The sequence below is a fragment of the Alkalihalobacillus sp. BA299 genome (assembly GCF_017745675.1).
Lineage (GTDB): Bacteria > Bacillota > Bacilli > Bacillales > Bacillaceae_F > Alkalihalobacterium.
Genome location: NZ_JAFLJM010000001.1, coordinates 230,686 through 346,028 on the forward strand (window position 1 = coordinate 230,686; position 115,343 = coordinate 346,028).

The window sequence follows — 115,343 nt, forward strand, 5'->3', positions numbered from 1 at the left end:
ACTAAGCTTAAATAAGGATAGTGTACTAGATAAGAGATACCAACTATTACATAGGACAGCATCTGCATTGATTGAAGCTAAAAAAGTTAGTGCAAAAAATGCACTTATTCTCATTCATTCGTATAGTGAGATAGGAAAATGGTATGGTGATTATGCTGAATTTGTGAAGCTATTTCAATTAAGTCCTGAGAAAGACGGGCTCGTTGGACCGGTTCAATTAAACGGGATAAATCTGTATTTTAGCTGGGTCACTGGAATAATGAAAGACACAAAATCAAAAGAGTATTTCTTTAACATGTTTAAAACAGAAAAAGCTAGAATTCTAGCAAAAGAAATTGATGACTATATTTACAAAAAAAGTTCGTATAGAGATGAAGTAGAGGACTATCACCATCGCTATAAAAATGGAATTCGAACTGATTGTATCGGTTATGTCAGTAAGAAAGGTTCATATAAATTTGCAACAATAACTGAAGCTAGAAAAGTGTGTTTTGTCCTCCACCTGGGAAAAAAGCGCCATATAGAAACAGCGAAGAAAATGCAAAGGAAGATTGATGAATTACTGGGTCATATGTATGAAGAATCGGATGGAACAAGACTAACGTCTGGTGAAGTGTATATTCGGTTAGAGTGGGTAGATAATTTAGACCAAATAACGAGTTTTATAGATGACGCTTATGAAATGAGATTACAGAAATAGAAGTTCAACAGTTAATTATTGAAATAATCAATTAATAGGGGTGGAGAATAGTGGCAAAGCATTGGACAGATGACCAAGAAATTTTTTTAAAAAATTTAGACAGGTATCGTAATGTATTAAAAGGAAAAGATGAAAAAGAAGCAAAACGCCTAACGATTGAATTAGCCAAAGAAATATATAGTCAAAATGTTGAGTTAAGACATAGGACTGTTCAATCCATTGTTGAGAGGCTTCCTTACTTAGATAACCTCCTTGCAGGTGTCTTTGATAAAGTAAACTATGCAAAAAAAGATCAATCCATGTATGCAAAAATCCCAAGAGAAAACAATGATACAATACCTAATTTATGCAATACTAGACATTCATATAACGGGGCCATTCGGTAGGGTAGTGACCGATATCACTAAATAAAAGGATCTGATCTTCGGAAAGAATGATGAGCTAAAAACTAGATATGCCCTTTAATATGGGAGAAACGGAATCGTCTGGTTACTGTATAAACTTAAAATGGTGGTAGTCATTTTTTAAGAGGGATTACTATTGAATAGACAACAAATGAACCACCAATCCCAAAAACGGGAACGGTACGTCAATTTTTTCCTCTATACTATGAGACTATACTAGTTAATGGAACTATAAAGGTTATTACGACCTCCATAACAACGAAAAAAACTACAGCCGAAGGGTAGAATTACATATGTCAATGCAAAAGATCGTGGATAAACGCAAGAAGTTGCTACTTGAAAAGAAAGTACCAACGAAAGAGGAGCTTCAAGAAGGCTATCGTCTCTTTCAAGAAAAATTTGGACCAGAAAAACTGAAAGAGCTGCAAGGAGAAGGTCTATTAGAAGCCTTATCTAATCTAGGAAACCGTGATAGCTTAGTTTATTGGTTAGAATTTAAAAATGATGAGCAATTTCAAACGACGACATACGGCAGTATTTCAGGTGGCAGTGCCTTCAAATATATTATGTTTAAGAGAAGCAGTGCGGTGTGTGGGTGACTGGTTATAATCAAGACCCAATTGAACTTAATCAAGATCAAGCGATCGAAACGGCTATGAAAATTCGCGACAATCTAGTAAAAGGTGCAGATATCATTGGCCAATTATTATCAACTGAAGGTACGGTTGACGAGAAGGCGTACATCAGGTTACAGCTAGAGTTCGAGTCTCAATTAGACTTTAATATGGGTAAACTCGGCTGGGTTCATAAATATTATCATATGATTTTTCCAGAGCGAATTGATGATTTTCATAATGCAGATTGGCAAAAGAATGCGTTAATAAAAATTCATGTGAAGCCAAATGATGAAGGTGGCCTTTATTCTTGGGCAGGTCAAATTATGTCGGTTGCTAAACAATTTGAGTTTCCGATCAATCACTTCACCCATTGTCTGAATCAGTTATACGGGGGACCGCATCATTATATTCGTGTCGGCACGACTTCTGGTACCACGAGCTATTGGAATGAAATGTATACGGAAGGCCATATTGCAATTGGCTGGCCAGCACTAGGTGATTTAAGTAGATTTGAGGATATGAAAATTACTGAACTGAAAAAGCACATCCGTGCGATCCTTGAAGAAAATTACAATCAAACGCCACAAGTGATTGGTAAATGGACGTTGCAGATTGTAACGTTCTTTACTCGTTTACATCGCGGGACGGTTGTCGTCGCAACAGAAGGACAAACGGTTTTAGGGATCGGTAAAGTCATCGGTGGATATCAGTATGTTGAAGGAAAGGATTTTCCGCATACGGTTAAAGTCGATTGGTTAAAAACTCCGAATACGAAGCTGCCGAATCCAAACGAAGGATTACAAACGACGACGCATCAATTACGAGACATTGATAATTTACTAGCAATCGAAAAAATCATAGCAGAAGAACAGCATGAGCCATCGCCAATTCCGACTAAGCTGGAACCGCTGACAGGGATGGCAACGAAAATCGAGAAAATTTTAAGCCGGAAGCACCAGGTTATTCTTTACGGACCTCTAGGAACAGGGAAAACTCACCATGCTGAGCATACATGTTCTGAGCTTTCAGCGCGAGAAATTTATAGTAAAAACTTTGCCGCACTGACAGAGGAACAAAAAGCAGTGATCAAAGGAAATCGATCCGATAGAGGAACGGTTAGAATGTGTACGTTCCATCCGTCCTATGGCTATGAGGATTTTATGGAAGGAATTAAGCCTTCGGTCATTAACGATCAAACCGTTTTTAAGCTAAAGGACGGTATTTTTAAAACGATTTGTCAAGACGCCATCAACCATCCTGATCATAGCTTTTACCTTATTATTGATGAAATCAATCGCGGTGACATTTCCCGTATTTTTGGTGAATTAATTACGATCATTGAAAGCAACAAGCGTGGAAAAGAAGTCATTTTACCTTTATCCAATGAACCGTTCCATGTACCGAAAAACGTGTACATCATCGGGACGATGAACACAGCTGACCGCTCCATTGCCTTACTCGATGTCGCACTGCGCCGCCGATTTGGTTTTATTGAATTATTGACGGACTATTCGTTGTAAGAAGATGTTCTCATTGAAAGCCTGCCATTAGGCGAATGGTTAAAAGCATTGAATACGCGGATCGTTGAAAATTTAGGACAAGATGCAAGAAACTTACAAATTGGTCATGCGTACTTTTTAGAAAAAGAAAAGCCTATTCTTAACTATGAAAAGTTCAAACGAATTATTGAAGAAGACATCATCCCATTAATCGAAGAATACTGCTACAGTGACTACGCAACAATGGCAAAAATATTAGGTTCTGCGATCGTTGATGTTAAACAGAAGACAGTTAAAGTAGACATTTTTACCGATGACAGCACCGTTTCACTCGTCAATGCGTTATTAGAGCCGACTCCAGAATTAAGTACGGAAAATCATCTACTCCCAGAAACGGAAGATGAAGGGCTGGACGAAGAGGAACAAGAGGGGAATGTAGAAAGTAAGTTGGTTGATTAAGATGAAGATGGTAATGAAAGAGTGGGAATCGACGTTTATTCCCGAGATGGAATTAGCGAATGATGAGACTACTCAAGCGATTGTGCATTGGCTGAACGAAAAAAAGATGCTGGAGATTATCGAATTAAAAAATGGACTTAGTATTCAGACCAACTCCTTTATTGGAACGATCGTCATTGGCGATCTACAGCTGACGATTACTCCGAAAATCAAAGGAGTCGAACTCATGACATTACTGAACTATGCTTATTCAGTAAAGGATTTGAAAATCGTCAATCAAGCGGATTTCCAGCTCGACGCATTTCCTTTTTTCGATATCTTAATCTTTCAGTTGTATGGGTACGCCGATCAATTAGTAAAAAGAGAACTGGTAAGAGGATATGTTCGCAAAAAAGAAGACTTATCCTCTCCAAAAGGACGGTTAGATTTTAATCAACTGGTGAGAGAAAAGCATCTTCAAAAAACGACGCTCCCGAGTATTTATTTTGAGCGCAACGAAGATCACCTTCTCAATCAAGTGCTGTTAGCTGGATTAAAGCTTAGTATTCAGATGGTTCAAGACGATCAGTTAAAGAAGAGCTTGCAGCGGCTGTGTTCGCAATTAGAGGAGTATATTTCACCGATCCTCCTAAATAGACAACGTTTGCAGCAAGCCGATTCTCATATTAACCGCTTGTCTGAGCATTATCGTCCAATTGTGGAAATCATTACGTTACTTTATCAAGCGCAAGGATTAGAAATTGAAGGCTTTGATAACCCAATTCATCTTAACGGATTTCTCTTTGATATGAACGTCTTTTTTGAAGCTTTTGTCGAAAAGCTCATTCGCGATTTTGTGCCTTATTATTCGTTACGCGAACAGTTTAAACTGCACGAAACGTTCCATTACGCACCAGGCTATAATCCAAAACGAAGAAAATCACCAACACCAAGACCTGACTATGCGCTGTTAAAAAAGAACAAAGTCGTGAAACTAGCCGATGCCAAATATAAAGATTTATGGGAGAACGCCCTCCCACGCGATATGTTATACCAGCTCGCCATTTATGCGTTAAGCAGTGGAGATAACAAGTCATCGACGATTATCTACCCATCCCAAAATGATCTAGCTTCCACGCAAAAAATCAACATCAACAACCCAATGACCAATGACAAAATGGCAACGGTCGTTTTAAAGCCGATCAACTTGAATAAGCTGGCCAACTTACTAAAGCAGCAAGATCAAAACCGGGGATTGTTGCAGGAGTATATGAAGTCGGTGTTGTTTTTGGACTGATTAATGCAGCCCTCGCTTATCTTTCGAAAGTTACTGAAGACTTAACCGAGGTAAGTGGAGGGCATTATGTTTGATTTCGATTGTGTTTAAAATAACACATGGTTTAACTGTATTGAAGATGACTTGTTTTACAAATGTAAAAGTTGATTTTAATAAAATCTTTTTAAGTGTTTTGTTTCTAATATTACTTGTAAAGGATTAGATAGAACTAACTATAAATTCTAATTAATTACTGTACCTGATACTTACAGGTTAATAGGTAATTTTTTATTTCTTCTATAATTCTCAACTGACTTTTTCAAAACGTTTGTAAAAAAAAGTTTTGAATTGGAGGAAAAATGGAAAAGATGTCGAACTATTTACTTAATCTTTTAGCAATTCGGAGGTTAAATTAATTTACAGTTAACTAGGTGTATTTATATGTGTAGTAAATATATTTAAAAGGAGTAAATGTTATGTCTCCAATAGGTGAGAAGGTTAAAGTAATATTAATAAATAATCCTTTAGGTTTAACTATAAAAGAAATTACAAATGAATTAAGAAAATCAGCTCCTTCGATAGTAGAAAATCAAGTTGAGAGAACACTGTATAGATATAAAAATTCCTTCCAAAAGAGCGAAGAAAATATATGGAGGTTAACCAGTATCATAGAAGAAGAGAAAAAAGCTCTCAAAGTATCGAAAATTCTCAAAAATGGAATACAACATCTTGAAATTGAAGAGTTATCAAATTATCACATCGGTAGAAAAGATGATTTACGTGACAACCTTATTGAAGAGGTTCGTAAGGATATAATTGGACCAAGTGAAGAGCAAGAAATACTATTAGAAAGACCAAATGTGTATTATCTTGGAGCGATGTTATACCCGAGTAATAATGAAATTCAAATTTTGGATGGACATGAAATGGATAGAGAGGATGATAGTAGAAATCTTGATGATGAGCAAACTGCAGAGGAAGAGACACAAATCAATCGTTTTTACCCATCCTCACTTGGATTAACGTGCAACCTTTCAGAGATTTGTAAATCGGTAAAAGTTAATATTTCGTTTGGCATATACAATGAAGAAAAAATAGAAAAGAAAAAGGGATACAAACGAACGAACGTTCAGAAACAGCTATTTATTCATACTGAGAACAAACTAGATGGTACCTTTATTGACGAGTATGAAGTTCAATTAAAATGGTTCATAAGAGAAACTTCTCAAGGGCGTTCTTTTAGTATTTTTTTAGTTAATAGATATGAAGTAAAAACAAATACCCCAGTAGAAGAAATTGTATTTCAACCAGTCATATCGTTAGAAGGTAATGAAGAAGATTATCCATTTGTACGGAGAGATACCCCGATTAACTCAGAACTTGATGATGATGATATTAAATCGTTTAAATTATTATATCGTGATCGACCTGAATTTGCTGTAGGTCATGGATGTGCAGTTGAATGGGAAAACTTCAATTCCGAAAAAGCAAAAAAAATTTCAACAACATTTCTACCCAGTTATGAAATACCTGCTGTTCAGCATTTGGAATTAAAAGAGTTAACGGGTCTTGAAATGAAGGTACTGGCATATGTTGATGATCCTAAGCAAATGAAAGTATCACTCCTTCCATTAGTAGAAAAATATGAAAGTTGGATTGAAGAACTTAGGGAAATAAAAATTGAAAAAGAATATAAGGATCAAAGAGAAGTACATATCGAAAATTGTAAAAAAGCAGCAAAACGAATAAGAGAAGGGCTTGAAATACTAACAACAAATTCGGATGCGTTTGAGGCATTTAAATTTGCAAATGAGATTATGCTTTATCAACGATCTTATTCTTTATGGGCACAAGATTTTCGTAAAACAGGTGTTCGAATTGAAGATCCAGAAACTACTGAAAAACTAGAAGGAAGATGGAGACCTTTCCAGCTAGCATTTGTATTGTTAAACATAAAAAGCATTGTTGATCCTACTTGTGAAGAACGTGACTGGGCTGATTTACTTTGGTTCCCAACAGGTGGTGGTAAAACAGAAGCTTATCTTGGATTAGCTGCATTTGTCTTAGCTTTAAGGAGATTACGAGGTAAAGAAAAAGGAATAGAAGGTTATGCTGGAACAACTATTCTAATGAGATATACGCTACGGCTATTAACAATACAACAGTTTCAAAGAGCAGCATCACTAATTTGTGCAGCCGAATACCTAAGAAGTAAAAATCCGGTAAAATGGGGAACAGAAGAATTTAGTATTGGTTTATGGGTTGGTGGGGGAACTACACCTAACTCTCTGAGTGAGGCAAAAGATACATTAAAGGACTTACAATCTGGAAAAACAATCTATGAGGCGAATCCAGTCCAACTACATCACTGTCCTCGGTGTGGTGAAGCTTTAAAACCTGATAATTATTCAATTGAAAACGACGTGTTTCAAATTTTATGTAGTAATAGTAATTGCTATTTCTCAATAAATCGGATCCCAACCTATACCGTAGATGAAGCCATTTATTATCGGTGCCCTTCCATCTTGATAGGTACAGTTGACAAGTTTGCTAGACTTCCTTGGAATGGGAATATAGCAACTCTTTTTGGCAAGGTGGATCGTTATTGCCAAAGACATGGATTTATAAGAACTGGAGAACATCATGCAATGTCACATACTCCTTCCGAATTATATGGTAAATCTGAGACGAAACCAATAGGTCAATTACTTCCTCCAGAACTAATTATACAAGATGAGCTTCATTTAATTTCTGGTCCATTAGGTTCTATGGTAGGTCTTTACGAGACAGCTATTGATTATCTATCAATGTATGAACGGGAAGGAAATATTATTAGACCTAAAGTTGTTGCTTCAACGGCGACAATTCGTGGTGCTAGTCAACAAGTACAAGGTGTTTTTAATCGTGACGTTTGCCAATTCCCTCCTTCTGGTATTGATGCAGGTAACTCCTTTTTCTCAAGGGAAATTCCCACCGACGTTAAACCAGGGAGGAAATATGTAGGCTTGTATTTACCTGGGACCTCAGGGAAATCTTCTACTGTTAGACTTTATTCGGCATTATTACAAAGTGCATATCGAAATAAGGAGGAAGAGATTGATCCGTACTGGACACTAGTAGGATATTTTAATAGTTTACGAGAATTAGGTGGAACGCTTCGACTAGTAGAAGATGATATCCCAGATCGCATTCGATATCTAGCAAAAAATAAAGAGGAAAAGTTTTATCGAAAATATTTAAATACAGAGGAATTAACGAGTAGAATTCAAGCAACAGAAATACCTAAAATATTAACAAAACTGGAGCAGCCTAATACAAATAAACGAGCTGTCGATGTCTTATTATCTACTAATATGATTTCTGTAGGGGTAGACATTGACCGTCTTGGGCTAATGGTTGTAACTGGACAGCCAAAAGGAACATCTGAATATATTCAGGCAACGAGTCGGGTTGGACGTAAATACCCTGGTTTAGTTTTTACTATGTATAATTGGTCACGGCCAAGAGATATTTCACACTTTGAACAGTTTACGTCGTATCACTCAAAAATTTACACATATGTTGAAGCGACAAGTGTTACGCCATTCTCATATCGTTCTAGAGATAAGGCTTTACCAGCTATTGTAATTGGTATGCTACGGCAATTAGATGAAACACTTTTTAAGAATAGTTTTGCTAAATTTTTTAGCGATGATAACGAGTATTTGGATGAGATAAAATCAGTAATTGTACAACGTTGTCGTAACATCGAAAAAATCGATCATGAAAATATAGAAAAAGAGATTGATAAGATTGTAAAGGACTGGATAGGCAGAATAGAAGAACATCCAGAAATACTCGAGTATTCTCAGCATCAATATTCTAAAAGTGATGTGCCTGTTTTGATTAAAGGCATTAATCAAGAAACAATTAATGGTGCAATATTAGTTCCGGACTCCCTCCGTGATGTGGAAGCAGAAGTGAATATTAATTACTTAGATGAAGAGGAGGAATAACTCGCATGAAGTCTCCAGGAGGAGTAAGAGCTAGTCAATTAATTACAACATTTGGGCCAGGATCAATAGTAGATTTTAGAAGTGATTCAGTAATGATTATGGGGCTAGATAAATGGAGCAATCGACCTGAAGATTACCATATTGTTCAAGAACCGAGGTTACAAACTCGACTTAATGTTTCGTCATTTCGTCAACCGCGTTCAATTGGAATTAAAGGAGGAATTCCTGCTATTTCTTTTCCGAAATATAGAGTTTGTAGTGACTGTAATGCATTAAGGTTGGACTTTCAAAAAGATAGAAAGGGACAATATGTTTGCTCATGTAAAGAAAAAGGTGTTGTTACCTATCCTGCCCGTTTTATATCAGCGTGTACAAACGGACATATTCAAGATTTCCCTTGGATTGAATGGTGTCATAAAGGGGGAGATGTATGCCCTAACCCTAACCTACGTTTAATTACGAGAGGACAAAGTTCCACATTAGATGATATTGTTGTACGATGTAGTTGTGGTGCCAATAATCATTTAGGGGGAGCCTTAAAAAAAGGTGCATTTTTAAAGATTGATGTTGGGTGTAGAGGACATAGTCCTTGGTTAGGGAGAACCGAAAATTGCAAACGACCTGCTAGAGGATTACAGCGCGGGGCGTCTAACGTATATTTTTCATCAACAATTAGTGCGTTATCTATACCTCCTTGGACTGATGAAGTTCAACAGTTGGTAAGTAGTAAATGGAATGATATTATCGGAAATATTGAGGAAGATGGGATAGAGGGACTTAAATTTGGGTTGAAATACTTATTTCCTAAAAGAGATAAAGAAGAACTGGAACAAATATATAAAGCTATTATTGACCAGTATCGTATGTCTCAAAAAGGTACTGACATTCATTATGAAGAATGGAAGGCATTCCAAGACACCAAGAAAGTTACGAAACATTTTCATATTGAAGAAGAAGAAGTCCATTCATCTATTACAAAGTTTGTAGCACGTATTGTTCTTGCTCACCGGTTACGAGAAGTTAGGGTTTTAAGAGGGTTTACGAGAATTGATTATCCAGATCCATATGATACATCTGAGGTAGGTTATTCGAAACTTTCCAAAACGGATAAAGATTGGTTCCCAGCCGTAGAAGTGTTAGGCGAAGGAATTTTTATCCAATTAAATGAAAATTCATTAAAAAAATGGGAGAAAAAAGTTAATGACCACGGTAGATATAAATCATTGTTGGAAAGGTACCAAGACTGGAGGCTAGAAAAAGGATGGAAAGAGGATGATAAATTTTCATCCAGATTTATTCTTTTACATTCTTTATCCCATGCAATAATTCAAGAATTATCACTTTCAAGTGGATATTCATCTAATTCAATACGAGAAAAAATTTACGCAAGTCCAGATATGTGTGGCATCTTACTTTATACTGCGTCTGCAGATTCAGACGGTTCACTTGGTGGAATTATTCAACAGGGAAGAAAAGATCAGTTTAATAAACTATTACATCAAACTATTAATCGAGCCAAGATTTGTTCATCCGATCCATTGTGTAGTGAAAGTGAAAACTTAGTAGAAAACAGTTTAAACCTTGCTGCTTGCCATGCTTGTCAGTTGGTTGCTGAAACATCATGTGAGTGGTCTAACCGATTGTTAGATCGTCTATCATTATTCCAATCAGAAGAAAATGAAATAGGATTTTTTGAATTGTAAGAAGTAGTAGGAGTGAGAATGATGAATGTCCGTCAAAAATCAGGCCCAGTTTACAGTAATGTTAGTTTAATAAAACGTGCCCTTTTCCAAAGTCCAAAAGGGAAACTACCTTTCCATGAAATACTGGTTTTTGTTAATAATAATTGGACAAGTGGACCTTCTAATTCTCTTCCTATTGATCAATTAGTAGGTATGGCCCTAAATGCACCTAGGTCTTTTTTTGAGGAAGATGAAAATGGCTTGTGGGGAGTTAAATACAATATTGATCAACGTTTAGATGAAATATATCAAATTGCTCATCAATTAAAGCAACCATTTTTAGTAAAAGATTTTATTAAAAAATTCTCGTATAATATCAAAGCTAATGAGCTTGTTCAAGGTCTACATAGTGATATTAGATTTACTGATGTAGGAAGTTACTGGCTGCTTTCGGAATGGGAATTAATAAACGACCTTGTTTTTGAATATATGCAAAAGATAAGACTATCGACAGCAAAACAGAGTGAGATTGTCTCCGTTGTACGGTTAGAGTATCAGCTGGATGAGTATAATACTATCTTTGCTCCACATATTGATAACCGATTTCTTGTCAAAAAGAACCATATTCAGATCGAACTTGAAGAAGAAAATGAGGAAAATTTTGAAATTATTATTCCAGTTGAAGTAAAGGAAGAAGTAGCTAGATCAAGTGTATTAATTTTTCAACAAATTAGAAATTCAAATGATGAAGTTAGAACGAGGGATATTATTCCTGAAATTTTTAATATTAAGGCCAATAATCCAGCATTTAAGATTTATTATGCAGCAGTCGAGGAGTTTTTGGCTTTACATAATGAGTTTATCTGTATTGCAAAAGGCCGGTGGATATTTAATCAAGCCGCACCAGCACTTGATATTGAAAGCACAATTTACCCAACTTATTCTGTAAAGAACTCTGTTCCTACCATTAATAATCTTAATTTACTTATGGCACAAAGTGAACAGGAAAATTATATACAAGGGACTTCAAAATTAATAGGAGATATTGATACATCAAAAGAAACAGAGACTTCGATTAATTCAACCAATAAGAGTAATAATCTTATAGGATATTCTATCATTTCCTACTTTGAGAGAATTAAAGGCTATTTACAAATACCGTTTGAAATCAGTTATTTTTTTAAAGCTAAAGAAACGAATAAAGGGAAAATTGAAATCATTATTGATGGTTTTACCTATGACTGTTGGTGGGGAAAAAAAGATAATCGCTTTTATTTTTATGGAAATGGTATTTATGACTTTTTCTCAGATTACCTGATTGAGCCAGGACATAGATTAAGAATTGAGCTAAAAGAAAACCAAGTAAAAGTTGATGGAGTAGGAATTGACGAACGTTATGCATCTGAGCAAGCCAGATATTTAGATATTGGGAGATTAGTAGAAGAGAGTAGGAAAGTTAATAAGTCAATTTTTACCCTCATTTGTGAAATATTATCTACATACCCTTCAGGAATGCACTGGACAATGTTAGTCGACAAAGTATCTAAAGTTCGAACAACTACCAAAAATACTGTCTACAACCTCTTAAGTAAAAATGAATGTTTCCAACCTGTCGTTGATAAAAAGGGTTATTGGAAATTAAACATTAGAAAGCTATCTAGATTTTATGTTGATGAGGAAGATAAACAAGTAGAAGTTATCGAAGAAGAGTGGAATGAAAAAGAAGAAGAAGCTGTTCCTATAGATGCAAAAAAATCTTTTACTGAAAATCCTGATAACTCTAATGAAACAACAAAAGATCAATCAAAATTAATTGAAATGATCTTTGATGAATATGATACTGAAGATTATGAAATACCTAGCCTTTGGTCAATTTTTTACAAATGGTCAAAAGAACAGAAAAATGTACGGTTTCAAAATGTAGCAGAAGAGAGTAAAAATAAAGAAGAATTAATTGAAAATATTACAAATGCTTATTCTGAAATGCTTTGTAATGTCGCTAAATCAAGAGCAACATATTCCATTGATAGAATGGATTTAGTTCAAGAGGGTTTTTTTGGATTGCTAAAAGCGATAAAAAAATTTGATGGCTCTCATTCATTTGCACATTATTCTAAAAGGTGGGTTCTTAGTAAAGTTCTTAGATATATTGATGACCAGCAAAACCTTATTAGGCAGCCTGCGCATATGGTTGAAAAAATTAGAGGTTGGGAGAAACTGGTTAATGATACTTTGTTACTAAAAGGACGTTTTCCTACAAAAGAAGAATGTCTGGATGCAGGGTTAGGTAATGGTATTGAACTTAATGCTTTTTTAAGACGACAAGACTACGTGACATTTGAACAATTTTCAATGTACTTAAGAAAGCAGAAGAACGAATGGGAACAAATTGATAATCAACTGTTAATTCCTTGGTATGCTGCTGAATTAATAGATGAAAAAACATTCAAATATTATTATGATAATAATATAAAACTGAAATATCAACGATCTTATTTGGATTTTGAGGAAGACTCAGATTTGTTATGGGGAAGTTTATTAGAGTTTAGTTATGATCAAAAGGACCTTCGATTAGAATTAGAGAAGTTATTAAATCAATTGGATAATCGTGAACGTGAAATGGTGATGATGAAATACGGTTTTATGGACGATATTGAACATACACTTGAGGAAATAGGGAGAAAATATAACCTTACTCGGGAAAGGGTAAGACAAATTATAAAAAACGCACTAGCAATTTTACTTAAATCAGCAATAAAAAATGATCTAGCTACCTATTTAGATGATTAAAATAAAAGAGAAGGAAAAACCTAGATCCAAGGTTATTCCTTCCATTTTTTAATTCAATACTTCTAATTTATTTCTTTCACTTTGAAGGTATGGTTCTAATACTGATATCATATTTTTTGCTATTAACTCTACAATTGGAACGGTTACAGAGTTACCAAATTGTCTATATGCTTGTGTATCAGATACAGGAATAATGAATTCTTTTGGAAAACCTTGTAATCTAGCGCATTCTTTAGGAGTCAATTTCCTAGGGTTATTTCCTTTTTGTTCTATAAGGATCTCACTGCCATCTTTATAGTATCTAGCACTAATAGTATTTGTATACGGACTATCAGCATTAAAAAGTGAAAATCCAAATCCATTACCTTTCTTCTTGTGTTCTTCTTTTCTTCTAAGGTGACCTTGATAAAGTCTATCCGATATAGTGTATTTTTCGTTTACTTTTTCTTCAAGAATTGAACCAACTCGTGTTGGTATGTTAGTTGGTTTTGGAAATTTAAATGGAATTTCTGGCCCATTAATGCAGTTATGAAATCCCACAATAAAAATACGTTCTCGATTTTGTGGAATACCGAAGTCTGCTGCTCTTAAGACCTCGATATGTAGAGTATAACCTAATTCATCTAGTACTTGTTTAATTTTTTCTAATGTTTGTCCTTTATTATGACCGCGTAACTGTTTTACGTTTTCTAGTAAAAACGCTTTTGGTCGCTTAGTTTCTAGTATTTTTGCAATATGGAAAAATAATGTGCCCCGTGTATCCTCAAACCCTTTTCTTAACCCAGCTTGGGAAAATGGTTGACACGGAAATCCTGCTAAAAGAATATCGTGTTCTGGTATAGAGTTTACATCGATTAATGTAATATCTCCTTCAGGAACTTCTCCAAAGTTGGCTCGGTATGTTTTACATGCAAATTTATCCCATTCAGATGCGAAAACAGATTTACCTCCTTGATTTTGAAATGCTAGTCTTATACCACCAATTCCAGCGAATAGATCTATCATTTTAAATTTAGGGTTTTCAGGAGCTGGGAATGGTGGTTCTTCAGGGAAATTAAGAATGGCTTGAAGTTCAATCGGGGATGGTTCAGTCTCTTCATTTTCCCATCTACGTATTGTACGATCACCGTTTTTTCCCATGCCTAGTGCATCAGCAAATTCCTTTTGAGTCATATTTAATATTTCCCGCTTTGATTTTATTTGTAAAGATACTTTCATTCTAGCACCCCATATGTGTATTTTTGAGGTTTGATTGTCCTCTTATTGACACAACAATACCAAACATTTATTCGTCTGTCAATCATGCTAATATATAGATATAATGGAAGGAATAGTATATTAGTAGTTTCATCTGTCTACTATATAAGTAAAAATAACTATATATGTTCTGGAGGTTATTATGATTCTTAGAGACTTAAATGAATTAGCGAATAGCTCAAGAGAGAATTATCGAACTCAATTTATAAATGAGGATTTTAAGCTTACTAGAGATTTTAAAGAATTATTTGCTAGTGTCTTAAAAAGTAGAAATGCAGAAATACGGTATTTAGATCATTCGGCAGAGATTAGTATTAGTTCTGGAAATAAAATCTTTTGTCCTAATCAATGGTTTTACATTTCAACATTTGTCGTTGATTATACTATGGAGCTAATTAAATATAAGGAAAAATTAGAGCAAATTTCACAGATAGATAATTATTCAATAACAGGATTCTGGGATAAAATTAAGTCCCTTAAAGGTAAAGATATTGATCAACAATTCCCTGAAATTAAAGAGGCAATTTATAATTTTTTCGAAGAAGAACAACAAAGTGCAGAATATCTATGTAGATTTATTACAGATTATGAGTGGTGGTACGGTAGCAAAACAGTCGATAGAACAGACTTTCATGTATCACCTATACTTCACCTCCTAGGTCTTGTAAATGTGAGTCAATCCTATGTCGCTTACATTGTGTTTTATATGGCATCTAATGATCAATTATTAGAAAGTGCGTTAAGGTTACAAGAACAAGAGTTTCGTCATAACACAAATACTGCTGGTGAAAATCTAATTGTGTATGGAGCACCTGGAACTGGCAAAAGTAGATACTTGGAAGATAATTTTTCTAATACAACACGAGTAGTGTTTCATTCAGAGTATTCTTATTTTGACTTTGTAGGCAGTTATAAACCAGTCCCATTGTACAAACCTATTTCCTTAAACATGGGAGTTGCTGAACCAATGCAACTTTATAGAATAAATGGGGATGAATTTCAACGAGGTGAGCCGGTCATTGACTATCAATTTGTTGCTGGTCCATTTATAAATGTATTAATAAAAGCAGTTCTAAATCCAGAAAGTAAGTACACTTTACTTATTGAAGAAGTTAATAGGGCTAATGCACCAAGTGTTTTTGGAGATATATTTCAATTGTTAGACCGGAAAAGCGATGGAAGAAGTCAATATAAGATAAGCCCAAATGAGGATCTAAAAAATTATTTAAGTTCTATTCAAAACGTTAGATTTATTTTTGAAGAAGGGTTATTTATCCCAGGAAATATGAATATTGTTGCAACAATGAATAGTGCTGATCAAGGTGTGTACGTACTTGATTCAGCTTTTAAAAGACGTTGGAAGTTTAAATACATGGCAATAAAGGAAAGTGGCTTTTCCCATGAAAATAGTTTAGTGAGATATGCTGGTGTGGATTATAAATGGAGAATATTATTGACTGCTATAAACAACAAGCTTAAAAACTTAGATGTGAACGAAGACCGTCTTATAGGACCATATTTTATTAGCCCAGAAGAAATTGGAGATACTAGTAGTTTTGCTTCAAAGCTGTTGATATATCTTTGGGACGATGTTGCAAGGTATAAGAGAACGGAATTATTTAGTGAAGGTATTAGAACTTACTCAGAACTAGTTTCAGCTTATTATAATAATTTAGATGTATTAGAAATTAGGAGTGATTTAGAAGAATTATTAGAACAAGAAGTGGAAGCACTAGAGGAAGAAGTGGAATTAATACAGGAAGATATAAGTGTAGAGTGAAAAATCGGTAACCATGGTGGGATGAGTTAATGGAACTAAAACCAGTATTGAATACCTTCGTTGAATTTAAAGATTATAAAAATATTTTTCCAAGTGAATTTGTCAATCAGATGTTAAATAGAGAGATATGTAGTTTAGTAGGAAATAAGATTAAGTTTAAAGTAACGGGGCTATTAATTTATAACAATACATTTATTATTATTTTTCCTAAAAGTCATAAAATTCCGAAGGTGGAGAAAGATCTAAAAGAAAACATTCAGATACTATTATCGGTGTTAATCAAGTACAAAAATAGTGCCCATTTATCTCTAGAGGAAGTAAACTTATTAGGTGGAAATAATGGAGGTAATACTGAGAGTATCATTACAGCTTACAATCTAATCAATGATTATATAAATAACGGTATACTCATGAAGGAAATGAGAATAACTTCTGAAAAATATAATGGAAATACAAATTGGTCAGCAACAATTAACAAGAAAAATCCACTTTTTACTGGAAAGTCTGTTATATATACAGAGACTGTTTCAAGAAAGACGGTTAGGGATCGGCAGAATTTACTAATTAAACTACACGAGTATTGTGTCTATAAAAGTGTTGAAAAGTATGGTTGGTTACTTGGAATACCTTTAGAATTAGGAAAAATTGAGATGCCTTGTGATATTAGATATGCTATGAACTTTCTACAAATCGAGTTAAATAGTACTTTTGTAGAGAGAGAGCTAATTGTTATTCAATTGATTAAAGACTTTTTATCGGGGATTGAGCTTATAAACAATGAAGCAAAACTTGAAGTGCTGGCTACACCATATTTTTATTTAGTTTGGGAAGCTATTTGTAGTCAAATATTTAAAAATCAGTATAAGAAATTAAGACAGACAATTCCAAGACTTAAATGGGAAATTGAAAGTAATGCTGCTGTGAAACCGCAACGGCCAGATATAATGTTTTTAAATAAACAGAAAATGTATGTCTTGGATGCTAAGTATTATAATACTGATATGAATTTACCCGGATGGCATGATGTTGTAAAACAATTGTTTTATGCTTCAACAATTTTTAATCATATTAAATCAGAAAATTTCAAGTCAAACGACCCCATAATAAAGAAACAAACGAAGTGTATTAAAAAGGTAGAAAATGCCTTTTTATTTCCGACAAGTGATGAAGTGGCTATAAAATATATAGGAAAAGTAAATATTGAGAATAACGATGAGTTTGATAGTATAAAGGCTTATAAAATTAATACATTATTGGCAATGAAATGTTATATTCGTAAAGTAGAATATAATTTTGTTAAGACACTTATTGATGATCTTGATTATAGAGAAAAAAATGTTACGTTAAGTTGAATTTTGTTTCACGACCAGTAGTGTTTGAATGCTGGTCTTTTTAATTCATTAAACAGGAAGCTAAGGGACAGCAAGAGAACCGCCGTGTACCTTCGCCGAGACCCCGTTCCTCTCGACAAATCTCGGGTTATTACAGTGACATTTTTTACAGTTTATTTGGTTCTAGGGACGTCTGTCCCTTCATAGTGGGGGACAGACCCTACTTCTGAAGAGGAAAGGAAACAAGCATTTTTAAGAGTAAATTAAGAAACTTGTGTGTTTAACTCGCTAGACCTCCTTTATTTACATCAAAAAGACTCCTACCTAATTAGGGTGGAGTCTTTTTGATGTAAAAACTTTAGATATAATACTGAATTTTAATTTCATTAAATTTAGCTCGAGATAAAACTATGCTAAATAATTTAAATATCCTAAATCCTTTTATTGTAAATGTTATAATAGGAAATATTAGAATATTTTGTCTAAGTATAGGAGGGAAAATATATTGATGTTTGAACATTTTTAGTAATTCCTGCTCTTAGCAATAAAATTAGTCCGGTAAAATCAGTTGATCTTTACTATTGAATATTATTTATATGATTAAATGATTATATCCTAGCTGTTTAGTATATATAATATTGAAAGTTTTATAGGGGTGTCTAAATATCTAAAATAAATTTATACAGAATTGATGAAGGAAATCATAGAGTTTTTTTTAATTATTTAGAAGAGAAACTAGTTTATATTGAAAATAAAGAATTAGAAGATGAGGAAGGAGAAAAATATTCATTTTCATTATTTAAAATTAATGAAGAAGTAGATAAAGAAATTAGTTGGAATTGGATTTTAAATGAGTTCGAACAACCGTTGTTGTCAGTTAAATCACAACCAAGAGCAGTACTAGTAATTGAGTATGATGATCAAATGTATGCGGTGACATTTGGAAGTGCATTTTTCTTAGTAGATAAATATTGTGATAGAAATTTTGCATTCGAATTTGCTAGAAGAATGAAATATTTAGAGATTAAAACGACTACTTTATTATCACCTAATATGCAAAGGAATAAGAATATTAGTACATATATAAATTACGAAAGCTTAGAGTTTGATAGTGGTGAGTCGTTTGCAAAATTAAAGGCAAAGTTAAATTTAGACGAGTACAATAATGCATTAATTGGGGAAACTGTCGAATTTGGAAACTCTATAAAATTCGATTTAAAAGTTTCAAATTTAGAAAATGTAAGCCGGCTAATAACATTTATAAAATTAATATTAAATCAAGATGAAATATATAAAATTCCCGTATTTAATAATGTGACAGACAAAGATCTCTTAGAACAACTAGAGACCAACTTATTTTCAAAGATTGAGGAAAATATTAATGCTATAACTATATCTGAGTTAGATATTATCGGAGTTTCAGAGATATTTAATAATCAAGATACATTTTTTGAGCTTTGGCACGGTCATAAAAGAAAAGAAATAGAAAGTCTTAATTTTGCTGAGGTAGAAAGGTTCGCTGAAGAAAAAGAAATCGAATTATCTAAAGAGATTCTCAATATTAAGGTGAAAAGTTTTAATAACGGTAAATCCATTAGAACAGACAAAATAAGAAATTTAATTGATTATGTAGACGATGATAATAGGTGTGTTTTAAATAAAGGAATATGGTATCACTATAATGATGATTATCAGAAGTACTTGGAGGACTCTATTTCAGAAATAGAAGTGATTTATAGTCAAGAGTATGATTTTAGTGATTCAATTCATCAGGATTTTATTGATGAAAAATTTAACGAAGAAAAAGAAGAGCCTGAATTCGAGGGATTGACTGATTCGAAAATAAAAGAAAAATTAAAGAATAAATACTATGCAGAAAGAGCTTTTAATCTTTTAAGAGTAAGAGATGGTTTTGAAAATTACGATAGAGTTACAAATAGTTATGCAGGTGCACAGATAGAGTTAATGGATTTATACAAGGATGAAACTATGTACGCAGTAAAAATAGGTAGTGCCTCCTCAACATTATGTTATGCCGTAGATCAATCTATAAGTTCTTTGAAAATGTATAAACATAATACTTTGGAGGGAATGCCTGCTATAAAGAATGTTGCAGTGTGGTTGGTTTTAAAGAGACAACCGCTTTCTCTAAATCAAAGTGGACAACCAGATTTAAATACTCTAAATATGATTATGCTAAAAAATAAATTAGATTCGTGGAAAAAAGAGGTTAGATTGCAGGGGCTTAACCCCATTGTATATATAAACTATAAACAATAGTAGCAGGTTTATTTAATCGAAAGGTAAATCCCTAGTTCATTAACCAAAGAAATGTTTATTAAGAATAATATATTATGTGGTGAGCAAATGACTAATATTAATAATAATTCAAAGTCTAGTAGAAACGAATACCTTTCTCATTTTGATAGCAAAAGAAACAACAGAAAAGCAAATCAAAATACTGATGAATATAAAACAAGTTTTCAGAAGCGTGAAGCGGCACTACAATTAGCTTTAGATATACGAAAATTTGAAATTGAATTATATTGGAAGAGAGCTACATATTTTTGGGGCTTTTTAATAGTTATATTTGGGGGTTATTTTGCGGTCCTAACCGTGAAGAATGATGAGATGCCCTATAAAGATGAATCGTTATTGCTAATCAGTTGTCTTGGGACGATAGTTTCTTGGAGTTGGTACTTGGTAAATAAGGGGAGCAAGTTTTGGCAAAACAATTGGGAAAGACACGTTGATTTACTTGAGGATGATTTTACAGGTCCACTCTATAAGTTAGTTTTTGATAATGAAAAAGAAAGTATAAAAGAATATCTTTTTAATTTTTTAAAGCCAAAAACATATTTGAAAGCCGGTAAATATTCAGTTTCTAAAATAAATCAAGCCTTAAGTCTATATATTTTCTGTATTTTTTTTGGAATGGCCTTATCTAATTTTATTAGACTTTTACCGAGAAATCTATCGATTGGGAGTTTTGATATAAAGTACGAACATAGTGTTTATTTTTTTGCTGGATTAACGCTGATTTTTTGTATTGTTATATTACCTTTATGTAAAAGTGATCTTGAAGGAAAAATATTAGCAGAAGTGAAAATAACGAAGAGGCATTTTGATTAATTAATAATTCTGTAGTTCAATTGTGTTTGTAATTAAAGGTTAGAAAGGAATATAAATTTAAACTACTATGATATTTAGATTCAAATCAAGGGATTGTAAAAATGGAAAAGGAAGCATATGAGAGGAAGCTACCCTTTCAGGCAGTTAGTTAAAGAAGGATGATTACTTCTCTAGTATTTAGAAGAAATGAGTGTATTTTATGTAGCAATTACAAGAGCAAAAAAACAGGTTTATTTTAGTGCTGGTAAAAAAAGATTAAATGGTTCTGGTGAAGAAAAAACGTCTAAATTGAGTTGTTTTTTAAGTTTATCAGGTATCAAGATATAATATAGCAAAGGTTATAGTTGTGGAAAAAAAGCGTACACATATTGACTATTAGATCACTTTGTTTATCTAAATTAAAATAATTGTTAATATATGGTGGTATAACTAGATTTTTTATGTAATGAGGGGATAATGTGGGTATTTCTGTAAAAACAAGAAAGATGTTGTGGGGAAAAGCAGCAAATCGATGTGCTTTTTCTACTTGTAGACGAGAACTTGTTATGGATGAAACTGAAACAGATGATCCGTCAATAATTGGAGAAGAGTGCCATATTGTTGCAAGAGAGGATGATGGCCCTAGAGGAGATGCGGACTTTCCCAAAGAACAAAGAGATCTATATGGTAATCTACTTCTATTGTGCAATATTCATCATAAAGTTATTGATGACCAAGAAAAAGCTTATTCGGTGGACAAGTTAAAAGAAATTAAAAAGGAACACGAAGAATGGGTAAGAAATTCATTAGATATTGATGAAATAAGAATAAAACATGAATTAATTTACTCATCTTATATCGATGAATGGGTAAAAAGAGCTGATTTGGATAATTGGGAAGCATGGACCTCTTGGTTACTTGGTTCAGGTCAACCTGGTATTGGAAAGCAAAAATTGAAAGAACTAGATGAATTAAAGCACTGGATATTTACAAGGGTTTTGCCAAATACACTTATTGAGCTGGAGAATGCTTTTGAGAATTTCAGAAGAGTCCTTTCAGATCTTATTAATACCTTTAGTCTTCATGCAATTGAGAGAGGTGAAGGACTAGAAACTGAAAAGTTTTATAGGTTAGACAGATGGGATCCTGAATTGAATAGTAAATTGCATAAGGAATATATGTTTCATGTAGATTTAATTATGGACCTAACTGTAGAATTGACGCGCGCTGGTAATTATGTCTGTGATCAAGTAAGGCGATATATTCTATCAGATTTTCGACTGAAGGATGGGTTGCTAGTTGTTACCAGTGGGCCGTATATGGATTTGTCATTTAGGACGCATAAAGTAAGATATATTGGTGATCAAAGAACCGGTATTCCATATACAAATCTTAATCAATTTAAAACAGAAAGACAAAGCAGAGATTTTTGCTTTGGTGTAGGAATAGATGTTAATGAAGCAATCAAGATGGGGGTAGAGTACTAAAATTTAATAAATTCCGCTATAAATTTTTTGGGTAAAACGTTCTAAGTGATTAGAGATGATTTTTTTGTAAGGTAAACACTCCTACACCATCCTATCTGCGACTAATACTCAAGCCATTTGGAGTGCGGAAACAAAAGGGCAGGTGAAATCTTTTACCTGAATTACAAATCCAAATCATTCTACACAAATTTTACACAGCAAATGTGAAGAACATTATAATATCAATGATTAAGAGGCTATTTCGCCCCCCGACCACCAGTATCGATATTATCTCAGAGTGCCTTATTCTTTACAGGCACTCTGAATTCTAAAGTTATACCAAATTATAAGGGTATATAAAACATCAATAGCGGCGGTTCTTTCTTCGTTTTACGTCACCGATAAACACGTTTTGGTATTTGCTTATATCAATAGACTGTTCCCTTTTATTAAATGACAACTTGAGAAATGCTTGAAAGAAAATGTGCTCATCTCCAATACACAACTCTAAAAACACACTATCCCTCCAACCAACGCCCCCACGGATCTTTCTCAGCAACCACCTTCCTCTTCTCTACAGTAAGCAAATTCGCCACGGTCCCGTAAAAATAAGGCATAAAGCTAGACTTGATCCGCTTTTGCTTATACCGAAAAACAGTTTGTTTAAAGGCATGGACAATGGTTGGCAGCAATGCATCGATTGAAGTGTCTTTAGCGAATTTGGCTGATCGATAGGCGATTTGTGCTCTGTTCCATAGACCACAAATTTCCGTCGCTCGGTTAAAAAATGGTTTGACGACTTTGATGAATGGTGTTGGAACATAATCAGGAACGAAAGAATGGTCCAATTTGTTCATGTCGATTTGATCGATCTTTTTGACCTCTTCTTGACGAAGATCTTTATCTTTTAATGTTTTTGTTTCAACAATATGAGTTTCCGGTTGTTTTTTGTGCTCATCAGGCTTTGGTAGTTGCGGCTTTTTGCTGTTTTTGCGCTCTGGCAATTTTTCGTTGTTGGGCGTGTCAAAGCGGTTAAAAATATAAACACTGTGCGCGTAGCCTCCTGTTTCTCTTACTGTGTGAATAATAGAAATGATCCCAAATGACTTCGCTTTTCTAAGCATTCGTTCAAACGTGGACCGAGAAATGCCACCTTTTGTGTCTTGGCAGGCTTGTACTAATTTACAAATGCGTGCGTTACAAACACCGAGTACTTTCACGCTAAAACGAGTGAGTACATCAAACGCGATTCGTTCGCCTTTTGTAAAGTGATGTCCGTGGATTTCTAGTGCTTTTTTATTGGAAACGTTAAATTCCTCTAAATTCGAAAACTGACTATATTGCTTGTATTGTTCAATTCTACCTGACTTCATTTTAAAATCTCCCTAATTGTATCGTTCCTTCAAAATGTATATAGAGAGATCGAGGGGAAAACGGTGGGTGAATTTGAATATTTTTTGTTAAGATGGAACCTTTTCGCCAGTGTGGGTCCTTTTTCGTCAAGTGGTGTTTGTATTGCTTTGTAATAAGCTTCTTTGTTTCGTTCATTTGTTTGATAGGATGAAAATGATTGTAGTGGGTGATTGAATAAGTGTGGCTGGATTTCAAGGGGATGCCTCCTAAGGTTTGTTGGTTGGTAATAAGTAGTTAGTGGTTAGTTGTTAGATTGGTAGTTTATATAGGTGTTAAGGATGAGGTGGTTTGGACCTGGTGTTTTAGGGGGTGCTCTAGTTGTGGGTTAGGTAGGGTGTGAAGCGGGTGATGCAGTAGGATGTGCGTTGCAGCTGTCGTTCCATCGTATGGTAGGACACTTGCGGCAGCAGTTCTTTTTCGTCTTTGAAGATGATGTATGTATGAGTTGGGATATCGGGATAACGTTTGATTGCTTGAATGTGATGATAGAAGAGCCAGTGGCATTCATGAAGTTTCGGAGAGTGAGTCGGGAAGGCGTAGACTTGCTCGTGTGGGATCACAGGGATCGGAGCTTTTGTTGTGATCCCCGTTTTATAGTAACCGCAGCTCTCCTGCCATCCAAATCGGCACCGCCTTCTAAGCAGGCTTCTTTAATGAGCTGCAGCGGTGTCTTTTTTACGTAAAAGCGGTGGTTTTGTTCCCATATGATTGTTTGATAGTCAGTATGATAGGCAGGGAGGAGGGCAGACGTGTCTCGATTAATGTCATTGTGGGGAAGAATGATTTCATTCATTTGGTGGGCTCCTTTTTATGGAGGTTTTTTTCGTGGTATGTTGAACACTCGTGTGATGAATTATATAATTTGAAGATGTTAAATAGGTTGGTCAGAAGAATGGTGTCCTACTGCTCATCGGTTTGTACATCCCGAATAAATTGTTGCACTTCTTCATAGGCATCTGTTAGTAAATCTACTAAATTTAGATTAAGTACAGTGGCAATTTTCATAATTGTAAATTGGGATGGCATCACTTTGCCTCTTTCAATATCGCTATAATGGGAACGGTTGATGAGTGCATCGTGTGCCACATCATCACTGTTCAGGCCAAGATACTTTCGTCTAGCAGCAATCTTTCGTGCGACAATTTTTGAACTTTCTTGTAGGCTTTTTCTTCTGGACTCTCAAACTCTTTCAACATATTTACTCCTTTTTAATAACTATAATCAGTTATTAAAAAGACATTTACGACCGGCTACAGACGATATAATTACATATAATGTAAATTTGTTATATTTTTTTTTTGAGTTTCTGCCACAACAATATCACCGTTTCTAAGTACTAGAGAAAATGGTAGAAGGTCCTCATGGGAAGTGGAGCTTTTACCTACTATTCTGGTTCAATAAATTGGTTTTGGCGACGTACGATCGGTATCATAATAGAAAAAATTTTTGCTGAAAAATAAATTAGACAGGGGATCTAGCCTTGTCTTAAGGATAAAGACAAATGGTAAAAGTAAACTCTTGATTAAGAACAGAATACTAGGAAGGGGATCGTATGTTTGCTATAATAGGTATAGCAACTACATAAAGCGGAAGGCGATTGACACTCCCTATAAAGAAAGGGGGTGTTAAGTTTGGTGACTTACGAAACAATGAATGTAATGTTTCAATTTAGAACATTCATCGTTACTCTATTTTTAGCTGTTGTAGCGATGATTGCACTTGTCGCCAATAAAGTGAAACTTCATTCGGTGGTGGGGCTTTTCCCACTGAAAGTTAGTTGAACCAATCGGGTTGTTACTGAGGCCCACACGATGTGGATCACACAGACGTTGCCACAGGACGTGGCGATTTTATTCTGTGTTTATCCTCTCCCACTTTTCTCAACGTTTTGAAGTGGGGGGAGCGCCTGTTAAACGGGATAAAAAGAAGAAGTAACCGCCTCCGCTTTGCCCAGTGGATAGGGTGGTTACTTCTTCTTCGTCCATCTAATGTTCATAGGTAAGCCGCTTTTCTTGCGGCATGTTGGTGCTAATCGACTGAGCGTTCGCAGCGCTCGGTAAAGAATTCGAGTGGTTACTGGAACTATGCCAATACTAGAAAAATGTGCCTGCACCCGCGACGAATTAGGGGGACAACCACGTTACTTTATTTAATCTTCAGGAAGCATGGGGACGGTTCTCATGCCTCTTTTGTTCCGCGAAACGAAGAAAGCACATGAACCGTCCCTCTATACCTATATGAGATATTCCTTACCAAACTAGTAATTATATTCAAAGATAAACAAAAAGAAGGAACTTAAATAAATCAACATTTCTAACGAAGAACCTCTTCTCCCCTTTTTATGGGTTCTAACAAGAGGGAGGTGGACATACAATATATTTAAAAAATCTGAGGTGACTCGAAATGAATAGAAAAGTTGCTGCATTAATTATCTATAAAAATCAAGAAATCCAATTAAAAGAGATTAGTTTACATTACAATAATGTATCCTCTATTCTTGAGGTAGAGGAGGATGAAGTGCTAAGATGTGAATTATCGGATTATTACATATTCATGCCTAGTTACATTAATGTAAGTTATTGTATCAAAAATAAAAGATTTTATTCTACTATTATCTTGGTAAAAAGAGAAGAGGATAGGGGTTATAGAAATAACAACGTTCCAGTTCCATTTTTAGAAAGAAGAGATGATAGAAGTGTATCATTTAATTTAAAAGAGGCTAAAAAAGCATTAAAAACTTTTGGATTTAATCCTGAGTTCGTTGATGAAAGGAATTTTCATGGAAACAATATTGAGATTGCGAGAGAATACTTATATCACATTTTACAATCAAATAAAATAAGCCTTGAATCAAAAGGATTTTTGTCTTTACTTGTTTTGCATAACTTTTGTCTTTCAAGAGAAGAGATAAACCGGTTTATAAAAGAAAATGACGAACAAATTCAGAGGAAATATGATGAATTGTTTGAAATATGTTTATTTGAACAAAAAGGAAAAGAAATAATATTTAATAGAAGTTTTTTTGTTAACATTGAAACAGAATCAGAAGGAGATAACAAAGTAAATAAGGAAGACGAATCTTTATTAAGTTCTATCAAAGATAAACAGGATAACAAAGTAGAGTTAGACCAATTATATGACCAAGCAAAAGAATTAGTAGTTGAAATGCAAGTAGCTTCTGTATCTATGCTGCAACGAAGATTTAGAATTGGGTACACCAGAGCTGCACGTCTAATTGATTCTTTAGAAGAAAATGGAGTTATTGGCCCGTACGAAGGCTCAAAACCAAGAGAAGTCTCGGTTAAAAACGAAGTTAAAAGTTGACATAAGCGGTGTCATTTTTACGTAAAAACGTTGTCCATTTTCCCAGGATTCGGGGTCTGACCCCCACTAGAGTAAAGTATTACCGCAGCGGGGGACAGGCCCCGCTTTCTTCCCGCTTTCCGCTTTCCATGACTGATCCTTTAACTTAGCTCTTCGAAAATATAAAACGTATACTACGACAGCAGCAAGGATGACAAAGGAAAAAGAAAAATAAATATTTCTATATATTATTTCGGAAGGTAAACTTTCAAATCGTACCATTATTAGAACGCGTAGTAAAGAATATTATGACTATTCGTTCAAAAATAGAGTTACAATTCAATAGGAGCACCCTTTAAAAGTTATATATATAGATTTCTAAAGGAATTTAGAGTATCACTTACATAATGTTATATTATTGACAAAAAAATTAGAAAAGAAGTATGATTATTCTAAATTTAGTGACGAATTAAAATACAATCAAAAGTGGGGAGAGAATTCATATGAGTCAAGATGACAAAGGAAAAAGTAAAACTGTGGCTTGGACAAGACTACCAACGGACACTAGGAATTGGACAAATTTGGAGAATATTTTAGATAGTAAGCTATTTGAGCCCGTAAAGATAGGAGCTTGGAAGCTTAAAACCCGTACAGCAATGGCTCCGATGACTCGGTGTTTTGCCGATGACGAAACGGGTGTAGTCGGGGGCGATGTAGTAGAATATTATCGAAAACGAGCTGCGGATGGTATCGGGTTAATTATTACAGAAGGAATTGTCGTCAGCCCTCGTGGCAAAGGAAATCCAAGAATTCCTGGATTATATACTCAAGAACAAATCGAAGGCTGGAAACATGTAACAGATGCTGTACATAAGGAAGGTGGGACGATTATTGCTCAGATCTGGCATGTAGGGCGTTTAAGCCACCATGAACTTGCTGGAAACGTACCACCTCAAGCACCGTCAGCTATCCGAGCTGAAGGAAATATTCCACGGTTTCGTAAGCCATATGATACACCGGAAGAGATGACAATCGATGATATTCAGGAGGTAGTTGGTCAATATGCCCAAGCAGCAAAAAATGCAATAAAAGCAGGATTTGATGGCGTTGAAATTCATGGGGCGCACGGATATTTAATCGATCAATTCTGTTCAGATGTAACTAACAAACGCACGGATCGATATGGAGGAGACCTTCCAGAAAGATTGACTTTTATGAAAGAAGTTACAAAAGCTGTTATCGATGCAATCGGACCGGACAGAACGTTAATTCGCTTCTCCGCTCATAAAGTTGATAATACGGCTTATAAGTGGGAAGATCCAGAGTTAGCAATTCGCACGTTTATTGCAGCATTCCGTGAAGTGGGTGCGACGATGATTCATCCTTCCACAATGGAGTTTACGAATGTGCTTGCTGATGGAAAAACGATGCATCAATTCGTTCGAAAATATTGGGATGGTGTGATTATAGGAGTGGGAAACCTTGAACCTGAAACTGCTGCAAAAACATTAATTGAAGGAACCATAGATGTAGCAGCTTTCGGACGTCCACTAATTCCTAATCCTGACTTTCTCACTCGTTTGAAAAATGGTGAGGAACTAGAAGAGTATGAAGCAAGAAAGCACTTGCCAGTTTTGGTATAAATCATAGATCCATTGAAGCACGGGGAAAATTCTCTTGCTTCTTTAGTTTTGCTAAGTGAAGGAAGCACAAGAAATGTCCCTGTGGCTTTATCAGTGGGCAATTCTATGGCTTCCTTTTTAAGGCAGGAGAGATAAAAGAAGGCAATACCTCGTTCCATTGTACGTCTTATTAAAATAACGTGGTGGTTACAAACCTCTTACTTGTATTAACGGAGCAATAAGAGTATAAGAAGGCGGTTAATTCTTTGAAGGAAAAATAGTGCTTGTCCACTAAATATCTATTATAATAACGGTAGAGGTGATAATATGGATAAGCAAATTCTTGATTTACTTACAGGTGTTAGTAAAGAAATAAAAAGTATGAAATCAGATATTTATGATTTAAAATCAGAAATGCATAATCGATTCGATACTATTGAAGCAAAGCTCGAAGGTGTTGGAGGCCAGTTTGAATTAACAAATGAATCAAGAATTACTGACATAGTTATGCATTAGCTAAAATCGGAGCAATTATTTGCCCGATAAATTATTGGTATAGAAGTAATGAAGTGTCTTATATCGTCGAAAATTCAGAGGCAACCGCCATGATCCGTGGTGGAGAAAATATATATCCAGCTGAAATTGAAGCATTATTATATATCCATCCTAAAATACAAGAAACAGCAGTCATTGGAATACCAGATCCGGATTTTGAGGAAAAAGTACTTGCTATCATTAAATTAGTAGATGGAGAAAGTTTAACCGAACAGGAAGTCAAATCTTTTGTACGAAAAAATTTAGCTGGTTTTAAAACGCCAAAAGAAGTTGAATTTATCGATGAATTTCCAAAAACAGCCTTTGGAAAAATAGCTAAAGGTGAATTAAGGAAGAAATATGATTCTGTCTTCGAAAGAAATAAGAGCTAGTTTTTTGCTGATGTGAGATATTTACGTTATCGTTGAGTAAACAACGCTATGATCATTGACACAAAAGACTAGTTAGCAAGAATAAATAGTCTAATAAACTAGAGGGAACTTTTATTCCCTGTTAAGGATGCCCCTTGTTTTGCAAGGGGTTCTTTGTGTTTCAATAATGTCACTGTGACTACCCGAGTATTGTCTAAAAATTGAATTTTAAAGACTAATCAAAAAGTAAAAAGTTGGAAAATGCATATGTACTCCGGAGGAAGCGAGAGGACGGTGCTCTTGCTTTTCTATTTAGTATAAGGATTAATGAAGTTGTTATACATTTTTTACCTCGATTAAATTGATGATCTCGCCATAAACTATTTTTAGTCAAAAAATGAAGGAGGAAAGATAATGAGAAAAAGAAGTGGACAAAAAAATGCTGCACTTACTAATAACAATACACCAACTTAGGAAGATGATAATATTGACCATTTAGAAAAAATAAATTGAAAGTAAAAAGAGCACATAGATAGAAATGGTGTTGATACTGAACTAATTTTTGATACTAAGTAAAAAAAGATTATTTTGTAAAAATAGATTCTCATGAAATATTTTTTTTATTAAACAAATGGGTACTTAAAGGTTTTTTTGCGCCCCCACTTGAGTTAATACGTTAACGAGGTGGGGGGACAGAAACCGTAATACAAATCGAAATGTAGGAGAAAAATATGGACAAAAATAAAGAGATAACACCAAATGTTTCAGGAAGTTTTCAAATTATTGAAGATATCCGAAAAGAAGATATTGAGGAATTGAGAAAAGAAAACAAATTAGATGAAGAAACGGAATACTATGCACGAATATTTATGGAAGATTAGTATTTTTAAAATTAACAGGTTTCTTCGTTTCAAACTAAAATGACCATTTCTTAAAGAACCACAATTTAATTAAAATCAGTAATGCATACACAATTTAAATATAAAACACTACAAAATAATTCGCTGCTTTACATCTTCCTTTCGTATAGATAAAGGGACTCGAAATGGACAAGATTATAAAATGATAAAAGTGGGGATTAAATGGAGGTATGTTAATGATAAAGAAATTAACGAAAGAGCAGCAGGAAAAAATTAAAGCGTTAGAAGAGGAATTAGGAGTTGAGCTTTTTCCATATGCCCCTTATGAAAAAAATGATGCAGGTGAGTATTATAAATTGTTAGAAGATGATAGGCTTTAATTTATAAATTGATTTTATCCCGTTTATAAATGCAACCTTGCAGCTAAGGTAAGTATAATGAAGCCACTTGTAAAAAAGAAGGAAATCAATTGGTTGGGAGGAAGCTGGTGTCAAAGTAAAGAATAAGATAGGAGGAAAGATGTTTGCAAAGTGACTTCGTAAACATCTTTCTAAAAGATCAACTTTTTCCGTCTCATCCAATTTCTTATAAGAGCATTACCCTGATATATGGGTTTTATTTAATTCAACTTGTATGCCCCTTCTTGACTTTCACCTTTGCTCGCTTTGTCTATTTTGCTTCTATATAAAGCGCCAATCAGAGCTAAAGAAACTAAGAGGGAGGATGAAATTATAAATGCTGGGATAACACCAATAATAGTGGAGAGCCAGCCGCCTAATAAAGGTCCAATAATGGTTGCTGTTGTTGCAACACTATTAATAACTCCAAAAACCCTTCCTGTCAAATGAACAGGTGTGTTGATTTGAACGGATGAGTGAAAGGGTACAGACACTAAGCTATACGAAAACCCTGCTAAAAAACCAAATAAAGGCATCCATATAATCGAAAAACCTACATCATAATTTGTAAATGCAACCATGCTCCCAAAGCTAAGGCCTAATCCTAAAATACCTATAAGCATAATAGGGTAGGTGTCATAATCTGTTTTCTTAGCCAAAAGGAGGCCTGCTGAAAACATTCCAACACCTGATAGGGTAAGTAAATAACCAAATAAGTCAGGAGATGCTGACGTGAGCTCTCTAATTAATACAATAAGTTGAGAGTCAGCAAGTTGGATCAGTAATAGACCGATTCCAAAATATAACATTCCGACTAATAAAAATGTATTGGTTTTAATAAAAGAAAATCCAATGGTAAATTCAGTTTTAAATGAATTTTTCTTTTTTGAGATTTGTGAGGTTGGGTTTATTGCCTGAACCGTTTTCGGTAAAAATAAGATGATTAGACCAGCTACGAAAAAAGTTGCAGAGTCGATATAAAATACTAGCTTAGGACCAAACGATGCAACTAAAACTCCGCTTAGTAAAGGACCGATTACTTTTGTACTTGAATCTATCATTGAAGATATAGACATAGCACTCTTCATATAATCATCAGAAACTAATTCCTTTAGCTTCCCATTTTTAGCGGGAATAAATAGCGCAGAAAATATTCCAACCGTAAATAAACAAAGATAAACAACCCACACAGTATCAGCTACAGTTAAAATAAGAATGAGTCCTGCGCGAATAAGGTCAGATGTTACCATTAATGCCTTTCTATTAAAACGATCTGCGACTACCCCTGCAACAGGTCCGAACAGTGCCATTGGAACAGCTAGACATAGAAATATAAATGAAACTTCTAGCGGTGAAGCATTCCACTTTAAGCCCACAAGTGTAATAATTGCAACTATGCTTAACCAATCACCAATACCTGATATCACCTGTGCAACGATTAGTGTTAAAAACCCTTTGTTTTTCTTTAAACCTTTTGTCAATGTTACACACTCTCTCTATCACAATTGATTTTTTTAATATTATTATAACTTCATTCATCTCCTGTAAAAAGGTTTTATTTAAATTAAACGTCACTGTGACTACCCGAATATTATCGGAAAATATCGAATGAAGGGTAAGGGTATGTTCCTGGATAATATCTAAGGAGCACAGGATTGCGATGAGATACAAGAACCAAGACTCCTTTAAAAAAGAAGCAAAAAAGGTGTTTTGAAATTTTTACGGACTGAGAGGCTCTTATTTCCAATAAATCACGTGGAATTCATAGCTATTTTACTAGAAAACGGTCTCTCAGTCCGTTTCGGTCGTGAAACCCTTGATTCTGTCAGCGGCCAGCTAAGGTATGAAGTAAGGTGCTACAACCAGCAAAGCCAATCGCTTTGGATGATTTAGAAGAAGAGCTTTTATTGGCTAAGGAATCGGAGGAACAGGATGGGACGTTTTCTAAGCTCATCTCAGTTTACGAGGCCTTGTTTAGAAAAATATCGACCGATAGAAATAGTGAATACTCCTTTAGTTTAGAGGGGATTAAAAAGCGGCTCGTTTCGTATTTGGTGAAGTATGGAACATGGAACGTATTTAAAGACGGTTTATCAGAAGGATGACAGGGCTGCTGAAAGCTGTTTAAAAAAAGCGGTACGATATGAACCAAATCTGCCCATTGCCTATTATCGATTAGGGTTTCTTGATTATAAAAAGAAAAGCTATACATCAGCGCTTCGGCATTTTCATGCGGCTATTGAATACCAACAACAGAAAGAAAACGCGGAGTACCGGATGACGGATCAGCAGCTTTATAATTGTCATTTGTATTTGGCGAATTGTGGACTTTTTATTGCGACAAATGCCCAGGAAGACTTAACTAAGCTAGAGCTCAACGTGAATTTGGTCGAAGTACCGAACTATGAGCTCTCACCTTTCTTTGAATTCATCAAGGGGAATGACGAATACTTAGAGCGCCATGCGTATCAAATGGTCACAAGGAGTGGGAGTCAATTTGGTAGCAAGGAGCAATGCGAAAGTGAGCTTTCTGCGAGGAATACGATCATTCTCGATTTTACTGGGCGTGAGCATTTGCTTATTTTTAATGAGCGAGAGTGCCGTTTAACGAAAAATCAAGCTGAATTGCTGCGCTATTTTCTCATCAACAGTAGTGACGAACATCCTGTCACCAAGCATCATGTGTACGATTTGTTTTCAAGATCGGATGATAACGGGGAAATTCCTACAAATACCTTTACGCAAAATGTTATACGGTTAAGAGTGAAGCTGGCCCAAGCGAAGATCGATTTTCCCGTCATTGAAAACAAAACAGGTGTCAATGAAACGGCTTATTTCTACAATTACTTCTTCCCGTTTATGATCATGCATCGTAGTGATGAAACCTTTGTTTTAGACCAATGACAGGTCTGTCATCGGCTCCCTGCGTTAATAGAGCTATCAACGAAAGGGAGATGATACGATGAAAACGTGGAATCAATTATTTGTACGATGTGGATGGGTACTGGTTGAAAAGGAAAGAGATGTGTTTGTGTGTACAAATGAAACAGAGATCAATCTTCAATTTTTATTTCAAAGTCTTGATAAGGCCAACATTCGTTATCATTTTAATCAAAGGATGCTTACGATCTTAAGTCCCGTCATTTCAGAAGAACAGTGGCTTGAAACCGTGGATTATGAACATCGAGGCAGAGGGGAAGGGCTATGGTTTGACTCTAGTAAAGACCAGCCCAAAATTCATGAGCTTGATCCGTTCATCAGTGGGATCGTCCGGCAGCTGAACGACTGGGATATGCTACCTTAGGGTCTTGTGATGGCCACGGACGAAGAGCCGCACATGTGATGGTATCGAAAGAAAAAAAGATAGAAGAGCTCGTAGAATTGTTGCTTGCTTTAGGATGTAAAAGAGTGAATTGGCGAGAACGTCGAAATAGTTATCACCTTTCTCTTCATCTGAAGCGGCATGAACTATTAGACCTTGCTGAAAATATGAGTGTCATAGACGAAAGCTGGTTAGAAAAAGGCTATGAATTTATCAAACAGCAACGTTTTCATCACTTGCTGGAGCAATTACTGAACATTCCAGGAGCAAGTGGCAATGAAGAGCGGATAAGGAAGTTTGTCATCGAGAGACTTACTCCTTACGTCGATCACGTAACGGTCGACCGAGCAGGGAATGTCTTGGCTGAAAAAACATACCGAGGTGGACATGGCCCCGTTATATTATTCAATGCCCATCTAGATACCGTGTATGAAATCGAGTTAGGCCGAAAGATTGTCAAAAACAAAAACACGTGGTCTAGCAGCAAGGGAATACTAGGAGCAGATGACCGCGCGGGAATTGCCGTACTGCTTCATATCGCAGAATCCCTCAGCCAGCCATCTTCTTTTAGCGGAAAAGTAAAATTCATCTTTACAGTTGAGGAAGAATGTGGATTAGTAGGTGCAAGCGAGGTCGATGAGTATTTCCTTTGGGGGACAGATGCGGCCATCGTCGTTGACCGCCGTGGAACTCGGGATATTGTAACTTCATGCGGTGGCTATATGCCGTTTTGTCATCCAAAGTACGGTGCCTTTTTTGAAGAAATAGCTGCGACAGAAGGACTTAACGGCTGGGCCACAACAAAAGGTGGCAGCAGTGATACGAAAATTTGGGCAGAGCATGGTATCCAGAGCGTCAACCTGTCTGCTGGCTACAGAAATGAGCATACAGACGAAGAAATTCTCGATGTCGAGGCGTGTTACGGCACAGCTAAATTGCTAGAAGGGGTTCTGCGAAACGATAAGAGATTAAGAGCGGTTTTAAGAGAAATTAAGCGGGAGCAACTGGCTGATGACCTTCTCAAAACCGCTCTTTAACCAACAAAAATGAAGAATAGGGAGTGTTGCATCTTGAATATCAACGGAATGGCAAGAGCATATATGGCGAAAAGCCATAACAGTGAAGAATTCCTCCTCCATGTAGCCAATGTTATGGAACGCCAACTAAAAGAATGGAACGATACGTATGAAGTGATGGTCATGAAGCTAGCAAGCTATGAGCTGATGGTAAAAGAGAAGGAGCAATACTACCATGTCCACCTTAACGAACAGGAAATCGATACCCTTCAAAAGCGAGATCCTTACGGGCTAGACCGAAAAGTGTGGCGGGAGTTATTGAACCAAGGACTTCCGATTATTCAAGGAACGGGGAACTATACGGGTCTAGTTTTAAGATAGGTGGAATGGGACAGCCCCCTTTAACAATCTCCTAATAGAAGAACGTACCTGTTCCCAGTAATAATTAACATTTGGGGCAGGTAGGTTTATATTAAATCTTTAATTCTTTAATCTCCTTTTCAGATAATCCAGTAATGTCGATAATCTCTTGAATGCAGAAGCCTTTCTGGAGCATACGTCGGGCGATAGCGTTTTTTTCTTCGATTTTCCCTTCCATCTTACCTTTTTCTATTCCTTTTCGCTCCCATGAAGTCATCAGTTCCATAATGTGATTCACCTCATCTTTTGGAATGTGTTTCAGTTGTCCATGCAATTGACTTTCTTCGTCCTTTGATAATTTAAAATAGTTTTCAAAAATGCCTGCGACTAATTGTTGACGAGCAGGGTCTAGTTCAAGGTTAAGTAGCATGCGTAAAAATTGAATTTTTATTATTACTTTTTCCCTTTGATCGTAGCCCATTTTTCCTAATAACGCAAGGGCAACAGGGGTTGGTTGGTGGATAAAATCACGCCAATTTTTATTTTTCAAATGTATTGAAAAGAAGTTAAAAGAGAGTACTTTTTTAAAAGTGAAATGGACATTAAAATAATCATTTTCTTTTCTTGGTTGATCGTAACTAAAAATAGCTATCGGTAAGATCGGGCGGCGGTATTTTTCATAGAGGCGACTAAAATAGAAGAACATGCGGTCGTTGAAGTCACTTTCATAGTAAGATTGGGGTTCGATATGAACAATGATGAGTGCGTCTTGTCCTCTCAGTTTGGTTTCGGCTAAGATGTCTACAGTTCCTTTTCTACCTTTCAGGATATCTGTATACACTTCTTGTTGTAAGAACGTTAGGTGGTCAAAATCAAGATGTTCATACGCTTCAGGGATGAAAGCCAAAATAAATTCTTCAAAAAATGTCGTAATCAGCTCTTTAAACCAGCGGTCATGATCATTTCTTTCTGTTTTCATTTTTTCACCTCACATAAGAATATACGTTCTTATTATAATAGAGGAACACAAGTTTGTATATAATTTCCGATAAAGTTGGATCTGCTTTTGCTTATAACGAAAAACCGTTTGACTGATCGATAAGCGATTTGGACCCGATTCCATAGGCCATAAATTTCCGTCGCTCGGTTAAAAAATGGTTTGACCGCTTTCACGAATCGTAGGGGAACGTAATCTGGTATGAAAGAATGGTCCAATTCGTTCATGTTGATTTAACAAGCTGCATTGTTTCGTTCATTTGATTGACAGAATGAAACTGGTTGAAGTGGATGAATAGATCAGTGTGGCCGGATTTCACAGGGATGCCTCCTTGGGTTAGTTAGTGGTAAGCGGATAATGGTTAGTAGTTAGTTTGTTAGGCGATAGGGGTTATGTATGGGATGGTTAGGACCTGGGTGTTTTGGGTGGTTGCTCTAGTTGTGGGTCAGGTAGGGTGTGCAGCGGGTGATGCAGTGGGATGTGCGTTGCAGCTGTCTTTCTATCGTATGGTAGGACACGTGTAATAGTAGCTCTTCTTTACTGAGCTGCAGCTGTGATTGTTTTACATAATATCGTTGGCTTTGTTCCCATACAATTGTTTGATAGTCAGTGTGATAAGTAGGGAGGAGGGTAGAGTGTCTCGATTAATAATATAATGGGGAAGAATGATTTCGCTCATATGGTTGGCTCCTTTTTGGGGAGGTTTAATTTTGTAAATCTTAGGTGTAGTGGGGGAAGACAATTGTAGTAATGGGTTTACATAGGGGGAGATCGTGTCCTTTATTCATCTGGTGAAAACTGCTTTAAGTAACGTTTTATCATAAGATGGGTACCATTATAAACGTCATTTATATCAAGTTCTAAGGCTATGGCGATTTTTAGGATAATATGATGAGAAGCTGTAACTTCTTCACGCTCAATGCGACCTAAATATGCGCGACTAATGTCTGGCCTGAATGCTAATTCTGCGGTTGATAGTTTCAGTTTGTTTCTTTCGTTAGTTTCTAAGATTTTTTCCGACGATGATGTTGATCTGTTTATCAATTTTATTCTCGTTATTTTTTTCTTCACCCAACGTTCTTGCCCCTTTTTACCTACTATATTCATTCAATAAAAAGGTTTGGCGACGTACGATCGATATCAAAACAGAAATTTAGTTTATATTATAATGATCGACAATAGAGAAAGGGGAGTGAGGGAGTGTCACAACAAGTAAAAGGTACAAAAGAAGAAAAGAAAGTAGCTGAGAGTACAGAACAGCAATCTATAAAAAACGAAGATGAGCAAGCTGAATCATCTGAAAAAGGCGAAGAAGCATCCATATTTGCTGAAGAAAACAATAAGGAGAAAGACTTCGAGAAAGAACAAAAGGCTTTGTCCGTCCTAACCAAAGTAATTGAAAAGGTCGAAGAATATGTAAATTAGCTGACATTGAAAAAACATGCAGCCAATAAACAACACGCTTATCTTATATTGCCAGTGATGATGCCTAAACCCCTCTGGGAATGGATTCAAATGTTGTAAGTCAAACTATGGTATGATGAATTTAAATAACATTTATGGGACTCTACTAACTTATTGTTACTATTTTAAGAATTACAAAGAGTTCAAGGAAAAAATCAAAGATCGTATCTCATAAGGAGGTAGGAATTATGCCAGTTGCAGCAACTGAACTTGAAAAGAAAAGAAGACGCTATTCCTCTAAAAGCTACCTAGAAGAACTTAGAAAAGAAGAAGAGGAAAAAGATAAAAAGAGAGAAGAAGAGATACAAAAGCAATTGAAGCGAGGGGACGGATCTCTTGTTTCTTTCGTTTGGCTAAACAAAAGAAGCGGCTGAACCGTCCCTGTAAACAAAAATCTGAAAATTCATAATTGACAAATTTATATAAAATTTATATGATATGTGTATGAAAAGTTGGACATGTGCTTACAGCGAAAAGGAGGGGATTTAATTCACAAAGATCTTATCGTTTAGAATTTGAGTGGAAATTAAAGAAGAATCATTCTACCGTTGTAGTCAAAGAGCATTATAGTAGTATTACCATACTATTTTAAGGTGGGTGATGCATAACAAAAAAACTTGGTAATTCCTTTATAGAAGTTTATGAAAACGCTAACAAAAATATTGTTAATTAAATTGCTTTTATATGATGATCTTGGTGTTTAATAAAAAACATAGAATAATTTAGGAAAAAATATTGTAATATTTTAAAAAAGTTAAGTGTTTTTTCTAGGGTTTGTCTCCGATAAATTTATTAAAAATTCCGGATATTTTTTTATCATTTAAAATGAAAGGTGATTCATGTATTAAATATCATTTAAATTGAAAAGTGATTCATGTATTAAAAAAGAAACAATATTTAAGTTTATTGCCACTTTTATTTTATAATAAAAAATTACCTTAACCGCAGAGAAATATCTAGTTTAGGTGGGTCAAACGAGGTATAACCTATCCATTTTTTTTATTTAAAATGAAAGGTGATTCATCTATTAAAAAAGGAACAATACTTTGTTTACTATTACTTTTCAATTTACAATAAAAATTTACCTAAAAAGCACGATAATCTGGTTTAGTGGGTCAAACGAGATATTCCTATCAATCTTGAAAAGTTACGACTAACTAATTAATAAAAGGGGGATTCATTAATGCAAAAATTAACGTTGAGGCTTATATTATTTTTAATACTTATGGTAGTTGCCGTTGGCTGTTCAAGCAATTCTAGTGGCGGTCAGCAAACTGATTCTGAAGGTGGAAATAATGAACAACAAAATGAACAACAAACAGAAGAAACGATTACGCTTACAGCTTCCTCAGCTCTTTTTGAAGGTGCGGCACAGTCAAAGGGATTTTTAGCGTGGGCGGATGAACTTGAAAAAAGAACGAATGGAAAAGTCAAATTCGAGCAAATTAACTTTGGTGGTGTTACTCTAGACGCAGCTAGCACCCTTGAAGGATTAAGGGATGGCATTGTAGATGTAGCTTTTATTTCTAATGCTTATAATCCAAGTAAAACACCGCTGTCAAATGCTCTCCAACCAGTATTTATGGATGATTTAGCTACAAGCGCAGCAGCCATACAAACACAGCTATTGGAAACAATGCCTGAAATACAGGAGGAATGGAGACAACATAATGTAGAGCCAGTAGCATGGTTTAACGGCAGTAGTTCTGTATTAATGAGTAATTTTGAATTTGATAAGCTTGAGGATCTTAAAGGAAAAAGGATAAGAGGACTTGGTGAAGCAGACTCCATAGCTATGAAAAATCTTGGAGGTGTCCCAGTGTCAATTTCTTCTTCGGATGCGTATGGAGCACTTGAAAAAGGAACTGTTGACGTGGTACCATTTCCAGCCTACGCTCTAAAATCTAATAAGATGGCCGAGGTTTCAAAACAGGTTACTGACTTCCGTCATAGCGGCATGTATATGTGGTTTGGGATAGCATTTAATGCAGATGTCTTTAACAGCTTGCCTGATGATGTCAAACAGGTTATCGCCGAGATCGACTCGCTCCCTTCTGAAGTTGAGTCTGATGCATACTTTGAAGATGCTATGGCTGGCTTTAAATTAGCTAGAGAGCATAATGTACGTATTGTACAGCTTTCCCCAGAAGAAGCGGCTCGTTGGAAGGAAGCTATTAACCCGCCTTCTGTATGGGAACCTGCAATTAAAGCTGCAGAAGAAGCTGGGTATGAGGATGTTCGAGAAAAAGTTGAGGAAGCAAGAAAAATGCTAGAGGAATATAACGAGAAAAACCCAAGTAAGACACTTGTTGAACAGTTCCTTGAGTTGGAAGAAAAAGGAGAGATCTAATTCTCGCATATTCATAGACTGCTAGCCATCAGCAAAGGGAGCTGTGTGGCTAGTAGTTTCTATATTGATATTATTACTTAATGAATGAAAAGACAATGGCAATTTATAGATGTTTAATGACAAAAGAGTTTTTGCGGGGAGGTAAATGAATGAAAAGTCTTGGTGTTGCCAAAAAAGTATTTGAACGGATTTCTTTTGCTTGCAGTGTTCTATCAACAGGTTTAATAGTTGTAATGATGTTTGCAGTAGTACTTGATGTTATTATGAGATGGCTAAAAACACCAATTTATGGAGTTTACGAATTACAAGGAGTACTAGTAGGAATGACCATTTATCTTGGTCTAGCAAAAACTCAAGAACGGAAGCAGCATATTGGAGTTAGCATTCTTGGCCAATATTTACCGAACCGAATCGTTAATTTAGTATCAATTCCAATTTACGCTGTATCTATGGTGTTTTTTTGTTGGTTAACGTACATTTACGGGGGGAAAGCCCATGAAGCTTATGTTATGAATGAAGTCATAGCGGGGATAACGAAGATTCCTATATTTCCCTTAAAAATGGTCATGACATTGGGATTGGCCTTACTCACCCTTCAGCTATTTATTGATTTAGTAAAGGAAATTAAAGCGCTATTCTCAATACAGGATGATGGGCCAACTGATACAACGAAGAATGAAAAAACGGAGGTGCCAGAGCTATGATTGTCTCATTAATTGCAATATTAGTACTGTTTTTACTAATAATTTTGCAAATGCCTATTTCCTTTTCATTATTTATTGTAGGGTTTGCTGGTATCTGGTATCTTAAGGGCTTTGATGTAGCGAACTCAGTGATCCATCTTGCTCCACTAAGTGGAGTAATATCAAGTGATGTTGCTGCATTACCTTTATTCATTCTAATTGGAGCATTTGCTTTATCAGCAGGGATTGCCAGGGACGGTTATACTGCAGCACGTCTATGGTTAGGGAAGTTACCAGGAGGCTTAGGTGTTGCAACCGTAGCGGCTTCATCTGTCTTTGCTGCTTGTTCCGGCTCTAGTACCGCAGGAGCTGTTACTATGGGGAAATTGGCTATTCCAGAAATGAGGCAAAACCGTTATAGTGATACGTTAAGTGTAGGTGCATGTGGAGCAGGGGGCCTTTTAGCTTCAATGATTCCGCCGAGTGGGATGATGGTCCTTTATGGACTTGCTACGGGAGAATCTATCTCAAAGCTGCTGATCGCTGGAATCATTCCAGGTGCTATTCTTGTATTAGCTTTTTCGTTTGGTATTATTGCAATTGCTAAAATTAAGCCAAGTGCGGCACCAGTGGTCAAAGAGACGTATACGTGGAAAGAAAAATTCGGTGCTTTGCCGAAGACTTGGGGAGTATTCGCGATATTTGGAACGATCTTTTTTGGTATCTTTACTGGTTTTTTTACCGCGACAGAAGCAGCAGCATGGGGAGCTTTAATAGCTTTGATTTTGCTAGTAATCAGGACTAGAAAAGGATTTTTCAAGAGTTTTGTTAGCTCTTGCGTGGAATCCGCCTCGATAACAGTTTCACTACTCTTTCTAGTTCTTGGTGCCTATGTATTTTCAAAACTCCTAGTTTTCGCTGGCCTTCCAGGTATGATTTCAAGTACGGTTTCCGATTTAAATCTTTCTCCAATTATCATTATGCTGGGGATTTTAGCTACTTATTTTATATTGGGGATGTTTTTGGATGGAGTAACGATGTTACTTTTAACGATTCCAATCTATTATCCTATTATTACAGATTTAGGTTATGATGGGCTCTGGTTTGGTGTTATCGTAGTTGCGATGATAGAGGTAGGAATGGTTAGTCCGCCATTTGGGATTGTTGCTTACTCGTTAAAAAGTATTGCACCTGAAATTGACATTTTCAGAATATTCAAAGGTTGCATGATTTTTATGGTCATACAGTTAGTTATTGTTATTCTGTTGTTGATTTTCCCAGACATGGTCATGTGGCTGCCAGATTTAATGTCAAATTGACAAAATTGATTAAGTGGAGGTTAAAATGCATGGAAAAGGAAAAAGTTTTTTATACTCCAAGCTATGATGTATCAAAAGTGGAACAATATGCGCCTGTACGTCACCCAGATATTCTTCCTAGTGATAGCTCTGCCCGAGTTGCATACGTTCGCATGCTAAGCATGGATGCAACGATTTATGGATTGGTAAGTGTGTATCAGTATCGGGAGATGTACCGGCAAGCCATCAATCATGAAAGCTCTGATTATGTTGGCTTTAATATATTTGTCCATGATCGAGAGTTGGCAAAACCAGGTTACAAGGCTTTTAAGTCGCCGAACGTGGATACGATCTATTCAAATGCATGGTTGAATTTGACCCAAGGACCTCTTCTAATACAAATACCTGCATTCGGGAAGAGGTATTACACTCTTCAATTATTGGACATGTATGGAAACACAACAAACATCAGCCTAAGAACGAAAGGACCAAATGGTGGAAGTTATCTCATCACGACAACGGATTGGCAAGGTGAATTGCCTCGAGGAGTCACGCAGTTTAAAGTCGCAACCCCATATCAATGGATTCTTATGCGGATTTTCCCGCTAAACGAGTTTGACCTACCTGAAGTTCACGCACTTCAAGAGTCGGTGAAGGTTACGCCCTTAACGACTAATGTGAATGAGAACAAGGGCTTCCCTCAGATTGGTGGTACATATCCACTTGCAGAAATTGATGAACCCGCTGGTTTTTTTAAGATTCTAGATTTCGTCCTTCGTTCAAACGGGAAACCAGCTCAAGAGGATGCACTAACCTATCGTTATCGCACACTCGGCATTGGAGGACAGATACCGTTTGATTTCGTTACATTGGACCCTCAAATTCAGGAAGGCATGATTGCCGGCTATGCTGATGCAATGAAAGTGATCACTAGTTCTCAGTCGCAGCTTGGTATTCCTCTTAGTACTCATTGGGTTAAAACAAATAGTAAAGGTGCATATGGCTTTAATTACCTTAGCAGGGCAGCAGTGAATTATGTTGGCCTAGGTGCGAATGTGGTTGAAGAAAATCAGTCATTTGTAACCTTTTATGATGAAAATGGTGAACCACTTGACGGTTCCAAGGGACGATATGTCTTGCATATGGATTCACCGCCTCCCGCAGATGCTTTTTGGTCAGTTACTTTATATGATGCAAATACTAGAGAACTTTACCCAAATAGAATAAATCGTTATTGTCTCAACGACAGAACTACTGGTCTTCAGTACGGACCAAATGGCTCTGTGACTATTACAATTCAACACACGCCTCCGACAGAGAATACGAATTGGCTTCCAGCTCCGAACAGGCCTTTCTATTTGTCCATTCGATCATACATGCCAAGACCAGAGCTACTTGAAGGAAAGTGGGAGCCTGAAGGTGTCCGATATATTGGTAAATAATGTTTGATTCACTTTTGTGTGAATGGAGAAGCAAAGGTAAGTTTAGTTAAAACAAAGTTAGGGGGAGGAAAGTTTTGAATATTACAAATAACATATTTAGTAGTGAAAAAAAGGACGCATATACTCTTGCTCTAAGGGCTTATATTTGGGGTTATCCACTAATCTCTTCAGCAACATTGCGTCTTGCTTTAACTCAACAGGAACGATCAATGGCAGTAAGCGATACGAATGCGGGAGCAATGTTAAATCAAGTGGGACACGGACGCTCGCTTTTTGATCCAACCAGCAGGGGTATCGGTCCGAACAACGATACTCTTTATAGCTTGGCATGGCTTGATTTAAGCGAAGAGCCTATGGTTCTGGAAACACCGAACTTTGGCAATCGCTATTATACCTTCCAGATGGCCCTGGCTGATACTTCTACATCAATGTCGGTTGGTCAACGCACACACGGCAGTCAGTTACCACCATTGTTCATTTACGGGCCCAGTTATGATGATGCTGTACCGTCCGGAATGCTTGGTGTTCCTAGCCATACTCGATATTTGTTGATTGCTGGCCGTTTTCTAGTTGACGGCTCTAATGATCTTGAGGCTGTACATAAACTACAAAACCAAATAAGATTACGTCCATTGTCGGCTTACCTTACTGGAACTAAGGGGAAATGGGATGTGCCAGAACAACGTCCTCTCATCGATCTGGAACACCCAGTCGATCCCAATTTAGAGTTTTTAGAAATGCTAGGCAATGTTTTACGTGAATGGGTTATTACAAATGATGATGAACGCAAGCTGGTAGAATCTTTTCAGAAAATAGGTTTAACACAGGAAAGCGGTTTTGACCCAAATTCTCTGTCTCAAGAGACCAAGGATGAAATTATTAGTGGTTTAACGGACGGTAAGAAGACTGTTGGGGATAAGTCCCTCAATCTCGGTACAAACGTAAACGGTTGGACTATTAACTATAATGGTCCAAGGTTTGGAACAGATTATCTGTTGCGTGCGGCAGTCTGCAAGGATCAAAGGCACGTTACTTTACCTGAAGAAGCTCTTTATCCTTTGGCACGTGTAGATGCGGACGGCAATCAACTTAACGGTAGCGAAAAATACCTTATAAAAATGCATGTCAGCGAATTACCTCCTGTGGATGCCTTTTGGTCCATTACCTTGTACAACGATAGAGGTACCATGGTGGAAAACGCGATTAATCGGTATTCCATAGGAGATAGAACCCCAGGACTAATCGTTGATAAAGAAGGGCACGTAGATATTAGGCTTCAGCACATACAACCGAAGTCCGACGTCAATTGGCTCCCTACTCCAGCTCAGGGCCCATTTTATCTGATGTTACGCTTGTATATTCCTCGCAAGGAGATACTTAATAAATTCTGGGTTCCTCCTAAGATTGTCCGTTTAACTAGCGTTTCTTAAGAATAGTTAAGGTTACAACAACAAACTAATCTTCACTTGTAACAAGTTCTTTATAACTATTGATGGCGGTATATTAGGACAATGAAAATTAGTGTTTGTATTATTATTTGTCTCGTATTTTAGTTAGACTTTGGTTTTGTAATTATCTAAATATTTTAAATATATTGACACACAATTAGATGGTAACGTAAAATTAAAGTTGAAAAGTGATTCATGTATTAATAAAAAGAAAAAGTTGTATCCTGTTTCCAGTAAATACGTGCAATTTAGAAAAAGGAATCATCTAATACAATGATAGATCTCCCAAAAAATGAAAACGTTTCCTTACAGGCAGCAACAAATTTATTATAGATGGTTCAATGGACAAACAAATGACAGTCGGTTTGCCACACTAGATCAATCTGTTAAAGAGTTTAATGGAATATGCGAATGAAATAATCATCACCAAGAAGTTTTAATAAATTGGGAAGTACGACTTAAGAGAGTGACCATTTAAAGAGGAGGTTTAATTTTTGTCAGAACCGAATTTAATACCCAAAACCAATAGAGGAATTCAAACAAGGAATAAGCTTCTGCGATCCGCAGAATATATCTTTGGAAAAAATGGTTATCACAATAGCAGTATAACAGAAATCACACAAAGAGCAGGAGTATCGCTTGGGAACTTCTATACTTATTTTGAATCGAAATATCAAATCTTTGAATGTCTCTTATGGGAAATGCAGAGCGAATTAATTAAGCTAATTAAAGTAAGGACAGCGGGGATTGAAAACAGGATTGAAATGGAGCGGGCAGGGTTCAAAGCATTATTTGAATTCTTGAAAAAAAGACCCTACTGGTATAGTTTGTTCCCTCAAGCCGAGTATGTCGATAAAAAACTTCATCGTAAAGCATTAGAAAAGTTTGCGAATTCATACATTTATCGAATTCAAGAATCAATAGAAAAAGATGAAATCAGGAAGCTCAATCCAGAAATACTCGTTTATTCTTTTATGGGAATTACCAATTACTTGGGCATGAAATGGGTTTTATGGGACAAAGAAGAAGTTGATGATAAGTTAATTGATGAAATAATGGATTTTATTAAGTTTGGAATTGCTAATCAAAGCTATAAGGAGGACTAATACCCATGGTTAAACGGTTTACCGATAAAGTAGTGTTAATTACAGGTGCAGGTTCAGGCTTGGGACGTGCAACAGCTATTCAATTAGCGACTGAGGGGGCAAAGCTATCTCTAGTGGACAAAAACATCGAGACACTTAACGAGACAAAAAGTCTTATTTTGGAGCAATCACCCGATACCCAAATCATCGTTTTAACAGCGAATGTTTCAAATGAGGAACTCGCAAAAAAATATGTTGATAATACTGTAAGTGAATACGGTAAAATTGATGGTTTTTTCAATAATGCCGGCATCGCAGGAGGAAATGCCCCAACTGTTGAATATGACAGCGGGCTGTTCTCAAAAATGATTGATGTAAACTTGAATGGTGTCTTCTATGGGTTGAAATATGTACTTGAGATCATGAAGAAACAGGGGAGCGGATTTATTGTTAATACTGCTTCTGTTGCCGGTCTTCGTGGGATTTTAAATAAGCCTGGTTATGTAGCGGCAAAACACGGAGTAGTTGGATTAACAAAAGCAGCAGCGATAGAGTACGCGGAGTTTGGTATAAGCGTAAACGGGATTGCACCAGGTCCAATTTCAACAAATATGATGATTGGCAATTTTAAATCCTATAATTCCGAAGATTGGGAGATCCTGGCAAATAAGCATGCGGATGGAATCCCTGCCAAACGGGTGGGTAATCCAGAAGAAGTAGCCCGTCTTGTTGCCTTTCTTCTTTCAGGAGAAGCACCGTTTATTAACGGCGTAGTTGTTCCAATTGATGGAGGACAAGGTGCGAGCCAATATAATAGATAGATCAAATAGAGATGGAAATTTCATTTTTATAAATTTTCTTTTCTGAAAATATTTTAAATTCTAAATTAAGAAAACTATATATTGCATCCTTTTAGGAGAGAACTTGTATTGACAATAAAACAACCAGCATATCTAGGGAATTCAGCAATCGTTGGAGTAGAGTATACGGAATATACAAGACATTCTGAATTTCCTCCTAGATATCTTCTTTCGTTATGTAGCGTCACTATAAATCTACTATTAATTAAGAGGTGAAGTAGCAATGGAAAACATCAAAAAACAAAAACGGATTGCAATTTTTGGAGGAAGCGGTGCACAAGGTGGGGCTATTTCAACGAAGCTTGCTGAGAATGCAGCCATTACGATTGCCTATAGAACCAATCATGAAAAAGCAGAATCAACAGCTAAAGCGATCCGGGATGCAGGTGGTAAAGCTGAAATAGGTAAAGTTGATATTACCGATCCCGAATCAGTCAGTTCCTTTTTCAATTTAGTAAAAGAGCAATGGGGTGGGATTGATTCAATCGTTTCCGCAACTGGTACACCATTTAAAATAAAGAAAATCACAGATTATGACGATGATTTATTTCGTTCCATTATCGAAACAGATGTGATAGGAACCTATAATATCTTAAAGCAGGGAATTCCAATGCTCCAACAAGAGGGCGGGGGGGCGATTGTACTCTTCCTAACAAATGTGATCAGTCGCACAATTGAATACGATGGAATGTCTACCATACCAAAAATGGCTGTTGAAGGACTGCTCCGGATGGCTGCACGTGAATATGGTCCTGATGGGATTCGCGTTAATGGGGTTGCGCCAGGTGTAACCGAAACGAACAGTATTCATAAAAACTTTGATTTTGCAGATGAGATCACTCGAAATCTAGTAACTAGTGTTCTTGATCAAACCCCATTAGCACGTAGAGGGCAACTAAGAGAAGTAGCAGATGTCGTCGATTTCCTTGTATCTAATGCATCAAGCTATGTGAATGGACAAATTATTAACGTTGATGGTGGTTATAGTGCGTAAACATTAACTAGCAACTAGAGAGTCTGAAAGCAACAATAATCTATTAGAATAGAGGTGGACCTAGTGAAAATTGATTATACAGGAAAAGTCGCATTAGTAACAGGAGGAGGTTCTGGGATTGGCCGAGCAATTTGCATTGAGTTTGCAAAGGCAGGTGCAGATGTAGTATGTGTGGACATTGACCAAAACATGGGGGAAGAGACAGTATCTCTCATAAATAAAGAAGGGGGAGAGAGCCTCTTCATCCGTGCTGATGTTACCGATTCAGCCGATGTTAAAAACTATGTTAAGCAAACCATCGATCGTTTTAAACGAATTGACGTTTTCTCTAACAACGCAGGTTGGGAGGGCGTAATCAAACCAATAACCGAATATCCAGAAGATGTGTTTAATAAGGTCATGGATATTAATGTAAGAGGTGTATTTCTAGGACTGAAGTATGTATTACCAGAAATGATTCGTCAAAAAAGCGGATCTATAATAAACACTGCTTCAGCTGCAGGACTAGTTGGTTCTCCTGGGTTTATTGCTTACATAGCGAGTAAGCATGCAGTGATGGGGATGACAAAGACAGCCGCACTAGAAGTTGCAAGAGAAGGCGTTCGCGTAAATGCGATCTGTCCAGGTGCTGTTAATACTCGTATGATGCGTTCAATTGAGAAAGGGGTCTCACCGTCCAATCCAGAAGAGTTCTTATCTTCACGAGAAAAATCCATTCCAGACGGCAGGTATGCTGAGGCTCAAGAGATCGCACATAAAGTCCTTTTTCTAGGATCGGAATTTGCCTCTCATATGACGGGTCACTATTTAGCCATTGATGGGGGCGCTCTAGCAACTTAATAAGAAAAAATATCAAATTATAAAAACAGCTAGTTTAGCAGGTTAGTAAAAATAATATCAATAATAAACAAAGCCCCTACAAAATTGCATATTAAAAGAAAAATGAGGCTATCTCAAAAGCGAGGTCATTGGCACTTCATTTTCAATATTTAGTGAGATACATCTACTAATCTACTAAATATTGATTTATCAAAGAGGCGCCAGTTATCTTTGTGACAGCACACTTAAGGAGTGATAAATAAATATGACTAAATATAAAAATTTATTTTCTTCATTTAAACTTGGTCCAATAACTCTTAAAAATCGAATTGTTGGATTGCCTCATAGCACTGCAAGAGTCATAGATGGTGTGCCTACTGATGAAGATTTTGCTTACTTTGAGGAGCGGGCACGTGGTGGCGCTGGACTTCTGATAACAGGAGCAACTATCGTTCATCCGAGTTCAGCTCTTCGTCGGCGAATGCTTATTGAAGCTTATAATGATTCAGTTATACCAATGCTTCGACGCAGGACAGAGGCAATTCATGCTCATGGAGCAAAGGTAATAGGGCAAATACTGCACTTAGGAAGAGAAATGATTGGAGGAGAATCCGATTATCCGCTGAGTGCACCATCATCACTACAATCACCACGAGGACTTTACCGCCCAAAAGAGCTTTCCCATGATGAGATAGCTGAATTAGTATCCGGATTTGCAATTTCAGCAAAGAACTTAAAAGAAGCGGGATATGACGGGGTAGAAATTCATGCTGCACATGGGTATTTGGTGGCCCAATTTCTATCTTCAGCCACTAATCAACGTACAGATAAATATGGCGGTTCACTCGAAGGACGTTTGCAGTTTTTAATTGAAATTTTAGAAACGGTACGAGAAGCTACGGGCAATGACTTCGCAATAGGTCTTCGTCTGAGCTCCGATGAGGAGATAAGTGGTGGGATGGAGTTATCAGACACTCTTGACATCGTGAAAAAAATAACAGAACTAGGTTTAATTAATTATTTGAATATCACAATAGGCATTAGAGGGGCTTATGTCAAGGATATGTCTACTCCTGAAGGTATCACTATTGAGGCATCCCGGGCAATACGAAAATCGACCAATTTACCTGTAATTATAGGCCAACGTATAAAAAATCCAGATACTGCTGAACAAATCATATCCGAAGGTGTGGCAGATTTAGTTGGCATGGCTCGATCTCTTATCGCTGATCCAGAATGGCCGGCCAAAGTTCAATCAGGCAGAACGAATGAAATTATTCCTTGTATCGGTTGTAACCAGGAATGTCGTGCATTTGATCCATCCTTATTTTGTACGGTTAATCCAATCACCGGAAGAGAACATGAATTAAATCCACGTATTAGTATTAGTGAACACCCTAAGAAAATAGCAATAGTAGGAGGCGGTCCAGCTGGGCTAGAAGCAGCGAAAGTTGCTGCTCAAAGAGGCCATTCGGTCGTACTTTTTGAGCAGCAATCCTACTTAGGTGGACAAGTAAACATTGCTGCACGAGAGCCACACCGAGGTGAACTACTACAGGTTATTAACTATTTGTCTTCAGAGATTCAAAGGTTAAATGTTTCCGTTCGTCTTGGTCAAAAAGCGGATATTTCAGATCTTGCCAACTTTGAATCTATTATCGTAGCTACAGGAGCCATCCCTGTTCAGCCCAAAATAGCCGGAGAGGAAAATGGACAAATTTATACAGTATACGATGTCCTTCAGTCCGACAATTTTTCTGTAGGTGAGAAAAAGTCTGCCGTCGTTGTTGACGATGGTACAGGGTTCTGGCCTGCTTTCAGCGCCGCTGAGCACCTGGCCAAATGTGGTGCAGAAGTTACTTATGTTACGCCAGCACGTACCATAGGTGCTAGCATCCCACATGAAAGTATTCAACCACTCTTAAAGCGACTTGGAGCACTCGGAGTACGTTTTATGGTCCTACAACAATTAACAGAAATTAGCAGCTCACATAACGTCTTGGTCCAAAATGTAATAAGTGGAGAAACAACTACATTGAAGGCGGATTCTTTAGTAATAGATGCGGGTAGACAACAAGAAAATACTCTTGCACACAAGTTAAAAGAAGTGCTTGACATACCAATTTATTCTGTTGGAGATACTGTATCGCCTCGGCGAATTAGCAATGCAATCTTTGAGGCTCATCAACTTGCTCGGAAGATCTAGAAGGTTGTTTACGATCAGTGGGATATGATCATTAAATGAGTATAGACACTTGTGCTATAACATACAAAATAAACATTCCATTATGAAAGGGTGACTAAATTGAAAGAAAAAAATGTATTAATAACGGGTGGTTCAAAGGGGTTAGGAAAAGAATTGGCATTAGAATTTGCACGAAATGGAGCAAATGTGGTCATTAATTATTATAATGATGAAAATTCTGCAAAGGAAACATACGAAGAGGTTTCTTCTTATGGGACTAAGGTAGAGTTAATTAAAGCTGATGCAGGAAATTATGAAGAAATGGTTAATTTATGCAGGGAGTCTATAGCAAGAATGGGGTCCATTGATATCTTTATACATAACGCTGTTCATGCTATAAAATCAGATCTGTCATCCATTACTCCTGATCTATGGAGGCACGCATTTAATATCAACCTTGATCCATTGCTTATTGGTGCCCAAGAATTAGCTCCTTACATGAAAAAGAAACAATGGGGAAGAATTTTTGCCATTACCAGTCTCGGTTCAGAATTGGCAGTCAAGAATTATACGGCTGTTGGTGTACCGAAAGCTGCTATGGAAGCGCTCATACGATATTTGGCTGTAGAGTTTGGTCCTTTTGGTATTACCTCCAACACAATATCTCCAGGGACTTTGAATACTGAAGCTTTACGAAAGTTAAATCCGAATTTTAAAGAACGAATAGAAGCAACCAATGCAAGAATTCCATATAAACGGCCAATGGAAGTTGAAGACGTAGCCAAGGTCATCAATACACTATGTTCCGACGATATGGAAATGGTAAATGGAGAAGTTATTCGCGTAGATGGGGGACTTCGAATCAAAGCACATGTAGAGGGTTTATAAGAAAAATTACTAATTATAAAAAATCATTACACCGTTAAAGAGGAACGCTGAATGAGGGAATTTATGCATTTTGTGGCATGTACTCTTAAGAGTTCCATACTAAAAAAATAGAATTATAGAGTTGGAACTAAAAAAATAAAAGGAGTAGATTGATGAGCAAGTGATCTGTGAGGGTGGGGGAATGGCAAACGGAACCATCATCGAAAGATTAGGTTAAGCTTTTACAAAAGCTTTTAAATACAAGAAAATTTAAAATATACTAAGGGGGCATCTATTTTGAAAAACTCCATTAATCAAATTACCGTTATCGGATCAGGAGTCATGGGTTCACAAATAGCAATGGTTTCAGCTTTGGCTGGACTGAAGGTTTATTTGCAGGATATTAGTGAAGAAAGCCTTAAGAAAGCAGAGGAATCTTTAAGCGGGCATATGAAAAAACGCATAGCAAAAGGGAAACTTTCCTCTAAAGAGGTAAATGAAGCTTTCTCAAGACTTCATTTTGTCACTTCATTAGAAGAAGCTGTAAAGGAAACAGATTTCGTAATTGAAGCAATTGTAGAAAAAGTCGATGCCAAGCGGCAATTATTTTCCGAAGTTGATCGGTTAGCACCGTCACATACTATTATTGCAACGAATAGTTCAACTATTGTCAGCTCTAAGCTTGCGGATGTTACAAATCGGCCTGACAAAGTATGTAATGTCCATTTCTTCAATCCAGTTCTCGTTATGGAATTAGTTGAAGTAGTTAAAGGTCCTCATACCTCCGAAGAAACAGCAAATACAGCTGTAGAATTAGTAAAGCAAATAAAAAAGACTCCTATTCTATTGAATAAAGAAATTTCTGGGTTTGTGGCAAATCGTATACTCGGAAAGATTATTGATGAAGCGATTTATTTATTAGAAAATGATATTGCTACTGTTGAGGAAATCGATCTCGCATGTACAAAAGCACTAAATCACCCGATTGGACCGTTCGCTCTCCTTGATTTAACAGGTATTGATGTTAATTTTAATATTCGTCAGATCCTTTATGAAGAAACTGGTGACGAATCACAGAAGCCGCAAAACATCATTGTTGAGAAATATACAAACGGAGAGTACGGACGTAAAACAGGCAAAGGTTTTTATAGTTATAATTTCTAATGTCAGGAAGCAAGGGGACGGATCTCTTGCTTCTTTCGTTTGGCTAAACAAAAGAAGCGGCTGAACCGTCTCTGTGATTTTAAGAAATACCATTTTGGATCGAGGTACAGAATAGCTTTTAGAGTCATAAGATAATGCAACAGAAAATGAATTTATATCCTGTTTTCCATTTGGTCTGATTATTAACACATTTACGATAGGACATATAAAATTTAAATTAAAAACAATCATGTTTGCAAATATAGATGCATCAATGATTTTATTACAAAGTATTGCTGTTTAAGGTAAGGAGTGAAATATGATGACTAAGCGTAAAATGATAAGTTTTAACAATGATGAGAACTGGCTTCTAGATCATGCGTTAAGTCAAAAAGATTTATCAGAATATGTTAAGAAACTGATTAGATTAGACATTGAAAAGGATTTGTTAAAGGAAGTAGTAAGAAAACCAAATATTTATGAAATATATCGAGAGAAAATGAAAAAGACCCCTTAGCTGTATTCTTTGTGGTTTTTTTCTGTTTCAACTATATAAGTTTCCTGTTGTTTTTTGTCCTCATCAGTCTTTGGTAGATGAGGTTTTTTGCTGTTTTTGCGCTAGTCAATTTTTCGTTGTTGGGCGTGTCAAAGTGGTAAAAAATATATACATTATGTGCATAGCCTCTAGTCTCTCGAACCGTATGGAGAATGGAGATGCTTCCCAAAGATTTCGCTTTTCTAAGCATTCGTTCAAACGTTGAGCGAGAATTTCCTCCTTTGTATTTTTGGCAGGCTTGTACCAATTTGCAAATACGGACGTTACAAACCCCTTGTACTTTCACACTAAAACGAGTGAGTACATCAAACGCAATTCGTTCGCCTTTTGTAAAGTGATGTCCGTGGATCTCTAGAGGTTTTTTATTGGAATCATTAAATTCTTCTATATTTCGTTAAATTGTTAGACAAAATGGAATTGACGGAAGTGGGTGAATGGATCAATGGCCGATTTCACGGTGGATTCCTCCTTTGGTTAGTTGGGTATTAGTTAATAGGTTAGGGGTTACGTGTTATTTTGTTAGACGATTGGGGTTGGGTGCTAGGGATTAGGGACTACTGTTTTGAATATCACTCCTAAGTGATCGATTTCGTCTTTGGAGTGATCGTAACTATAAGTGGCTATAGAATCCAGCTAAATAAGCTTGGTTTCTAGACATCGTACTTCTTTTTGATTTACGATAAACATACAGGATTCATAATACGTTGGATTCTGTATGGCAGATGGTCTTATTTCGTTTAATTAGAAAGGGTGGAGATATCTTTGAAGGTTCTTGTTGTTGGGGCCAATGGCCAAATTGGAAAACATCTTATTTCATTTATTAAGGATAGTGAAAAACTGGAAGCAAAGGCAATGATCCGTAATCAGGAGCAAGCATCCTTTTTTGAAAATTTCGGTGCGGAAACCGTAGTGGTCGATCTTGAACAGGACATCGACACCATTGCCAAAGCTGCTGAGGGAGTCGATGCGATTGTATTCTCAGCAGGCTCTGGGGCACATACAGGGAAAGATAAAACCATTATGGTTGATTTGGATGGTGCTGTAAAAACAATTCAGTCAGCTAAAGTTGCAGGGGTGAAGCGTTTTATCATGATTAGTTCGTTTGACACAAGACGTGAAGCCATCCAAGCTGCGTCTCCGTCCTTTGCACCCTATGTTGCTGCAAAGCATTATGCCGATGAATGGTTGAAGCAGGCGGATTTGGATTATACGATTATCCATCCTGGTTTGCTAACCAATGATCAAGGAACCGGAAAAGTAAAGGCAGCATCCGAAGTGGATAGAGCTGAAATTCCTAGAGAGGACGTGGCAAGAGTCATCATTGCCAGTTTAGAAAATGACACAACCATTGGGAAGGAATTTCAGGTAGTGACTGGAACTACGCCTATTAAGGAAGCAATCGATTCAATTTAAGCAATCGAGCATAGTTTTTACTGGCTGGTTCAATGAAATGAAAGACAATTTACCTACTAGGTGAATTGTCTTTTGTTTTTTCAAAAATGGATGAAGGTTAGACATCAATTCTTGCACGAATCCATAGGCCACAGAGTACAAGTTATATGCAGGGATATGGAAAGCGAATCGAAATGGAATATTTGCACCATTTAATCGAAACATAAAACCAGCTGAATAACTCCTTTTCATTCAAGTAGTAGTTTATTATAATCTATTAAGTATACGTACTTAGATTTGAGGTAGGGTGAAAGATGAAGAAATTATTATTCCTGTTAATGACCTTCGTTTTACTAATAGGTTGTAAAAATATTGAAGAAGGCGAACATAATGCAAGAGAAACTGAAGAGATTGAAGAGATAGAGGAGCAAGTAGAACCTGAAGAAGTTGCTGATAGTGCTGAGGCAATAACAGATGATAGTAGTGAGTCTAAAAACGACGTTGATCGGTTTATTCAAGCGGATGTAGTTAGAGTTGTGGACGGGGATACTATTATCGTGAAGCTTGAGAGTTGGCAAGAAGAACGAGTTCGGCTGTTATTAGTAGACACGCCTGAAACGGTTCATCCTGATAAGGAAGTGCAGCCGTTTGGTCCTGAATCTAGTGAATTTGCTAAAAATATCATGCCGGTAAGAGAAACGGTTCGCTTAGAGTTAGATGTAAGTGAAAGAGATAAATATATCAATCACATAATAATATAAATCACGTAAACATTGATACATCAACATATAAGAACAAAATTCCTTCAATGGAGTTTATTATTAAAATTGAAGTTTAAAATTAATTAGAAAGGCCAATTTATATGACAAATATCAAATTCTTATTCTTATCTTTACTGTTAATTATAGTTAGTGGATGTTCCTCTATTTCTTTAGAAAAGGAAGAAATAAAAGACCAAAGTAAAAAGATAAGTCAAGAAGAAAAGAAAGTACAAGATTCGGTTACTCCGGAGTTTAATCGTGTAACTGTAGAATTAGTTAAATCAATAGATGGGGATACAATTGAAGTTTTGTTTAATGGGAAACATGAAAAGGTAAGGCTATTATTGGTGGATAGTCCAGAAACTTCTCATCCCCGTTTAGGAGAACAGCCTTATGGTCAGGAGGCTAAATCATTTTTACGTAAGATTGTGGAGAATGCTAAAACTTTAGAATTGGAGTTCGATATTGGACCTACCCATGATAGATTTTCTAGATTATTAGGGTACGTCTACGCTGATGGAAAAATGCTTCAAGAAGAATTATTAAAAGCGGGTTTAGCCAGAGTGGCATACGTATATCCACCTAACACCCGATATATTGATCAATTTAATAAAATTCAAAAGGAGGCACAACAACAAGGAATTGGTATTTGGGAAATAGAGAATTATTCACAGGATGACGGCTTTCATCCAGAAGTATTAGATCCTGATTTTAATTCTGAAAACAATAATAATCAAGACTGTCTTGTTAAAGGAAATATTAATTCTTCTTCAGAAAAAATATATCATACACCTGACTCTCCTTGGTATGAACAAACGAAGCCAGAAGTAATGTTTTGTACTGAAGAGGAAGCTAATAAAGCTGGCTTTCGCCCTCCTAAGCAGTAGTTCTGTATTTTAGCTCACAATATCAAAAGTAGGATAAATATCAATGGTATATTTTGATGGGGGCACGCACTGCTTGTCATAGCGCAATGAGTGGCCTCAATTAAAAAACGCGTCGCTATTCTTATTGGCGCAACGAGTTATATTTGAACAAACTTTAGGTGCAATTAGGGGGGAATAATAATAGATCTTTTATAATTCACCATGTACTTAAATATTATCATATTACAAAAAAATAAACTATAGATAGTATAGCCAGAATAACTAAAAAGAGGGGGATATCTGTATCTCTTTGTAAAGAGCAGCCAATTCTTTTTTATTGACGTGGTGCAAATAACATTACTGAAACGTCGAATAAGCATATATCTGCACCTAGCCAATCATATAAGTCAAGAATTTTTTTCCACATTAGAGAAAGAACTATCCCCCATCCATAAGCAGTCTTCCGAAATGTAGCAATAACACCGTATAAGGCTAATGCAACTCCTCCGATGACACCCCAATAATAAGACTTTCCTTCTCTTAACTTTAGCCAAATAAGATACCCTTCACCTATTTCTGTAAGTCCTTTCACTACAGAAAGTATTTCCAAGAGGACAGTGTTTCCTTGGACAGAAGAAACTAAAATATTTCTGAAAAAAAGTTGTTATTACAAATAGATTCTAGTATATTATTAATTATTAATATTCTATTTTTTTTAGTGTTGCGACCTATTTTAAGGTCAGCAGGGTAGTTATCAATCACAGCGGTCCTTCGGATCGATTTCTTTCACACTACCAGTGTGTCAAGAATCGATAAGAAGGCCGCTTTTTTGTGTTTGGATTTTCTAATCGACATTCAAAAACCCAATTATATATTTCAAGAATAAGGAGAAAAATAATTTGTCTTATAGCGAACTTTTAAAAATATCAAATATATTGAATCCTAACGAAAGGTTAAAAAAGTATGCTTCATATTACAAGTCGAAGGAACTGACAGGTCTATATTATGTTTATTTTGCTCTTAAGGAAAACACTTTAGCAATATGTGACCCAGATCACAGTACAAACCATTATTCAACATCCTATCTTTTAACTAGAAAATATACAGGTGTTCCTATTAATACTGTCCGTTCAGAAGCAAACGATTTAAAAAAATTTCTTGATTACTTATATATTTGGGAAATTGATATCATGAGTGGAGATCTCTTAGTAATCCTTGAGGGATTCGTTGATTATTTAAGATTGTTAGATTCTGATTTAAACATTCAAAATGTAGTCGAATGGAGTCTAGTAACAAAAGTCCCTTTAAATGAAACCGCAAGAAACTTAGGGAAAGTCGTAAAGGTTAGTAGTTCAGATAAAAGCCATTTAGTTGTATTAGATTGGGCTGAATTAAACCCAAAAACAATACGAAAGACATTAACTACTACAATAAAGTACATAGAATTTCTAAAGAGAAGAACGAATAAATACTTTGAAACTGATCTTCACCAGTTACCTATTAAACAGAAAATAGTCAATGGGTTAATTGTCGGAACATCCGGTACAATTAAGACTACTCACTATGATGTTCAGGCAATAATGAGAAATTTAAACATTCAAACTGAAAAACGTTTTATTGAAAGCTTACCTTTCAACTCAATTTTTACTGAAGAACAATTAAATTGTTTTTTTTCAGAAATAAACAATAATCAAGACAAACTCATGTTCTCTATCTTGCGCTACATGGGTTTAAGAGCTGCAGAGGTTGCCGGATTAAAGATTGATTTTAGCACAATGCCAAATGGTTTTTTAACCATGGATTATTTTACCGCAAAGAACTATTTAAAAACTTCCTTTGTATCTGATATTGAGTTATTCAGGCATCCTGATAGAGATTTCTGGGTTTGCAATGTAATTGATCGAGATAATGAAGACCATCGTTCTGGACATAAAAAGACCGGGGAAAATAGGTCAATCCCTTGGCTATTTGGGCAAGAACTATTTTTAGATCTTCTATACTTAGCTTTAATAGAACGGCAAATATTAATAAGACATGCATCGAGTGATCATGGTTATTTATTTGTTTCGAGAGATCGTAAAGCAATAGGAAGGCCAATAACTGGCCAATCAGTAGCTAAAAAATTCGAGACAATTTCTAAACGGTTGAAAAGGAAGAAAGAGTTAGACTTAACTATGTATAGTCCACATACATTTCGTCATTTTTTTGCTACCTATCTTCTTAAGGAACTAAAATATCAAATTGATGATGTTAGTCGATGGCTAGGGCATTCTTCAATAAATATAACAAGAGACACATATTTGCACTGGCTCCCATCACAAACTGAAAGTGAAGGTAAAATTTCTGATATTACAAAGGTAATTCAAGATTCTTTGATTAGGGGTGAATAAAATTATTAATATACGTTGGTTAACATTAGAAGAGTATAAGAAAATTCTAATAGAATTATATGGTACTAAAAGCAAAGCTCAAAACATTTTGAGCTCAGTCAAATATGTTGTTCCACCATTTTTGGATAAATATCCCGATCCAATAGTGTGGTTAAATACCCCTGTTGCTGAAAAAAAGCTGTTTAAGCGTTTTAGTTACTGTGAAGTTGAGTTTATTATTGCCTGGTATTGGTTTAACAAAGATTTTTTTCTTAATCATGACTATAGTTTTAATTTAATAGAATATTTCGCCTCGCGTCGAATGACAGGAAACCAGTGTTTGTTAAATGGGCTCTTCATTTTACTCTTTTGTTAGATAAAGAGCTGGAGACCCTAGGAAAAATTAAATACCATGCATCTTCAAGAAATAGTATTGCAATTCACACTTTAATTTTAAGAAAACCTTTTAAAGATTTTGCTGAGTATGACTTGGAATATGCACCAAAAATAAATTCAACTGAATATTCCATTTTTCTTTTAAGAAGATTACGATTCCATTTGGGTTATTCTAGTGTAGACCCAGTAAAAATGAAAGTAAAAAAGAAAAGTACAACAAAAAGGGTTCAAAAAAAAATGACCTGGGAAGATCTATACAAACATCCTGTATGGGGTAAAACCATAAAGGATTATTATGATTACATGATTATTGGTGATGCCCTTCCAGATTACATAAAGAATATGTGCCTACTATTTGAGCAACTTCTTGTCTTTCTTGAAAAACAAGGACTGAGCGATTTTTCTAATTTTACCTACTTAGACTATATGGAACTAACGGAACACCTTTCCTGGGGGGTTAACGGAAATCTATTAAAATTAAGAACCATTGTAACTTATATAGCTCGAATAAAAAAATTATTTGTATGGGGACAAGGTAGACCCCTTTTTCCAAATAGTTTAGATTTTCCTGAGGAAGAATGGAGTAAAATGATTAAAGAATCACATCTTGAATATAGAAAAAGTGAAGGGCTTTCTTTTACCTCAAATGAGATTGCTGAGGAGTTAGTTAAAACAATATTTAAGTATAATCCTAAAAATGAAATTGAGACACTTTGCCGTTATTTTTGGATGATTACAGCAAGTTCTACTCCTAGATTAAGCTTTGTTCTCAATTTGGAAGTAGGAAATTGCTTAAAAAGAATGCCAAATGAACCACAGTCTTACGGTCTATATTCTCCTGATGAAGATAAAGCAGGAAATAAATATGGACAATTCCCTGTTCTTGATCCAATGGGTACCAAAGCAATTGCGGAATTAGAAAAAAGGATACAATTATGCAACTTCAGTCCAATTTACAATGAAAAAGTAAATAGAAAATATATACACTTATTTCAATTATCAAATTACCCGTGGAGATTAACAAGAGATCATGTTACAAGCTTTTTAGAAAAAATGAAAGAAGAGATGTCATTACGAGAGGGTGGTGGGAGTTTAGTCAAAGCCTCTGCTCATCGGTTCAGAACTTTCCTTCTGACCCATATAGCCATGAAATCAGGGGATATTGAGGCAGTTCGAATTGCAGCAGGACACAAAGATGAAAAAATGACAAGGATGTATTTAAGAAGTAGAGCCTCTCGTAACTCTTTACTAAACAGAGTGGTACAAAAATTTGAAAACAATGAAATAACGGGACGATTTTACTTTCGAATTATTTCACTTTTATCAGCAGAACAAAGTCCTGTTGATGAGATGCTGAGAAGTTTAGCCACCGACATAAGCCTAGGGAGAGTTTCTTTCCAACTACGGAAGACGATTGGAAATGGGGTATTGTATGAGTCAAAATGGATGTGATAATTGGTTTAAATGTTGGGGGTGTGGGCACTTTCTTATACGAAAAGAAGAAATTGATGATGCAATTAAAACACTAGCACTACAAATAGTTAATATGCGTGAAATGATAAATACCAGTAAGAACTTCACTAATGAAAATCCCATAGCTGCTGGACAAATAAAAACTATCTCACTTATCGTGAAAAGATTATCTGAATTGAGTTTATCTCAAGACGAGATTGACGAAAAAGTAATGAATTTCTTTATAAACAATTCAATAATAGAAAAGTAGGTTTATCATGCTAAATTTTCAATTAAGTAAATCCCATATAGAACAAATTAATGGTTGTAGATTGTATGTGAAAGAGCACTTCAGTTGCGATGAATGGGAAAATATATGCCCTTATAATTGGAACAATGTCAGTCACTTAACAAAGATACCATTTAATCAATTTGAAACGAAAATATTAGAATTAAGAAAATCAAAAAATTGGAAAGGGTGGACTTGTTTTTATGTATACAAATTAGCCTTATATCGCCGAATTTCTTTTCCTTTGGATGTTATGCTTTCGTCAAAAATAAAAAGAGATAAAGGCATTATACAGGAATTTCCGATTTTTAAAGAGTTAGACGATTTAGTAGATAAATACTATCCAGAATTATATAAAATGGATATGGCCGATAACATAAAAAAGGAGCAAGTTAAAGATCATCTAGAACTTCTCGTATTAAGACTTTGGTATGCTGGTTATACCCTATTTGAAGATGCTAACAAAGATTCAGTTATTAATGAAAAAGTTTTAATAGAAGCTCTGCAATATGTTGGATTAGATCGTAAAAGTCATATTTATATACTAGGTCAAATGTTAGAACTTGAACCTAAATCACCCGTAATAAATGCTCCACGTAGATATAACGCAACTCCTGTTGTTGAACGTGAAAGAAGAGCATGGAAAACTATTAATTTTGATAAAAATAATGAGCTCTTTCTAAATTTGTTCGAATATTGCTTTGAAAGTTTGCTCAAAAGAGTTGAAAATATCACAACAATTAATAAACCTTTAGGCAATGATAAATATCAAAGGGTAAGCCTTCCGAAAATAACCTACAATACTTGGTCACATCATTCGAGCATTCTCCGAAGGTTTATTTTGTTCTGTAGAGATTTAGAAATAATAACAGTTGATGATGTTATTAATAATGGAGTTAGTAAAGTTCTCCAAATTGAAGAAGTTAAAGAATGGTCTAAGAGCCATAGAAATTCTCTTCGCTCTTCGTTGCGACAATGGTTAGAATATTACATAAATACAAACAATTTAGAAATAAAGATAGATAGTATTTTTCCAAGGTCATTTAGAAGAACTACAACAACTTACGGGAAAATTCTAAACCTAGGTAATGCAAACGAACTTATCCAAACATTGCTCACTGATGAAAAAGGAATTATAGATGAAAATGATATAACTCAGTTTAGGTGTAGAAGGGCATGTTTAATCCAACTTGCAACAGGACAAAGGGTAAGTGAAGTATGCTTATTACTTAAAAAATCATTAACAAAAGATAATAGTGGTCATTATTGGCTTAATTTCCATAATACTAAAAAAGGTAAGAGTCATATAGTAGAAGTAGCAAGTGATGTAGTTGAGTGGATAAATCAACTAAAAAAGATTTCTCCAAGTAGGAAAATATATGCCCCTAACAGTACGGCATACACTGGTGACGGATTAAATGAGTACCGTTTATTTGCAAATTCAAAAAATAATGGGCCACTAACTCATGATATTGTAAACAAATTTTTAAATAATCTACAAAAGAATCTGTGGAATGAAAATAGTGATTTAATTAATCTCTTTACAACACACGATTTTAAAAGGTTACAAGCTATCTATATGATTCTTTCAGGTAAAACGAAAGAACAAATACAGTTAAAGCTTGGACATTCCAATCCTAATTCGCTTATTCCTTATGTTGCCACAAACGATCCAAAATACCAGAGTATTTATAAAGATATTTATCAAGAGGGTGTATGGGCAAACATTACTTCTTCTAAGGTAAATGATGGTGACATAGAGTTAGATAAAGTTCTGGATCAAGCCCACAAAATGACAGAAAATAATAATATCGAGAATTTTGTAACTGAACTTATAAATAAATCAATAAAAACAACTAGAGATGTCACAATTTTTAGCGATTCTTTTTTGCCTGTTAATCCTGTATCTGCTGGCTTTCCCCGTCGAACTCATAACTGTATTGCCAATGAAATGCTAAACTGCGGTCATACCGAATTATCATGCTTTAAATGTAAAAAATACAGACCTGATCCTGAAATGCTAGAGGAGCATAAGGCTGAAATATTTAGGTTTATGATATTATCTTTACATGGAAAATCCATAGCAAAAAAGGATAAGGAAAAAATCAAAAAAGAATTAATTTATTTACGATCCGATAATATTGATGAGAATATTGAATACTCTTTTTCAATGTTATTTGAAAAAGGGTATAAAATCAGTAAAGCAGAAGTTGAAAGTATAAAGAAAATGCTGTGGAATAAGGCAAAACAATACTTAAGAAAGAACGGAAAATCGAAGCCTAACCTTACTTTTCGTGAAGCACTAAATTATTTAACCTATTGATTAAAGAATATAAAGAACTTGTTAGAACATTACGGAAAGAAAATGAAGAACTCCGTTTAAAAGGCATTACTAAACACGGCAAAATAGATTAAAAAAGACAAAAGGAAAGGACTCAGAAAAGTTATTAATAAAAACGCCAGAGTATACTGTATTTGTAATAGAAAAAAGTCCCCACTAATTGGGACTTTTTTAGTTAGATAAACAGTAATAGAAACTGTTGAATATTTTTTGTGTAACTTTATTCAGAAATACATGGATTATACCAAAACTGATTTATAAATCACTGAATCACTACTTTCAAAGTGAAGGTAGTAGAACTGTAATATCAGAGGAAACGTTAATTCTGAAGGAGATTTATTTATTTGTAAATACTATTAGGAACTAATAAAGTTTAATCCTCTTTAATCTAAGTGAGTTTGACACAACAGAAACTGAGCTAAAAGCCATTGCTGCCCCTGCCAACCATGGAGCCAAAAAACCAAGCATTGCAACTGGAACCATAATAATATTATATAGAAATGCCCACAGGAAATTTTGTTTAATATTCGTAATAGTTTTTTTACTGATTATGATTGCGTCAACAAGCCAATTTAAATCACCTTTTATGATTGTAACATCTCCTGATTCAATAGCTATGTCAGAACCAGTTCCTATTGCAACCCCCACATTAGCGACCGTCAAAGCAGGTGCATCATTAATACCATCACCTACCATTACAACTCTATTACCTTCTTTTTGTAATTTTTGAATGATCTCCGCCTTATCTTGTGGCGTAACCTCTGCCCGATATTTTTCTATACCAACCTTTTTTGCTATAGTCATTGCTGAGTTTCCGTTATCTCCTGTCAACATGATTACTTCAAGTCCCATCTGTTTCAAACGAGAAACTGCTGTTTTTGAAGTTGTTTTTATTTCGTCCGCAACGGCAATAATCCCAGCAAAAAGAGAGTTAATAGATACTAACATCACGGTCTTCCCTTCTTGTTCAAGCCTTTTAATCTCTCTTTCTGTTTTAGGAGAAATGTAAAGTTTATTCTTAATAAAGTAACTTGGATTCGAAATCAACACTTTTTTACCGTTTACAGACGCTTGGATTCCATAGCCTGGAATTGATAATATTTGGTTTGCATTAGGAAAAAAGAATATTCTCTTTTTTGCTTCTTTTACAATGGCTCTTGCTACAGGGTGCTCCGAAGTACTCTCAATAGCACCTATCACTTCAAAAAACTCATTTTCACTAAGATGTTCAACAAAAATATCAGTTACTTGAGGCTCTCCTTTTGTGATTGTTCCTGTTTTATCTAAGACAATGATGTTACTTTTACCAAGTAATTCAAGAAATTTCCCTTCTTTAAACAGAATTCCTGATTGCGCAGCTCGTCCACTCCCCACCATGACAGAAGTAGGAGTTGCTAATCCAACGGCACAAGGACATGCGATAATTAATACAGCGATAACCTTTTCCAAAGATTCGTTAAATTGCCCAGGTTGAAATATCATATACCACGCAACAAATGTAACCATAGCAATTGTTATAACAATTGGTACGAAAATTCCCGTGACTTTATCTGCTATTTGCTGAATAGGTACCTTCGCTGCCTGTGCTTCCTCTACAATTCGAATAATCTGTGACAAAGTAGTTTCAGAGTCTCTTTTAGTTACCTTTATTTTCAATATTCCGTTCTGGTTAATTGTCCCTGCGTATACAAAATCCCCGATATCTTTTTCAATCGGTATACTTTCTCCTGTTAACAAAGACTCATCAATCATCGAGTTTCCTCCGATGACTTGTCCATCAATTGGAACTTTTTCGCCTGGTTTTAGAATAATGACATTCCCAGGGGATATTTTATCTACTGGGAATTTAGACTCTTCTCCGTTCAAATATACCGTAGCTGTTTTGGTCTGCAGTTGATAAAGTTTCTTAATGGCTTCTGTTGTCCTTAATTTCGTTTTGGCTTCCAGTAACTTTCCTAACAGAATGAATGTAATAATAAATGCACTTGTTTCATAGAACAATCCAATTGAATGAGAACGGTCTGGAGTATTTAAAGAACTGAAAGTCAGATAATGACTGTAAAAAAAGGCTGCCGACGTACTTAAAACCACTAAAACATCCATGTTAGCACTTCCATTTTTTACTGCCTTCCAAGCTCTTTCATAAAATTGAAATCCTATTATAAACTGAATTGGAATTGAAACGGCAAATTGGAACAAGGGATTGATAAACAGTTCTGGGACTTTAATAAAAGAAGTCCACTTAAAATGAGTAAACATAGCCCACGCCAATGGGAGGGTAAGTAAAGCTGAAAGAATCAATTTCCATTGAAGAACCGTAATTTCTTTTCGTTTTTCATTGTTTGACTGAGCGTTATTTTGCCTATCTATTTTTGCATCAAATCCGATTTTATTAATTTTATCGATAATTTCAGAAACGCTTGTCCGATTATTACTAAATGTGACACGGCCTTTTTCAGTTGCTAAATTTACATGTATTTCGTCTACACCCTCTATTTTTGAGACTACCTTTTCTATTCTTACTGCACAAGCAACACAATGCATTCCCCTAATTTCTAAATGGTTCGTTTCTTTCATATGATTATTTTCTCACCGCTTTCAGGTCTATATGATACATTCTATTAAAATAGTTCTTTTTTAGAACAATAAGAAACAAGAGTCTTATTCTAATGGATATAGTTGGAGACTCATACAAAAAACAGCCAACCTTCTACTATTTTCTGAAGTCTGGCTGTCCTTAAATATTCAATTAAAACTTGAACAATCATAACTGCTTATAAAAGCGTACCTATATTTAAACTTTAACCTTATAGAATAACGAAGTAGGACCACACCAACAAATTTTCTCCTCTCGAGCATCTAGTACTTTGTTCCTTAGACGAAATGTTAGCATTAACGCAAATTTGTGCATTCCCAGCATAAAAATTCCCGACATTACTTGATCATACTTTGTATTAAACGGCGGAGGAAGTATATCTAAGGAAATAGAATGAGAGGGTGTACAAAGATGAGATGTTAATTGTGTAAGAAAAGGATTGTTCATCCCATCCATAAAGGCACCTAAGATGAATAGAAAACATGCTGGCATTAGAAAAACTCCATTCAGAAAAGCATAACGTTTCTTTTGTCCCTTGCAGAAGCGTTGCTTTGGGTCAGGTGCTGCAATTGGCCACCACATGCTAAAAGACAAGATCAACAGCAACACTATATATGCATTGTGAACAAAGGAATTTTGCGAAAAAAGGTTTAAAAAAATCGGTAAATGGTACATCAAGAACAATACTGCAAAGATAATTAAAGCGAACCTTGGGGGTAAGAACCTCTTGCTTATTCCTTTAACCATTGGAATCTTCCATATCTTTTGAAACACATTATTAGGAATCCCTAATAAAAAAATAGGTGGGACAATAAAATATAAAATGCTCATTTGGATCATGTGTAAACTGAATGAGAGATGACTTATCGTTGTTAAAGGACTGCCGATAGTTAAGTATAGTAAACCTAAACTAAGGAAAAAGAATAGTGGTTGTTTATAATAAATTTTTATGTCTGTTAAACGATATACTAATAATGCATATAAAACAGCTATACCTATTAGGCACACTAACAATGGAGTATTCCACATTAATTGACCTTCAAGCAAAACTTCATTAAACACGTACCCCCCTCCTCCCTCAGTTTGAAACTTTCAACTATTGGAATCGTTTTTCATTTTTCATTAACTATATATAATTATGTTTGTTTATGTGATTTATAACAATAAGTCACAAAACTATCACAGTTTTTGTATTATTCTTATTTAAAATAGAGATGAAGATGATAGAATGAGTGTTATAGTTTGTTATTCTATATTAAATATTATCATAATCTAACAAAGAGGTGAAGACCATGCTTCCGATTGAAAGGCAAAGACAAATTAGAATGTTAATTCAAACGAAAAAGACATTGAAAATTAGTGAGCTAAGTGAACAGTTTAATGTCTCTGAAATGACGATTTATCGAGATATTAAGCCTTTAGTAGAAGAAGGCCTTATTTCTAAAACCTTTGGTGGGATTTCACTTGTTGAAAAAAATGAACAAAATTTATCGAATCAAAGCCAATGTGTATACTGTCACAAACCAAACAACCCTAAGATGGCTTATCGTTTAATCTTACCAGACGATAAGGTTGAAACGGCTTGTTGTGCTCATTGCGGTCTACTCCGGCACCGTCAGTTAGGTGAAGAAGTGTTACAGGCGATATGTCATGATTTTTTTATGAATACAACGATAAGTGCTCCTTTAACTTGGTACGTCATGGACACCACCCTTAACATTGCTTGTTGTCAGCCACAAGTTCTAACGTTTGAAAACCGAGAACACGCCGAAAAGTTTGTTAATGGTTTCGGTGGAGAAATCTATGGATTACAGGATGCTAAGGAAGTGGTTTATCAGAAAATGCAAGGTCCTACAGGTTGCTGCAGCAAACATAATTAAGAGAGGAAGGCAATAAATATGAGCGAAATTGTAAAAGAGCAACAAACTGTCTCTAGTAAAACAAGGCAACAAGCAGAAAAGGGAGAAAATTTATACAAAGCGATTTGGAGGTGGCACTTCTATGCAGGTATTTTTTTCGCACCGTTGATCATTTTTTTGGCAATAACAGGAGGTGTTTATCTGTTTAAACCGCAAATTGAAGATTATATGTACCATGATCTTTATTATGTACAACAAGGAGAAACTAAAATATCACCTGCCGAACAAATTAACGAAGTAAAAAAGAACTACCCAAATGCAGAAATAACAAGTTTTACACCTTCTTTTGAAGCTAACAGATCATCAGTTATTGGTATTAGAGATTACGCGGAAAGTGTATCGGTGTATGTTAATCCATATAATGGAGATATCATTGGTAACTTAAATGAGAACGACCGTTTTATGGCATCAGTTAAAGACCTACATAACGGGGAATTATGGGGTGGCACCATCGGAAATCGATTAGTGGAACTCGCTGCTTGCTGGACCATTATCTTAATCATTACCGGTGTTTATTTATGGTGGCCACGTAATAGGAAATCTCTTTTTGGGACATTGATTCCACGCATAAGATTGTTTAAAGGGAAACGCATGTTTTGGCGGGATATGCATGCTGTAACAGCATTTTGGCTTTCCTTGTTTATTGTAATCCAAGTTTTTTCTGGACTTATGTGGTCTGATGTTTGGGGGAGTATGGCACATCGTGCTGTTGAAACAACGGGTGCTGGTAGTCCAGTAGGTGACCAACCTTGGGAATCGTATGCATTTCCCAAATCTACTATTCCGACAAAAGAAGTGGCAGACGTTCCATGGGCTGCCGAAAATATGCCAGTCCCAGAGTCAAATGATATTGGTGTGACTCCAATATCTGTTGAGAAAGTCATACAAACTGTAGAGGACAAACAGGTTCACCCTGGTTATAAAATAGTATTTCCTAAAGACAATACGGGGGTTTACACTGTTTTTCTAGATCCAGCTGACGTGTATCCAAATCGACCTAGGCCTTGGACACAACAGACATTGCATATCGACCAATATAACGGGAAAGTTTTAGCCGATCTTGGATGGAAAGACTATGGAATATTAGGAAAATTAATTTCACTTGGTATTGCGTTTCATCAAGGTGAATTTGGGTTAATGAGCCAGTTTTTCATGCTTACTTTAGTTATTGGTATTGTGATGATTGCTGTTAGTGGCTTTGTGATGTGGTGGAAACGAAGACCAGAAGGAAAACTGGGCTCTCCATCATTGCCAGAAAACTTTAAGATGTTAAAGGGAGTGGGCGTAATTGTCCTTGCTCTTAGCCTTTTCTTCCCTTTGGTGGGTCTGTCACTTTTAGTGGTATGGGTCTTAGATTGGGTAATTATTAAAAGAATTCCAACGTTAAAACAGTGGGTTGGCTAGAAAGATACTTTTTTTAATCGAGGTGTCATACGCATAATGAAAAAATTATTATTATCAAAGTTTGTGTTAATTGCTACATTACTACTTCTATCAGCTTGTACAGGTAGTCAAACAAATGATGAAGTTCCCAAAATAGTAGATGTTGAAATAATGATTCCTGGAAAGATTTCTCTCAATAAGGAAAGTGAATTGAGTGTGAAGCTAACTCAGGGATCAGATATTGTTGACGATGCAGATGAGGTTCAATTTGAAATATGGAAAGCGAATAGCAAGGAAGACAGCGAGATGATTGAAGCTAAACATGAAAAAGGTGGTATATATAGTATCCAAAAGACATTTAAAGAAGATGGACTATATTACGTTCAAACCCATGTAACTGCTCGTAGTTTACATGTCATGCCAAAGAAACAATTTATTGTAGGAACTGCTACGGAAGAGGAACTTAAAGAATTAGAGAAGAATTCCAATAAACAAGATGCACCAAGTGATCAAGGTGGTTCTCACCATCACTAATAAGGAAGGCGATAAGCTGTACTTTGCATATTTGAAAGGTGAGAAACCATACCACGGTTGGAAATAACCTTTTAAATACAGGGTTCTACAATATGTGTGAATAGTTTGAAAGGAGAAAAACGATGAAAAAAGTAATCTTTCCTTTTCTAATTTTTTTTATAGTATTAGTTGGTTGTAGTAATAAAGAAGAAGCCATTCTAGGCCCCTCACAAGAAACAATTCAAATGTTATCTCAGGAGGCACAAAAAATAGATGTAACTCTTCCTGATTTTGTTGAAGGACGACCAAATATGGTTAAGGAAAATTATGCATTAAGTTCTAAATACTCAAATGTCCTAGAAAATATGCCTTGTTTCTGTGGTTGTGTAAACCAAGGGCACGAAAGTAACTTTAATTGTTTTATCAAAGAGAAAAACGGTGAGGATATTGTTTGGGACCAAATGAGCTTAAACTGTGATATATGTAATGGTATTGCAAGAGAATCCATTGCTTTATACAAAGAAGGAAATTCTTTATACCAAATTAGAACTTACATCGATGATAAATATGGTGACTACGGCCCATCAACCAATACACCAATGCCTCCAGAAAATATGTAATTTGAGGAGTACAAATGAAATACAAAAAGGTTTTGATAACTCTATCAGCTATAGTATTGTTTGGCATTATTTTATTTATCGGCAACAATTTTTTTACAGACCCATTTGTTGAATCGTCAATAGAAAGAGGAGAAGAAATTTATAATCATAGTTGTATCCAGTGCCATGGTAATAACGGAGAGGCTAGAAAAATTAGTAGTGCAACAACTTTAAATAACCAAGAGTTTTTATCTTTGGTAAGCGATGAATTTTTATTTAAAACCATTGCTGAAGGACGAGATAACACAAAAATGCCAGCTTTTGGTCTAGATAACGGAGGAAAACTTGATCAAAAAGAAATTAAAGATATCATTGCTTTTATAAGAGCTTGGCAAAATAAGTCTATAAAAATGGATACACCGGAAGTAATAGCTGGGGATACAAATATTGGGCAAAAGCTATACAAAAAAAATTGTCTATCTTGCCATGCTAATGGTATAGGGCCAAATGTGATTAATCCTGATTTTTTAAAACAAGCGTCAAATGAATTTTTATGGGCAACCATCGCTTACGGTAGATCTAATACAGCAATGGGGCCCTCTCTCAAAGGACTAAATGGAGTTCGTCAACTTACAGGAGAAGAAATAAATTCCCTTGTTGTGTTTTTAAGGAGTCAAGGAGAGGTGAAAGAGGAAAATGAAAATACAGAATAACATAAAAAAACTTTTATCTGTTTTAATTTTAATCATATTAACAGCTTGTTCGGGGAATGAAATTGAAAACCGAGTTAACTGGGAAGTAAAAGATTTTAGTTTTATAAATCAAGATAATCAACAATTGAGTCTTGAAGACTTAAAAGGTAAGGTTTGGGTTGCCGATTTTATTTTTACGAATTGCCAAACAGTATGTCCAATCTTAACTTTTAATATGGCAAAACTTCAACAAATGTTAAAAGATGAAGGAATTGAGGTAGAATTAGTATCTTTTAGTGTAGATCCTGAGGAGGATACTCCTGAAAAGTTAAAAGAGTATGCTACTAATTTTAATGCTGATTTTAAAAACTGGCACTTCTTAACTGGATATGAACAAGAAGAAATAAAAGATTTAGCTTTAGAGAGTTTTAAAACCATTGTACAGGAGGACTCAAATTCCGACCAAGTAATCCATGGGACAAGGTATTATTTAGTTGACCAGGAAGGGAATGTAGTTAAGAATTATTTAGGCGATCAAGATGTTCCTTATGAACAGATTATAAAAGACATTAAATCATTAACGAAATAGGCGGATATATGAGAAAACTAGTAGTTTTAAGTTGGATAGTACTAATTATCAGTATCGTCCTATTTTTTATACCAAGACGGGATTGGTAATAGGATTTAATTGATCTATATAAATAAAATTGTTCTTAAAGTGATAAACAAAGTCTACCCCCACGTAAAAAGATTACAAGAAATGGGAGATATAGATTTAAAAAAGCAAAAATGGCACTAAGAAAATTATTTTCTGGTGCTTTTTTTATGCAAATTAATAATATTGTATTTACTTTAACAAAGTTACCTATGTTTATTTAGGTTTATCAATAGTTTATAATAAAAAATGCATATGCAAGTGATTGATTAATAACTATGGTCGCTTACTTGCCTATGTTTGGGTAGGGGATAAAATGTTCAATGAGCTGCTGCTTGAACAGGGATTAGCTCGCGTTGCTTATATTTTTGCGCCAAATACAAAGCATGTTGATCGGTTCTATGAGATACAAAAGGAAGCGCAGCAAAAGGCGATTGGAATTTGGAGTATAGAAAACTATACGACGGATCGTGGTTTTGATGAGGATCGTGGTTTTGATGAAAATGTAATAGATACTACAGAGGAAGCGCCATCTGAACAGCAACCAGGCTGTGATAATCCAACGATTAAAGGAAATCATAGTTCAAGCGGTGAATTGATCTATCATGTTCCAGGTGGACAGTTCTATGAACAAACCAATCCAGAAGAGATGTTTTGTACAGAAGAAGAAGCACAAGAAGCAGGCTATAGAAAATCCAAAAGGTAAAATGCACTTGAAGAGATGGATATTAACGAGGTAGCTCAATGGATGAAAGATAAATATGTCGCTCATTTGTATAACGAAAAGGGGGATAATCGGTTATCGAATTAGACCGTGTTAAAGGGCGAAGTTGTCAGATATAAAAAAGTTGAAGAATGGTAGGGGTAAAACCAATAGCTTGGCATCGCCAGGCTATTCATCTTTTTTGAGGGACACCTAATGAATGATGATTCTATTTAGAACATCTTGAATTGCCCACTTTTTAGTTAAAAAATCTTAATATAAAGGAAGAGTTTCAGTGGAACAGAAAAACCTAAAATTAACGAAAAATCTACGTCATGAATTACATATGCATCCCGAACTGTCCAACGAAGAGGTTTGGACGAAACAGCATTTAATGGATTTTCTTAAAACCTATACACAACTAGAGATTGTAGACAGAGGCCGATGGTTTTATGCGGTTTATCGGGCAGGTAAGGACAAAAAGAACATTGCGTTTCGTGCTGATTTTGATGCACTTCCGATTGAAGAAACGATTGATGTACCGCATGCTTCGAAATTTACAGGGGTTTCGCATAAATGCGGACACGATGGTCACTCCGCATGCCTTGCTGGGTTTGCCCTTGAAATTGACCAGAAAGGGGCTGACAAAAACATCTTTTTCTTGTTTCAGCATGCAGAGGAAACAGGAGATGGGGCGGTTCAATGTGTTTCTTTTATAAAGGAAAATCGCATCGAAGAAATTTTTGCCTACCACAATATGAGCGGGATGGCTCTCAACGCTGTTCATGTTATTGACGGAACGGCTCACTGCGCATCCAAGGGAATGACCATTCATATGGAAGGTACTCCAGCACATGCAAGCCAACCAGAGGATGGAGTAAATCCGGCGTTTGCGATGGCAAAGATTATTGAAGCAATCCCTAAGTTTACTTCTCCAAAGAAAAATAACGGGATGGTACTATGCACCGTCGTTCAGGTTGAAATTGGGGAAAGAGCGTTTGGTGTAGCTGCAAGTAAAGGAAACTTGCTTTTAACTATTCGTGCATTATATGAAGAAGAGTTAGAAAAGCTCCAGAAAAACCTTGAAGATTTTTCTCTTGCTCTCTCTACACAGTACGGACTGAAGACAAGCTTCTCGTACAACGACACCTTTCCTGAAACAGTGAATCACCAGGAAAGCTCTGATAAGATCCGTAAAGCATGTCAAAACAAAGGGCTTCAGGTAGTTGAAATGAAAGAAGCATTCCGTGCCTCTGAAGATTTTGGCTATTATTTGAAAGAGACAAGGGGAGCCATCTGTTTCATCGGAAACGGTAAGGATTATCCTCATATCCATACCGTCCAGTATGATTTCCGGGATGAGATCATCAAAACTGCGGTTGAACTTTTTAAAGGGTTAGCTGAATTGTAAACTGAAGTTTATTTTGTAGAAATGACAATGGCTTGGTGTAGTGTTTTACAATAAGAGACAAATAAAAAGTTAGAAAAGAGGAAACATAGATGAAAAAACCGCTTATTGGTGTATTACCATTGTACGATGAGATAAAAGAAAGCTACTGGATGTTACCAGGTTACATGAAAGGGATTGAAGAGGCTGGCGGGATACCTGTCATGCTTCCATTAACAACAGATCGAGATATAATCTTATCAATTGCAGATCAATTTGATGGTTTTCTATTTACAGGAGGTCAGGATCTTAACCCTGAAATATATGGTGAAAAGAAAGAATCGGTATGTGGAAAACCATGTGATGATCGTGATGTGATGGAAGAGATTCTTTTTAACAGAGTAGTAGAACTAAATAAACCAGCCTTTGGTATTTGTCGTGGATTACAATTATTTAATGCGTTGTTAGGAGGAAAACTATATCAAGATCTTGTAACCCAGAGGCATCAAGAAAAACAATTAGATCATAAACAAAATCCACCATATGAAAAACCCGTACATAAAGTTTACATTGATAAAGAAAACAGACTCTATCACATCTTAAAAAAAGAGTCGATTAAGGTAAATAGCTTACATCATCAAGGGATTAAAGAATTATCCCGTCAATTAGTATCCATCGCTCACTCGGAAGATGGTTTAATTGAAGCTGTTTATATGCCTGAGAAAGCATTTGTTCTAGCTGTACAGTGGCATCCAGAAATAAATTATATAGAAGATGATAGTAGCTTTAAGTTGTTCATTGAATTTGTAGAGGCTTGTAAAAAAACTTCTGAAACTCAAATACCAGGATCATGCTTATAATCTTCCAAACCTGACTTATTGTTATATAGAGGGGATAATTAAATAAGAATAAGGGTAATTTAGTTACAAAAAGGAACTTATTAAATGATTGGACTAATGATTGCTGTTATTCTTTTTAATTCTATTGCTTTTATAACTAACAAACGGCTTTCTAAAAACCAAATCGTCCATATTTGGACATTTACAATTGCCTTTCAATTATTATTTGATGAGTTTATTGATCAAAAATACCAAGGCTATTGGTACTTTGCAAAAGGTGTTAACTGGGAATCTCTACCTGCTCTGACAATGCTCATACCACCTGTTAATGTAATGTTTTTAAATTGGTATCCTTTCGATAAATCATTATTAAAGCGTATTCTTTATTTCATATTTTGGTTGCATCTTATTTTAACTTATGAAGTTATAGCATTGCTACCAGAACCATGGGGATACTTTAATTATGGGTGGTGGAATATATGGCTTTCAGCACTTATTGACCCTGTTTTGCTAATAATAATATTAAAGTATTATAGGTGGATTTGTAAGATTGAAAAAAATCGTGATCTGTCACTGTGACACCCCGAAATATGTCGAAATCATAAAAGGTACTTCCTGAATTTTGTAAACTTCATGTTACATTTTCTTTCCAATCGACGGACAACTTCAAATTTTAGTGAAATAATTTGCATATAACACTAATATTTGGATCAATAAGGTCCTGTTTATGAAAGGAGTACATTTATGATTAATACCGGTACTACGAAGATGACGATAACTCAACTATCATCCTCCCTTAAAAAGAAGGAAGTCTCACCAGTAGAGGTCACACAGGCTTTCTTTGACAAAATTGAAAAGCTAGACTCTAATGTTAAGGCTTGGGTAAGACTTACAAAAGAAGAAGCGCTGGCACAAGCGAAAGTACTTGAAGAAGATCATACTACCATGGAAAGTCTCCCGTTATTCGGAATTCCATTTGGAGTGAAGGATATTATTTATACAAAAGGAGTCATGACAAGTGCCGGATCACGAGTAAATGAGAACTTCATTCCAAAAGAGGATGCAACCATCGTTCAAAAACTGAAGGCTGCAGGTTCCATTGTATTAGGAAAAACGACAACGACGGAATATGCGAGTTTAGGTGGACCTCCAGAAACGCGTAACCCTTGGAATCTTGAGCATACTCCTGGTGGTTCAAGCTCAGGTTCAGCCGCTGCCCTTGCATCGCAAACTGCGATGTTTACATTAGGTACACAAACAGCAGGATCACTGTCCCGCCCAGCTTCATTTAATGGTTTAACGGTCTTAAAAGGAACATTTGGATTGGTTAGTCGCAATGGCATTATTCCTGCAAGTTGGAGTCTTGATCACGCAGGTGCTTTTACTCATACAGTTGAAGATACTTGTCTTGTTTATAATGAACTACTTGGCCATGACCCAAAGGATCCAGCTTCTCTGAAGGCAGGTATTGAAAAGCTTAGATGTACGGATAGTGTGCCCCTTCAAACGATGAAGATAGGTGTACCGCAAGACTATTTCTTCGATGATATTGATTCTTCCGTACAATATGTTTTTGACCAAACGCTTCAGGAGCTTAAAAGATTAGGGGTGACACTTGTTCCATTCCAGCTGCCTTATAATCTTATTGAAGCCAATAGTGCACACGAAACTGTGATGAAGACTGAAATGGCAAGCTATCATGAAGATATGTATCAGGATAGAGGCCATCTGTATACGGAAAGCATGCAAGACCTCATTCGTTCAGGATTAAAAATAACAGCAACAGATTACATAAAGGCTCAACGGATTCGTGATGAATATAGGGCGCTGTTGGTCTCGAGTTTAGCGGATGTAGATGCGATCGTGACACCAGCTGCACCAACACCAGCTCCTTATGGAATACAAGCTACTGGGTCTCCTCGTTTCAATGCATTGTTTACAAATGCGGGCATACCGACATTAACCATTCCTGCAGGCTTTTCGAATCATCTTCCCATTGGTATTCAATTTGCCGGACGGCCTTTAACAGAGCAGACGCTCATAAATATTGGTCATCGTTTCCAACTAGAAACCGACTTTCATCAGCAGCAAGCCATAACCATATGAAGGATGGAAAGGTGAGGTTGTAGATAAGCATTGAGAAATAAATCTATCCATTTTCCTTTTTTAAAGAGGGCTTATTAATCGAAAAAATTTATTATTGAATCGACCGATGTTAGCTTGAAAAACAAGGAGAGTCCATTACAATGACTTTTTCGAATTTGGTTTTTTTAGCTGAAGAAAAAAAGTTAGGAAGGAGATCTTACGAAGGAAAGGTAATTCTAAAAAATACCTGGTACAGTATTAAGTATCAGGAAACATATCAATAATCATAAGTTAAGGTAAACGAGATATTTTATAGAGAGGAGGATCAAATAAAAATTCTAAACTTGGATGGATCAAATTCTCTTAATTTAAACCGGAAAGGAGTAATTTTTATATGGTTGAAAGCATTTTTAAAAGATTACAAGAAATTTATCCGGAGATGGTGAACTTTAGAAGAGAACTACATATGTACCCAGAACTTTCACATCAAGAAGAAAATACACCTAAAAAGATCGCTGATTTCTTAAGTCAATTAGGATTAGAAGTAAGAGTAGGAGTCGGTGGAAGAGGAGTTGTTGCAATATTAAGAGGTGGAAAACCTGGTAAAACTGTAGGTTTACGTGCTGATTTTGACGCTTTGCCAATCCAAGAAGAGAATGATGTGGATTATAAATCTCGTATTCCTGGAGTCATGCATGCGTGCGGCCATGATATACATACGGCAGCTCTATTAGGAGTTGCAAAAGCATTGGCTGAAGTAAAAGAAACGATAGCAGGAAATATTGTTTTTATTCATCAGTTTGCAGAAGAAGTTATTCCTGGAGGGGCCAAGCCTATGATAGAGGATGGCTGCTTAGATGGAGTTGATGTGATATATGGTGCTCATGTTTCCTCAATCCATCCGGTTGGCACGATCGGTGTTAAGGAAGGAGCTACAATGGCCGCAGGGGATACATTTGAAATTGATATTTTTGGAAAAGGCGGACATGCAGCGACTCCGCACCTGACGATAGATCCTATTGTCATCGGGAGTCAGATTATTGTGAATTTGCAACAAATTGTCGGCAGAAAAGTAGATCCTATAAAATCAGCAGTCGTCTCCGTTGCTGCCTTCAATAGTGGTATTGGGTTTAATGTTATTCCTGATAAGGCGAAAATTACAGGAACGGTTCGAACCTTTGATGAGGATGTCCGTGATATGATTGAAAGTTTGATAGGGGAGATGGTTGAGTCGACTTGTAAGGGGAGTGGAGCAACCGCAACCTATAAGTATGTAAGAGGTTATCCTGCTGTAAAGAATCATCCCGAAGAAACAAAAAGAATAGAAAAAATCGCGAATCACCTTTTTGGGCAAGCAAATGTGAAGCAGCTTGATCCGCAAATGGGGATGGAGGATTTTGCCTACTATTTACAAAAGGTCCCTGGTACATTTTTCTTTGTTGGCGGAAATTCTGACTTAGTAGAAAAATACCCTCATCACAATCCAAAATTTGATGTGGATGAACGCTCAATGCTTGATATTGGCAAGCTTTTTGTATCAGCTGTATTTGACTATCTTTCAAATGAAGTAATAGAAGAAAGCGAGCTTATTGAAACTTGATGGAATAGAAGCCGAGAAACGGTATAGTGCGTTAAAGAATAAGGATGGAATGACTTGTTCGGTACTATAATTTAACTATCTTTTATCCTCAATCCAAATCTTTAATTACAAGGGATAAAAGCTAGTAAGAATCCGATTTTTAAAAGGAAGCAACAGCAATGGATTATACTAGAAACCTTAAAAATAGTTTTATAAAAAGAGGGAGGTTCGAACCTTATGGAAGAGATATTAAGAGTTGCTAATAGTACACCGGTTTGGATTTTTGCTTCTATTGTAGTTGCTATTGTTATTTTTCAAGCTGTTACTTTTATTGCGATTGCTTCAAAAACAGCACCAAGTATTGGAATGACTTCACAGGAATCTCGGAGAGCGCTAAGAGCTGGGTTTATTAGCTGTTTAGGACCTTCATTTGGAATCGCCATTGTTATCATTTCTTTAATTACAGTTCTCGGTGCTCCATTTACATTGATGAGAATTGGGATTATTGGATCTGCAGCCACGGAATTAACGGCTGCTGGAATAGGGGCTAATGCTTTTGGGGTTGAATTAGGTTCTCCTGAATTTTCTATGCAAGCTTTTACAACAGTGGTTTGGACGATGTGTCTTGGGGGAACGGGCTGGTTAATCTTTGCCGCACTTTTTACAAAGTCACTTGGAAAAGTCCAGACGAAAGTCGCAAGAAAAAATACGAAAATGATGACGATTATTTCTACAGCTGCCATGCTAGGAGCCTTTGCTTATCTTGCTAGTCAACAAATGGTAACTGGTTACGGACAAGCCATAGCAGCAGTCGTTTCTGGATTAACGATGATGGGCGTTATCCATTTTTCTAAGAAAAAAGAAATCAGATGGCTGTCAGAATGGGCCCTTGGGATTGCATTGGTCGTAGGAATGACACTTGGCTACATATCAACATTAATTTAACTTAGGTTAGGGGGCGGTTTATATGGCAATTGCTAAAAGGATTGAAGAAAGTATTGAGATAAAAAGTGCTCAAACAGATGCGATGCAATCATTTCATTCCAAATCTGATTTCTGGGGGCGTTTAACCCTTTGGTTGGTTGTCTTGGCTTCCTTAATACCACCATTATTTTTTTCATTTGTGCTTGGCTATCACCCGGGGTGGGGAGCTGTAATCGGCGGTCTCATTGGATACGCGGCTTTTGTTGGTATTATGTGGTTTCTTGAGCCTATCACCTATTACCCGATTTTAGGTAGATCAGGAACGTATTTGTCGTTCCTTACAGGTAATATAGCAAATATGTGTCTTCCATGTTCAGCGTCCTCTCAAGAGGCAATTGGTGCAGAGCCAGGGTCAAAGAAAGCTGAGGTCGCGGGTACATTGGGGATTGCCGTTGCTTCATTAACGAATATTTTAATTATCATCACAGTCGTTTTAAGTGGATCATTTATTCTTACCATAATCCCGCAACCAGTTGAAAGTGCTATGCAATTCATATTACCTGCAATATTTGGAAGCGTTCTAGGTCAGTTTGCTTATAAAAAACCACTCTATGGATTAATCGCGATTGTTATCGGTATGGTCATTTTATTCTCGCCAATCTTTAGTTTAATAAAAATTGTTTTGTGTGTAGCATTGACTATTGGCGCAGTACTTTTTTTGGAAAAGAGATGATCTGTCACTGTGACACCCCGAAATACTTCCGAAACACTTCGAAATTTGTCGGAAATAACAGGGATACATGAATATTTCTTTAGTATCTGTGAGTATGGAGAAACAGAAACAGAAAACTGATGCAGAGTGAAATTCCAACCGGAGTAAAAAAGCTTGCAAAATATTAAATAATCATCTACAATACTATTTAAGCCAATATAAATTTTATAGCGATAGACTTCTTATCCAGAGCGGTGGAGGGACAGGCCCTTTGAAACCCGGCAACCATTAAATCAGTGATTGATTTAAACGGTGCCAATTCCTGCAAGGTGGATACCTTGGGAGATGAGAGGATCGTATGAATATACGATAACCTCTCTATATTTAGAGAGGTTTTTCTTATGGGAAGAAGATTTATCGCTCAACAAAGGAGCGAATTAAAATGGAAAAAGCAGTATTTGGAGCAGGTTGTTTTTGGGGAGTGGAAGCCTTTTTTGAAGGTATTCGTGGAGTTGAAGAGACAAGAGTAGGTTATACAGGAGGGCATGTTGAGAATCCTTCCTATGAAGAAGTGAAGACGGGTACGACAGGTCATGCGGAGGCGATCGAAATTTGGTATAACCCTTGGAAAATATCTTATGCAGAGCTCGTTACTAAATTTTTTGAATGTCATAACCCAACGACACTCAATCGTCAAGGCATTGATATAGGAACGCAATACCGTTCAGTTATTTTCTTTCAAAATTTTCAACAATTAGAAGTCGCTAGTAAGATTAAAGCGGAGTTAAATCAAGCGAGTGATAAAGAAATTGTCACGGAAATTTCGCCAGCAAAACCGTTCTATGCCGCAGAAGAATATCATCAAAAGTACTTCCAGAAAAATGGATCCGTTGCTTGTGGGATATAAATATATACAATTTCTTTGATAATGTCTCCCCTCTTAATATGTATAATGAACATAAACTTGATAACTTTATTATGATTGGAGACAGGAAGCACGATATTATCGGTGCAAATAATACTGGTATTTACTCTATTGGAGTAACGTATGAATTAATTATAAATAAGTTTTGACATTAACCAAGATAAATAGTAATATATATATGTTTAATAGAACGCTTTCATATATTAATATGAAAGATGTAAATTAGTATTTTAAAATTTTATATTTATGGAACCAGGTGCAAGATTAAAGATTAAAATTCTACCATCCTTTAATCTGCTTAATAGGGAAGTCGGTTAAAATCCGACACGGACCCGCCACTGTGTTGGGTAGCAGTATCATGTGCTGTTTACTTTCATTAATAACCACTAGGATAGGACATTCCTGGGAAGGTTTGAAAGAGATACCCTAAGTCAGGAGACCTGCCTGTTTTAACATCACTGATAACCTACGGGAATTAGGGAGGTGGTTAGAGAGTGCAACAGTATTTTTTTTATATCTTTTAAAAAAGATACATCTTGTAATTATAAGCATTTCTGACCTCTAAAGTGTCGGAAATGCTTTTTTTAGTTCTAAAAATACTATGAAACTGGAGAGGAAATAGAATGAATAAAAGTATATCAATTTTACGAATAGGGATGACTCTATTTATTTTAATCCTAGTACTGGCAGGATGCAGTGGAACAAGTGAAAAAACGGTTCAAGAAACAGAAGCAACAGATCCGAAAAATCAAACATTGACGATGGCATATACTTGGAACCCAGCAGGTCTGGATGTCCACGGCAGTGATAGTTGGCATATAATGCGCTCAGGTGCAGCGGAAACATTAATTGGTTTAAATGAACAATTAGAGCCCATTCCTTGGCTAGCAAAAGAGTGGCATCAAGAAGAAGATACAGTATGGATGTTAAAGCTAGAAGAAAACGTTATGTTCCATAATGGAGATAAAATGGATGCAGAAAGTGTAAAAGCATCTTTATTACGCTCCTTAGAAATCAATCAAAGGGCAAATGATTTATTGGATGTACAATCGATTGAAGTAGTTGGGCCAAGTGAAATTAAAATTGTTACAAACAACCCGAATGCAACTTTAATTCCACACTTAGCTGATCCTTCCACTATTATTCTTGATGTAACTACGATTGATGAAGTGGATACATATCCAGCTCTTACTGGTCCGTTCAAAATAAAGGAATTTACAAAAGATGATTCGCTTGTAGTTGAAAGATATGAAGAGTATTGGGGAGAAAACGCATTACTAGCTGAAGTAACGATGAAATTTATGACAGATGGAAATTCACGTTTAATGGCACTGCAATCTGGAGCAGTTGACGTAGCGACCGATCTACCTCTTGATAGTATTTCTTTAATTGAAAGGGAAGATCATTTGGAAGTGTTATCTGCACCATCGCTACGTACTCATATGATCCTATATAATATGAATTCACCATTGTTTCAAAACTTAGCTCTTAGACAAGTTGTCGATTTAGCGATCCCACGGGAAGCGATTATTCATTCTGTCATGATGGGATATGGAACAGAAGCAAACAGTCCATTCGCCGATGTCTTGCCATTTGGAGATGTACCGCGAACTATAGTCAATCAATCCATTAATCAGCTAATGGGAGAAGCGGGTTGGCAAAAAAACAAGAACGGGATGTGGGAAAAGGATGGAAACTTGTTTGAATTTACGTTGTTAACGTTCCCGCAGCGACCTGAATTAACAGTGATGGCAGAAATTATTCAAGCCGAATTATTACAAGAAGGTATTCAAGCACACATTCGTCAGGTGGAGAATATTGATGATACGTTAGAAAGCGGAAATTGGGATTTAGCGATGTATAGTATGTTAACAGCGCACACTGGAGATCCTCAATATTTCTTAAATATTTTCTATCAATCTAACAGTTCTTCAAATGTTAGTTACTATACTTCAGCTGAACTTGATGAATTACTTGACCGATTAAATCAAACGTTAGAGCAAATAGAGAGAGACCAGTTAGCTAGACAAATACAAGAAATAATTAATAACGATATTCCCCAATCATTTGTTGTTCATCCAATGACAGTGTTTGGAAGTAAAAAGGATGTAAAAGGGTTTACGGTACATCCAATTGAGTATTATTATATTCATTCTCGTATTGAACGAGAATAATGTAGGTGGAAAGAATGTACCGTTTTTTGGTAGACCGCTTTTTGCAATTCATGTTTGTGATCATCTGCGTTCCAACATTAACTTTTCTTTTATTGCGAGTTTCACCTGGTGACCCAGCTCAAATTATGCTTTACGAAAACGGGGTTCCGGCATCTGAGGAAGCGATAAGCTACTTACGTGAGGAACTAGGATTGACAGAAACACTTGCTGTTCAATATGTTCAGTGGGTCAGTCAGATTATTAAGGGACAATGGGGGACATCTTTTGTTTCCAAGGAACCGGTGTTAATAGAGCTAGTCAAAAGATTACCGGCAACATTAGAATTAGCAGCAGCTGGTTTGTTTGTAATGCTAGTATTTACGTTTACTTTTGGGATTACAACAGCGATCTGGTCAAAAGGGTGGTTGGATCGAATAGGAAGACTCCTCGCTCTCTTGGGGTCTTCGATTCCCGCCTTTTGGCTTGGCTTTCTTTTGATTTATGTTTTGTCTGTTAAGTACGGGGTACTTCCGCCGATGGGGCGTGGCAGCTGGGAACATTTGATTTTACCCGCGATTACACTAGGGTTTGGTATGGGGACTGTATATGCGCGAGTATTAAAATCCAACCTTCTTGAAATGATGCAGCAAAACTTTGTGAAAGCTTCTAAAGCGAGGGGATTATCGAATACCCGCATTATCTTGTTTCAAGTGTTAAAGCATGCTTTCTTACCAATTGTAACGATGCTAGGAACAAGCTTCGCGTTTATGTTAGGTGGAAGTATTATTGTCGAAACGATTTTTTCTTGGCCAGGCTTAGGGCGTTATATTGTCGAAGCGATTAAACACAGAGATTACCCCATTATACAAGGTTATGTGATTTTCGTTACGATCTTATTTGTCTTGATTCACTTAATAGTTGATTTTATCTATATTTTGTTAGATCCACGCCTGCGTGTTCGTTAGGAGGGAAAATAAATGAAAAAAGCTCGCCAATTGAATAAGGGATTGACTGTTGGGGTTGGGATCTTTGTTTTATTTCTCCTCTTAGGTTTGTTCGCAAAATGGCTTACTCCTCATGATCCGTTAATGATTAACCTCGAACATCGACTTAACCCTCCTAGTATGGATTACTGGTTCGGAACGGATCATTTAGGTCGTTGTATTTTCTCACGTATCCTTTATGGCATACAAACGACCGTATCCTCGGCAATTTTTATTATGGCATTTACGTTACTGATCAGTTTGCCAATCGGTCTTACAGCCGGTTATTGGAGAGGCCGTACAGACCATTTTTTTATGCGAATTGTAGATGGTACACTAGCACTGCCTGATGTAATCGTAACGATTGCAATTGTTGGGATTTTAGGCCCAGGGTTTGTAAATATGTTAGTTGCCATTGTTTTAGTTCGTTGGGCAAATTATGTGCGGTTTATACGTAGTCTTGTATTAAAAGTGGGAAATGAAGATTTTATTTTATCTGCTCGAATGTCTGGTAATTCTCATATTCGGATTATAAAACGTTACATACTCCCGCAAATCATGACACCTACTCTTGTTTTTGTAGCATTGGATTTGGGGAGGATTGTTCTTTTAATGGCGGGACTCTCTTTTTTAGGACTTGGAGTTCAACCTCCAACGCCTGAGTGGGGAGTAATGTTATATGATGCCACATCTTATTTTCAAATTGCCCCACATATTATGATTTTTCCAGGGTTAGCGATTATGTTCTTTGTCCTATCTTGTCAGCTTATGAGTGAGAGGTTAAAAAAGTTAGCGTGAAAGAGGGGAGACGATGATTATCAAACCGATATTACATATAGATCATCTTGAAGTATCTAACATTCAAGGTCAAAAATCAGTGCCGCTTGTTCATGATGTTTCTTTTTCCTTGTACAAAGGTGAAACAGTTGCGCTAACAGGTACAAGTGGCTGTGGGAAAAGTATAACCGCTCATGCCTTAGTCGGTATGTTAGACTCCAACTTTCAAGTGACAAACGGGCATATATATTACAAAGACGAGAATATTCTCACGTATGATGAGAAAAAGTGGCAAAAGCTGCGCCGCGAAGAAATTGGATTATTAATTCAGCATTCATTAAGTGGCTTAAACCCAATTCGTACAGTAAAAAAACAAATGGTAGAAGCGTTAAAACAAAATAAAAAATCGCCATACGAAAACAGGGAAACCTATTTACATACGATTTTAGAGCAAGTAGGATTTTCGGATCCTGCAGAGATTTTATCCTCTTATCCCTTTGAGTTAAGTGGGGGAATGCGGCAAAGAGTTTTATTAGCGATGCTCATCAGCTTACGACCTCAAATCCTTATTGCAGACGAACCGACAACTGCCCTTGATGTGATCAATAGAGAAAAGGTTTTACAATTGCTTAAAAAATTGCAACATGAGCTAGGGTTAACGATATTATTAATCTCCCATGACCAACATAGCGTAAAGAAACTGGCCAATCGTGTACTGCAAATGAATCCAGGAGGTATTCTTCAATGACCTTACTAAATATACAAGATGTAACGAAACGATATCCGTTTAGATTGAGAAGAAGGAAGGGTTTAAATCAGTCTTCAACGATTAAAGCATTACATGAAATCAATCTTACATTAAACCGAGGTGAAAGTCTTGGAATTGTTGGAGAAAGTGGCAGTGGAAAAAGTACGTTAGCAAAGGTGATCATGAATATCGAACGCCCATCTTCAGGAAAAGTGTTGATGGACGGTAAATCTATGAGTGAAATGAAAGATTTAACGATTTATAAACGGATTCAGCTGGTACTACAAGATTCATCCACTTCTTTATATCCAAGATTAAAAGTGAGAGATATTCTTGAAGAACCAATTCACAATTACTTTCCCGAAAAAGATCAAGCTTGGAAAGAGGAAAGATTAGTGAAAATATTAAAATTAGTTAATCTCCCCCTTTGCTATTTATCAAGATTACCAGGTCAATTAAGTGGTGGCCAGAAGCAGCGTGTATGCATTGCTAAGGCACTAGCTGTACAACCTGAAATTATTATTTTTGATGAATCAATTGCTAGTTTAGATCAGTCAGCTCAAATAGAGATCATAAATATGTTAAAACATATAAAAAATATCGAAAATATATCTTATCTTTTTATTACGCATGATCTCTTATCCATACGTCAATTATGTGACCAAGTTTCTGTCATATACCAAGGGGAAATTGTAGAAACATTTAGTAACTGGGACATCCAAGAGCTAAAGCATCCTTACTCGCGTTCATTATTTCGGGCTGGAGCTGTATAGCGACGTAAATCGGTTGTGATCATGACTTTATAAACCTTCTGGCATAATGTATCCGCCACTAACGGTCAAGAGGACAGATGGCCGTAATTCAGCTAAAGATGAATCAAGTTGATAGATGTCAATTGTCGAAAATACCGCTTCAAAACGGTGGGTAGGTTCTAAATTTGTTCTATATTTTTAATAGTAGATTTATAGTAAAGAATTATTATATAAAAATGCTACAAATAGAATTTTACGGGAGGTTAAAAAATTGTCACAACGTACAGTTGGTATATTACTATTTAACGATGTAGAAGTATTAGATTTTGCAGGACCATTTGAAGTTTTTTCTATTGCGACTATTCCTAAATCAAATGATAAGCCCTTTATTGTAAAAACAATTTCAGAAAATGGAGAATTAGTTACTGCGAGGAATGGTTTAAATGTTAAACCAGATTTTAGTTTCGCTAACCACCCTTCATTAGACATTGTTATTATTCCTGGGGGATATGGTGCTGAAAAGATTGAAATTAACAATCCTAATGTAATTGAGTGGATCAAAAAACAACAAACAAAAGTGGAGTTTATGACTTCCGTCTGTACTGGTGCACTGCTTCTTGCAAAAGCAGGTATTCTTGATGGAAGAAGAGCAACAACGCATTGGATGGATATTGATAGATTAGAACAGGAATTCCCTGACGTATCAGTCCAACGTGGTGTTAAATTTGTTGATGAAGGTTCACTAATAACTTCTGGAGGGATTTCAGCAGGAATTAATATGTCCTTTCATTTGATTTCTCGACTACTTGGAAAAGAAGTTGCTATAGAGACAGCAAGACGAATGGAATATGAAATTGAGTTATAATTACCTTTTAACTAATTGGAATAATTGAGATACACCTAGTGCCCCTACCGCAAATTTAGTTTGGTAATGAGGAAGGGATATTTCCCATCCCGTTCGAAGCCTGAATCACGCCGCAAGCCAATCGCTTTCCAGCATCTCCTGCCGGCTGCGTACGGTAATCGTCGGGGTTCTGATGAATTATTACTGCTTTTCCGATCACATCGGCTACGTTAAATTTATTGGTAAAGAAACACATATACGCATAACCGTTATTAGAAAAGAGAACCGGAAAATCGCCTGCGTGATTGCCGTGCGGTTGATTTGTCGGATTCCAATGCTCTCCTGCGGCCAAAAAAGGCTCCTTTTGATCTCCAATTTGACAGCTGCCGTTTTCATGGATATGAAACCCGTGTGGGCCGATCGGGTCCTTGTTTCCCTGAGCAGGTCGATAAGGCGGGAGTCCGTAAATTTGCGCACAAACCATCGTTCCTCCCAGGACTTGTTGAAAAGATACGATTCCTCTGATATCAGGGGCTAGAGTGCCACCGTTGACTTCTGCGTAAACTGCGTTCATCCGATAATTGTAATACGAATGGTTGTAAAACATATTGTCCGTCTCCTTTTAATAATTAGTTCGCATTTCGATTCATTGTATGCCCCCGCCTATAAATTCGTTATTCAAGTGCTTCCATTGTGTATGGAAATGTTAATACTCCCACATCGGCAGTAAGAAATGCACGGGTGCCAATAAAAAATTATTGAATAACAATAAAGATGTAGTTGATCTTATTTACCATATCAAATACAAAGAGGGCAATAAATTTTTAAAAGCATTCTTATATAGCTTTAAAAACAAAAGTCTACTATTCAAAGGCTTTGTAATTTTAGCACTTAGTCGATTATTGCAGTTTTTTATCGTAATTCTTCTTACGATTACATTTTTATATTTTCTTATATTTTTAACAGGAGATGTGGCTACTCCTGATATAGCAAAGTTTATAGGGCTTTTAGTTTTTTCTTTAATAATTGTATGGATTTATTTAGGACTCTCCCAGTCTATGTATATTCTTTATGAACGGCCCAAAATAAAACTGTTTAAATGTATTTATTATAGTTTTAAGCTCATGCGTGGGAATAGAGCATCTTTGATTGGATTATATTTAATATTTGGCTTATGGTTTTTATTAGGATTAGTGGCTTTGGTGGTGGGTGTTCTTTGGATTTTAGCTTTTTTTGAAGTTTCCCGCGTTGAATTTTATCAATCACTTAAATTGAATAACGAAGGATTTATAACTGAATAACATTTCTTCTAAATTAATATTTACCATCAGAAATATTCTTACAAAAAGAAAACGATGAAGTTCATTTTCAGTGGAACGAACAGTGATTGAGAAATAATTGTAATTTAGCAATAGAGCAGGTTAGTCAAGGAGTGATTTTCGGTGTATAGCATTGAGATAAGAAGATCACGAATTGAGGACAAAAAAGAGCTAAATTTTGAAAAAGATGTGTTACGAATGATCTTAGCTCGAGGATATAAAGTGACTCCACAAGTAGAGGTAGGGCGGTATCGTATCGACTTTGTTATTGAAGGGATCCGTGATCGGCTTGCTGTGGAATGTGACGGCGAGAGATGGCATGGACCTGAAAAGTTTGAGGAAGATATGCAAAGACAAGAATCGCTTGAGCGGTCTGGTTGGAAATTTTGGCGAGTAAGAGGTAGAGAGTTTTACTTTGATAGAGAAAAAGCAATGGAAAGCTTATGGCAGACGTTAGATGACATGGGGATTACCGCAAGCAGTCACAGGTGGTCTCGAACTTACTGAGTTATTTAACGACTTAAAGAAAGGCGGTATAGAGTTTAAGTATACCAAGAATGGTAGTAAAACAACGAATCATTGACCTTCATGGTACCTTGCTTCCAAAAGTCAAACATTGTTAGATCAACTGTTTAAAACCAATCATGGGTTGGGCTACTGCTTGGAGTTTTGATTGCTTACGACTATGACCGGCTTTCCATTGATTATACGATCGAGAAAATGAGTGACAACTAGTAGCATGTGGAACACTTTGTAAAACGAGAAAATTTGAACTTTTTAAGAGGCGTGCCCGTCTCGCCACCAAGAAAGGAGCCAAAATATGAATTTTAATTTAGAGGAAGCGATCGAAGTACTTGAGCGGACGCCACAAACATTAGCACTTTTTTTAACCGGCCTATCAGACAGTTGGATAACAGCTAATGAGGGGGAAGGAACGTGGAATATTGTTGAAGTGATTGATCATCTGATCGATGGAGAAAAAGTGAATTGGGTTCCGAGGTTAGAAATCATCCTTCAAGAGGGGGAAAGCAAGCCATTTCCCTCGTTTGATCGATATGCACATCTCAACGAAAAGTCTGGAAAATCGATCACAGAAAAGCTGGATGAATTTAAAACGATAAGAGCCGAAAATATCATCAAAATGAAGAAGCTGATTGACTCCAACTTACACTATGAATTAACGGGAATGCATCCAGCATTTGGCCAGGTAAAGGTAAGAGAACTGTTATCGACTTGGGTAGTACATGACTTAACGCATATTTCGCAAATTGTCCGTGTTATGGCAGAAAGATACAGGGTGGATGTTGGCCCTTGGAAAGAGTATTTAGGCATTTTAAAAATTGATGATGAGAAAGATTGAGGGGAAGTTCTAGGTGGATTGACCACCTAGAACTTTTAAAATGATTAACCCAATTAAGAATGATACATTAGATATTCATCTAGTAGATTACGAACGTAATGGCTGGGAACCACCTCAGAAAAGCTTGGAATAAGTATTGCAGATAGTTTTACGTATAACAATTTTTCTATGTATGTACATAAGTCCTATAGATGCAACATCGGAAGTTCTCAAACAACATTTCCCTCGATTTGTTGATGAGCTATTGATATTTTTTCAATAGCTCATTTTTTTGATTTATGTATTTCGCCATACAGTAGCATATTTCTTTTGATATTTACTATCTTCTTCGTTTGCTATTAATTCTAGTGCACATTGTTTGATTTCTTCTAGCTTTAAACGATCATATAAGTTTCTAAGGCCTTGGATTATATCAAATCGAATTAACACAAGTAGTTTAGTTGTGTGTTCCTAGGCCTTGTGGACTGACTTTTCATATTACTAGCTTTTAAATAACTTATAATTATCATATAATAGTAGATATATTAAACTATAAATAATTTTAATACAATATGATATGATATGGTTATCATTGAGACAGAAAAGGTGAGTGACTAGGTCACGCCTTAGCTTGGTGTGACGCCTAGCAAATTTTAGGGGGAAAGGTTGGTAAAAATGAACAACAGAGAAACTAAAACAGACGTCATTTTAATTGGTGCCGGAGCCATGAGTGCGACTTTGGGGATGCTTCTAAAAGAATTAGTACCGGACTGGGAAATTACTGTTTTTGAGAAGCTCGCAAACGCAGGGGAGGAAAGCTCTAACGAATGGAATAATGCGGGTACGGGACATGCGGCACTGTGCGAGCTTAACTACACAGATGAAAAACCGGATGGATCTGTAGATATTAGTAAAGCTATAAAAATTAATGAACAGTTTCAGGTTTCAATGCAGTTTTGGTCTTATCTAGTAAACAGTAAGCTGATAGATAATCCACAGGACTTTATCATGCCATTGCCTCATATGAGTTTTGTACAAGGGGAACAAAATGTAACGTTTTTAAAGAAACGATTTGAAGCGCTATCAAACAATCCTCTATTCCAAGGGATGGAATTTTCCGATGATCCGGAAAAACTAATGGAATGGATTCCGCTTGTTATGCAGGACCGCGCATCGAATGAACCTATAGCTGCCACAAAAATCGACGCTGGAACGGATGTCAACTTTGGTGCTTTAACGCGCATGTTGTTCAATCACTTAGAAAATAAAAATGTCGATATAAACTACAAACATACTGTTCATGATATTAAACGTACTAGCGACGGCTCGTGGGAAGTGAAAGTGCATGATGACAGTACTGGTGATATCGAACGCCATACGGCAAAATTCGTCTTTATCGGAGGCGGGGGAGGAAGCCTACATTTACTGCAAAAATCTGGTATTCCTGAAGGGAAACATATTGGAGGATTCCCGGTAAGCGGCATTTTTATGGTGTGTAATAATCCGGATGTTGTAGAGCAGCATAATGCAAAAGTATACGGCAAAGCTAAGGTTGGTGCTCCGCCAATGTCTGTTCCGCATCTTGACACAAGATATATAGACAATAAAAAATCGTTACTATTTGGACCATTTGCTGGCTTCTCACCAAAGTTTTTAAAATACGGTTCAATGTTCGATTTAGTAACTTCCATAAAATCGGATAATCTCTTAACGATGTTGGCGGCAGGCGCAAAAGAGATGTCATTGACAAAATACTTGATTCAGCAAGTTATGTCTTCAAAAGAACAGCGCATGGAAGAGTTACGTGAGTTTATCCCGAACGCCAAAGATGAGGATTGGGATTTAGTAGTAGCGGGCCAACGTGTACAAGTTATCAAAGATACTGAAGCTGGCGGCAAAGGAACACTTCAATTTGGTACAGAAGTGATTACTGCCGCTGATGGATCGATCGCTGCATTACTAGGTGCTTCTCCAGGTGCTTCTACTGCCGTTCACGTTATGCTTCAGGTATTAGAAAAATGCTTCCCGCAACATATGAAAGAGTGGGAACCGAAAATCAAAGAAATGATTCCTTCTTATGGCGTGTCACTAGTGGAAAACTCTGAGCTTCTACAAGAAATTCATACTTCAACAGCACAGACACTTGGTCTAAGCGAAAAAGTCGAAAAAGAGCTAGTCTTTAGTTAATGTTTTAGATGTAGAGTAAATAATTAAATATCTTTGGAAATAAAATACAGAACCTTTGATCTATCTTTGGATTGAAGGTTCTTTTTTTAAAATTCACAGTTTGAGAGGCTAAGGTGCACCGTAACATAAGAATAGTAAACTCTAAACGTTTTTAGATATAAATCAGTTGACACTTAAAAATGAAGTATTATATAATTATCTCGAATTCGAGATAATGAAAGGATAGTAGTTATGAATATTCAGGACAATAAATTTTTTAAGTAAATATCTCGAAGCCATAATATCTGAATTAATCATAATTTGGTGTTACTCACTATTCTTATTTGACATCATCTTTATTTTGGTAATGAAGGAGGAAAACCAGGGACGATTATCACTTTTTTTCCATGGTCAGGTGCTTACCAAGGAAAAATTGATGTTGCCTGACCAATTGAACAAGTGGTTCTTCCATTTGAAGTTAGAGAGTTAGATTCATGTTACGAAAAGAGAAAGGAGATAAATCATGAAACACATATTTAATCAGGGAAAAGATCCATCAAAACCCACTTTACTTTTACTTCATGGCACTGGAGGGAATGAACTAGATTTGTTGCCTCTTGCGGGGATGATTGATGATGAGACTTCAGTGCTAAGTGTCAGAGGAAATGTGTTAGAAAATGGAATGCCACGATTTTTTCGCAGGTTAGCTGAAGGAGTATTTGATGAAGAAGATCTCATTTTCCGAACGAAGGAATTGAATCAATTCCTAGATGAAGCAGCGGAAAAGTATCATTTTGACCGAGAAAATATAATTGCCATTGGTTACTCTAATGGTGCAAATATTGCAGCAAGTTTATTATTTCACTATAAAAATGCGTTGAATGGTGCGATTCTTCACCACCCAATGGTACCGAGAAGAGGTATTGAACTTCCTGATTTAACAGGAAAGTCTGTGTTTATTGCAGCAGGTACGAATGATCCCATTTGTTCACCAATGGAATCTTCAGAATTACAATCGTTATTAGAAAAAGCAAATGCAAAAGTAGATCTTCATTGGGAAAATAGAGGTCACCAATTGACTGCAGAGGAAGTAGAAACCGCAGCAAAGTGGTATCGTAAGTTATAACCATTACAATAAATCAAAAGCTTTTACAGATGATTGTTTATTAGGTCAATTGATCTTTAAAGGGTAAGAAGAAAAAGATTCATTTGCTGAATCAATTTATTTATCTCGAATTCAAGAAAAGTGAAATTGAGATATATAATAAAGGATCTAAACTTAGGGGAAAAAGAACATGCGGACATTGAAAATGAATTATTTTCAATGGAGGTGGTTCTTATAAAAGGAAGTAGACAAAACTAAACAACGAAAAGAAGGTGTATTATGATGGGATTTTTAGAAAAACTTTTTGGAAATAAAAAGGAGGCAAACGATATGTCAAACGTAAAATTAGCCGTAATTTATTACAGTATGGGTGGAACAAACTATCAATTAGCTAAATGGGCTGAAGAAGGTGCGAAAGAAGTTGGTGCAGAAGTGAAAATATTAAAAGTACCTGAACTTGCTCCACAATCAGTCATTGATGAAAATGAAGGCTGGAAAGCTCATGTTGAAGCAACGAAAGATATTCCTGAAGTCATTTTAGATGACCTTGAATGGGCAGATGCAATTATTTTCAGTGTACCAACACGTTTTGGGAATATGCCCGCTCAAATGAAGCAATTTTTAGATACAACTGGCGGATTATGGTTTAATGGAATGCTTGTCAATAAAGTAGTTAGTGCGATGACTTCAGCTCAGAATCCTCATGGTGGTCAAGAAGCAACAATCCTTTCCCTATACACATCTATGCATCACTGGGGCGCAATTGTTGCATCGCCTGGTTACACGGATCCAGTTCAATTTACTTCAGGTGGTAACCCATACGGAGTAAGTGTAACAGTTGGTCAAGATGGAAAAATGATTGAAGACGTGCAAGCAGCCGTTAAACATCAAGCGAAGCGTACGGTTATAGTAGCTGAATGGGTGAAAAAAGGAAATCAATAATTAAACAGAGAGCCGATAGCTGTTAACCTTTGCTATGTGTTAATACTTAATCTCAAAAAGTGATATAACCAATCGAATAAAACTAATCATAATCTTTGTTTAAGCGCATAGAGATATATTTGTTTTCTTAAGTTACTCGTAATGTTATGTCTATCCTAACAACGGTGAAGAAAAAACATCCAAAAAAGGATGTTTTTTTAAAAGAATAAGAAAGTTTAAATTTCGAGGATGTCTAGCTTCAGGTGTCATCGGCTCGAGGTCGCTTCGGTCCATCCAACGTGTCCAAAAGTCAGGACACTAATTGCTGGCCCTCCAGCGCTTGTCGCCGATAAGCAGACACCTTCCGCTTTTCTTGTTGAGAAAAAGAAAGATATCAAAGAAAATAGGTAGAAGGACGTTGATTACCTGACTACAAAAGAAATAAAAGAAGTTTATTGGCTCCGGATCATTGCTTTTTTGAGTGTTGTTCTTACTCACGCAGCTAGCAGGGTTATATCAGACTTTTCTTTAAATGGGCTATACGAGTTGTATATCGGGTACTGGGTAAGTTTCTACTTTTATTTTATAGATTTAATTTCAGTGTTGTTACAACTTGTTTTATCCGGATTTAGCTTGAGAACACCAAATTGGTAGTCATAATTCAAGGTCGTTTATTCAATCCACTGTACGATATCCTTCAACATTTTTCTTGTTTTAGGTAGAGGCTCATTCACACGGTATCCGAAGGCAACCATAACAGAGACAGCTAAATGTCCACCTTCTAGTAAGTTTTCTTCTTCTAAAATCTTTTGAACTTTATCAAATTCAAAGCCTTCAATCGGGCATGAGTCAATACCGATTTGTGCTGCAGCTGTCATCATGTTAGCTAGTGCAATATATGTTTGTTTCCCGGCCCAATCCAACATCGTTCGATCATTATCTAAAAGGTGGAGGTCATTTTCCTGAAAAGTTTTGTAGCGAATTTTTTTCTGTTCAAAAACGTCAGCTGGAATGTTTCTTACTTTTAAAAATTGATTTCTTAAATAGTCGGAATTATAATGGGTATCTTTAATAGTTCTAGCAAGGATGATTACGAAATGACTTGCTGTTGGTAGTTGGCCTAGTGCTCCCCAAGATACCTCTCTTAATTTTTCTCTTAGCTTATGGTTTTGCACGACAAGAAATTTCCACGGCTCACTTCCGATAGAGCTAGGCGATAGCCTTCCAGCTTCTAAGATAAAATGAAAGTCTTCGTCAGGTATTTTTTTGCTCTGATCAAATTCTTTTGTTGCATGTCTAAAATAGTAAGCATCGAGTATTTCTTGATGTTTTTTGGGTTGATTTGTCATATTTACTCTCTCCTTTTTCTTATCGGTATGCATTTCGAGTGTTTATCAAATGGGTATCTATTAAAAGGTCCTGAAGTTTTTTTCAATATCTTTATTTTAACGTACACACTATTATTAATAAAAATATAAAGCATTAATCTTAAGCCATACTTTTTTACCTACTCAAACTTTGTGCTAGTATTAATAGTAATCGATTGCTATTAAAAGAAAGTTTATAGCTAATATCTACAAAATTTTCTTAGCATACATTTATTTTAATAGTTGTATATATTTATTTGTATCATTGTGTAGCTTTGGTAAGTTTGTTTTGTCGTGAAAAATAATATTTATTTTTGTGTAATCGATTCGGCAATACCAATCTAGCAATTTGAAAGAGTGATAATATGAGTAAGCCTTTACAAGAACTAAAAAGCTTAAACCATAAAATAACGTATATGCCCTGGATGATGCTTTTACTACTTACAGCATGTATGTTGTTAGGCTATTTTGGCATGAGTAGTGTTCCTACTCTTGCTCCTTTGATCAAGGAGGAGCTAACATTGACTCCTACCCAAGTAGGGGCATTAATGGTCAGTTTTTATGTTGGCACAACGATTACGGCATTTGCTTATATGTTCTTTCTGGATGGATATAAAGTGAGAACTTCTTTATCGATCGGCTTATTTTTAATAGGGCTATTTATTTTGTTTGCAAGCTATTCAAAAGGGTATTGGTTATATTTTATTTTTTTAGCTGTAGCTGGTGCGGGATATGGAATTATTAATCCTGCGATAAATAAAGGGGTTATCGCCTGGGTCCCTAAAAATGTTAGAGGAACGGCTATAAGCATTAAACAAGTCGGAGTCATGTTAGGTGGAAGTTTAAGTGCAGCTACTTTACCTGTAATAGCTGTTACATACAGCATTTTTTACGCACTATTTTTTACTGGAATTTTAATCGTAGTGATGGGTTGGATTGCTTTTTTTTTCTATAAAGAAAAAGATAAAGAAACGAATGATAATTTTGCGAAAAAAGAAATGAAACCGTATGGAGTACTAGAAATCCTAAAAAATAAAAATCTCTTATTAGTTACTGTAACAGGAATGATTTTAGTTGGAGCGCAATTTTCGTATTTTATGTATTTGGCATTATATTTAACGAATGATTTTAAATATAGCGTTATCTTAGCGGGTACTTTGTTAAGTACGGCTTCTGCAGGAGGAGCATTAGGAAGAATTTTATGGGGTGGAGTTAGCGATTTTATGTTTAAAGGAGCAAGGAAAACCGTCTTACAGATTATTTGTTTAAGTTCTTTTTTGGTTTGTTTAATACTAGCATCCATACCGACCGACACATCGGTTATCTTTATCGGAATTTTACTTTTTATGTATGGAATGACGATTGGCGGATGGAATGGTGTGATGCAAGCATTTGCGATTGAATTAGCTGAACCGGAACATGTTGGTGTTGTAAGCAGCTTTTTTCTATCATTTATTTTTTTAGCAACATTATCATTCCCATTCTTTTTTGGTTTGGTCATTGAAACGGTTGGAAGTTATAGAATTTCATGGGTGTTGTCTGCGATTACCATTGTATTAGCTGCTGTTTTATTACTTTTCATAAAAGAAAATAAACAACAGTAACTTTTAATTTTTTATAATTTTATTTAAATAAGTTTTTGACTTCAAATTTTGCGCTAAACTTTAACTCCACGTCCCATACCGCCATAGTCAATATTGGAACCATTTTGCAGAAGATATTGCCAATAAGACCTGTCTCTTTTAATAAAGGGGCGGGTCTTTTAATGTTTAACTGCATTTAAAATCAAATATTTAAGCTACTTGGTTAAACTTTATGAGGGGAATCAATAGTCCGAAAAATCAAAATATAATAAAAAATCAAAAAATATATTTACAAAAGGTTGGTTGGTGTTGTATGATTTAAAAAACGGAACAGTGTTCCTGTCATTAAAAACTATATAAACATTAAAGGTGTGACTTATATATGAGCAAACCTGAAGGATTGAAAATGGTAGAAGTAGCTGTCGACCTGCTTTCGTATTTAGCAGAAAATAATAACGGGATTGGTCCAAGAGAAATAAGTAGAAAGTTTGATATTGGGAGTACATCAGCCCAACGGATTGTTACCTCATTAGAAAGAAAGAATTGTCTTTATTTTGATGAAACAACTCAAAAATATAAATTAGGTTATGGTGTTATTCGATTTGCACAAGGTTCACTTGCTAGGAATGATGTAATTAAATTTGTAAAACCTTATATGGAAAATTTACGGGAATATACAGGAGAAACAATCTGTCTTAATTCAGTTGTCGAAGGTAAAAGAATGACTGTATTTCAAGTAGAGTCAAACTATGAGTTGCGTTGGACTGCTGAAATAGGAAAATTATTTCCAATTTACACCGGGGCATCTGGAAAAGCGATTTTGGCAAATTTAGATGAATCAGTAAGAACCACTACGATTGCAGAAAGTAACATACTTGATAAAGACAGTTTAAAAGAAGAGCTAGAAAGAATAGCTGCCAATGGTTTTGCTGTAACAAAAGGAGAGCGAGTTTCAGGCGGGGTTGGAATAGCTGTTCCTCTCATATTAGAAAATACGATCATGTCATTAAGTATTTATGGACCTACTTCTCGTTTACAAGAAAATGAAATCAATATGTATACTAAAAAACTTAAGGAAACCGTGGATTTAATTAAAAGTTTAATATATGTTTGATTATTTTGGTAAGCGGTTTCAAAATAAAAAATTTGGAGGTAGCATATGAATTTGAATTTTTCAGATGAACAAGTGATGTTAAGAAAAATGGTAAGAAGTTTTGTGGATAAGGAAATCATACCTTACATAAAAGAATGGGATGAGAATCAACATTTTCCAAGAGAGATTATGCAGCGACTAGCAGACCTTGACCTAATGGGAGTATGTATACCCGAACAGTATGGTGGGTCGGGTATGGATTATAATTCCTTAGCAATTGTATGCGAAGAATTAGAAAGAGGCGATACAGCATTTCGAACAGCTGTTTCCGTTCATATCGGTTTAAATAGTATGACATTACTACAATGGGGTTCAGAAGCACAAAAGCAAAAATATTTAATCTCACAAGCAAAAGGTGAAAAAATCGGTGCTTTTGGATTAACTGAACCGAATGCTGGATCTGACGTTGCTGCTTTAAATACAACTGCTGTAAAAGATGGGGATTATTATATTTTAAATGGGCAAAAAACATGGATTTCTCTCTGTGATGTAGCAGATTACTTTCTTGTATTTGCTTACACAGATAAAAGTAAAGCTCATCGCGGGATTTCAGCATTTATTGTGGAACGTGATTTTGAAGGATTTTCTTCGAGAGCGATTAAAAATAAGCTAGGAATTCGTGCAGGAAATACGGGTGAAATCTTCTTTGATAATATTAGAGTTCCAAAAGAAAATTTATTAGGTGAAGAAGGCGAAGGATTTAAGATTGCGATGAGTGCACTTGATAATGGAAGATTTACTGTAGCTGCGGGTGCATGTGGTCAAATTATGGCTTGCTTAGAAGCTAGCATCGCCTATTGTCATGAAAGAAGTACTTTTGGAAAAGAAATCGGTCAACATCAATTAGTAAAACAAATGATTGCAAAAATGGAAGCAGGTCTGCAAATGTCGCGTTTACTCGTTTACCGCGCTGGTTCTCTTAAAAATGAAGGGAAAAGAAATACGAGAGAAACTTCACTTGCAAAATGGCAAGCCTGTGACTTTGCAAATAAAGCAGCGAATGATGCGGTTCAAATCCATGGTGCCTATGGGTATTCTAGTGAATATCCAGTTGAAAGGTATTTAAGAAATTCGAAAGCACCAGTTATATATGAAGGAACTAGAGAAATCCACACACTCATGCAAGCCGATTATGTCTTAGGTTATCGCGAAGACAAAGAACTTAGAAAGATGCTGCCAGCCTGGCCAGCTGAAGTTAATGTTAAAGCTTAATATAAAATAAAATTTTGATACTACTAAATTCAGAGTATAAAAAACTTTACTTTGCTTTAATAGGAGGGTATTAAGTGTCTTCTGATATTGAAAATAGTAAAAAAAGATGGGAAAAGGAAGTTCTAGATCCATATTTAGAGCATCACCCTGAGAGAAAGGCGCGGTTTAAAAATGATTTAAATCATGAAATCGAACGCCTTTATACTCCAAAAGACTTAGAAAAATTTAATTATGATTATTTAAAAGACCTCGGTTTTCCTGGGGAGTACCCATTTACAAGAGGGCATACTCCAAATATGTATAGAAGTGAAACACCAATTTTAAGGGCTTACTCTGGATTTGGGACACCGGAGCAATCCAATCAAAGGTATAAAAGATTAGTAGAATTAGGTGCTGAAGAAATTCAGGTAGCCGTAGATTTACCAACACAAGTTGGTTATAACTCAGATCATATTATGTCTACAGGAGAAGTAGGTAAGGTTGGAGTTGCGATCAACTCTCTGTACGACATGGAAACGCTATTTAAAGATGTTCCATTAAATAAGCTTCGAAGAGTAGGGATGTTAGGGAATTCTTTTGGGCCTGCTGCTCTTGCATTATTTATAGCATTAGGTGAAAAACAAGGATTAAAACCAGAAGAGTATCGTGTTGATTTACAAAACGATATATTAAAAGAATATGTCGCAAGAGGGACGTATGTTTATCCAATTGAACCTTCAATAAATTTAACACTTGATACAGTTGCGTATTGTATCGAGAACATGCCTCATTGGAATCCAATTTCTGCATGTGTGAATCATATTAATGGTGGTGGTTCAGGGTCATCTGCTGGAACCGCAATTGCTTTGTCCAATGCACAGCATTATATCGAAAACCTCTTAGAGCGTGGCTACCATATTGACCAAATTGCACCTATGATTTCAATGTTTCTTGATGAAAGAGATGATGTTTTTACTGAAATTGCTAATCTTCGAGCGACAAGAAAGATATGGGCTGAAATTATTAGAGCTAAATACGGGGCAACTACAAGAGATGCGATGGGTCTTAAAATTACAGCATATGGTCATGGGCGAGAAACGTTACAAGAACCATTGAACAACATTGTTAGGATCGCCTTAGGTACACTTGGTTATTTCTTTGGTGGTGCTCATTCTTTATTTAATGGATCTTATGATGAAGCTGCTTCCACTCCTACAGAAGAGTCTGTCAAAATTGCAGTTCGTACCCAACAAATTATCTACAATGAATTAGGTTTAAGTAATACGATCGATCCACTTGGAGGATCCTATTATCTCGAAAGCTTAACTTGTGCGATAAAGAATGAAATTAAAGATTATTTAGATGAAGTTGAGAGTAATGGTGGACCGATTGCATGTATTCATAACGGATATATATCAAAGTTAATGACTGAAGGAGCCATTCGTAGACAAAAAGAATTTAATGAAAAACAAAGAGTTCAAGTTGGCGTAAACATTCTTAAAGATCCAAATCTCGTCAATGAAACGAAGCCGTTTAGAGTTGATCCATATGCAGAGAAGCAAATGATTGAATCACTAAATTTTATAAAAAGTAAACGTTCTAATAAAAATGTGGTAAAGTGCTTAAATGAAATAAAAGAAGCTGCACTGGAGAAAGAAAATACAGTTCCAACGGTACTTCATGCGATTAAAGAGTATGCGACACTTGGTGAAATTGCAGATGTTTTTCGTTCCATTTATGGTGAGTACAAACAAAAGCCAAGTTTCTAGAAAGGAGGAGTGCTTCATTGAGAAAAAAACGTGTATTAATAGGAAAAATTGGACTCGATGGTCATGATGTTGGGGCAAAGGTAGTGGCAGCTGCCTTAAGAGACGCTGGAATGGAAGTGATATATACTGGGTTACGACAAACACCAGAAAGTATTGTTAATACAGCGATCCAAGAAGACGTTGATGCAATTGGTATTAGTATTCTATCAGGTTCACACATTACTTTAATTAGTAGGTTAATCGATGTATTGAAAAAGGAAGATGCTGATGATATAAAAGTTCTCGTAGGGGGAGTAATCCCTGAGGAAGATATTTCACTTTTAATAGATAAAGGTGTTTATCAAGTTTTTCCATCTGAATCGGAAATGGATGATATTATTGCATGCTTTGAAACGTTGGATAATGAAATGAGTGAAAGAATATGAATTTACAGGATCTGATAGTAAAAACGACGAAAGCTTTTGCTGATCAAATTGCGATTAAAGAAGGGTCAGAACAAATTACGTATATACAATTAAATAATTTTGTAAATAAAGTTGCAAACGCTTTTATAAAAAACGGAGTAAAAAAAGGTGACCGTGTAGGGTTATATTTAAAAAACTCCTACCGGTACCTCATCTTCCGTATGGCCATGGAAAAAGTGGGGATTGTATATATTCCTATCAATTATTTTCTATCCAGCAAAGAAATCCAACACATCCTCCAAGATTCAGGTGCAAAAGCGTTAATATGCGATGAACAATCCTACCAAAAATGCCAAACTATTGAGACCACTATCGAATATTTCTTCATTGCCGATGACACAGTACAAAAGAACACGAAAGGCATCCCGCTGTTTTACTACAACGATATAATAAATCATTATTCCCACCAAGAACCTATACAAAATACGACAAATGAGAATGACTTATGTTCAATTAACTATACTTCTGGTACTACTGGTAAAGCAAAAGGTGTTATGTTAAGTCAAAGAAATTGGATCGAAGTCTATAAAAATATGTTAATCAACAGGGACATTAGATCCAATGACCATTTATTACATTTAGGACCATTAACACATGCTAGTGGAGCTTACTTTATGCCGTTTTTCTTAAAAGGAGCCCAAAACATAATCATTCCCAATGGCTTTAATATTGATCTTTTCTTTGAATATTTAGAGACCTATCAAATTAGTGCCTTTACTTGTGTACCTACCGTTTTAAATCGAATTATGAATGATCCGAGAATAAGAAGTGTTGATAAAAGTAACTTACGGATGATTGGTTATGGGGCTGCCCCTATGTCTCCTCAACAAATTAAAAAAGCACTTGAAATTTTTGGACCGAAATTAGTTCAAAATTACGGTCAAACAGAAGCTTATATGACTGTTTCTTTTTTATCTCAGGAAGAACATCAGGAAGCACTAGAGAATTCTAATCATCGACTTGCATCTATAGGAAAACCTTATACGTTTGTCCAAGTAGAGATTATGGATGATAATGGAAATCTATTAGAACCTAATCATGTAGGGGAATTAGTTGTTCATTCTAAACATGTAATGGAAGGATATTGGAATTTACCTGAAGAGACGAAAAAAACGTTTAGAAATGGTTGGCTTCTCACAGGAGACTTAGCGAAAAAAGATGAAGATGGTTACATATATCTTCTTGGACGAAAAAAAGAAATGATTATTTCTGGTGGCTTTAACATTTATCCTCGTGAAATTGAAGATGTGTTATATCAATGTGATCTAGTAATAGAAGCCGCGGTTTTGGGTATTGAGGATGAAGATTGGGGAGAAAAAGTAGTTGCTTTTCTTGTATTGCATAAAAATACGTCAATCTCATCATTAGATGAAATTAAACAGGTGTGTAAAAACCAATTAGGATATAAAAACCCTAAGGAATTTATATTACTCAACTCTCTTCCAAAAAACTCAATAGGTAAAATTGACAAGAAAGAATTAAAAAAGATGTACTGTAACGAAAGGGGAGCAGAAATTGGATAATGTTGTTATAGTCGATGGATTACGGACCCCCTACGGAAAGCTAGGAGGAGCATTGAAAGAAATACCAGCAATTGACCTTGGTGGTTATGTTTTGAACGAAATTATAAACCGAAACCATTTAAATAGTGAAGAGATTTCAGATGTAATCATGGGGCATGTACTGCCTACAGATGGAATGACTCCAACAAGGCAAGCTGTTTTAAAGGCGGAATTTCCAATAACAACGAGAAGTTTAACAATTGATAGAGCCTGTTGTTCTGCGATGACGGCTATTGGATTGATGCGCCAATCTATAATACTAGATTCGGATATTATCGGGATCGCAGGTGGTATGGAGAATATGTCGCAAACTCCTTTCTTAATCCCGCAATTAAGATGGGGACAACGTTTAGGTGATGTTCATCTCCAAGATCCGCTCATACTAAGGAATGAATTTTTAAATGAACCACGAGTGATTTATGTAGGGCAGTCGGCTTTAGAATATGGTGTAAACCGAGAAATTCAGGACGAGTGGGCGTTACAAAGTCAGGAAAATTGGGCGAAAGCACAAAAAAATGGATTATTTAGTGAAGAAGTTATTCCCTTTTCAATAACTCAAAATGAGAAAGTATATGAGCTTAAGATAGACGAAAACCCTAGACCTAATACTAATATTGAAAAGTTAGGACAGTTATCTACTGTTTATGGAAGTCCGACGATTACTCCTGGGAATGCCTCGGGTATCAATGATGGTGCTGCAGTTACACTTTTAATGAGTGGGCAAACTTGTAAAGATAGAGGGTTAGAGCCACTTGCAACCATCGTAGATTTTCTATCAATATCTGGGAATCCTCGTTTTTCCTGTACATTGCCAGGTGAAGCGATCTCTGCATTACTAAATAAAGCAGGTTTATCTATCGATGATATGGAACTCATTGAAATTAATGAAGCATACGCAGCAATGCCTGCTGTCAGTACAAAAATCCTAGCAGAAGAGTTTGGCACACCCTGGGAAAAGCTGAAAGAGAAAACAAATGTTAAAGGTGGAGCTATTTCGATAGGACATCCAATTGGATCAAGTGGAGCTAGAATTACGATGACACTGGCTTATGAATTAAAACGGCGAGGTGGTGGTTATGGGGTTGCAGCTATTTGTGGAGGGATAGGGCAAGCAGATGTAATTTTAATAAAAGTAGAATAATTGTAAGGGTGACATTCATGACAAATAATGATCTGATAGAAGGTATAGTTCATAAAAAAAAGAGAGCCTTAGCAAAAGCCATATCGATGGTTGAAAATCAAGATAATAGGTCCTCTGAATTGATAAATGGGATCTATCATTTAACAGGTAATGCTCATTACGTAGGGATAACTGGTAATCCAGGGGCTGGAAAGAGTAGTCTAGTAAACTCTCTAGTTAAAGAATACAGGAAAAAGGGTAAAAGTGTAGCTGTTTTAGCAGTAGATCCTTCTAGCCCCCTTACTGGCGGTGCCGTACTTGGTGATAGAATTAGAATGGATGATGACATATTTCAAGATAACAAAGTCTTTTTTCGTAGTATTTCCAACCGGAACCATTTAGGTGGAATATCTGAAACAACCTTTGAATCTTTAATGTTATTAGATGCTTATGGTTTTGACGTCATCTTAATTGAAACGGTCGGTACAGGACAATCGGAAACATTAATTTCTACAATAGCTCATACGAATATTGTCGTTATGGTACCTGGTTTAGGTGATGAGATCCAATCAGAAAAGGCTGGTTTACTTGAAATAGCAGATATTTTCATTGTTAATAAGGCTGACATTAGAGGATCTAATAGTTTGAAAAAAGATCTAGAGCAGATGCTACATATTAGAAAAAAAGCTGATCATATGTGGCACACTCCAGTCCTTTTAACGGAAGCTGTGAATGGTAAAGGGATTGAACCTCTCATTGAAACAGTTAACAAACATAATACTTATAGGAGAAACTTCCAAAATATTGATAACCTTAAAGCTCTAGCAAAAGAAAAAGCGAAAAAATACATCTACCAACACCTTGAAAAAGAAATTGAAACTCTTTTTCAAGAGTGTAATGATGAAATCGAAGAACTGTTAAAGAACCATTCCCATATACAAATAGCTAAAAAATATTCTTCACATGTTATGAAAGCGCTTTCCAAATAAACACATTTTATCTTTGATAATTCATTTCATGATTATCAATTAAAAGTATAAGGGGGATTATAGGTAATGAAAATCTTCAAAAGTAAATTAGTTGTTGGACTCATGGTATTACTTGCTCTGTTGTTCATTGTAGTTGGATGTAGTAGTGATACCGAAACGCAAAGCGAAGCAGGAGAAGGAACAGAAACCCAGTCTAATGAAACGGAAGTAAATAATAATGAAAATAGTAACAGTGATCCAGTTCGGTTACGCGTCGGTGGAGCTGGAACAAGTACTTGGGTGTACGGATTTGTTTCTTCTTGGGCTGAAGTGATCCAAGAGGATGCAAATGTAAACTTAAATGTTCAGTCAACTGCGGGGTCATCTGCTCATTACTTAATGATTGAAAATGGTGAGATTGATATTGCTAGTGGATTTACACCTAGTGAATATTATGCAGAAAGAGGAGAAAAGAATTTCGAGCAGCAACACGAAAAGTTTAAGGCATTAATGCCTATTTCAGAAGCAAGAGGACATATTTTTACTAGAGCCGAGAGTACAATTGAGACTATTCAGGATCTTGATGGTGTACGTTTAGGATTAGGGGCAAGAGGTTCACCAACATCGGTTGTAGCAGAAGTACAGGCAGAGGCTTTAGGAATTAACGCAGAATATATTTATGCTGCCCCTGGTGAACTAATGGATATGATGAGAGATGGTAGAATTGATGCGATTTGGTATTATGCAGGTGCTCCGTGGTCAGCTGTAATCGACCTTTCATCACAAGTCGACCTTAAATTTATTGAATTCTCAGAAGCAGATATCAAAACTTTACAAGAGGTTGCACCGTATACAACGCAGTCAGAAATGACAACTGAAATTTATGACTTCTTAGATGAAACAATAACTGTACCTGGAGCCTACCAAACATTGATTATAAGTGAAGATGTACCAGAAGATGTTGCTTATAATATAACAAAAGCTACATGGGAGAACTGGGATAAAGTTGTAGAAGTAGTTCCAGCCTCAGGAAGTGTTTCCGTAGAAGGTGTTACTAACTTAATTGGTACGTTACACCCAGGGGCTTTGAAATATTACCAAGAAATTGGAGCTATAGACTAAGTGAGGAAACACAATAGAGAACGGATCCGTTCCGTTCTCTTTCTTAAATATCCTCTATATAAATAGTAGTTAGATTGGGAGGTTAATATGCCTAATACACAAAGCTCCACTGTAGAAAGGGTTTATGATGCTTTTTTTAACCTGATAGCGATTGCTTTCGTATTAATCGTTATTTCATATTTGTTTGGTTTGATTCCTCCTAATTCATGGAGGTTGGAGAGTGGTGCATTACTTTGTTTATTTCTATTAGCTTATAGCTCTATTATTAAGGAAAATGTAAAGACTAAAAATGTAAAAGGTCTCATTTGGAATGTCCTAATACTAGGTTCTGGTGTAGGAGCTTGTATTTATTTGTTAATTGAAATTCCACGTTTGGAGTGGTATTACGGTTCCGTATGGACAAATATGGATATCGTATTTGGGACTCTGTTAATTATTGCATTATTAGATTTCTCTAGGAAAAAATTTGGATGGGCACTTCCGATTATTGCGCTTATTTTTTTAGCATACACTCTTTTTGGTGATTTATTATCGCCACAATTTTTTGGACACACTGGCTTTAGTTTCGAAAGAACCATAAGCTATTTATTTGGACCTGGTGCCATATTTGGAATTGTAATGAGTACATTTGTAAATATCATTTTTATTTACATGTTATTTGGAGTCTTTTTAGAAAGAACTGGGGTAGGAAAATTTCTAGTAGATTTATCGTTTGCGATTGCCGGTAGATTAAGAGGAGGACCGGCAAAAGTTGCTGTTGTAGCTAGTGCTATCCTGGGATCTATCAACGGAAACTCTGTGGCGAATGTAGCAACAACAGGCTCCATTACGATCCCGTTAATGAAGAAAACGGGGTATAAATCTTCATTTGCAGGTGGGCTTGAAGCGGCAGCCTCGACTGGTGGTCAGCTATTACCTCCAATTATGGGGGCAGGTGCTTTCCTTATGGCCGAATTTTTACAATTAAGTTATCGTGAGGTTATTACAGCCGCACTTCTACCTGCTATTCTTTATTTTGTTGGAGTGTTTTTAATGGTTGATTTAGAGGCTGTTAAAAATAATCTGAAAGGAATAAAGGATACTCCAAAAATTCGAGAGGTACTTAAGTCTAGTTACCTTGTGCTTCCGATCTTTGTTCTCGTTTACGCCTTAATTATTCAAAACATGTCGGTTACTCGGTCAGGCTTTTTAGCCATTGCGGCTTGCATTGTTATTTCTTGGTTTACAAAGGATCATAAAATGGGAATTAAGGGAGTTAGCAATGCGATAATTGATGGAGCAAAAAATTCTGTTGGGATTGGTGCGATGTGTGCTGCTGCTGGAATTGTTATAGGTACCGTTTCCATGACAGGCTTAGGCAATTCATTTAGTTCAGTCATCATCAATTTAGCAGGTTCAAACATCTTAATTGTTGCATTTTTCACAGCATTAATTTCCATTGTGCTAGGTATGGGACTTCCAACGACTGCGGCTTATATTATTAGTATGTCAGTTGCTGTTCCTTCCCTTGTGGCCTTAGGGATACCTGCGTTGTCTGCACATTTGTTTGTGTTTTATTTTGCAGTAGTATCAGCCATAACACCTCCTGTTGGAGCTGCTTTTTATACAGGTGCAGCCATTGCCAAGGCAAATGTCATGGCTACTGGTATGCATTCCGTTCGAATAGGAATAGGTGCGTTTACAGTACCATTTTTCTTTATTATCAGTCCTGTATTATTACTAGATGGAACTACTTTTGAAATAGTAAAAGCGGCTATTACTGCAATTATTGGAATTGTTGCAGTTACGATGGCCATTCAACGTTTAACATTTATAGGAACTAAGTTGTTTATTTGGCAATCGCTTTTGCTCATTGCCTCATTTGTCATGCTGATTTATCCTTCGTTACATTCTGATGTATATGGGTTTGTTATATTCGTATTAGCACTGTTATTAAACCCTAAAATTTTCTCAAACCTATTTTCTCAAAAGAAAGATTTGAGTAAGACGATTGAATAAAAGTAAGGGAGAGATATTGTGAAAAATGATGTTACGGTTCATAGTGATGAGATTCGACAAAAAGCAGAAAAAATATTTACTAACCATGGTTTATCAACGAAAGATTCCATGATCGTTACGGATACTTTAGTTGAAGCCAATTTAAGAGGAACAGACACACATGGGATAGTTCTTGTTGACACGTATATCAAACGTTTAATAGCAGGTAGTTTAAATAAAGAACCTAATATTCACTTTACAAAAGATTCACTTCTAGTGTCGGTTATTGATGGTGATAATGGATTAGGTCAAATTATTAGTTACCAGGCAATGGAAAAGGCGATAGAAAAAGCACTAAACGTAGGGATCGGGATGAGTGCTGTTAATAATAGTAACCACTTTGGAACAGCTGCTTACTATTCGATGATGGCTGCAGAAAAAGGTTGTATTGGAATCACGCTTTCAAATGCTTCTCCAAGACTTGCACCTTGGGGAGGGATTACACCTACTTATGGTAATAACCCTTGGTCTATTGCTGTTCCAACCAATCAATCATTTCCCATCGTCTTAGATATTGCTAATAGTTTAGTAGCTTTCTCTAAAATACTTACGGCTAAAGATCGAAATGAAGATATTCCTTTAGATTGGGCACTTGACTCAGATGGAAAACCAACAAGTAATCCTGATTTAGCTTATTTATTACAGCCTATGGCTGGACATAAAGGATATGGCATATCTGTAATGGTTGAAATCCTATCATCTGTCCTAGCCAATGCAGCGATTGGAAAAGACGTGGGCAAGTACAATTCATTAGAAGAAGGCCAAAATGTAGGGCACACTTTTATCGCTTTAAAAATTGAAGAATTCATGGAAAAGGAACTGTTTTTTGAGCGGGTTCAATATTTTATTCATCAATTAAAGTCAACAGAATTAGCGAGAGACACTAACAAAATCTATCTGCCAGGTGAAATCGAATATGAACGGAAACTTGACCGATTAAAAAATGGAATACCAGTTCCTGAATCAATTTTAGCAACGATCGAAAGTTTATCAAAGTAGATGAAGAGGGTGAATCTTTTTATGTTAGAAACTCAAGGGAAAGGCGATTTGTGGAACGTAAGTAAGATTAACTTTATTGATGAGATAGCGAAACAGTTTTCATTTTCAAATAACATTATCATCTCAGATTGTACATTACGTGATGGCGAACAACAAGCTGGTGTTGTTTTTACCAAACAGGATAAAATTGAAATAGCAAAAATGTTAGATGAATTAGGTGTTCATGAAATTGAAAGTGGAATGCCTGCTGTATCTATGGAGGATCGTGAAGCTATTGAAACGATTTCTTCATTAGGTTTGAAAGCAAAGTTGACGGCCCTTTCGCGAGCCAAAAAAGAAGATATTGATATCGTTGCTGAAACAGGAGTTTGGGGTATTTCAATCAGTTTGCCTATTGGTGATTTACAAAGAGAACATAAGCTGAAAATGACAAAAGAGGAGTATATAAAAACCTGTTTAACGATGACCGAATATGCCAAGAAAAAAGGTCTTTTCGTTATATTAAGCCCTTATGACACGACACGAGTAGAACAGAGCTTTTTAGAAGAGTTTTTAAATAGAATTACCGATGAGCAAACTGTTGACCGGATTCGATTAGTCGACACTGTCGGATCTGCCCATCCTTTGACCATTAAATATATAGTTAAAAAAATGAAAGGCATTATTGGTGAACTACCAATTGAGGTTCATACTCACAATGATTTCGGATTAGCAACCGCTAATACATTGGCTGCATTAGAAGCAGGCGCTGAGATTGCCTCAGTAACATTAAATGGCATTGGTGAACGATCTGGTAATTGTTCATTAGAAGAAGTGGTTGTCGCTCTTAAAGTATTATACGGCATTGACATAGGCATTCAATTAGACAAATTAAAAGAAGTATCAAAGAGACTTGAACTAATATCTAATATCCAATTGCAACCACATAAAGCAGTCGTAGGGGAGAATTCTTTCCAACATGAATCTGGAATGATTGTAGCTGGATTATTAAAAAATTCTTTTACGGCAGAGCCTTATGTACCTGAGCTCGTTGGCCAAAAGAGAAATATAGTGATCGGTAAAAAAACAGGCTTTCAATCATTAGCAAAAAAGCTAGAAGAAATGAATGTAAACATCCCCGTCGAGCAAATAGAGAATTTACTACCTGAATTGAAAAGCCTGGCCATCTCTAAAAAGAGAGCATTAACTGATCATGAAATAAGAATATTTTTTCAAGATAATAAAAGTTAAACGGTGATTTGATAAGGAGGTTTCTTTTGAGAGCTTTAGTTACTGATGTCATTCATGAATCAGGTATAGAGTTATTACGTTCGTATAGTGAAGTCGATATTTTACTAGATCTTGATGCGGATAAATTTCAGAATATTGTGAACGGTTATGATATTCTAATTGGTCGCTCCACGCCATTAACACCTAGAATTGAATATCCTGTTCTTGAAAATTGTCATCGTTTGAAAGTCATCGGGATTGCCTCAGTCGGACTTGACCAAGTAGATCAAAATTATGTAAAAGATAAAGGTATAAAATTAGTTCATTTACCTGGTATTAATTCACAGTCAGTAGCCGAGCATACTTTTGCGTTACTCTTATCGTTGAGAAGACATGTTTTTTCAGCGTATGAAGAGATGAAAAAAGGAAATTGGAACAAAAATAAGTATCTTTCCGCTAGAGATATTTTTCAAAATACAATTGGCATCATTGGTTTGGGGAATATCGGATCACATACGGCACGAATTGCGAATAACGGTTTTCAGATGAACGTGCTATGTTACGATCCATATGTATCTACTAAAGAGTGTCGGGCTAAGGGAGCGACAAAAGTATCACTGGATACTCTATTAAAACAATCTGATATCGTAACGATCCATGCGCCTTTAACTGATGAAACCTATCATATGATTGGTGAAGAGCAGTTACAAATAATGAAAAAAGGAAGCACTCTAATTAATATTGGACGTGGTGGTATTGTCAATGAAGAAGCTCTATATAATGCCCTATTAAATGGACCAATACAGTATGGCGCATTAGATGTACAAGAAGAAGAACCTTTGTACAATTCCCCCCTTTTTACTTTACCTAACTTTATCGCTACACCTCATATTGGTGGTTTGACCCAAAATTATTATCTTAATGCAGGTAATACAATAGTAAAAAAATGTTTGCTTGCTTGTGGAATTGAAATAACAAAGCAAAACGTTTAACAAACTTTTTAAGAAGGTGAATAGGATATGGGGGAACTTTTCTCCGAATACCAAATTCGAGATGTAACATTTAAAAATCGAATTGTTATGTCGCCAATGTGTATGTATTCTTGTTTCAATCAGGATGGGAAGGTTACAGATTGGCATCGTCTCCATTATAGCTCTCGAGCAGTCGGTCAAGTCGGTTTAATTATTTTGGAATCGACTGCAGTTTCACCTAGCGGAAGAATTAGCTTAGAAGATCTTGGCATCTGGGATAATTCTCAAATAGAAGGGTTAAAGAATTTAGTGGGTACACTTCATTCTCACGGATCAAAAGTCGGTATCCAATTGTCTCATGCAGGGAGAAAATCAAGAACTGGCTCATCTATTTTTGCACCAGCGTCTATCCCTTTTACAGACGAGAGACCTGTCCCTATAGAGCTAGATATTAGTAAAATAAAAGAAATAATAAATGATTTCAAGTTGGCGGCAAAACGAGCAGATGAAGCTGGTTTTGATGTCATAGAATTACATGGTGCTCACGGGTACTTAATTCACCAATTTATTTCCCCAATTTCTAACAAAAGAACTGATCAGTATGGTGGAAATTTAGATAATCGTCTTCGCTTTCTAAAAGAAATTATCTCAGCTATTCGAGAAGTATGGCTAAAACCATTGTTTGTTAGGGTATCAGCAAATGAATATGACCCCGAAGGAAATGATATAGAAGATTACATTTATATCGCAAAAGAAGTAAAAAAATGTGGAGTAGATCTAATTGACTGTTCTTCTGGTGGAGTGAATCCCAAAAAAGTAAAAAGTTATCCGGGTTATCAAATTCAATATGCAGAGAAAATAAAGTTTGAAGCTAATATACGAACTGGGGCTGTCGGGTTAATTTCCAATGCAATGGACGCAGAGCTGATTCTGCAAAATGAAGTTGCCGATCTTATTTTTATCGGAAGAGAACTGTTAAGACAACCCAACTGGCCAATAATAGTTGCTAAAGAGTTAAGAGAAGAACTCTCAGTTCCAAAACAATATAAACGTGCTTGGAATTTTTAATCCATTATTCGTTTCTGTTATGAGGCTAAGTTGACGCCCATCTTATTTTAAGTTCATATAAATTAAAGTACATTCTCTAAACATAGGCATATGATGCTTTTATAAGCCTAAGAAGGGAATAAACAAAATGTATTATGTTCCTAGACCATATCCGTATTCTTATTACGCGAATGTTCACACACCAATGTCTCGGCCTGACCATATGTCTAGAAATCATCAAGAAAATGATCAACAAGTATTAGAAGCGTTACTTGCTGGAATAAAAAGGGAAGCTTCAGCGATTGATCTTTATCGTCGACTTGCCAATGTAGCGCCAAACCAAAAGCATAAAAATGACATTCTTCATGCGTTAGATAACAAAAATGTACATGTCAATCAATTTACTAACCTTTATATGACGCTTACTGGAAGACAGCCTGTGTACCAAATCAATCAAGTTCCGTTTCATAGTTACAGAGAAGGTTTACAAAAGGCTTATAAAATAGAAGTGGAAGGGTATGAAGAAGATCAACGGAATTGTTTACTTACTCAACATCCATTCGTTTGCAATGTCTTTTTACATGCTTCAACAGGGGAACAAGAAAATGCGACACGATTTGGTTTTTTAAATGAGGAAGTTTTCAATCATTTTACGGATTATGGACCCAATCCGTTTGTTGTAGATATTGAGGAGATCACAAAGCAAAACAATACGTACCGTACCGCTATATGGACAGGAAATCATTTGCAAGTAACGTTGATGAGTATTGATGTTGGAGATGATATCGGTTTAGAAGTTCATCCGAACCTTGATCAATTCATCCGTATTGAAGAAGGTCAAGGATTTGTTCAAATGGGTGATAGTAAAGATCGATTAGATTTTCAAGCAAACGTCTATGATGACTATGCGATCATGATACCTGCTGGAAAGTGGCACAATCTAACTAATACGGGTCATACACCGATAAAACTCTACTCGATTTATGCGCCACCTCAGCATCCATATGGTACCGTTCATGCAACGAAAGCCATTGCCATGGCAGCTGAAGGAAACCACCATCACTAATGAATCAAATGAAAAATGGATAGGAGGATGAGAAAAAGTTGATGATTTATTTCATTGACTTTTTTTCTACTTTTAATAGCACCATTAACACTAACGTGTATAAAGCTATAACGTATAATTCCCTTTTTAATTCTCATAATAAAGAAAAAAGGAGTGATACTTATGGCAAAACGGAGTGGCAAAACGAACGCAGACCAAAAGAATAAACAAGGATTTGACTCAAGTAAAACCGATTCAGAGTTCTCTAAAGAACTTGGTAGTGCAGCTGCGAATCGAGCCCACAAAGAAAAAGCTAAGGAACAAAAATCATCTAAAAACCAAGGTGAATGGAAGGGAATGCATTAAATTCCTTTACAATCTTGGAGTGTTGTTCATTACTTATAAGTCAATATAAAAAAGATGTAACTGTGAGTAAAGAGCCTTTTTCACAATAGAAAGGCTCTTTTATTATTCATAAAAGGGGGACCTATTTTTCAAAGAATAAGAAAGTTTAAATATTTAGCATTTTGTGTATCTTCTAATTTTAAATGTTGTTTTACAGACTTTTGTGATAACATAAAATTACTTAAAAATACTTATTAATAATTACAAATACTTACTTATGTTGTATAATTACTTGCAAAGGTGGTGAGTTTCTTGTATCAAGAGGAAAGATTAGTAGCGATTTTGGAATTTCTTAAAAAGAATCAACGAATTTCGGTTGAACAAATCTGTTCGCTCTTTGATATTTCAAGAGATACTGCAAGAAGGGATCTTGTCAGGCTCGAGGAAGAAAAATCAATTGTGCGTACACGAGGAGGGGCTATTCTTCCATCTGTTCATGATGAAATAAAGAACTATTCTAATCGCCTGAAAATTGTATCTGAAGAAAAAAAGATTATTGGAAAGAAAGCGGCCTCTTTAATCTATCCAGGTGACAGGGTCATTTTGGATGCTTCAACAACGGTACAATCCTGTGCTGAACATATTGAAAACATGGATTGTACCGTTATTACAAATTCAATTAATCAGGCAGAAGTATTATCCTCCAACCCAGCAGTAAATATCCAGCTCTTAGGTGGAACTCTGGAGAAAGAGCATCGCTATCTTTATGGTTCATCTGTTGTAGAAAAACTCGCAAAATACCTTGTCGATAAAGCTTTTATAGGAGTTGTAGGAATTTCTGAAAATGGATTGACCATTGCGCATGAAGAGGATGGCTTGGTCAAGAGAAAAATGATCCAGCAAGCGAAACAAGTTATTGTTTTAGCTGACCATACGAAGCTTGGAAACACGGATTTTTTCCGGTTTGCTGATTTACATGATATCGATTTGCTAATTACAGATCAAACACCTCCGAAAGTGTTTAGGGATTTGTTAGATAAACATCATGTAGAACTTTTAACAGCTGATTTAGAAGATGAAGGGGATGATTAATGTGGTAAAATTGATTGCTGTGGATTTGGATGGCACTTTACTTAATGAGGAAAGCCAAATAAGCAAAAAGAATTTGGAA

At 36.0% G+C, this 115,343-nt stretch carries 106 protein-coding genes, 3 pseudogenes and 2 riboswitches (2 of these 111 only partly in view); of the genes and pseudogenes, 95 read left to right on the forward strand and 14 right to left on the reverse strand.

The genetic code is table 11. The features are described from left to right. The 9 genes from J0N78_RS25605 to J0N78_RS01150 all read left to right on the forward strand — a co-directional run. Positions 1-700, forward strand: partial view of a DUF6946 family protein gene (locus J0N78_RS25605; protein WP_374193837.1) — the 3' portion only. Its footprint begins 263 nt before the window's first position; 700 of the gene's 963 nt are visible here — the last part of the coding sequence; the start codon falls outside the window, past its left edge; the stop codon is at positions 698-700. A 50-nt stretch (positions 701-750) separates the two neighbouring features. Next, positions 751-1,086 carry a hypothetical protein gene (locus J0N78_RS01115; RefSeq protein WP_209121158.1) on the forward strand — a complete coding sequence of 112 codons (336 nt, stop codon included), beginning with the start codon at positions 751-753 and terminating at the stop codon, positions 1,084-1,086. A 311-nt stretch (positions 1,087-1,397) separates the two neighbouring features. Next, a complete protein-coding gene (locus J0N78_RS01120) occupies positions 1,398-1,703 on the forward strand; it encodes a hypothetical protein (protein WP_209121159.1) in 306 nt (101 codons plus the stop codon). Then, a complete protein-coding gene (locus tag J0N78_RS26315; protein WP_209121160.1) occupies positions 1,700-3,241 on the forward strand; it encodes an AAA family ATPase in 1,542 nt (513 codons plus the stop codon). Before J0N78_RS01120 ends, J0N78_RS26315 begins: the two co-directional genes overlap by 4 nt. 48 nt (positions 3,242-3,289) lie before the next feature. Next, the gene (locus tag J0N78_RS01130) at positions 3,290-3,679 is read left to right on the forward strand and encodes a hypothetical protein (protein ID WP_209121161.1); all 390 of its coding nucleotides are present in this window, start codon (positions 3,290-3,292) and stop codon (positions 3,677-3,679) included. A 1-nt stretch (position 3,680) separates the two neighbouring features. Next, positions 3,681-4,955: an McrC family protein gene (locus J0N78_RS01135; protein WP_209121162.1), complete on the forward strand. Its 1,275-nt coding sequence runs from the start codon at positions 3,681-3,683 to the stop codon at positions 4,953-4,955. Between the two features lie 455 nt (positions 4,956-5,410). Further along, entirely contained in the window at positions 5,411-8,929 is a 3,519-nt protein-coding gene (drmA, locus tag J0N78_RS01140; RefSeq protein ID WP_209121163.1) for a DISARM system helicase DrmA, read from the forward strand. A gap of 5 nt (positions 8,930-8,934) precedes the next feature. Then, positions 8,935-10,632 carry a DUF1998 domain-containing protein gene (drmB, locus tag J0N78_RS01145; RefSeq protein ID WP_209121164.1) on the forward strand — a complete coding sequence of 566 codons (1,698 nt, stop codon included), beginning with the start codon at positions 8,935-8,937 and terminating at the stop codon, positions 10,630-10,632. Positions 10,633-10,653: 21 nt separating this feature from the next. Continuing rightward, a complete protein-coding gene (locus J0N78_RS01150; RefSeq protein WP_209121165.1) occupies positions 10,654-13,401 on the forward strand; it encodes a sigma-70 family RNA polymerase sigma factor in 2,748 nt (915 codons plus the stop codon). Positions 13,402-13,449: 48 nt separating this feature from the next. Here J0N78_RS01150 and J0N78_RS01155 read toward each other — a convergent pair whose 3' ends face one another. Next, entirely contained in the window at positions 13,450-14,619 is a 1,170-nt protein-coding gene (locus J0N78_RS01155) for a DNA cytosine methyltransferase (protein WP_209121166.1), read from the reverse strand. 181 nt (positions 14,620-14,800) lie between these two features. Here J0N78_RS01155 and J0N78_RS01160 point away from each other — a divergent pair, with 181 nt between their 5' ends. The 5 genes from J0N78_RS01160 (at position 14,801) to J0N78_RS01180 (ending at position 22,367) form a co-directional block, all read left to right on the forward strand. Continuing rightward, on the forward strand, positions 14,801-16,438 hold the full coding sequence (locus tag J0N78_RS01160; RefSeq protein WP_209121167.1) for an AAA family ATPase: 1,638 nt from the start codon (positions 14,801-14,803) through the stop codon (positions 16,436-16,438). A gap of 29 nt (positions 16,439-16,467) precedes the next feature. Beyond that, entirely contained in the window at positions 16,468-17,790 is a 1,323-nt protein-coding gene (locus tag J0N78_RS01165; protein WP_209121168.1) for an LlaJI family restriction endonuclease, read from the forward strand. A 666-nt stretch (positions 17,791-18,456) separates the two neighbouring features. After that, positions 18,457-20,049: a DUF6119 family protein gene (locus tag J0N78_RS01170; protein ID WP_307794885.1), complete on the forward strand. Its 1,593-nt coding sequence runs from the start codon at positions 18,457-18,459 to the stop codon at positions 20,047-20,049. Positions 20,050-20,136: 87 nt separating this feature from the next. After that, complete coding sequence (locus J0N78_RS01175) at positions 20,137-20,901, forward strand: RipA family octameric membrane protein (RefSeq protein ID WP_209121169.1); 765 nt, start codon at positions 20,137-20,139, stop codon at positions 20,899-20,901. A gap of 458 nt (positions 20,902-21,359) precedes the next feature. Then, positions 21,360-22,367 (forward strand): hypothetical protein, encoded by a 1,008-nt coding sequence (locus tag J0N78_RS01180; RefSeq protein WP_209121170.1) that lies wholly within the window; start codon positions 21,360-21,362, stop codon positions 22,365-22,367. Between the two features lie 343 nt (positions 22,368-22,710). On the opposite strand, the gene J0N78_RS01185 is transcribed toward J0N78_RS01180, so the two are convergent. From J0N78_RS01185 to J0N78_RS01205, 5 genes are all read right to left on the reverse strand, one after another. Then, positions 22,711-22,863 carry a hypothetical protein gene (locus tag J0N78_RS01185; protein ID WP_209121171.1) on the reverse strand — a complete coding sequence of 51 codons (153 nt, stop codon included), beginning with the start codon at positions 22,861-22,863 and terminating at the stop codon, positions 22,711-22,713. A gap of 1 nt (position 22,864) precedes the next feature. After that, a complete protein-coding gene (locus tag J0N78_RS01190; protein ID WP_209121172.1) occupies positions 22,865-23,719 on the reverse strand; it encodes a hypothetical protein in 855 nt (284 codons plus the stop codon). A 354-nt stretch (positions 23,720-24,073) separates the two neighbouring features. Continuing rightward, complete coding sequence (locus tag J0N78_RS25615; protein WP_209121173.1) at positions 24,074-24,319, reverse strand: competence protein ComK; 246 nt, start codon at positions 24,317-24,319, stop codon at positions 24,074-24,076. Then, positions 24,316-24,552, reverse strand: a complete 237-nt coding sequence (locus J0N78_RS26055; RefSeq protein ID WP_209121174.1) for a competence protein ComK — start codon at positions 24,550-24,552, stop codon at positions 24,316-24,318. Before J0N78_RS26055 ends, J0N78_RS25615 begins: the two co-directional genes overlap by 4 nt. Before the next feature lie 107 nt (positions 24,553-24,659). After that, the gene (locus tag J0N78_RS01205) at positions 24,660-24,902 is read right to left on the reverse strand and encodes a helix-turn-helix domain-containing protein (RefSeq protein WP_209121397.1); all 243 of its coding nucleotides are present in this window, start codon (positions 24,900-24,902) and stop codon (positions 24,660-24,662) included. A gap of 488 nt (positions 24,903-25,390) precedes the next feature. On the opposite strand from J0N78_RS01205, the gene J0N78_RS01210 reads away from it, so the two are divergent. The 7 genes and pseudogenes from J0N78_RS01210 to J0N78_RS01240 all read left to right on the forward strand — a co-directional run bounded on the left by J0N78_RS01210 (position 25,391) and on the right by J0N78_RS01240 (position 30,829). Further along, positions 25,391-25,540 carry a putative holin-like toxin gene (locus J0N78_RS01210; RefSeq protein ID WP_209121415.1) on the forward strand — a complete coding sequence of 50 codons (150 nt, stop codon included), beginning with the start codon at positions 25,391-25,393 and terminating at the stop codon, positions 25,538-25,540. A 1,315-nt stretch (positions 25,541-26,855) separates the two neighbouring features. Further along, a pseudogene (locus J0N78_RS01215) lies at positions 26,856-27,083 on the forward strand (DNA translocase FtsK); the annotation flags it as partial. Between the two features lie 482 nt (positions 27,084-27,565). Continuing rightward, positions 27,566-28,705 (forward strand): alkene reductase, encoded by a 1,140-nt coding sequence (locus J0N78_RS01220; RefSeq protein WP_209121175.1) that lies wholly within the window; start codon positions 27,566-27,568, stop codon positions 28,703-28,705. 306 nt (positions 28,706-29,011) lie between these two features. Beyond that, positions 29,012-29,200, forward strand: a complete 189-nt coding sequence (locus J0N78_RS01225; RefSeq protein ID WP_209121176.1) for a hypothetical protein — start codon at positions 29,012-29,014, stop codon at positions 29,198-29,200. 53 nt (positions 29,201-29,253) lie between these two features. Then, positions 29,254-29,610, forward strand: coding sequence for an AMP-binding enzyme (locus tag J0N78_RS01230; protein WP_209121177.1), 357 nt, complete (start codon positions 29,254-29,256; stop codon positions 29,608-29,610). A gap of 710 nt (positions 29,611-30,320) precedes the next feature. Then, entirely contained in the window at positions 30,321-30,470 is a 150-nt protein-coding gene (locus J0N78_RS01235) for a hypothetical protein (protein ID WP_209121178.1), read from the forward strand. A 215-nt stretch (positions 30,471-30,685) separates the two neighbouring features. Further along, complete coding sequence (locus tag J0N78_RS01240; protein ID WP_209121179.1) at positions 30,686-30,829, forward strand: hypothetical protein; 144 nt, start codon at positions 30,686-30,688, stop codon at positions 30,827-30,829. 239 nt (positions 30,830-31,068) lie between these two features. Here the strand turns inward: J0N78_RS01240 and J0N78_RS01245 are convergent, their stop codons facing one another. After that, complete coding sequence (locus tag J0N78_RS01245; protein WP_209121180.1) at positions 31,069-32,328, reverse strand: MFS transporter; 1,260 nt, start codon at positions 32,326-32,328, stop codon at positions 31,069-31,071. Between the two features lie 372 nt (positions 32,329-32,700). Here J0N78_RS01245 and J0N78_RS01250 point away from each other — a divergent pair, with 372 nt between their 5' ends. Genes J0N78_RS01250 through J0N78_RS01265 form a run of 5 tightly spaced genes read left to right on the forward strand, consistent with a single transcriptional unit; the run spans position 32,701 to position 35,566 of the window. Continuing rightward, complete coding sequence (locus tag J0N78_RS01250; protein ID WP_209121181.1) at positions 32,701-32,952, forward strand: hypothetical protein; 252 nt, start codon at positions 32,701-32,703, stop codon at positions 32,950-32,952. Then, entirely contained in the window at positions 32,909-33,751 is an 843-nt protein-coding gene (locus J0N78_RS01255; RefSeq protein ID WP_209121182.1) for a helix-turn-helix domain-containing protein, read from the forward strand. The genes J0N78_RS01250 and J0N78_RS01255 overlap by 44 nt, the downstream gene beginning before the upstream one ends. A 58-nt stretch (positions 33,752-33,809) precedes the next feature. After that, on the forward strand, positions 33,810-34,151 hold the full coding sequence (locus J0N78_RS25620; RefSeq protein WP_247747047.1) for a hypothetical protein: 342 nt from the start codon (positions 33,810-33,812) through the stop codon (positions 34,149-34,151). A 38-nt stretch (positions 34,152-34,189) separates the two neighbouring features. After that, entirely contained in the window at positions 34,190-35,206 is a 1,017-nt protein-coding gene (locus J0N78_RS01260; protein ID WP_247747075.1) for a M20/M25/M40 family metallo-hydrolase, read from the forward strand. A 33-nt stretch (positions 35,207-35,239) separates the two neighbouring features. Next, positions 35,240-35,566: a hypothetical protein gene (locus J0N78_RS01265; protein WP_209121183.1), complete on the forward strand. Its 327-nt coding sequence runs from the start codon at positions 35,240-35,242 to the stop codon at positions 35,564-35,566. A gap of 91 nt (positions 35,567-35,657) precedes the next feature. Here the strand turns inward: J0N78_RS01265 and J0N78_RS01270 are convergent, their stop codons facing one another. Then, entirely contained in the window at positions 35,658-36,524 is an 867-nt protein-coding gene (locus tag J0N78_RS01270) for an RpnC/YadD family protein (protein ID WP_209121184.1), read from the reverse strand. A 798-nt stretch (positions 36,525-37,322) separates the two neighbouring features. Further along, on the reverse strand, positions 37,323-37,613 hold the full coding sequence (locus J0N78_RS01275) for a helix-turn-helix domain-containing protein (protein ID WP_209121185.1): 291 nt from the start codon (positions 37,611-37,613) through the stop codon (positions 37,323-37,325). A gap of 129 nt (positions 37,614-37,742) precedes the next feature. Here J0N78_RS01275 and J0N78_RS01280 point away from each other — a divergent pair, with 129 nt between their 5' ends. The 18 genes from J0N78_RS01280 to J0N78_RS01365 all read left to right on the forward strand — a co-directional run bounded on the left by J0N78_RS01280 (position 37,743) and on the right by J0N78_RS01365 (position 56,776). Further along, complete coding sequence (locus tag J0N78_RS01280) at positions 37,743-37,967, forward strand: hypothetical protein (protein WP_209121186.1); 225 nt, start codon at positions 37,743-37,745, stop codon at positions 37,965-37,967. A 227-nt stretch (positions 37,968-38,194) separates the two neighbouring features. Then, the gene (locus J0N78_RS01285) at positions 38,195-38,380 is read left to right on the forward strand and encodes a hypothetical protein (RefSeq protein WP_209121187.1); all 186 of its coding nucleotides are present in this window, start codon (positions 38,195-38,197) and stop codon (positions 38,378-38,380) included. A gap of 809 nt (positions 38,381-39,189) precedes the next feature. After that, complete coding sequence (gene dctP / locus J0N78_RS01290; RefSeq protein ID WP_209121188.1) at positions 39,190-40,356, forward strand: TRAP transporter substrate-binding protein DctP; 1,167 nt, start codon at positions 39,190-39,192, stop codon at positions 40,354-40,356. 149 nt (positions 40,357-40,505) lie between these two features. Next, entirely contained in the window at positions 40,506-41,060 is a 555-nt protein-coding gene (locus J0N78_RS01295; RefSeq protein WP_209121189.1) for a TRAP transporter small permease, read from the forward strand. Further along, on the forward strand, positions 41,057-42,358 hold the full coding sequence (locus tag J0N78_RS01300; RefSeq protein ID WP_209121190.1) for a TRAP transporter large permease: 1,302 nt from the start codon (positions 41,057-41,059) through the stop codon (positions 42,356-42,358). Before J0N78_RS01295 ends, J0N78_RS01300 begins: the two co-directional genes overlap by 4 nt. A gap of 5 nt (positions 42,359-42,363) precedes the next feature. Continuing rightward, a complete protein-coding gene (locus tag J0N78_RS01305; protein ID WP_209121191.1) occupies positions 42,364-43,779 on the forward strand; it encodes a DUF1254 domain-containing protein in 1,416 nt (471 codons plus the stop codon). A 74-nt stretch (positions 43,780-43,853) separates the two neighbouring features. Beyond that, positions 43,854-45,209 carry a DUF1254 domain-containing protein gene (locus J0N78_RS01310; protein ID WP_209121192.1) on the forward strand — a complete coding sequence of 452 codons (1,356 nt, stop codon included), beginning with the start codon at positions 43,854-43,856 and terminating at the stop codon, positions 45,207-45,209. A gap of 512 nt (positions 45,210-45,721) precedes the next feature. Beyond that, on the forward strand, positions 45,722-46,333 hold the full coding sequence (locus J0N78_RS01315) for a TetR/AcrR family transcriptional regulator (RefSeq protein ID WP_209121193.1): 612 nt from the start codon (positions 45,722-45,724) through the stop codon (positions 46,331-46,333). 5 nt (positions 46,334-46,338) lie between these two features. Next, complete coding sequence (locus J0N78_RS01320; protein ID WP_209121194.1) at positions 46,339-47,133, forward strand: SDR family oxidoreductase; 795 nt, start codon at positions 46,339-46,341, stop codon at positions 47,131-47,133. A gap of 262 nt (positions 47,134-47,395) precedes the next feature. Then, positions 47,396-48,166 carry an SDR family NAD(P)-dependent oxidoreductase gene (locus J0N78_RS01325; RefSeq protein WP_209121195.1) on the forward strand — a complete coding sequence of 257 codons (771 nt, stop codon included), beginning with the start codon at positions 47,396-47,398 and terminating at the stop codon, positions 48,164-48,166. Positions 48,167-48,229: 63 nt separating this feature from the next. After that, complete coding sequence (locus J0N78_RS01330) at positions 48,230-49,006, forward strand: SDR family NAD(P)-dependent oxidoreductase (RefSeq protein ID WP_307794875.1); 777 nt, start codon at positions 48,230-48,232, stop codon at positions 49,004-49,006. A gap of 244 nt (positions 49,007-49,250) precedes the next feature. Next, on the forward strand, positions 49,251-51,191 hold the full coding sequence (locus tag J0N78_RS01335; protein WP_209121197.1) for an oxidoreductase: 1,941 nt from the start codon (positions 49,251-49,253) through the stop codon (positions 51,189-51,191). A gap of 99 nt (positions 51,192-51,290) precedes the next feature. Next, positions 51,291-52,058, forward strand: a complete 768-nt coding sequence (locus J0N78_RS01340) for an SDR family oxidoreductase (RefSeq protein ID WP_209121198.1) — start codon at positions 51,291-51,293, stop codon at positions 52,056-52,058. Positions 52,059-52,331: 273 nt separating this feature from the next. Continuing rightward, positions 52,332-53,201, forward strand: a complete 870-nt coding sequence (locus J0N78_RS01345) for a 3-hydroxyacyl-CoA dehydrogenase family protein (RefSeq protein ID WP_209121398.1) — start codon at positions 52,332-52,334, stop codon at positions 53,199-53,201. A gap of 301 nt (positions 53,202-53,502) precedes the next feature. Continuing rightward, positions 53,503-53,697, forward strand: coding sequence for a hypothetical protein (locus tag J0N78_RS01350; protein ID WP_209121199.1), 195 nt, complete (start codon positions 53,503-53,505; stop codon positions 53,695-53,697). An 801-nt stretch (positions 53,698-54,498) separates the two neighbouring features. Further along, on the forward strand, positions 54,499-55,149 hold the full coding sequence (locus J0N78_RS01355; protein WP_209121200.1) for an SDR family oxidoreductase: 651 nt from the start codon (positions 54,499-54,501) through the stop codon (positions 55,147-55,149). 293 nt (positions 55,150-55,442) lie between these two features. Then, positions 55,443-55,889 (forward strand): thermonuclease family protein, encoded by a 447-nt coding sequence (locus tag J0N78_RS01360; protein ID WP_247747049.1) that lies wholly within the window; start codon positions 55,443-55,445, stop codon positions 55,887-55,889. A gap of 101 nt (positions 55,890-55,990) precedes the next feature. After that, a complete protein-coding gene (locus J0N78_RS01365; protein ID WP_209121201.1) occupies positions 55,991-56,776 on the forward strand; it encodes a thermonuclease family protein in 786 nt (261 codons plus the stop codon). A gap of 313 nt (positions 56,777-57,089) precedes the next feature. Here the strand turns inward: J0N78_RS01365 and J0N78_RS01370 are convergent, their stop codons facing one another. Beyond that, complete coding sequence (locus J0N78_RS01370) at positions 57,090-57,347, reverse strand: YnfA family protein (protein WP_307794876.1); 258 nt, start codon at positions 57,345-57,347, stop codon at positions 57,090-57,092. A 307-nt stretch (positions 57,348-57,654) separates the two neighbouring features. On the opposite strand from J0N78_RS01370, the gene J0N78_RS01375 reads away from it, so the two are divergent. From J0N78_RS01375 to J0N78_RS01390, 4 genes are all read left to right on the forward strand, one after another. Then, complete coding sequence (locus J0N78_RS01375) at positions 57,655-59,145, forward strand: tyrosine-type recombinase/integrase (protein WP_209121202.1); 1,491 nt, start codon at positions 57,655-57,657, stop codon at positions 59,143-59,145. Between the two features lie 315 nt (positions 59,146-59,460). After that, positions 59,461-60,972: a tyrosine-type recombinase/integrase gene (locus tag J0N78_RS26320; protein ID WP_209121203.1), complete on the forward strand. Its 1,512-nt coding sequence runs from the start codon at positions 59,461-59,463 to the stop codon at positions 60,970-60,972. Then, positions 60,953-61,243 carry a hypothetical protein gene (locus J0N78_RS01385; RefSeq protein ID WP_209121204.1) on the forward strand — a complete coding sequence of 97 codons (291 nt, stop codon included), beginning with the start codon at positions 60,953-60,955 and terminating at the stop codon, positions 61,241-61,243. Before J0N78_RS26320 ends, J0N78_RS01385 begins: the two co-directional genes overlap by 20 nt. 7 nt (positions 61,244-61,250) lie before the next feature. Beyond that, positions 61,251-63,584 (forward strand): tyrosine-type recombinase/integrase, encoded by a 2,334-nt coding sequence (locus J0N78_RS01390; protein ID WP_209121205.1) that lies wholly within the window; start codon positions 61,251-61,253, stop codon positions 63,582-63,584. Positions 63,585-63,965: 381 nt separating this feature from the next. Here J0N78_RS01390 and J0N78_RS01395 read toward each other — a convergent pair whose 3' ends face one another. Both J0N78_RS01395 and J0N78_RS01400 read right to left on the reverse strand, forming a co-directional pair. Beyond that, a complete protein-coding gene (locus J0N78_RS01395; protein ID WP_209121206.1) occupies positions 63,966-66,179 on the reverse strand; it encodes a heavy metal translocating P-type ATPase in 2,214 nt (737 codons plus the stop codon). 217 nt (positions 66,180-66,396) lie between these two features. Then, positions 66,397-67,260, reverse strand: coding sequence for a cytochrome c oxidase assembly protein (locus tag J0N78_RS01400; protein ID WP_307794877.1), 864 nt, complete (start codon positions 67,258-67,260; stop codon positions 66,397-66,399). Between the two features lie 230 nt (positions 67,261-67,490). Here J0N78_RS01400 and J0N78_RS01405 point away from each other — a divergent pair, with 230 nt between their 5' ends. The 22 genes and pseudogenes from J0N78_RS01405 (at position 67,491) to J0N78_RS01510 (ending at position 87,391) form a co-directional block, all read left to right on the forward strand. Continuing rightward, positions 67,491-68,078: a DeoR family transcriptional regulator gene (locus tag J0N78_RS01405; RefSeq protein WP_209121207.1), complete on the forward strand. Its 588-nt coding sequence runs from the start codon at positions 67,491-67,493 to the stop codon at positions 68,076-68,078. Positions 68,079-68,096: 18 nt separating this feature from the next. Further along, positions 68,097-69,521, forward strand: a complete 1,425-nt coding sequence (locus J0N78_RS01410; RefSeq protein WP_209121208.1) for a PepSY-associated TM helix domain-containing protein — start codon at positions 68,097-68,099, stop codon at positions 69,519-69,521. Positions 69,522-69,557: 36 nt separating this feature from the next. After that, positions 69,558-70,034: a FixH family protein gene (locus J0N78_RS01415; protein ID WP_209121209.1), complete on the forward strand. Its 477-nt coding sequence runs from the start codon at positions 69,558-69,560 to the stop codon at positions 70,032-70,034. Positions 70,035-70,156: 122 nt separating this feature from the next. Continuing rightward, positions 70,157-70,633, forward strand: a complete 477-nt coding sequence (locus J0N78_RS01420; RefSeq protein WP_209121210.1) for a PCYCGC motif-containing (lipo)protein — start codon at positions 70,157-70,159, stop codon at positions 70,631-70,633. Between the two features lie 14 nt (positions 70,634-70,647). Continuing rightward, on the forward strand, positions 70,648-71,325 hold the full coding sequence (locus J0N78_RS01425; protein ID WP_209121211.1) for a c-type cytochrome: 678 nt from the start codon (positions 70,648-70,650) through the stop codon (positions 71,323-71,325). Then, positions 71,309-71,893, forward strand: a complete 585-nt coding sequence (locus tag J0N78_RS01430) for an SCO family protein (RefSeq protein ID WP_209121212.1) — start codon at positions 71,309-71,311, stop codon at positions 71,891-71,893. Before J0N78_RS01425 ends, J0N78_RS01430 begins: the two co-directional genes overlap by 17 nt. 382 nt (positions 71,894-72,275) lie before the next feature. Further along, positions 72,276-72,665 carry a sunset domain-containing protein gene (locus J0N78_RS01435; RefSeq protein WP_209121213.1) on the forward strand — a complete coding sequence of 130 codons (390 nt, stop codon included), beginning with the start codon at positions 72,276-72,278 and terminating at the stop codon, positions 72,663-72,665. A gap of 292 nt (positions 72,666-72,957) precedes the next feature. After that, entirely contained in the window at positions 72,958-74,073 is a 1,116-nt protein-coding gene (locus tag J0N78_RS01440) for an amidohydrolase (protein ID WP_209121214.1), read from the forward strand. An 89-nt stretch (positions 74,074-74,162) separates the two neighbouring features. Then, positions 74,163-74,909, forward strand: a complete 747-nt coding sequence (locus J0N78_RS01445) for a gamma-glutamyl-gamma-aminobutyrate hydrolase family protein (protein ID WP_209121215.1) — start codon at positions 74,163-74,165, stop codon at positions 74,907-74,909. An 84-nt stretch (positions 74,910-74,993) separates the two neighbouring features. Continuing rightward, positions 74,994-75,467: a hypothetical protein gene (locus J0N78_RS01450; protein ID WP_209121216.1), complete on the forward strand. Its 474-nt coding sequence runs from the start codon at positions 74,994-74,996 to the stop codon at positions 75,465-75,467. Positions 75,468-75,632: 165 nt separating this feature from the next. Beyond that, positions 75,633-76,994 carry an amidase gene (locus J0N78_RS01455; RefSeq protein WP_209121217.1) on the forward strand — a complete coding sequence of 454 codons (1,362 nt, stop codon included), beginning with the start codon at positions 75,633-75,635 and terminating at the stop codon, positions 76,992-76,994. A gap of 373 nt (positions 76,995-77,367) precedes the next feature. After that, positions 77,368-78,573: a M20 metallopeptidase family protein gene (locus J0N78_RS01460; protein WP_209121218.1), complete on the forward strand. Its 1,206-nt coding sequence runs from the start codon at positions 77,368-77,370 to the stop codon at positions 78,571-78,573. Between the two features lie 216 nt (positions 78,574-78,789). Continuing rightward, the gene (locus J0N78_RS01465) at positions 78,790-79,497 is read left to right on the forward strand and encodes a DUF5058 family protein (protein WP_209121219.1); all 708 of its coding nucleotides are present in this window, start codon (positions 78,790-78,792) and stop codon (positions 79,495-79,497) included. Positions 79,498-79,519: 22 nt separating this feature from the next. Then, a complete protein-coding gene (locus J0N78_RS01470) occupies positions 79,520-80,209 on the forward strand; it encodes a small-conductance mechanosensitive channel (RefSeq protein WP_209121220.1) in 690 nt (229 codons plus the stop codon). Positions 80,210-80,427: 218 nt separating this feature from the next. Then, positions 80,428-80,540, forward strand: a riboswitch (SAM riboswitch). 90 nt (positions 80,541-80,630) lie between these two features. After that, positions 80,631-81,095, forward strand: a complete 465-nt coding sequence (msrA, locus tag J0N78_RS01475) for a peptide-methionine (S)-S-oxide reductase MsrA (RefSeq protein ID WP_209121221.1) — start codon at positions 80,631-80,633, stop codon at positions 81,093-81,095. Between the two features lie 59 nt (positions 81,096-81,154). Next, positions 81,155-81,262: pseudogene (locus tag J0N78_RS01480) on the forward strand (HAD hydrolase-like protein); the annotation flags it as partial. Positions 81,263-81,350: 88 nt separating this feature from the next. Next, a riboswitch (cobalamin riboswitch) is annotated at positions 81,351-81,575 on the forward strand. A 161-nt stretch (positions 81,576-81,736) separates the two neighbouring features. After that, the gene (locus tag J0N78_RS01485) at positions 81,737-83,287 is read left to right on the forward strand and encodes an ABC transporter substrate-binding protein (RefSeq protein WP_209121223.1); all 1,551 of its coding nucleotides are present in this window, start codon (positions 81,737-81,739) and stop codon (positions 83,285-83,287) included. A 14-nt stretch (positions 83,288-83,301) separates the two neighbouring features. Beyond that, the gene (nikB, locus tag J0N78_RS01490) at positions 83,302-84,231 is read left to right on the forward strand and encodes a nickel ABC transporter permease (RefSeq protein WP_209121224.1); all 930 of its coding nucleotides are present in this window, start codon (positions 83,302-83,304) and stop codon (positions 84,229-84,231) included. A 12-nt stretch (positions 84,232-84,243) separates the two neighbouring features. Then, positions 84,244-85,047 (forward strand): nickel transporter permease, encoded by an 804-nt coding sequence (gene nikC, locus J0N78_RS01495; RefSeq protein ID WP_209121225.1) that lies wholly within the window; start codon positions 84,244-84,246, stop codon positions 85,045-85,047. A 13-nt stretch (positions 85,048-85,060) separates the two neighbouring features. After that, the gene (locus tag J0N78_RS01500; RefSeq protein WP_209121226.1) at positions 85,061-85,774 is read left to right on the forward strand and encodes an ATP-binding cassette domain-containing protein; all 714 of its coding nucleotides are present in this window, start codon (positions 85,061-85,063) and stop codon (positions 85,772-85,774) included. After that, complete coding sequence (locus J0N78_RS01505; RefSeq protein WP_209121227.1) at positions 85,771-86,547, forward strand: ABC transporter ATP-binding protein; 777 nt, start codon at positions 85,771-85,773, stop codon at positions 86,545-86,547. Before J0N78_RS01500 ends, J0N78_RS01505 begins: the two co-directional genes overlap by 4 nt. Positions 86,548-86,797: 250 nt before the next feature. Beyond that, entirely contained in the window at positions 86,798-87,391 is a 594-nt protein-coding gene (locus J0N78_RS01510; RefSeq protein WP_209121228.1) for a DJ-1/PfpI family protein, read from the forward strand. Between the two features lie 55 nt (positions 87,392-87,446). Here the strand turns inward: J0N78_RS01510 and J0N78_RS01515 are convergent, their stop codons facing one another. Continuing rightward, positions 87,447-87,977 carry a superoxide dismutase family protein gene (locus J0N78_RS01515; RefSeq protein WP_209121229.1) on the reverse strand — a complete coding sequence of 177 codons (531 nt, stop codon included), beginning with the start codon at positions 87,975-87,977 and terminating at the stop codon, positions 87,447-87,449. 151 nt (positions 87,978-88,128) lie between these two features. Between J0N78_RS01515 and J0N78_RS01520 the strand changes: the two genes are divergently transcribed. From J0N78_RS01520 to wrbA, 7 genes and pseudogenes are all read left to right on the forward strand, one after another. Then, entirely contained in the window at positions 88,129-88,671 is a 543-nt protein-coding gene (locus J0N78_RS01520) for a DUF975 family protein (RefSeq protein WP_209121230.1), read from the forward strand. 141 nt (positions 88,672-88,812) lie between these two features. Beyond that, positions 88,813-89,196, forward strand: a complete 384-nt coding sequence (locus J0N78_RS01525; protein ID WP_209121231.1) for a DUF559 domain-containing protein — start codon at positions 88,813-88,815, stop codon at positions 89,194-89,196. Between the two features lie 313 nt (positions 89,197-89,509). Then, positions 89,510-90,049: a DinB family protein gene (locus tag J0N78_RS01530; protein WP_209121232.1), complete on the forward strand. Its 540-nt coding sequence runs from the start codon at positions 89,510-89,512 to the stop codon at positions 90,047-90,049. Between the two features lie 654 nt (positions 90,050-90,703). After that, positions 90,704-92,215: a malate:quinone oxidoreductase gene (locus J0N78_RS01535; RefSeq protein WP_209121402.1), complete on the forward strand. Its 1,512-nt coding sequence runs from the start codon at positions 90,704-90,706 to the stop codon at positions 92,213-92,215. 327 nt (positions 92,216-92,542) lie between these two features. After that, positions 92,543-92,629, forward strand: a pseudogene (locus J0N78_RS25630) (hypothetical protein); the annotation flags it as partial. A gap of 88 nt (positions 92,630-92,717) precedes the next feature. Then, a complete protein-coding gene (locus tag J0N78_RS01540) occupies positions 92,718-93,320 on the forward strand; it encodes an alpha/beta hydrolase (protein ID WP_209121233.1) in 603 nt (200 codons plus the stop codon). A gap of 309 nt (positions 93,321-93,629) precedes the next feature. Further along, positions 93,630-94,241 (forward strand): NAD(P)H:quinone oxidoreductase, encoded by a 612-nt coding sequence (gene wrbA, locus J0N78_RS01545; protein WP_374193839.1) that lies wholly within the window; start codon positions 93,630-93,632, stop codon positions 94,239-94,241. Positions 94,242-94,891: 650 nt separating this feature from the next. On the opposite strand, the gene J0N78_RS01550 is transcribed toward wrbA, so the two are convergent. Continuing rightward, positions 94,892-95,569 carry an NAD(P)H-dependent oxidoreductase gene (locus J0N78_RS01550; protein ID WP_209121235.1) on the reverse strand — a complete coding sequence of 226 codons (678 nt, stop codon included), beginning with the start codon at positions 95,567-95,569 and terminating at the stop codon, positions 94,892-94,894. A gap of 383 nt (positions 95,570-95,952) precedes the next feature. Here J0N78_RS01550 and J0N78_RS01555 point away from each other — a divergent pair, with 383 nt between their 5' ends. The 18 genes from J0N78_RS01555 to J0N78_RS01640 all read left to right on the forward strand — a co-directional run. After that, the gene (locus tag J0N78_RS01555) at positions 95,953-97,191 is read left to right on the forward strand and encodes an MFS transporter (RefSeq protein WP_209121236.1); all 1,239 of its coding nucleotides are present in this window, start codon (positions 95,953-95,955) and stop codon (positions 97,189-97,191) included. 361 nt (positions 97,192-97,552) lie between these two features. After that, positions 97,553-98,284, forward strand: coding sequence for an IclR family transcriptional regulator (locus tag J0N78_RS01560; protein WP_209121237.1), 732 nt, complete (start codon positions 97,553-97,555; stop codon positions 98,282-98,284). 45 nt (positions 98,285-98,329) lie between these two features. Beyond that, positions 98,330-99,535, forward strand: a complete 1,206-nt coding sequence (locus J0N78_RS01565; protein WP_209121238.1) for an acyl-CoA dehydrogenase family protein — start codon at positions 98,330-98,332, stop codon at positions 99,533-99,535. A 74-nt stretch (positions 99,536-99,609) separates the two neighbouring features. Further along, positions 99,610-101,283, forward strand: coding sequence for a methylmalonyl-CoA mutase family protein (locus tag J0N78_RS01570; RefSeq protein ID WP_209121239.1), 1,674 nt, complete (start codon positions 99,610-99,612; stop codon positions 101,281-101,283). Between the two features lie 17 nt (positions 101,284-101,300). Next, entirely contained in the window at positions 101,301-101,708 is a 408-nt protein-coding gene (locus J0N78_RS01575) for a cobalamin B12-binding domain-containing protein (protein ID WP_209121240.1), read from the forward strand. After that, on the forward strand, positions 101,705-103,270 hold the full coding sequence (locus tag J0N78_RS01580) for a class I adenylate-forming enzyme family protein (protein ID WP_209121241.1): 1,566 nt from the start codon (positions 101,705-101,707) through the stop codon (positions 103,268-103,270). The genes J0N78_RS01575 and J0N78_RS01580 overlap by 4 nt, the downstream gene beginning before the upstream one ends. Continuing rightward, positions 103,263-104,450 carry a thiolase family protein gene (locus tag J0N78_RS01585; protein WP_209121242.1) on the forward strand — a complete coding sequence of 396 codons (1,188 nt, stop codon included), beginning with the start codon at positions 103,263-103,265 and terminating at the stop codon, positions 104,448-104,450. The genes J0N78_RS01580 and J0N78_RS01585 overlap by 8 nt, the downstream gene beginning before the upstream one ends. A 17-nt stretch (positions 104,451-104,467) precedes the next feature. Further along, positions 104,468-105,418: a methylmalonyl Co-A mutase-associated GTPase MeaB gene (gene meaB, locus J0N78_RS01590; protein ID WP_209121243.1), complete on the forward strand. Its 951-nt coding sequence runs from the start codon at positions 104,468-104,470 to the stop codon at positions 105,416-105,418. A 66-nt stretch (positions 105,419-105,484) separates the two neighbouring features. After that, positions 105,485-106,519 (forward strand): TAXI family TRAP transporter solute-binding subunit, encoded by a 1,035-nt coding sequence (locus tag J0N78_RS01595; RefSeq protein WP_209121244.1) that lies wholly within the window; start codon positions 105,485-105,487, stop codon positions 106,517-106,519. Between the two features lie 87 nt (positions 106,520-106,606). Beyond that, positions 106,607-108,517 carry a TRAP transporter permease gene (locus J0N78_RS01600; RefSeq protein WP_209121245.1) on the forward strand — a complete coding sequence of 637 codons (1,911 nt, stop codon included), beginning with the start codon at positions 106,607-106,609 and terminating at the stop codon, positions 108,515-108,517. A gap of 18 nt (positions 108,518-108,535) precedes the next feature. After that, positions 108,536-109,555, forward strand: coding sequence for an Ldh family oxidoreductase (locus tag J0N78_RS01605; RefSeq protein ID WP_209121246.1), 1,020 nt, complete (start codon positions 108,536-108,538; stop codon positions 109,553-109,555). Positions 109,556-109,576: 21 nt separating this feature from the next. Continuing rightward, positions 109,577-110,785: a homocitrate synthase/isopropylmalate synthase family protein gene (locus tag J0N78_RS01610; RefSeq protein WP_209121247.1), complete on the forward strand. Its 1,209-nt coding sequence runs from the start codon at positions 109,577-109,579 to the stop codon at positions 110,783-110,785. A gap of 26 nt (positions 110,786-110,811) precedes the next feature. Next, positions 110,812-111,756 carry an NAD(P)-dependent oxidoreductase gene (locus J0N78_RS01615; RefSeq protein ID WP_209121248.1) on the forward strand — a complete coding sequence of 315 codons (945 nt, stop codon included), beginning with the start codon at positions 110,812-110,814 and terminating at the stop codon, positions 111,754-111,756. Between the two features lie 27 nt (positions 111,757-111,783). Then, the gene (gene namA / locus J0N78_RS01620) at positions 111,784-112,803 is read left to right on the forward strand and encodes an NADPH dehydrogenase NamA (protein WP_209121249.1); all 1,020 of its coding nucleotides are present in this window, start codon (positions 111,784-111,786) and stop codon (positions 112,801-112,803) included. 127 nt (positions 112,804-112,930) lie between these two features. Beyond that, positions 112,931-113,848: a cupin domain-containing protein gene (locus tag J0N78_RS01625; RefSeq protein ID WP_209121250.1), complete on the forward strand. Its 918-nt coding sequence runs from the start codon at positions 112,931-112,933 to the stop codon at positions 113,846-113,848. Positions 113,849-114,010: 162 nt separating this feature from the next. Beyond that, positions 114,011-114,193, forward strand: a complete 183-nt coding sequence (locus tag J0N78_RS01630) for a hypothetical protein (RefSeq protein ID WP_209121251.1) — start codon at positions 114,011-114,013, stop codon at positions 114,191-114,193. 291 nt (positions 114,194-114,484) lie between these two features. Next, positions 114,485-115,264, forward strand: a complete 780-nt coding sequence (locus J0N78_RS01635) for a DeoR/GlpR family DNA-binding transcription regulator (protein ID WP_209121252.1) — start codon at positions 114,485-114,487, stop codon at positions 115,262-115,264. Next, positions 115,257-115,343, forward strand: partial view of a Cof-type HAD-IIB family hydrolase gene (locus J0N78_RS01640; protein ID WP_209121253.1) — the beginning only. Its footprint extends 786 nt past the window's final position; only the first 87 of its 873 coding nucleotides appear in the window; its start codon is at positions 115,257-115,259; its stop codon lies beyond the right edge, outside the window. Before J0N78_RS01635 ends, J0N78_RS01640 begins: the two co-directional genes overlap by 8 nt.

Excerpts from the sequence above, each read along its gene's own strand:
- J0N78_RS01120 (WP_209121159.1), top strand. The coding sequence starts at position 1,398 with ATGTCAATGCAAAAGATCGTGGATAAACGCAAGAAGTTGCTACTTGAA.
- J0N78_RS01135 (WP_209121162.1), top strand. The coding sequence starts at position 3,681 with ATGAAGATGGTAATGAAAGAGTGGGAATCGACGTTTATTCCCGAGATG.
- drmA (WP_209121163.1), top strand. The coding sequence starts at position 5,411 with ATGTCTCCAATAGGTGAGAAGGTTAAAGTAATATTAATAAATAATCCT.
- drmB (WP_209121164.1), top strand. The coding sequence starts at position 8,935 with ATGAAGTCTCCAGGAGGAGTAAGAGCTAGTCAATTAATTACAACATTT.
- J0N78_RS01150 (WP_209121165.1), top strand. The coding sequence starts at position 10,654 with ATGAATGTCCGTCAAAAATCAGGCCCAGTTTACAGTAATGTTAGTTTA.
- J0N78_RS01155 (WP_209121166.1), bottom strand. The coding sequence starts at position 14,619 with ATGAAAGTATCTTTACAAATAAAATCAAAGCGGGAAATATTAAATATG.
- J0N78_RS01160 (WP_209121167.1), top strand. The coding sequence starts at position 14,801 with ATGATTCTTAGAGACTTAAATGAATTAGCGAATAGCTCAAGAGAGAAT.
- J0N78_RS01165 (WP_209121168.1), top strand. The coding sequence starts at position 16,468 with ATGGAACTAAAACCAGTATTGAATACCTTCGTTGAATTTAAAGATTAT.
- J0N78_RS01175 (WP_209121169.1), top strand. The coding sequence starts at position 20,137 with ATGACTAATATTAATAATAATTCAAAGTCTAGTAGAAACGAATACCTT.
- J0N78_RS01190 (WP_209121172.1), bottom strand. The coding sequence starts at position 23,719 with ATGAAGTCAGGTAGAATTGAACAATACAAGCAATATAGTCAGTTTTCG.
- J0N78_RS26055 (WP_209121174.1), bottom strand. The coding sequence starts at position 24,552 with ATGAATGAAATCATTCTTCCCCACAATGACATTAATCGAGACACGTCT.
- J0N78_RS01220 (WP_209121175.1), top strand. The coding sequence starts at position 27,566 with ATGAGTCAAGATGACAAAGGAAAAAGTAAAACTGTGGCTTGGACAAGA.
- J0N78_RS01225 (WP_209121176.1), top strand. The coding sequence starts at position 29,012 with ATGGATAAGCAAATTCTTGATTTACTTACAGGTGTTAGTAAAGAAATA.
- J0N78_RS01235 (WP_209121178.1), top strand. The coding sequence starts at position 30,321 with ATGGACAAAAATAAAGAGATAACACCAAATGTTTCAGGAAGTTTTCAA.
- J0N78_RS01240 (WP_209121179.1), top strand. The coding sequence starts at position 30,686 with ATGATAAAGAAATTAACGAAAGAGCAGCAGGAAAAAATTAAAGCGTTA.
- J0N78_RS01255 (WP_209121182.1), top strand. The coding sequence starts at position 32,909 with ATGGAACATGGAACGTATTTAAAGACGGTTTATCAGAAGGATGACAGG.
- J0N78_RS25620 (WP_247747047.1), top strand. The coding sequence starts at position 33,810 with ATGAAAACGTGGAATCAATTATTTGTACGATGTGGATGGGTACTGGTT.
- J0N78_RS01260 (WP_247747075.1), top strand. The coding sequence starts at position 34,190 with ATGGTATCGAAAGAAAAAAAGATAGAAGAGCTCGTAGAATTGTTGCTT.
- J0N78_RS01270 (WP_209121184.1), bottom strand. The coding sequence starts at position 36,524 with ATGAAAACAGAAAGAAATGATCATGACCGCTGGTTTAAAGAGCTGATT.
- J0N78_RS01285 (WP_209121187.1), top strand. The coding sequence starts at position 38,195 with ATGCCAGTTGCAGCAACTGAACTTGAAAAGAAAAGAAGACGCTATTCC.
- dctP (WP_209121188.1), top strand. The coding sequence starts at position 39,190 with ATGCAAAAATTAACGTTGAGGCTTATATTATTTTTAATACTTATGGTA.
- J0N78_RS01295 (WP_209121189.1), top strand. The coding sequence starts at position 40,506 with ATGAAAAGTCTTGGTGTTGCCAAAAAAGTATTTGAACGGATTTCTTTT.
- J0N78_RS01300 (WP_209121190.1), top strand. The coding sequence starts at position 41,057 with ATGATTGTCTCATTAATTGCAATATTAGTACTGTTTTTACTAATAATT.
- J0N78_RS01320 (WP_209121194.1), top strand. The coding sequence starts at position 46,339 with ATGGTTAAACGGTTTACCGATAAAGTAGTGTTAATTACAGGTGCAGGT.
- J0N78_RS01325 (WP_209121195.1), top strand. The coding sequence starts at position 47,396 with ATGGAAAACATCAAAAAACAAAAACGGATTGCAATTTTTGGAGGAAGC.
- J0N78_RS01335 (WP_209121197.1), top strand. The coding sequence starts at position 49,251 with ATGACTAAATATAAAAATTTATTTTCTTCATTTAAACTTGGTCCAATA.
- J0N78_RS01350 (WP_209121199.1), top strand. The coding sequence starts at position 53,503 with ATGACTAAGCGTAAAATGATAAGTTTTAACAATGATGAGAACTGGCTT.
- J0N78_RS01360 (WP_247747049.1), top strand. The coding sequence starts at position 55,443 with ATGAAGAAATTATTATTCCTGTTAATGACCTTCGTTTTACTAATAGGT.
- J0N78_RS01365 (WP_209121201.1), top strand. The coding sequence starts at position 55,991 with ATGACAAATATCAAATTCTTATTCTTATCTTTACTGTTAATTATAGTT.
- J0N78_RS01385 (WP_209121204.1), top strand. The coding sequence starts at position 60,953 with ATGAGTCAAAATGGATGTGATAATTGGTTTAAATGTTGGGGGTGTGGG.
- J0N78_RS01390 (WP_209121205.1), top strand. The coding sequence starts at position 61,251 with ATGCTAAATTTTCAATTAAGTAAATCCCATATAGAACAAATTAATGGT.
- J0N78_RS01395 (WP_209121206.1), bottom strand. The coding sequence starts at position 66,179 with ATGAAAGAAACGAACCATTTAGAAATTAGGGGAATGCATTGTGTTGCT.
- J0N78_RS01405 (WP_209121207.1), top strand. The coding sequence starts at position 67,491 with ATGCTTCCGATTGAAAGGCAAAGACAAATTAGAATGTTAATTCAAACG.
- J0N78_RS01410 (WP_209121208.1), top strand. The coding sequence starts at position 68,097 with ATGAGCGAAATTGTAAAAGAGCAACAAACTGTCTCTAGTAAAACAAGG.
- J0N78_RS01415 (WP_209121209.1), top strand. The coding sequence starts at position 69,558 with ATGAAAAAATTATTATTATCAAAGTTTGTGTTAATTGCTACATTACTA.
- J0N78_RS01420 (WP_209121210.1), top strand. The coding sequence starts at position 70,157 with ATGAAAAAAGTAATCTTTCCTTTTCTAATTTTTTTTATAGTATTAGTT.
- J0N78_RS01425 (WP_209121211.1), top strand. The coding sequence starts at position 70,648 with ATGAAATACAAAAAGGTTTTGATAACTCTATCAGCTATAGTATTGTTT.
- J0N78_RS01430 (WP_209121212.1), top strand. The coding sequence starts at position 71,309 with ATGAAAATACAGAATAACATAAAAAAACTTTTATCTGTTTTAATTTTA.
- J0N78_RS01435 (WP_209121213.1), top strand. The coding sequence starts at position 72,276 with ATGTTCAATGAGCTGCTGCTTGAACAGGGATTAGCTCGCGTTGCTTAT.
- J0N78_RS01445 (WP_209121215.1), top strand. The coding sequence starts at position 74,163 with ATGAAAAAACCGCTTATTGGTGTATTACCATTGTACGATGAGATAAAA.
- J0N78_RS01450 (WP_209121216.1), top strand. The coding sequence starts at position 74,994 with ATGATTGGACTAATGATTGCTGTTATTCTTTTTAATTCTATTGCTTTT.
- J0N78_RS01455 (WP_209121217.1), top strand. The coding sequence starts at position 75,633 with ATGATTAATACCGGTACTACGAAGATGACGATAACTCAACTATCATCC.
- J0N78_RS01460 (WP_209121218.1), top strand. The coding sequence starts at position 77,368 with ATGGTTGAAAGCATTTTTAAAAGATTACAAGAAATTTATCCGGAGATG.
- J0N78_RS01465 (WP_209121219.1), top strand. The coding sequence starts at position 78,790 with ATGGAAGAGATATTAAGAGTTGCTAATAGTACACCGGTTTGGATTTTT.
- J0N78_RS01470 (WP_209121220.1), top strand. The coding sequence starts at position 79,520 with ATGGCAATTGCTAAAAGGATTGAAGAAAGTATTGAGATAAAAAGTGCT.
- msrA (WP_209121221.1), top strand. The coding sequence starts at position 80,631 with ATGGAAAAAGCAGTATTTGGAGCAGGTTGTTTTTGGGGAGTGGAAGCC.
- J0N78_RS01485 (WP_209121223.1), top strand. The coding sequence starts at position 81,737 with ATGAATAAAAGTATATCAATTTTACGAATAGGGATGACTCTATTTATT.
- nikB (WP_209121224.1), top strand. The coding sequence starts at position 83,302 with ATGTACCGTTTTTTGGTAGACCGCTTTTTGCAATTCATGTTTGTGATC.
- nikC (WP_209121225.1), top strand. The coding sequence starts at position 84,244 with ATGAAAAAAGCTCGCCAATTGAATAAGGGATTGACTGTTGGGGTTGGG.
- J0N78_RS01500 (WP_209121226.1), top strand. The coding sequence starts at position 85,061 with ATGATTATCAAACCGATATTACATATAGATCATCTTGAAGTATCTAAC.
- J0N78_RS01505 (WP_209121227.1), top strand. The coding sequence starts at position 85,771 with ATGACCTTACTAAATATACAAGATGTAACGAAACGATATCCGTTTAGA.
- J0N78_RS01515 (WP_209121229.1), bottom strand. The coding sequence starts at position 87,977 with ATGTTTTACAACCATTCGTATTACAATTATCGGATGAACGCAGTTTAC.
- J0N78_RS01530 (WP_209121232.1), top strand. The coding sequence starts at position 89,510 with ATGAATTTTAATTTAGAGGAAGCGATCGAAGTACTTGAGCGGACGCCA.
- J0N78_RS01535 (WP_209121402.1), top strand. The coding sequence starts at position 90,704 with ATGAACAACAGAGAAACTAAAACAGACGTCATTTTAATTGGTGCCGGA.
- J0N78_RS01540 (WP_209121233.1), top strand. The coding sequence starts at position 92,718 with ATGAAACACATATTTAATCAGGGAAAAGATCCATCAAAACCCACTTTA.
- wrbA (WP_374193839.1), top strand. The coding sequence starts at position 93,630 with ATGTCAAACGTAAAATTAGCCGTAATTTATTACAGTATGGGTGGAACA.
- J0N78_RS01550 (WP_209121235.1), bottom strand. The coding sequence starts at position 95,569 with ATGACAAATCAACCCAAAAAACATCAAGAAATACTCGATGCTTACTAT.
- J0N78_RS01555 (WP_209121236.1), top strand. The coding sequence starts at position 95,953 with ATGAGTAAGCCTTTACAAGAACTAAAAAGCTTAAACCATAAAATAACG.
- J0N78_RS01560 (WP_209121237.1), top strand. The coding sequence starts at position 97,553 with ATGAGCAAACCTGAAGGATTGAAAATGGTAGAAGTAGCTGTCGACCTG.
- J0N78_RS01565 (WP_209121238.1), top strand. The coding sequence starts at position 98,330 with ATGAATTTGAATTTTTCAGATGAACAAGTGATGTTAAGAAAAATGGTA.
- J0N78_RS01580 (WP_209121241.1), top strand. The coding sequence starts at position 101,705 with ATGAATTTACAGGATCTGATAGTAAAAACGACGAAAGCTTTTGCTGAT.
- meaB (WP_209121243.1), top strand. The coding sequence starts at position 104,468 with ATGACAAATAATGATCTGATAGAAGGTATAGTTCATAAAAAAAAGAGA.
- J0N78_RS01595 (WP_209121244.1), top strand. The coding sequence starts at position 105,485 with ATGAAAATCTTCAAAAGTAAATTAGTTGTTGGACTCATGGTATTACTT.
- J0N78_RS01600 (WP_209121245.1), top strand. The coding sequence starts at position 106,607 with ATGCCTAATACACAAAGCTCCACTGTAGAAAGGGTTTATGATGCTTTT.
- J0N78_RS01610 (WP_209121247.1), top strand. The coding sequence starts at position 109,577 with ATGTTAGAAACTCAAGGGAAAGGCGATTTGTGGAACGTAAGTAAGATT.
- namA (WP_209121249.1), top strand. The coding sequence starts at position 111,784 with ATGGGGGAACTTTTCTCCGAATACCAAATTCGAGATGTAACATTTAAA.
- J0N78_RS01625 (WP_209121250.1), top strand. The coding sequence starts at position 112,931 with ATGTATTATGTTCCTAGACCATATCCGTATTCTTATTACGCGAATGTT.
- J0N78_RS01630 (WP_209121251.1), top strand. The coding sequence starts at position 114,011 with ATGGCAAAACGGAGTGGCAAAACGAACGCAGACCAAAAGAATAAACAA.